Source organism: Streptomyces calvus (genome assembly GCF_006782915.1).
In the GTDB taxonomy this organism is placed as follows: domain Bacteria; phylum Actinomycetota; class Actinomycetes; order Streptomycetales; family Streptomycetaceae; genus Streptomyces; species Streptomyces calvus.
Genome location: NZ_VCNP01000042.1, coordinates 57,672 through 170,851 on the forward strand (window position 1 = coordinate 57,672; position 113,180 = coordinate 170,851).

The following is a 113,180-nucleotide window of genomic DNA, read 5'->3' on the forward strand; positions in this document are numbered from 1 at the left end:
CGCGGCCCGCGCCGAACAACTCACCGACGACGCGCGGCCCGTGCCCGCCGTGGACGAGCTCGCGGTGCGCGAGGTCCTGGACCGCGTCCCGTCCCTCGTCGCCCTGGTCCACGGCCCCGACCACCGCCTCGCCTACGTCAACGACGCCTACACGGCGGCCTTCGGAGCCCGCCCGCTCGGCGCCCCCGCCCGCGAAGCCCTCCCCGAACTCGACGAACTGGGCCTGCTGCCCCTCCTCGACCAGGTCCTGCGCAGCGGCCGCCCCCGCACGGTGAAGTCCCGCAAGGCCCCCGACGGCCGCTCCTACACGTTCACCTGCACGCCGGTCACCGCCGGCGACGGCCGCGGAGTGCTGGTCTTCGCCACCGACGTCACCGACCACGCCGAAGCGGCCGAACGCCTGCGCGCCAGCGAACGCCGCCAGCGCGAGACCGCCGTCACCCTCCAGCGCTCCCTGCTGCCGCAGGAACTGGAGCAGCCCGACGACCTGCGCATCGCCGCCACCTACCACCCCGGCGGCACCGAGGCCGCCGTCGGCGGCGACTGGTACGACGTGATCACCCTGGGCGGCGGCCGCACCGCCCTCGTCATCGGCGACGTCATGGGGCGCGGGGTGCGCGCCGCCGCCGTCATGGGCCAGCTCCGTACGGCCGTACGCGCGTACGCGCGGCTCGACCTGCCCCCGCACGAGGTGCTCCAGCTCCTCGACGGCCTGGCCATGGAGATCGACGCCAACCAGATCGCCACCTGCGCGTACGCCATCCACGACCCCAACGAGGGCCGCCTGGTGTACGCCTCCGCCGGCCACCTGCCCATCCTCGTCCGCGACGAGAACGGCACCGTCCGCCGCGCCGACGAACCCACCGGCCCGCCGCTCGGCACCGGCGGCTGGATGCACGCCTCCGGCACGGTCCCCCTCGGCCCCGGCTCCACCGCCGTCCTCTACACGGACGGACTGGTCGAGCGGCGCAACGAGGACCTCGACGAGGGCATCGCCGCCCTGGAGCGCGCCCTGTCCGGAGCCACCGGCAGCCCCCAGGTGGTCTGCGACCGCCTGATCCGTTCGGCGGGCGTGGCCCCGGACCACGACGACGACGTGGCCGTGCTGGTCCTCCAGCACCCCGCCCGCAAGGGAGCGGAGAGCGAACTCTTCCGCAACGCCGCGCTGGAGCTGCTCGGCGGTGTCGAAGCGGCGCCCCGCGCCCGTGCCTTCGCCTCCGGCGTGCTCACCAGCTGGCGCTTCCCCGCCGAGCTGCACGACCTGGGCGTCCTGGCCACCAGCGAACTGGTCGCCAACTCCCTCCAGCACGGCACCCCGCCCATGCGGCTGCGGCTGCGCCGCACCGACCGCCGCCTGATCGTCGAGGTCACCGACGGCGACGAGCACCTGCCGAGGCGCCGCCGCGCGGAACCCGGCGACGAGTCGGGGCGGGGCATCGCCATCGTCGCGACGATCGCCTCCAACTGGGGCAGCCGGCGCACTCCGGACGGCGGCAAGGCGGTCTGGTGCGAGTTCGTGCTGCCGCAGAGCGCCGACGCGTGACAGCGCCGCCGGCCGGCGCGTGGCTCAGGCGTGCGCCGGGGCCTGTCCGGCCGCCGCGGGGCCCTGTGCCACCACCCGGCTCCGCGCCGCCGACGGATGGTTCTGCGCCTCCGTGAGCTGCCTGCCCAGCCGCACCGCCAGCACCGTGATGCCCAGCGAGAACAGCAGGAAGACGACGATGTACGGCGCGTGCAGCGAGGCGCCCAGCGGCCCGCCCACCGCCGGCCCCACGGCCAGCGCAAGCTGCTTCACCAGGGCGAACGCCGAGTTGTACTGGCCGGCCATCCCGGTCGGCGCGAGATCGGCGACCAGCGGGGCGAGCGTCGGCGACAGCATCGCCTCCCCGAGCCCGAACAGCGCGTACGTCGAGATGAAGGCGGCGGTCGCCATCGTCTGGCTCCCGTTGCCCAGGCCCGCGTAGCCGGCCACGGCCCACGCCACGGCCCAGATCAGACCGACCGACGCGATCACCCGCGACCGCTTGCGCCGTTCCACGAACCGCAGCACCGCGAACTGCGCGACCACGATCACCAGGGTGTTCGCCGCGAGCGCCGTGCCCAGCGCCGACGTCGAGATCCCGGCGGCCTCGACGCCGTACGCGCTCAGCCCCGACTCGAACTGGCCGTAGCAGGCGAAGAACAGCACGAAGCCCAGGACACACAGCTGCACCATGGCCCGGTTGCCGAGCAGCTGCTTCCAGCTCGCCCCGGCCGACTGCGCCGGAGCGTCCGTGATGCGCGGCGCGTGCGGCAGCCGCACCGTCGCCATCACCACGACCAGCAGCAGGAACATCGCCGCTTCGAGGGAGAACAGAAGGGTGAAGGAGCCCGCTTGCGTCGGGTCCACGAGGTGGCCGCCGATGAGACCGCCGACGCCGAGCCCGAGGTTCTGCAGAAAGAACTGCGTGGCGAAAGCCCCCGACCGGGTCTGCGCGGTCGAGCACTCCACGATCATCGTGGCGAGCGCCGGCTGCATCACCGCCTGCCCGGCGCCGAGCACCGCCGCCGACAGCAGCACCGCCGCCGCGACACCCGACAGTCCCAGGCTCAGCGCGCCGACCGAGGCCGTGACCAGGGCGACGAGCAGCACCGGCAGCGGACCCCGTCGGACGATGGCCCGCCCGGCGAACGGCAGCACGACCAGCGCGGCCACGGCGAAGACGGCGAGGACGAGCCCCGCCGTCATGGCTCCCAGTCCTCGCACCTGCGCCACGTAGACGTACAGATACGGGACCGTGAAGCCCAGCCCGAAAGCGCTGAGTGCGTTGCCCACGTGGATCCGGCGCATCGCTGCGCCCATCGCCCTGGTCACGTTCACCTCTCTCACTAGTTAGGAGTGAAGACTTAGAAGCTAAAGTTCGACGCTAAAGAGTACACAGAGAAGGACTTCAAGGCAAAGAAGGGGCGTGCCATACTGCGCCCATGGGCGACACCTCCGGCCTCGGCGAGCCGACACTCGAAGAGCAGATCGCCGCGTACCAGCGCGAGTTCCAGGACCTCGACCCCCAGGTCGAGAAGATCGTCAACGCGCTGTCCCGCCTGAACCGCCGCATGAACGTCGCCTACGGTCGTCAGACCGCCGAGCTCGGCATCACCAACGCCGACTGGGAGGTCCTCAAGGCCCTGGTGCTGTCCGGGGCCCCGTATCGCATGGGTCCGAGCGACCTCGCGAAGCGTCTGGGCCTGACTCCCGCCGCGATGACCCACCGGATCGACCGCATGGTCGCCGAGCAGCTGGTCACCCGGGAGCGGGACGAGAGCAACCGGGTCCGCGTGATCGTGGAGCTGACACCGGCCGGCCGGGAGAAGTGGCTGGAGGCCATGCGCATGGCGTCGGTGTTCGAGGAGGACCTCCTCCAGGACCTCGACCCGCAGGAGAGGGTGACCCTCGGCGAGGTCCTCACCCGTCTCCTGCGCAGGGTCGAGCACGCCCAGCCGGACGCGGGCGGACGCCTCACCGATCTGGACTGAAAGTTCTCCACCAGGCCGCTTGACAGCCCCCCGGCCGATCCGTAAGGTTCTTCGGGTTGCCACGGAGCCGTAAGGTTCCGGGCAGCGACTTCCGCCGCATCTGCGGCACTCACACCTCAGCACGATCTCCCAGCGGGAACGATTTCGGCATGCCCGAATTCGAATTCGCACTCTCGATTTGGGAAACGCGGAGAGAGTCCGCTAAGGTTTGAGACGTCGGAACGGCCCAACGGCCGGGAAGACAAACCCCGCTGACTGGGGGTCAGGCCGAGAAAAGGATCTGATAGAGTCGGAAACACCGAAGGGAAGCGCCCGGAGGAAAGCCCGAGAGGGTGAGTACGAAGGAAGCGTCCGTTCCTTGAGAACTCAACAGCGTGCCAAAAGTCAACGCCAGATATGTTGATACCCCGTCCGTCGGAATCATTTCGACGGTCGAGGTTCCTTTGAAAAAACACAGCGAGGACGCTGTGAACCGTGAGGACTATTCCTCCTTGCGGTTCCGCTCTCGTGATGTGTTCGCCCCGATCACGGGGAAGCATTCACGGAGAGTTTGATCCTGGCTCAGGACGAACGCTGGCGGCGTGCTTAACACATGCAAGTCGAACGATGAACCACTTCGGTGGGGATTAGTGGCGAACGGGTGAGTAACACGTGGGCAATCTGCCCTGCACTCTGGGACAAGCCCTGGAAACGGGGTCTAATACCGGATACGACGCGCTCAGGCATCTGATGCGCGTGGAAAGCTCCGGCGGTGCAGGATGAGCCCGCGGCCTATCAGCTTGTTGGTGAGGTAACGGCTCACCAAGGCGACGACGGGTAGCCGGCCTGAGAGGGCGACCGGCCACACTGGGACTGAGACACGGCCCAGACTCCTACGGGAGGCAGCAGTGGGGAATATTGCACAATGGGCGAAAGCCTGATGCAGCGACGCCGCGTGAGGGATGACGGCCTTCGGGTTGTAAACCTCTTTCAGCAGGGAAGAAGCGAAAGTGACGGTACCTGCAGAAGAAGCGCCGGCTAACTACGTGCCAGCAGCCGCGGTAATACGTAGGGCGCGAGCGTTGTCCGGAATTATTGGGCGTAAAGAGCTCGTAGGCGGCTTGTCGCGTCGGTTGTGAAAGCCCGGGGCTTAACCCCGGGTCTGCAGTCGATACGGGCAGGCTAGAGTTCGGTAGGGGAGATCGGAATTCCTGGTGTAGCGGTGAAATGCGCAGATATCAGGAGGAACACCGGTGGCGAAGGCGGATCTCTGGGCCGATACTGACGCTGAGGAGCGAAAGCGTGGGGAGCGAACAGGATTAGATACCCTGGTAGTCCACGCCGTAAACGGTGGGCACTAGGTGTGGGCAACATTCCACGTTGTCCGTGCCGCAGCTAACGCATTAAGTGCCCCGCCTGGGGAGTACGGCCGCAAGGCTAAAACTCAAAGGAATTGACGGGGGCCCGCACAAGCGGCGGAGCATGTGGCTTAATTCGACGCAACGCGAAGAACCTTACCAAGGCTTGACATACACCGGAAAACTCTGGAGACAGGGTCCCCCTTGTGGTCGGTGTACAGGTGGTGCATGGCTGTCGTCAGCTCGTGTCGTGAGATGTTGGGTTAAGTCCCGCAACGAGCGCAACCCTTGTCCCGTGTTGCCAGCAGGCCCTTGTGGTGCTGGGGACTCACGGGAGACCGCCGGGGTCAACTCGGAGGAAGGTGGGGACGACGTCAAGTCATCATGCCCCTTATGTCTTGGGCTGCACACGTGCTACAATGGCCGGTACAATGAGCTGCGATACCGCGAGGTGGAGCGAATCTCAAAAAGCCGGTCTCAGTTCGGATTGGGGTCTGCAACTCGACCCCATGAAGTCGGAGTCGCTAGTAATCGCAGATCAGCATTGCTGCGGTGAATACGTTCCCGGGCCTTGTACACACCGCCCGTCACGTCACGAAAGTCGGTAACACCCGAAGCCGGTGGCCCAACCCCTTGTGGGAGGGAGCTGTCGAAGGTGGGACTGGCGATTGGGACGAAGTCGTAACAAGGTAGCCGTACCGGAAGGTGCGGCTGGATCACCTCCTTTCTAAGGAGCACTTCTTACCAACCTCTGGTTGGTCAGAGGCCAGTACATTAGCGAACGTCTGATGCTGGTTGCTCATGGGTGGAACGTTGACTACTCGGCCGGTGTCTGGGCCGGAGGCTGCTAGTACTGCTCGTCAGAGCGTGGAACGCATGATCTCCGGACGGAAGCTGGTCGGGCACGCTGTTGGGTGTCTGAGGGTTCGGCCGTGAGGTCGCCTTCAGTGCCGGCCCCAGTGCACTCGAGCTGTTTGCTCGGGGTGATGGGTGGTTGGTCGTTGTTTGAGAACTGCACAGTGGACGCGAGCATCTGTGGCCAAGTTTTTAAGGGCGCACGGTGGATGCCTTGGCACCAGGAACCGATGAAGGACGTGGGAGGCCACGATAGGCCCCGGGGAGTCGTCAACCAGGCTTTGATCCGGGGGTGTCCGAATGGGGAAACCCGGCAGTCGTCATGGGCTGTCACCCTTGCCTGAACACATAGGGCAAGTGGAGGGAACGCGGGGAAGTGAAACATCTCAGTACCCGCAGGAAGAGAAAACAACCGTGATTCCGGGAGTAGTGGCGAGCGAAACCGGATGAGGCTAAACCGTATACGTGTGAGACCCGGCAGGGGTTGCGTGTACGGGGTTGTGGGATCTCTCTTTCATGGTCTGCCGGCCATGAGACGAGTCAGAAACCGTTGATGTAGGCGAAGGACATGCGAAAGGTCCGGCGTAGAGGGTAAGACCCCCGTAGTCGAAACGTCAGCGGCTCGTTTGAGAGACACCCAAGTAGCACGGGGCCCGAGAAATCCCGTGTGAATCTGGCGGGACCACCCGCTAAGCCTAAATATTCCCTGGTGACCGATAGCGGATAGTACCGTGAGGGAATGGTGAAAAGTACCCCGGGAGGGGAGTGAAATAGTACCTGAAACCGTGTGCCTACAAGCCGTGGGAGCGTCGGGACAAGGCTTGCCTTGTTCTCGTGACTGCGTGCCTTTTGAAGAATGAGCCTGCGAGTTTGCGGTGTGTTGCGAGGTTAACCCGGGTGGGGTAGCCGTAGCGAAAGCGAGTCCGAATAGGGCGTTTTAGTAGCACGCTCAAGACCCGAAGCGGAGTGATCTAGCCATGGGCAGGTTGAAGCGGAGGTAAGACTTCGTGGAGGACCGAACCCACCAGGGTTGAAAACCTGGGGGATGACCTGTGGTTAGGGGTGAAAGGCCAATCAAACTCCGTGATAGCTGGTTCTCCCCGAAATGCATTTAGGTGCAGCGTCGTGTGTTTCTTGCCGGAGGTAGAGCACTGGATAGGCGATGGGCCCTACCGGGTTACTGACCTTAGCCAAACTCCGAATGCCGGTAAGTGAGAGCGCGGCAGTGAGACTGTGGGGGATAAGCTCCATGGTCGAGAGGGAAACAGCCCAGAGCATCGACTAAGGCCCCTAAGCGTACGCTAAGTGGGAAAGGATGTGGAGTCGCAGAGACAACCAGGAGGTTGGCTTAGAAGCAGCCACCCTTGAAAGAGTGCGTAATAGCTCACTGGTCTAGTGATTCCGCGCCGACAATGTAGCGGGGCTCAAGCGTACCGCCGAAGTCGTGTCATTCATACAACAGCCCCAACGGGTGTATGGATGGGTAGGGGAGCGTCGTGTGCCGGGTGAAGCAGCACCGGAAGGTAGTTGTGGACGGTTCACGAGTGAGAATGCAGGCATGAGTAGCGATACAAACGTGAGAAACGTTTGCGCCGATTGACTAAGGGTTCCTGGGTCAAGCTGATCTGCCCAGGGTAAGTCGGGACCTAAGGCGAGGCCGACAGGCGTAGTCGATGGATAACCGGTTGATATTCCGGTACCCGCTGTGAAGCGTCAAACATCGAATCCAGTGATGCTAAGCCCGTGAAGCCGTCGGCTGAGTCTTCGGACGAGGTCGGAGTGGTGGAGCCGGTGACCCGAGCTGGTAGTAGGTGAGTGATGGGGTGACGCAGGAAGGTAGTCCATCCCGGGCGGTGGTTGTCCCGGGGTAAGGGTGTAGGACGTCAGGTAGGTAAATCCGCCTGGCAATAGTCTGAGACCTGATGCCGAGCCGATTGTGGTGAAGTGGATGATCCTATGCTGTCGAGAAAAGCCTCTAGCGAGTTTCATGGCGGCCCGTACCCTAAACCGACTCAGGTGGTCAGGTAGAGAATACCGAGGCGTTCGGGTGAACTATGGTTAAGGAACTCGGCAAAATGCCCCCGTAACTTCGGGAGAAGGGGGGCCATTCCTGGTGATGATCTTTTCGGTCTGAGCTGGGGGTGGCCGCAGAGACCAGCGAGAAGCGACTGTTTACTAAAAACACAGGTCCGTGCGAAGCCGTAAGGCGATGTATACGGACTGACGCCTGCCCGGTGCTGGAACGTTAAGGGGACCGGTTAGCTGGCTTTCGGGCCGGCGAAGCTGAGAACTTAAGCGCCAGTAAACGGCGGTGGTAACTATAACCATCCTAAGGTAGCGAAATTCCTTGTCGGGTAAGTTCCGACCTGCACGAATGGCGTAACGACTTCTCGACTGTCTCAACCATAGGCCCGGTGAAATTGCACTACGAGTAAAGATGCTCGTTTCGCGCAGCAGGACGGAAAGACCCCGGGACCTTTACTACAGTTTGATATTGGTGTTCGGTTCGGCTTGTGTAGGATAGCTGGGAGACTTTGAAGCTCGGACGCCAGTTCGGGTGGAGTCGTCGTTGAAATACCAGTCTGGTCGTGCTGGATGTCTAACCTGGGTCCGTGATCCGGATCAGGGACAGTGTCTGATGGGTAGTTTAACTGGGGCGGTTGCCTCCTAAAGGGTAACGGAGGCGCCCAAAGGTTCCCTCAGCCTGGTTGGCAATCAGGTGTTGAGTGTAAGTGCACAAGGGAGCTTGACTGTGAGACCGACGGGTCGAGCAGGGACGAAAGTCGGGACTAGTGATCCGGCGGTGGCTTGTGGAAGCGCCGTCGCTCAACGGATAAAAGGTACCCCGGGGATAACAGGCTGATCTTCCCCAAGAGTCCATATCGACGGGATGGTTTGGCACCTCGATGTCGGCTCGTCGCATCCTGGGGCTGGAGTCGGTCCCAAGGGTTGGGCTGTTCGCCCATTAAAGCGGTACGCGAGCTGGGTTTAGAACGTCGTGAGACAGTTCGGTCCCTATCCGCTGTGCGCGTAGGAGTCTTGAGAAGGGCTGTCCCTAGTACGAGAGGACCGGGACGGACGAACCTCTGGTGTGCCAGTTGTTCTGCCAAGGGCATGGCTGGTTGGCTACGTTCGGGAGGGATAACCGCTGAAAGCATCTAAGCGGGAAGCCTGCTTCGAGATGAGGACTCCCACCCACTTGATGGGGTAAGGCTCCCAGTAGACGACTGGGTTGATAGGCCGGATATGGAAGCACGGTAACGTGTGGAGTTGACCGGTACTAATAGGCCGAGGGCTTGTCCTCAGTTGCTCGCGTCCACTGTGTTGGTTCTGAAACCACGAACAACCCCATGTGTCACACATGGTGCGGTTGTCAGTTTCATAGTGTTTCGGTGGTCATAGCGTAGGGGAAACGCCCGGTTACATTCCGAACCCGGAAGCTAAGCCTTACAGCGCCGATGGTACTGCAGGGGGGACCCTGTGGGAGAGTAGGACGCCGCCGAACAATTTTTGTGGAAAACCCCGCACCGGGCCGGTGCGGGGTTTTCTTTTTGCCCTTTTGCCTTTGCTGTTTCTCAGGACGGCTCGACCAGTCGTGTGTCGTAGGCCAGGATGACCGCCTGGATACGGTCCCTGGAACCCGTCTTCGCCAGAATGCGGCCCACATGCGTCTTCACCGTCGACTCCGCCAGGTGGAGACGCGTGGCGATCTCCGTGTTCGTCCAGCCCTTGCCGATGACGGTGAGGATCTCCCGTTCCCGATCCGTGAGCGCCGCCAGGCGGGGATCCGGGGCCTCCGAGACCGTCCCGGCCGGCAGATGATGGGCGTACGCGTCGAGGAGGCGGCGCGTCAGGCTGGGCGCCACCACGGCGTCTCCGGTCGCCACCGAGCGGACGCCGGACAGAAGCTCCTCAGGCTGGGCGTCCTTGATGAGGAAACCGGAAGCGCCCGCGCGCAGACCGGCGTGGGCGTACTCGTCCAGGTCGAAGGTCGTGAGGATGAGGACGCGGGTGCGGCCGCCGGTGGCGACGATACGGCGAGTGGCCTCGATGCCGTCCAGGCCGGGCATGCGGATGTCCATCAGGACCACGTCCGGATGCAGTTCCGCCGTCATGCGGATCGCTTCGCTGCCGTTCGACGCCTCGCCCAGGACCGTCATGTCGTCCTGGCTCTCCAGCAGCATGCGGAAGCCGAAGCGCTGGAGCGGCTGGTCGTCGGCAATGAGGACGGTGGTCACTGCGGTGTTTCCTCCGGGAGATACAGGTGGACGCGCCAGCCCCGCTCGGGGTGCGGGCGAGGGCCGGCCTCAAGTGTGCCGCCGTACAGGGCGGTTCGCTCCCGCATGCCGGGCAGGCCGCGGCCCTCGGACGGGGCCGTGGCAGGGACGGTGGTGTCGCCGGTGTCGGTGTCGGTGACGGTGACGGACACGGAGCCCCTGTCCCCGTAGCGGAACGTGATCTCGGCGGTGGCGTTCGGGCCGGCGTGCTTCAGGGTGTTGGTGAGGGCCTCCTGGACGACCCGGTAGACGGTCAGCTGACGTCCCGGCGGAAGAGCGGCCCGGCCCTCGACGGTGGTGTGGACGGGCAGGCCCGCGGCACGCACCCCGTCCACGAGCTGCTCCAGATCGGTGAGACCGGGCTGAGGGGCACGTTCCGCGGGGTGGGCGGTGTCGTCGTCGCGGAGGACGTCCAGGAGACGGCGCAGTTCGGCGAGGGCCTGACGGCTGGTGGTGCCGATGGCGTCCAGGGCCTGGGCAGCGCGCTCCGGCGACTTGCCGGCCGCGTACCTGCCGCCGTCGGCCAGGCCCGTGATGACGGACAGGTTGTGACCGATGATGTCGTGCATCTCCCGGGCGATGCGGGCCCGCTCCGCGGCCGCCGCGATCCGGGCCTGCTGATCGCGTTCGATCTCCAGGCGGCGGGCGCGGTCCTCCAGGGCCTCCGTGTAGTTCTGGCGGGTGCGGACGGTGATGCCGATGAGGACGGCGACGACGACGGACATCAACTGCCCGCCGATCTGCTGGTTCCAGTCGCCCTCCCCGTAGCGGGCGGTGGACACGGCCACCGGGGCGAGGGCCAGGGCCGTCGCCCACCACAGATCGCGCAAGGGGCGGCGCAGGGCGATGTGGTAGATGACGGCGAGTTGGAGCAGCGCCACCTGGAGGGCCGCGCCGGACCAGGCGTTGACCAGGGCGAACGGGGCCATGACGAGCAGCACCGCGGCCGGATGGGTGCGGCGGCGCAGCAGGGGCGCGGACAGGCCGAGGCTCAGGGTCAGCAGGAGCCAGCCCGGGGTGTCGGGGTTGTGGGTGATGTTCCGCCAGCCGCCGCCCATGTAGTCGATGAGGGCGGCCGTCACCCAGAATCCGGTGACGTGCACGTCCCACAGCAGCGGGTGGCGCCGGTCGAAGGCGCGCATCCGCTGGGTGAGGCGTTGCGTGTACTGGGTGAGGGGTTCGGCCGGCCGTTCCGCCGCCGGTGCCCGCTGGTCGTTCGCCACGGGGTTCATGGTGGTGGGTGCGTCGTCCGGGCGGAACAGGGTGGGTGGCACGGGTCAGACGTCCCGGCGGCGCAGCGTGGTGGCGGCCGCGGCGAGGGAGACCGCGGCCCACAGGGCCAGCGCGAGCAGGGCCGCGGTCGGTGAGGCGGCTTCCGGGCCCGTGCGGGCGGCGGTGGCGGACTCCAGGGCCTGGGCGGGGAAGTAGCGGACGGCGTCGTCGACGACGGCGTACGGGAGCATGCGGAGCAGCTCGGGGACGATCATCACCAGGCCGATGTAGACGCCGAGGGAGACGGGCACGGAGCGGGTCACGGCGCCGAGGCCGAGGGCCATGACGGCGAGGAGGGTGAGCGCGGCCGCGTTGCCGACGAGTCCGCGCAGCACGCCCGGGTCGCCGAGGGCGGCGGACTGGTCGGTGTCGGACAGAAAGGCCTGCGCCAGAGGGAACGTGAGCAGGTTGGTCCACAGGCACAGCGGGAAGGCGACCGCGGCCAGGACGGCCGCCTTGGACCACAGGACGGGCAGGCGGCGCGGGACGGCGGTCAGGGTGGCGCGGATCTGGCCCGTGGAGTACTCGCCGGCGGTGGCGAGAACGCCCAGGACGGCGAGGTTGACGGTGGCGAACTGGGTGCCGAGGAGGACGAACATCACCGGGTCGAGGCCGCCCTCCCCGGTGCCGTCGTAGGCCGCGCTGATACCGACGCCCATGCCGACGGTGAGGGCGCCGGTGGCGACGAGGGTGATCCAGGTGGAGCGGAGCGTCCACAGCTTGTGCCACTCGGAGCGCAGGACACGGGCCGGAGTGACCCGGTACGGCTGGACGGCGGTGGTCATGCGGCTGCTCCTTCCGGGGCGGCGGAATAGTCGACGGAATCGCGGGTGAGGTCCATGAACGCCTCCTCCAGGGAGGCCGTGCCCGGGGTGAGTTCGAACAGGGGGATGGCGTGGGCGGCGGCGGTGCGGCCGATGTGCTCGGCGTCCGTGCCGCGCACGGTGAGCCGGCCCGGCGCGTCGGCGGTGACGGTGACGCCCGGTGCGGAGAGGTGGCGTACGAGGGCGGTGGCGTCGGGGGTGACGACCGTGACGGTGCCGGCGCCGCAGTCGCGTACGAAGTCGGTGACCGTGGTGTCGGCGAGGAGCCGGCCGCGGCCGATGATGACCAGGTGGTCGGCGGTGAGGGCCATCTCGCTCATCAGGTGGGAGGACACCAGGACGGTGCGGCCCTCCGCGGCCAGGGACTTCAGCAGGGTGCGGATCCACAGGACGCCCTCGGGATCCAGGCCGTTGACGGGTTCGTCGAGGACCACGGTGGCCGGGTCGCCGAGCAGGGCGGCGGCGATGCCCAGGCGCTGGCCCATGCCGAGGGAGAAGCCCTTGACCCGGCGGTGCGCCACATCGGTCAGGCCGGTGATGCCGAGGACGTGGTCGACGCGGGTGCGCGGGATGCCGTGGGTGTGGGCGAGGGCCCGCAGGTGCTGGTGGGCGGTGCGGCCCGGGTGGACGGAGCGGGCCTCCAGCAGGGCGCCGACCTCCGTGAGCGGCGCGGGATGGTCGGCGTAGGCGCGGCCGCCGACGGTGGCGTGGCCGCGGGTGGGGGTGTCCAGGCCGAGGATCATCCGCATGGTGGTGGACTTGCCGGCGCCGTTGGGGCCGAGGAAGCCGGTGACGGTGCCGGGGCGGACGGTGAAGGTCAGGTCGGTGACGACGGTCCGGTCGCCGTAGCGTTTGGTGAGGTGCTGTGCCGTAATCATGCTTCGATGCTCGTCCGCGCGGGGGCGACGGGCGTCGGACCGGCGACCGTATTCGGATGAGCGGAGTGGTACCCCGGTACTACGGTGGCGGCCATGAGTGCCATGCCCTTCGAGGACTGTGTGATCCGGCCGGTGCGTGCGGACGAGTGGCGTGCGGCGAAGGAGCTGCGGCTCGCCGCGTTGCGGGACCCGGTCGCGCACCTCGCCTTCCTGGAGACGTACGAGGACGCCGTGGCCCGGCCCGACTCGTTCTGGCGGGAGCGGACGGCGAACGGTGCGGAAGGGTCGGACGGGGCGCGGCAGTTCGTCGCCGAGACGGCGGACGGGGACTGGGTCGGCACGGTGGCCGTGCTGATCGAGGAGGCCGGGTCGACGGACTGGGCCGGGTTCCCCGTGGAGCGGCGTCAGGGGCATCTCGTCGCGGTGTACGTGGCGCCGGGGCACCGGGGGAGCGGGCTGGCCAAGGCGTTGTTCGAGGCCGCGCTGGAGTGGGCGTGGACGTGTGACGCGGAGCGGGTGCGGCTCATCGTGCACCCGGGGAACGCGCGGGCGTTGGGCTTCTACCGCAAGGCGGGGTTCGTGGAGAGCGGGGTGACCGTGCCGCTGGCGGGGAAGCCGGACGAGCGGGAAGTGGAGATGGTCGTGGAGCGCTGAGGCGCGCGGAGGGGCCGTGCGGGATGTGGGTGATCAGACCGGTAGGTCGTGGTGCGGCCAGCGGGCGCGGCCCTGTTCGCGGGAGCGGAGCAGGGCGAGGGTGGGCATGCCCCGGTCGGCGCCGTCGGCGAGCAGCTCCGGGAGCTGGGGGAGCGGGGCGACGGCGGCCACGTCGTCCAGGACGAGGGTGAGTGGTGGGTCGAGCCGACCGGAGGATGACCGTTCGGCCATGCGCCGGCCGTGCTCGACCACGTGTGCGGCGAGGGCCGTCAGCAGGGGCATCGCGCCCGGGCTGGTGCGGGGGTCCTCGATGGATTCACCCACGACATAAAGCGTGCCCCCTTCGTGGATGAAGGAATCCAAGGCGAGGGCATCGGTTCGGTTGTGTGTGCATGCCTCGCGCACATTGACGGTCGACAGGGCGGACAGGGCACGGGTGGTCAACTGCTGGGCCATGTCGCGGCGTTCGGGGTGCGCGGTGAGGGCCGCCTCGAGTTCGCCGGCGGCGCCGGGTGCCGCCTTGGGGCTGGTGCGCAGGATGCGTACGGCGTCGTGGACCTGGATGCCCTGGGCCCAGCGGTGGACGTGGCGGACGGTGCGGCCGTCGACGGCGGCGGCGTGCACATAGCTGCGCAGCAGGGTCTCGGCGGTGTCCGCGACGGCCTGGTCGAGGCGGGAGGCGGGGCGGACGGGGCTGAGGAGCGCGGCCGCGCGGGCGGCGGCGGTGTGCTTGTCCTCGCAGCCTGCGGTGGGCGACCAGTGGAGGCGGGCGGGCGTGTCGCAGCGGTGGGTGGGGTCGTAGAGGTGGGTGGGGCCGAGTTTGGCGCGGGCGTCCTTGGTGTCGTGCCACAGGGTGGGGTTCGAGGTGAGGACGAGGGCGGGGCCGTCCGCGTCCCGTACGGCCTGGGCGGCGGTGGTGTGGCGGACGGCCGGGGGGCCGTAGTGGACCACCGTGGTGCCGGCGCGGTGGGGTTCCTCGGCCGGGTGCCCGCCCTTGGACAAGGACGGTGACGAGGCCGGTGACGGTGCCGGTTGTGGGGCCGTCTCCCGTACCGGCTCCGGTGCCGCCCTCGGCAGGGGCACCTCGCGCTGGAGCGGCGCCGGTGGTGCCGCGGACGGTGCCGGTCCGGGTGTCGGTTCCGGGGTGGTGGCCGGTGCCGCCGCCCGTTCGAGGGCCGCGATCCGTGCGGCGCGGCGCCGCGCCCGGCCCGCCCGCCAGCGGGCCACGGTGCCCAGGACGAACACCGTGAGGACGACGAGGATCATCAGCTGACCGATGAACAGGCCCCAGAAGAGGCCGTAGCCGGACAGGTGCGCCGCGGGCGTGTCCGGCCAGGCGCCGGGCAGGTCGTGCGGCTCGGCGACGAGGTGGCGCATGGCCAGCGGAGTGCGGGCGAACGTCACACCGGCCGGCCAGTGGCCGTGCGCGAAGAGGCCCGCGAGTCCCGTCGCCGTCCACACCATGGTGGTCATGCCGAGGAGGAACCCGAGGATGCCGATCAGCAGCCCGTCGGGGATGCCGCCGGACTGCCGACCGGCCGGGTCGTGCTCACGGTGATCGTCCGGTCTCACGCGTCGTCCCCCTACGCCACCGTCGACTCGGAGTCGCCGATGTGCTGCTCCATGAAGGCCGCCGCCCGTTCCTCCGCCTCGCGTTCGGCGGCGTGCAGCGCGTCGTCGGCCAGGTCGGTGGAGGACTCGGTCATCGCGCGGTCGGTGAAGACCAGCGGGCGTTCGGTCTCGGTGACCAGGTGTTTGACGACCTGGACGTTGCCGTTGACGTCCCAGACCGCGATGCCGGGCGTGAGGGTGGGGATGATTTCCACGGCCCAGCGGGGCAGGCCGAGGACGCGTCCGGTCGCCCGCGCCTCGTCGGCCTTCTGGGCGTAGATGGTCCGGGTCGAGGCCATTTTCAGGATGGCCGCCGCCTCCTTCGCGGCCGCTCCGTCCACCACGTCGGACAGGTGGTGGACGACGGCGACGAAGGACAGGCCGAGGCGCCGGCCGAACTTCAGCAGGCGCTGGAACAGCTGGGCCACGAACGGGCTGTTGATGATGTGCCAGGCCTCCTCGACCAGGAAGATGCGCTTCTTCCGGTCGGGGCGGATCCAGGTGTGCTCCAGCCACACGCCGACGATCGCCATGAGGATCGGCATGGCGATGGAGTTGCGGTCGATGTGGGACAGGTCGAAGACGATGAGCGGCGCGTCGAGGTCGATGCCGACGGTCGTCGGGCCGTCGAACATGCCGCGCAGGTCGCCGTCGACCAGGCGGTCCAGGACCAGGGCGACGTCCAGGCCCCAGGCGCGTACGTCGTCTATGGCGACGTTCATCGCCTCCGCCGACTCCGGTTCGGGATGGCGGAGTTGTTCCACGATGTCGGAGAGGACCGGCTGGCGTTCGACGATGGTCTCGTTGACGTAGGCGTGCGCGACCTTGAGGGCGAAGCCGGAGCGTTCGTCCAGGCCGTGGCCCATCGCGACCTCGATGATGGTCCGCAGCAGCGCCAGCTGGCCCGTGGTGGTGATGGACGGGTCGAGCGGGTTGAGGCGGATGCCGTGGTCCAGGGCGGCCATCGGGTCCAGCCGGATGGGGGTGATGCCCAGTTCCTGCGCGATGAGGTTCCACTCGCCGACGCCGTCCTCGCCCTGCGCGTCCAGGACGACGACCTGGCGGTCGCGGAAGCGCAGCTGGCGCAGGACGTACGTCTTCTCCAGGGCCGACTTGCCGTTGCCGGACTCGCCGAGGACCAGCCAGTGCGGGGCGGGCAGTTGCTGGCCGTAGAGCTGGAAGGGGTCGTAGATGTAGCCCTTCCCGGAGTACACCTCGCGGCCGATGATGACGCCGGAGTCGCCGAGGCCCGGCGCGGCGGTGGGCAGGTAGACCGCCTGTGCCTGGCCGGTGGACGTGCGCACCGGCAGCCGGGTCGTCTCCACCTTCCCGAACAGGAAGGACGTGAAGGCGTCGGTGACGACGGTCAGCGGATCCCGCATATCGGCTCAGCCCCTACCTTCGGATGCCGGTGGCGAACGGAAGTGTGTTCACGAAGGCGCGGTGGTGCTCGCGGTCGCACCACTCCAGCTTCAGGTACGACTTTCCGGCCGAGGCCCGTATGGTCCGCTTGTCGCGGGCCAGGGCCTCGGGTGTGCGGGAGGAGACGGTGATGTAGCCGACGAGGTTGACGCCGGCCGCGCCGCTGGCGAGGTCCTCGCCGCGCTGGTCGAGGCGGCTGTGGGCGGCGATGTCGCGCGGGTCGACGGTGCGGTTCATCTTGGCGGCGCGGGAGGCCTCCGCCTCGTCGTTGGTCTTCTCGGTCAGCATGCGTTCGATGGCGATCTCGGTGGGTTCGAGGTCCATCGTGACGGCGACCGTGCGGATCACGTCCGGGGTGTGGACGAGCAGGGGCGCCAGGAAGTTGACGCCGACCGGGGTCATCGGCCACTCCTTCACCCAGGCGGTGGCGTGGCACCAGGGGGCTCGGGTGGCGGACTCGCGGGTCTTGGCCTGGAGGTAGGTGGGCTCCATGGCGTCCAGCTCGGCCGGCCAGGCGTTGCGCTGCGTCATTGCCTGGATGTGGTCGATCGGGTGGTCCGGGTCGTACATGGAGTGGACCAGCGAGGCCAGCCTGCTCTGGCCGAGCGGCTGCCGTACGCGGATGTCGGCCTCCTGGAGCCGGGAGCAGATGTCGGTGAGCTCACGGGCCATGACGACGGCGAGTCCGGCGTCGCGGTCCACCTTGCCGCCGCCCTGGCTGCGCATCGCGCGCGCCATGGTGTTGGCCTCGGCGGCCAGCTCGCGCGTGTAGTGCATGCAGGCGACGAGGTAGGCGCGGTGCTGTTCGCTGCTGGTCGACACCATCGACTGCAGCTGGTCGTACGACTGCTGCAGCCAGGCCGGCGCTCTCTCGTCGCCGCGGACGGCGACGTCCTTGGCGTGGGCGTCGGGGTCGGCGGGCAGGGTGCGGGCGAGCATCTGGATGCGGGTGACGAAGCCGTCGCCGTTGGCCACGTGCTTGAGCAGGGTGCCGAAGCGGTCGACGAGGGCTTCCTGGTCCTCGGAGTCGCGCAGGCCGACGCCGGGGCCCTCGATCTCGATGGCGGCGGTGACGGTCTTGCGGTCGGCGTGCAGCAGCACGGCGATCTCGTCGGGGCCGAAGGGCGCGGACAGCCAGGTGATCCTGCCGATGCCGGGCGGCGGTCCGACCGCGACCTCGCGGCCGTCCAGCCGGGTGCCGGCCTCGATGACTCCGGAGCGGTAGGTGGCGCCGCGGCGCAGGGTGCGCTTGTAGCTGCGGTTGATCTCGAACCACTTGTAGAACGTGCGGTGCTTGTACGGCACGTACACCGCGGCCAGCGCCAGCATGGGCAGTCCGGCGAGGAGGACGATCCGCAGGGACAGGACGGGGACGAGCAGTCCGCACATCATGCCGAGGAACGCGCCCACGACGATCAGCGCGATCTCTCCGGTCTCGCGATTGCGGCCGACGATCGCGTTCGGCCGGGCTCGGCCGATCAGATACGTACGGCGGGGCGTGACCGGATGGGACACGTGGGACTCGGTCGTCAACGCCCTTCACCTCCCGTGCGGTTGGTACTGCTGTTGCGGGTGCTGCTGGCGTGGGGCGTGTTCACCGGGCTGCTCGAGCGGGGCGCGGGGGCGGCGGAGGGGACAGTTCCGCCGCCGTTCGACGTGCGCGAGCTGTGCGCGGCGACTCCGCCGGAGGCGGGGTTGGAGGGGCGGGGGGCGGAGGACTGGCCGCCGCCGTTGTTGTCGGCGCGGGTGCTGTGGGTCTTGATGCCCTGCGCGACCAGGGTCGCCGGGGAGCTCATGACGGCGGCGGCCTTGCCCTCGGCGCCCTGCATGAGGCGGTTGTTGCGGGAGTTGGCGAGTTCGTCGCCGAAGCCGGGGACGAAGCGGTAGATCATGGCGGACGCGAAGATGGCGAGCAGGATGATCGCCAGTCCGGAGACGACGGCGGAGAAGGCGTCCGGGCCCTCTTCGGCGGAGAGCGCGCCGGCGAGGCCGAGCACGATCACGATGACGGGCTTGACCAGGATCACGGCGATCATGATGCCCGCCCAGCGGCGGACGTGGCCCCACAGGTTCTTGTCGACCAGGCCGGCGTAGACGACGGTGCCGAGGAGGGCGCCGACGTAGAGCAGGGCGGCGCGGATGACGAGTTCCAGCCACAGCACGCCGGCGGCGAGGATCGAGACGAGGGAGACGACGATCAGCATGATCGGGCCGCCGCCGATGTTGTCGCCCTTCTCTAGCGCGGCGGCGAAGGTGCCGAAGAAGGTGTCCGTCTGGTCGCCGGTCGCCTTGGCGAGCACCTCGGTGACGCCGTCGGTCGCGGAGACGACGGTGTACAGGATCAGGGGCGTGAACGCCGAGGCGAGCACGGTGAGCCAGAGGAAGCCGATGGCCTCCGACAGAGCGGTGGTGAGGGGCACGCCGCGCACCGCGCGCTTGGCGACCGCGAGCAGCCACAGCAGGAGCGTGAGGATCGTCGACGCGGCGAAGACGACGGCGTACTGCTTGAGGAACGTGTCGTTGGTGAAGTCGACGTCCGCGGTCTCCTCGACGGCGTCGCTCAGCTTCTCGACGGTCCAGGACGCGGCCTCGGCGCAGCCCTTGGCCAGGGAGGCCAGGGGGTCGAGGGTGGTGGTGGGGTCGTCGAGGGTGCTGGAGCGGGCGGAATCGCCGCTTTTGCCTTTTTCGCAGTAGTCCTTGGCGGGGCCGCGGATGAGGTCGCAGGGGTCGTTGCTGTCCGTCGGGGTCGGCGACGGGGTGGGAGCGGCGACGGCTCGGCCGGTGAACAGCACCAGGGCCGCCTGCGCTGTGACGACGGCGGCCGAGACTTTGACGAAGCGGTGGCTAGCGCGCATACGTGAACCCTCCGTACTCCTCGACAGCCTTCGTCATGTCGTCGGCGGTGGAGGCCTTTTGGTCGCGCCCGACCGGGACTGGTCCGTCCTTCTGCTGGAAGTCGATGATCTTCCAGTCGTTGTTGATCCACTTCAGTTGGTACGTGGTGGTGTACCAACTCTCGGTCACCGGGTTGGTCGAGCCCTCGCCCGACAGGCCGAACAGCGACGTGTACCAGACCTCGACGGAGGCATCGCTCGCAGTGAACGCCGTGACCTTCGTGCCCACGGGGATCACTCGGGAGACGAAGGTCTGGCCGGCGGGTGCCGTGCCGTTCTTGTCGAGGCCGATATTGGCCAGGAACTCCGCGTTCGAGTAGGCCCTGTCCAGGTCGGACTGCCGTGCGGCGGCGACGTCGGGGGCGTAGACGGTGTTCACGATCTCGCCGCGCCGGGCCTTGGTGAACATCTCGGCGGAGCCGAGTACCACCGCATAGTTCGCCGCCGCGCTCTGTGCTCCCTCGCGGTCGTGGGTGAAGCCCGCGGGGATGCCGGCGGCCTTGGTGGTGACCGGCTTCTTCCCCGAGGGGGCCGTCGCCGCGGCCTTGGGGGAGTCCGCGGAGGCTGCCCCCTCCTCCGCGGCGGAATCGTCTCCTCCACGGTTCGCGAAGGCGATCGCGGCGATCAGGAGGACCACGACGCCGACCACCGTGACCAGGCTGCGCGAGGAGGACCGGCCGCCTCTGCGCGCGCCGCCGTACGGGTCGCCGTCGCTTCCTTCCGGCAGTCGGATGCGGGTCTGACCCGTGTCGTCTCCGAGGCTCATGCCGCGTACGCCCCCTCAGCGTCGTGCGGGAACAGCTCGTACTCCGTGTACTCCACGTACGACGGTAGCCGTGCTGGCTCCCGCGCGGGCGCGGTGTGGTGACTGGACATCAGGGAAACGCAACCTCAGCCGGTGGGCACGACGGGTGGGTGGGGGTGGAGGGGGCCGGGCGCGCCCGGTCGGGGTCGGTGGAGCGGGGGCCTATACGGCCATGCCGTACACGATGGTGAACAGCGTGCCGAGGGAGCCGATGATGAAGACGCCCGTCAGCCCGGCGATGATGAGGCCCTTGCCCTGTTCGGCGCTGAAGGTGTCCCTCAGTGCGGTGGCGCCGATGCGCTGTTTGGCCGCCCCCCAGATGGCGATGCCGAGGCAGATGAGGATGGCGACCGCCATGACCACCTCGATCATCACCTTGGCTTCGTTGCCCAGGCTGCCGAAGGGGCCCCAATCTGGAGCGATCCCGCCGATAATGGTGTTGATGTCTCCCTCGTCGGCCGCAAAGAGCATGTAAGTCACCGCCCCTGTATGGGTAGTTCCGCTTCCTCTGCGGTAGTGCAGAGGTCAGGCCTCATTGTCGCCGACGATGACGCTGTCGTATGTCGACTTGGCGTCATCTGTTGGCGGGTTTCGTACGAATAGCTTGCCACCGGCGCGCGCCGGTCTCCGGTAGGGGCGCGGCAGGACGGATGAAGAGTCGTATCGTCACTCTGTGTATCACGCTGCGTTACGGCGGGCAATGACGGATGTGGGGCCGAAAGCCGTGCCTGTGATCACTGCCGGGTGACGGGTGTCGCCTCTACACTGACGTTCGGCGGCGGACTGCCGGAAGGTGAGGGGTGGTTGACGGTGCGTAAGGTGTGGGTCGCTTCGTCCCTTGCCGTCGGTTCCGCTCTCGCGTTCGTGATGCTGCTCGTCGTCGGGGTGTACGTGGTCTCCGGGAACCTCATCAACGGGGTCGGCGGCGGGGCGGCGAAGGCGCTCGCCAAGGGCAGCGTGCCGGCCGCCTACCAGCAGCTCGTGCAGAAGTGGGGCAACCTCTGCCCGGCCATCAACCCGGCGCTGCTCGCCGCCCAGCTCTACCAGGAGAGCGGGTTCAACCCGAAGGCCCAGAGTCACGCGGCGGCGCAGGGCATCGCGCAGTTCATCCCGGGCACCTGGGCCACGCACGGCATCGACGGGGACGGCGACGGGGACCGCGACGTGTGGGACCCGAACGACGCGATCCCGTCGGCGGCGCAGTACGACTGCACGCTGGCGTCCTATGTGAAGGACGTCCCCGGGAATCTGACCGAAAACATGCTCGCCTCGTACAACGCGGGGGCGTACGCGGTGATCAAGTACGGGGGTGTCCCGCCGTACGAGGAGACGCGGAACTACGTCAAGAGGATCACCTCGCTGGAGAAGAGCTTCGCCGCCCCGGTCGGCCGGGTCGACCCCTCCAAGCAGGCCGCCGGTGCCATCGCCTTCGCGCAGAAGAAGCTCGGCACGCTGTATCTCTGGGGTGGCAACGGCACGCCTGAGCAGGGCGGACGCTTCGACTGCTCGGGGCTGTCCAAGGCGGCGTACGAGAGCGTGGGGATCACGCTGCCGCGGGTGGCGAACGACCAGTACAACGCGGGGCCGCATCCGAAGCGGGACGAGCTCCTCCCCGGCGATCTGGTGTTCTTCTCGGACGACCTCACCAATTCGCGCGCCATCCGGCATGTGGGGATTTATGTCGGTGGTGGTTATATGATCAATGCGCCCCGTACGGGTGCTGTCATCCGGTTCGACCCGATCGACACGCCTGACTACTTCGGCGCCACGCGGGTCACCGAAGATGGCGCGAAAGCGCTGCCCACAACGGCGTGAGCGGAGCGTTAACCCACCCCCTGAGCTGCGAAGATGCGTCTCGCTTCGATAACGTCTGCGTGATCATTCGGTGGAGTGTGGAACGTATTAACGGGAGCCGTGCGTTCCTGTTGTCGTAGCCGAGCAGACAGCGCTTCTACAACCACGGGGGTGGCAGGAGCGGCGTGCGCACCGTGCGCCGGAACAGATGACGAAGGGGCCGCAGCATCATGGCTGGACTCGCCGATTCCGGGTCGAACCCCGACGTCGACCTGCTCTACGACATCAACGGTCTCGCCAAGGCCGCGCCGCCGTGGTTCGACCGGATCATGGAGTTCGTCGGCGAGTACGGGTTGCTGTTCGCCATGGTCCTGCTGGTGCTGTGGTGCTGGTGGACCGTGCGGCGACGGGGCGGTGAGGACGCGGCGCCCTCGGTCGCGGCGCTGGCGTGGGCACCGCTCGCGGCCGGTGTCGCGGTGCTGGTGAACGTGCCGATCCGGGGCTTCGTGGAGCGGCCACGGCCGTTCAACGACCACGAGGGCCTGGAAGTCCTGGTCGACGGCAAGACCGACTACTCCTTCGTCAGCGACCACGCGACGATCACCATGGCGCTCGCCGTCGGACTGTTCGTCGCCAACCGGAAGTTCGGCCTCGTCGGCCTCGGGATCGCCCTGCTCGAAGGCTTCTGCCGCGTCTACATGGGCGTGCACTACCCGACGGACGTCGTGGGCGGGCTCGCGCTCGGCACGGCCGTCGCGCTGCTGCTGTCGCCGCTCGCCATGGCGCTGCTGACGCCGGTCGCGCGGGCGGTCGAGCGGTCGCCGCGGGCCGGATGGCTGATCAGGGCGCGGGGCCGGCACCACACCGAGGAGAGCCGCGTGGCCACGGGCACCCGCAACGGGGCGCCGGGCGCGGAGGAGCGGGACCTGGCGGCCTGACTCACGGGCCCGGTCCCGCCGTACGGGGCTCGGGCGCGGAACGGGACCTTGGGGCCTGACCCGGGCCCGACCCCGCCGTACCGGGCGGCGGCCTGCTCGACCGCCCGAACCGTGGCGCCGAGCCCGAACCGTGGTGAGAGCCCGGACCGCGGTGCAGAGCCCGAACGTGGCGCAGAGCCCGGACCGCGGTGCAGAGCCCGAGCCGCGTCGCAGTCCGAGCCGCGTCGCTGCCCGCGCCGCGTCGCAGTCCGCGCCGCCTCGTCGTCCGAGTGCGGACCTGTTCTACAGGGCCTGGGGGCCGGTGAAGACGCGGTCCGGGTCGTACCGCCGCTTCAGCCGGGTCAGCCGGTCGGCCGCGTCGCCGTAGTAGGCGCGGCGCCAGCCGGCCAGCGTCGGGTCCGGGTAGTTCTGGTAGGCGGCGCCGGAGGCGTGCGGGCGCAGGGCCCGGTGCGCCGCCGCCAGCCAGGACCCGGCCGCCGCACCGGAGCCGCCCGCCGGCCAGGAGGCGATGTACTGGGCCAGCATGCGGGAGCGGCGGTGGACGAACGCCGTGGCCGTCGGCGCGACCCGGTTGACGGCGCCGCCGAGCGCGGTGAGCGCGATGCTGCCGGAACCGCCGCGCACGGCCTCGACCTGCGCGAGCAGGGTGCGTATCCCGTCGGCGTCGAGCGGGCGGTCGAAGAAGTCGGAGCGGGCGGAGTAGGTCTCGCGGCCCAGGGCGCCCCGCGGGGAGCGGCCCGGGGTGGTGCCGGGCAGGTGGCACTGCGCGTCGTCGGCGAACGCCGAGCAGCCGGCGTACAGCTCCATGGACTCCCGGTAAGAGCGGCGGCGCAGCGAGACGCCGCTCGCCGAGGCGCCGACGCGGTCGGCGAGGCGGTCGACGGCGTTCTGGAGTTCGCCGTGGGTGCCGAGGGAGAAGACGGTGACGGAGACGGTCGGGCTGCCGCCCGGGGTGTTCTCCAGGTGGAGCGCCGACCAGATCTCGTCGGGCTGGTCCGGGCCCCAGTCCTGCCAGGCGGCGACCACGGCGGCGGCTTTCGGCCACGGCCAGGTCAGGTGTCCGGTGACGCTCCGCGGTGCCGGGTGGGTGGTGAAGCGCAGTTCCGTGACGATGCCGAAGTGGGCCTGGCCGGCGCCGCGCAGCGCCCAGAACAGGTCCTTGTTCTCGGTGGCGTTCGCGGTGAGCTGCCTGCCGTCCGCGGTGACCAGGGTGGCCTCGGTGAGGCTGTCGCAGGTCAGGCCGTAGGCGCGGGACGTCATGCCGTGGCCGCCGCCGAGGGCGAGGCCGGATATGCCGACCGTGGGGCAGGAGCCGCCGGGGACGGTCACGCCGTGGGCGGCGAGGGAACGGTAGACGTCGATGAGCTTGGCGCCGGCGCCGATCACCGCCGTGCCGGCACTGGTGCGGACGCGGTCCATCCGGGAGACGTCGATGATCAGGCGGTCGTCGCCCGAGGACGCGCCGGTGTAGGAGTGGCCGCCGTTGCGGACGGCGACGGGGACGGCGTGGGCGCGGGCGTGGGCGCGGGCGTGGGCGAGGGCCGTGCGGATGTCGTCGGCGTGGGCGGGATAGGCGACGGCGGCGGGCCTCAGGCCGTCGAAGCGGGTGTTGTAGAGGCGGTGGGCGGTGGGCCAGTCGGCGTCGCCGGGGCGGACCAGGGAGCCGTCGAGGTCACGGGCGAGGGCGGTCCAGTCGGCGGGGGAGGGCGACCGCGCCGGGGCGGAGGTGCGGGAGGCCGGCGCGCCGGACGCGGGGGTGCGGGAGGTGGGGGTGCGGCGGGGTGGGCCGGTGTCGTCGCGGGCGCAGGCGGTGGTGGCCGTGCCGGCGGTGAGGGCCGCCGCGCCGGTGATGAAGCTACGTCGTTCCATGGCGCCTCCCGGGCTCGTGGAACGAGACGGGCGCGGGGCCGCGCGGGTTCCACGGCGCCGGGTACCCGGCCCCGGGCCCGCTGTCGGTGCCCCCTGCCAGACTGGCCCGCATGACCAGCAGCACGGCAACTCCCGTTCCGTTCCCGGCCGATCACCGCGTCTCCGAGACGTACGTCGACTGGGCGCGCACGCAGGGCCCGGGCGTCGAGGCCGAGGCGCGCGCCGTGCTCGAACGGGTCGGACGGAGGAAGGCGACGGCCTGGGGCAAACCAGGACGGTTCGTGGACGAGGCCGAGCGCATGGCCCGGGACCTGCCCGGCGCCCATCTGCCGTGGTTCTGGGACACCGCCGGCCACTGGCTGCTGGGGCTGCACCGCCGCTCCGCCGCCCGCGCCTACGCCAAGGCCCGCACCGCCGAGCGCACCCACGACCTGCCCGTCGACGCCGGCTGGCGGCGGGCCAACCTCGCGCTGTTCGCCCGGTTCGGCGCGCTGCCCGCCACCGAACTCGGCGGCGCCCCGGCCTGGCTGGCCGAGGTGCTCGGACCGGTCGACGCGCACCGCGAGTTCGTATCGCTGCTGACCGCCTGGGCGGCCTCGCCCGGTGAGCTTCCGGCCGATCTGGCCCGCCGTGTCCGGGACTCCGCGCGGGCCGCCGGGCTCGGCACCGACGAGGAGGCCCGGCTGCTGGGCGAGGTGCTGGCGGCGGCGCACGGGAAGGCCGTACCGGACCGGCTGTTCGACGCCGCGCGCAAACCGCTCTCCGCCCACCCGCCGTCCGACGCCCAGGCCACCGCGCTGCTCGACCTGTTCCCCGAGTCGAAGAACGACGCGGCCGCCTGGCTGCGGCTGCTCCTCGCCTGCGGAGTCGCCGACGCCGCCGCGGCCGGCCGGATCGCCCCGGAGGGCGGACTCGGCGAGTGGCTGCGCCGCTACGCGTCCCGGTACGCGCACCGCACCGTCGCCGGCGGCGGGGTGACACGGCAGGCGGTGCCCGCCGAACTCCTCGACCTGGTCGCCCGGTTCGCGCCGCTGCTGAAGGCGGACGGCACCCCGGTCCGGCTGCACGAGGACCGTTACCGGTGGCCGTACCTCGACGCCGACCTGCTCGACGTCTGCCTCGCCGAGGGCATACCCGTCCACGACCCCGGACCACTGGTCCGGCTGGAGGTCTGGGGCGAGAACTCGCGGCGCGACCTCAGGGCGCTCGCCGCGGACCCCGTGTTCGGGCCACGGCTGGAGAGCGCCGTCCACGACGGGCGGCGGCCCGGTGGCGGCAGCGCCATCAGCCGGCTCCCGCACACTCCGGAGATCGCCGCCGAGGTGCGCGCCAGGATCGGCAAACTGCTGGACGCGCTGCGGGGCGGCGGGCTCGCCGCCGCCGACGAGGCCGTGGACGAACTGCGCGACCTCCTCGACCGGCCCACCGCCCTCGCCCTGCACGGCATCGAGGAGGCCCTCGACGCGCTGGACCTCAGCGGCCCGCTGGCCCGTGCCCTGCGCGCCGGCCTGCCCGAGGAACTGGGCTGGCCCGCGCTGGAAAAGGCCCTCACCGGATTCCGGCCGGACGAGGAGGTGTACGTCACCTGCACCTGGCCGGTGCTCACCGTGTACGGCGACACCCGAGCGGTCGCCGTCGACCACGCGGGCCGGGTCGGCGAGTGCACGCTGCGACTGCCGGACGGCGCCGGACCGCACTCCGTGCACTGGGTGGGCGGACAGTTCCTCGTCGCCTGGGAAGGGACCGGCGACGGCGAGGGCGGGGCGTACTGGTCCGGCAGCCCCGCCGACGTCTTCCGGCCGGACGACTTCTACGCGCTGCGGCCCTACGGCGGCAGCATCCAGCGCGGCCTCGGCTACCAGTTCCGGACACCCGACGGCGGCGGCCGCTTCGACGGGGAGCGCGTCCTGCGTCCCGGCGGACAACCCGGCATCGGCCGCCGCGACTACCAGATGTACGACGGCCGAAACTTCTGGAGCGCGGAGGTGTTCAGTGAGCGCCGCGGCGGATGGGAGCGCCTGGATCCGGCCACCGGCGCACCCACCGGCGACCGCACCCTGCCCGCCTTCCACTCCCCGGACACCGGCCCGGACGGCACACAGCCCTTCCCCGACCACCGCATCCTCGCCGAACTGCCGCCCGGCGCACCCTTGTCGCCGCTCGGCCAGGACGGCCGGCTCACCGGCTGCCGGGTCCTGCACACCGCCTACTCCGGTTACTCGCCGCGCGAGTTCGTGCTGGAGTCCGTCGACGGACGCACCGCGTCCTTCCGCACCCGCACCTGGGGCCGCCGCCCGTGGGGCATCCTCGCCCTGCCGGCCGGCGGGGAGGACGCCGTCGTCACCGGCGGCCCCACCGTCCGCTGCTACTCCGCCGCCGACAACTCCCTGCTCTGGCAGGTCCAGGGCTTTGCCGGGAGCCGCGACCGCACACCGGTCCGCGCCACCCTCGGCGACCAGGCAGGCCCCGTGCCCCCGCCCGCCTTCTGGCACTTCCTCACCCCACGCGACGAGGCCTCCTCCCGTGCGCTGCGCGCCGTCAGCGACACGGACGCACGCGCACTGCTGTCCTCCGGCGACGACGCGGAGCTGCCCGGTGTGACGGAGCCGAGGATCCGGCAGGGGGTGGCCCGTGCCGTGCGGCTCGCCGCCGATGTGCTGCGCCGCCGCCGGGAGCTGTCGCACCGGGTGGCCGTGATGCGCTCCGGACCGGTCGTCGAACTGCCCGACCCGGTGCCCGACACCCTGATCGTCCCGGCCCTGCACGGGCTGTCGAGCCGGAAGAGCCTGTACAACAGGGTTCCTTCGCAGCCCCGGCCCGCCCTGCTCACCTCCGTCGCCGCCGACGGCCGTCATCTGCGCGGCGAGATCGACGACGAGGCGCGGCTGCTCGCCCTGCCCGGACCGGTACCCGAATGGACCGCGCTCGTCGGGAACATCGACGCCGTGGCCTGGCGGGCCGTCGTCGCCGCCACCCCGGACGACCGGCGCGGTGCGATCGGCGCGCTGCTCGAGGTGTGGAGCCGCCAGCCGTTCGCGGAAGCGGGCAGCCGCTGGCGGACCGGCTACGCCCCGGAGGCCCGGCTGGCCGGACTCCGTGCGGCGGGAGCCACGGTGGCCTCCCACCCGGGCCCCCGTGGCCTGGCCTTCTTCGTCCAGCGCGCCGCCGACGCGGCGCCCGCCGACGCCGAGGACTGCGAGGAGCACACCGTCGGCGGTGACGACACCACCCGGCTGCCCCGCCTGCTGGCCCTGCTCGACGAGCACGGCCCGCTGGCGGTGCCCGACGCGGCGGTGGACCTGTTCCGCTGGCGCACGGGTGTCCCGCGAGCGGTCGCCGCGCTCGTCCTCGACGGCTTCGCGGGCAGCGACGGACACTCCGCGGACCTCAAGGTGTGCCGCGCGAAGCCGTACCGGGCGGACCGGCCCACCGTGAGCCGGTACGCCGACCTGCTGTGGCACCTCGGCCCCGCCGGCCGCCGGTCGGTGCTCGCCGCCGCCGTCCCCGCGGACCCCGCCGAACTGTGGGCCCCCGGCGGCATGACGGCCGCCGCGGAGCGGATGGCCACCGCCTGGTCCGGGCTGCTCGACGTCACCCCGTACACCGACGACGGCAGCCACGCCGCCGCGCTGGCCAAGGACCACGGGCTGCCGGCGACCTGGGCCACCGCCCTGCTCACCGGCCGCCCGCAGGAACCCCTCGACGCCGCCGCGACCGGGGCCGCCGTCACCGCCGTCACCTGGGCGCTCGCCGAACGCCCGGTCGGCGACCCGGCCGCCGCGGGCGCCCGCGCACTGATCGACCACCTCACCGGCGCCCCCGCCGAACTGCGCACCGCCCTGCGCGCCTTGGCCGACCGCTCCCTCACCACCCCGGTCCCGCCGGGCCAGTACGAGGCCAACCCGCTCTTCGGCGTCCCGGAACTGGTCGACGAGGTGGCGGCGGCGCTCGGCGTCGGCCGGGACGCGGCGGCCCTCCACCTCCAACTGCACGCCCTGGACCGCCCGGCCGACCGCACGGTGCGCCGCTGGAACGGCTGGACCCTCGACCACCACCGTGCCGTGCGCAGGGAACTCACCGCCGCCAAGGCCCCCCGCCCCGCCCCCGCCACCGCACCGGCGGCCCTCCCGTCACCCGCGCACGAACGGTTCGCCCGCGCCTGGAAGGAGGGCACGGCGGCAGCGCGCGGGAAGCGCCGCGACTGAGCGCCCCGGAACGAGGCGTCGCGTCACTCGCCGGTGTGGTTCCTGGCGTCCGTGCGGGCCTGGCTCCGGGCCCTTCTGGCCGGGCCGCGCCAGCCGCAGGAACAGCGGGCCACGCAGAAAGGGCCCTGTTCGACGGTGGTCGTGCTGTGCCCGCCCGGGTCTGCCTCGTCGTCCTGATGCGCCACCCGTCAACGGTAGCGCTCCGGCGTGTCGGCGTGACGGGGTCACCTACCCGTCGTTAACCGGAACGACAGGCGGCCCGTGTCGGACGGAGCGGGGGTAGCAGGCGATGGTTCGACGGCAGCAGCACAGGCGGGTGCGCGGCGTGGTGGTCGCGGTCGGGGTCGTCGGCTGTCTGGGGGCCGGGGCCGTGGGCTGCGGGCGCGGTGACGCGGTGACCGGCGGCGCTCCCGCCGGGGATCCGGTGCGGGTGCTGCACCGGGCCGCCGACGCACTCGTGCAGGCCGGGACGTCCAAGGCGCGTACGTCCCTGGAGATGGCCACCGGCGGGACCCGGGTCACCGTCCGCGGCCAGGGCGTGTACGACTACCGCAAGCGGATCGGGCGGCTGAAGGTGCTGCTGCCGCAGGACCCGGCGGGGGCCGCCGCGCGGCGTCCCATCACCGAACTGCTCGCGCCCGGTGCGCTGTTCATGAAGAACCGGGGCGCCGGCGTGCCCGACGACAAGTGGGTGCGCGTGGACACCGGGACGCTGTCCGACGGCAACCTCGTCACCGGCGGCGCCACCGACCCGTTCGCCGCCGCCGAGGTGCTGCGCGGGACGCGCGCGGCGACGTTCGTGGGCCGGACCGAGGTGGCGGGGGCGAAGGTGCGCCACTACCGGGGCACGGCCGACCTGGAGCGGGCCGCGCGGGCGGCCTCGGAGGCCAACCGCCAACCGCTGCGCGCGGCGGCGAAAGGGTTCGCCACGGCGCGGGTGCCGTTCGACGTCTACCTCGACGACCAGGGCCGGATCCGCAAGGTCCGGCACCGGTTCAGTTTCGTCAACGGGCGCAAGGACGAGCCCGTCGCGGTCGCCTCGACGACGCTGCTGTACGACTTCGGGGCCCCCGTCGACGTACGGCTGCCCGAGGGCGGGGACATCTACGCGGGCCGGATCGCCGAGGAGTGACCGGCCTGAACTAGCCCTTCCGTGCCATGCGCGGCGTGTCGGCCGCTCCTTACTCTAGGAGTCGGTGACGACGGAGATGAGGTGAGGCGCGTGGCTCTGCTCAGGGGTGGGACGGTTCAGGACCACGTGGCGCTCGCCGAGATCGAACTGTGCGGGGAGCTGATCATCGCCGCCTCCGCCGCCGAGGACCGGCTGAGCCTGGAGAGCATCGACCGGGTGCTCAGGGTGGCCGAGTCCCGGGCGGAGTCCGCCCGGGAGTGAGGCGGGTCAGGTCCGCAGCATGCGGGCGATGGCCTGGGTCGCCTCCTTGACCTTCGCGTCGATCTCGTCGCCGCCCTTGACGGCCGCGTCCGCCACGCAATGGCGCAGGTGCTCCTCCAGGAGTTGCAGGGCGAACGACTGCAGGGCCTTGGTGGAGGCGGACACCTGGGTGAGTATGTCGATGCAGTACACGTCCTCGTCGACCATGCGCTGCAGGCCGCGGATCTGGCCCTCGATGCGGCGCAGGCGTTTGAGGTGTTCCTGCTTCTGCTGGTGGTAGCCGTGGATGCCGCGGTCGTGGTCGGTCACGATTCCGGCCGAGGGGGCCTCCGCCGCGTCCGTGGAGGACGGCGTGTTCGAGCCGGTCCCGGTGGTCGTCATCGCGTCCTCCTGCTGCACGTGCAACCGACATATACCCCTGGTGGGTATATGGTAGCGAACTTTGCTGGGTATAGGCCCTGTGGCCCATGACATGCGCTGCGGCCGGAAACGGACCACGGACCGCCCCCGTGCCCATCACTCTGCCTGATGGGCGACACTGGGGGGCGGCCCGTTACACGTGGCCGGATGATGCGCCTAGCATCAGCCTGACCGAAACCGATGCATACCGAGGACCCCACGTGCGCTTTCGTCTGACCCCCAGGGAGACGAGCTTCTACGACATGTTCGCCGCGTCCGCGGACAACATCGTCACGGGCTCGAAACTCCTGATGGAACTGCTCGGGGCGGACCCCTCCGCCCGGGCCGAGATCGCAGAGCGTATGCGGGCCGCGGAACACGCAGGTGACGACGCCACGCATGCGATCTTCCACCAGCTGAACTCCTCGTTCATCACGCCCTTCGACCGCGAGGACATCTACTCCCTCGCGTCGTCCCTCGACGACATCATGGACTTCATGGAGGAGGCCGTCGACCTGGTCGTCCTCTACAACATCGAGGAACTGCCCAAGGGCGTCGAGCAGCAGATCGAGGTGCTGGCACGGGCCGCGGAGCTGACCGCGGAGGCCATGCCGCACCTGCGCACCATGGAGAACCTCACCGAGTACTGGATCGAGGTCAACCGGCTGGAGAACCAGGCCGACCAGATCCACCGCAAGCTGCTCGCCCACCTCTTCAACGGCAAGTACGACGCGATCGAGGTGCTGAAGCTCAAGCAGATCGTGGACGTCCTGGAAGAAGCGGCCGACGCCTTCGAGCACGTGGCGAACACGGTGGAGACCATCGCCGTCAAGGAGTCCTGAGCCCTTCATGGACACCTTCGCTCTGGTCGTGACCATCGGGGTCGCGCTCTTCTTCACGTACACCAACGGCTTCCACGACTCGGCGAACGCGATCGCCACCTCCGTGTCGACCCGCGCGCTCACCCCCCGGGCGGCGCTCGCGATGGCGGCCGTGATGAACCTGGCCGGCGCGTTCATGGGGTCGGGCGTCGCCAAGACGGTCAGCGAGGGGCTGATCCAGACGCCCGAGGGATCGAAGGGGATGGGCATCCTCTTCGCCGCGCTCGTCGGCGCGATCGTCTGGAACCTGATCACCTGGTACTACGGCCTGCCGTCGTCGTCCTCGCACGCCCTGTTCGGCGGCATGGTGGGCGCGGCGCTGGCCGGCGGGACGACGGTGTACTGGGAGGGCGTCCTCGACAAGATCGTCATCCCGATGTTCGTGTCGCCGGTGGTCGGCCTGCTCGCCGGTTACCTCGTGATGACGGCGATCATGTGGATGTTCCGGCGGTCCAACCCGCACAAGGCCAAGCGGGGCTTCCGCATCGCGCAGACGGTGTCGGCGGCCGGTATGGCCCTCGGGCACGGTCTGCAGGATGCGCAGAAGACGATGGGCATCGTGGTGATGGCGCTGGTCATCGCCGATGTCGAGGACTACGGCGACCCGATCCCGGTGTGGGTGAAGATCGCCTGTGCGGTGATGCTGTCCGCGGGGACGTACGCGGGCGGCTGGCGGATCATGCGGACGCTGGGCCGGAAGATCATCGAGCTGGATCCGCCGCAGGGGTTCGCCGCCGAGACCACGGGCGCCTCGATCATGTTCGGGTCGGCGTTCCTGTTCCACGCGCCGATCTCCACGACCCATGTGATCACCTCGGCGATCATGGGTGTGGGCGCCACCAAGCGGGTCAACGCCGTGCGCTGGGGCGTCGCCAAGAACATCGTGCTGGGCTGGTTCATCACCATGCCGGCGGCGGCCGTGGTGGCCGCCTGCTCGTTCGGGCTGGTGCATCTGGCGTTCCTGTAGCGGCCGCCCGGCCGCCGCCGGCGGCACGACCGCCCGCGGCCGCGTCCCGCCGTGAACGCCGTGAACGGCGTGGACGGTGTGAAGGCCGCGAACGACGCGGACGACGTGAAGGCCGTGAACGAGGCGAACAGCGTGAGGCCGCGAACGACGCGAACGACGTGAAAAAGGGCCCGCCCCCGGGAGCCAGGGGCGGGCCCTTTCGTGCCTCGCGGTGGCACCGCCATGCAGCACCGCGAGGGGATCGGATCAGCCGAAGCGGCCGGAGATGTAGTCCTCCGTGGCCTGGACCGACGGGTTGGAGAAGATGCGCTCCGTGTCGTCGATCTCGATCAGCTTGCCCGGCTGGCCGACGGCCGCCAGGTTGAAGAACGCCGTGCGGTCGGAGACACGCGCCGCCTGCTGCATGTTGTGCGTCACGATGACGATCGTGAAGCGCTCCTTCAGCTCGCCGATCAGGTCCTCGATGGCGAGGGTGGAGATCGGGTCCAGGGCGGAGCAGGGCTCGTCCATCAGCAGGACGTTCGGCTCGACCGCGATGGCGCGGGCGATGCACAGACGCTGCTGCTGACCGCCGGAGAGGCCCGAACCGGGCTTGTTCAGGCGGTCCTTGACCTCGTTCCAGAGGTTGGCGCCCTTGAGGGACTTCTCGACGATGTCGTCCAGCTGGGACTTCTTGTACTTGCCGTTCAGGCGCAGGCCCGCCGCGACGTTGTCGTACACCGACATCGTCGGGAACGGGTTCGGGCGCTGGAAGACCATGCCGACCTCGCGCCGCACGGCGACCGGGTCGATGCCCGCGCCGTACAGGTTCTCGTCGTCGAGCATGACCTTGCCGTCGACCCGGCCGCCCGGCGTCACCTCGTGCATGCGGTTGAGCGTGCGCAGGAAGGTGGACTTGCCGCAGCCGGAGGGGCCGATGAAGGCCGTCACGGAACGGGGTTCGACGGTCATCGAGATGTCCTCGATGGCCAGGAAGGAGCCGTAGTAGGCGTTGAGGCCGCTCACATCGATGCGCTTGGCCATGGGTATCACTGCTTCTTTCGAGTCCGGGTCGCTGACTGTTGTCGCCCTGGCCGCGTCAGCGACCGGTCTTCGGGGCCTTCCAGCGGGCGATGCCGCGGGCCACGAGGTTGAGGATCATGATGAACGCGATGAGCGTCAGGGCCGCCGCCCAGGCACGGTCGTAGGCCGCGCCGGAGCCGCCGCTGTTGGCGTACTGCAGGTAGATGTACATCGGCAGTGACGCCTGCGGGTCGGAGAACGGGTTGGCGTTGATGAAGTTCGTGACCCAGACCAGCAGCAGCACGGGGGCGGTCTCACCGGTGATGCGGGCGATGGCGAGCATGACACCGGTGGTGATGCCGCCGATCGACGTGGGCAGGACCACCTTGAGGATGGTGCGCCACTTCGGCACGCCCAGCGCCAGCGAGGCCTCGCGCAGCTCGTTCGGGACGAGCTTGAGCATCTCCTCCGTGGAGCGGACGACCACCGGGATCATCAGGATGGACAGCGCCATCGAGCCGGCGAAGCCGGAGTAGCCCATGCCCAGGATCAGGATCCACAGGCTGAGGATGAACAGACCGGCGACGATCGACGGGATGCCCGTCATGACGTCGACGAAGAAGGTGACGGCCTTGGCGAGCTTGCCGCGCCCGTACTCGACCAGGTAGATCGCGGTGAGCACGCCGATCGGCACGGAGATCAGGGTGGCGAGGCCGACCTGCTCCAGCGTGCCGAGGATGGCGTGGTAGATGCCGCCGCCGGGTTCGGTGTCGGCGACCACGCCCATCGAGTGGCTGAGGAAGTAGCCGTCGAGGACCTTCACACCGCGCTTGACCGTCTCCCAGATCAGGGAGGCCAGCGGGATGACGGCCATCAGGAAGGCGACCCAGACCAGGCTGGTCGCGGTGCGGTCCTTGGCCTGGCGGCTGCCCTCGATCTTGGCGGAGATGCCGTAGCTGCCGATGACGAAGAGCAGGGCGGCGATCAGGGCCCACTGGATGTCGCTCTGCAGGCCGGCCGCGGCGCTGATGCCGTAGCCCAGGGCGGCGGAGCCCGCGGCGACCGCCCAGGCGAACCACTTGGGCAGGGTCGCGCCGCGCAGCGAGGCGCGCTGGGGGGTGAGGGTTGCGTTGCTCATGCGTTGGCCCCCGAGTACTCCTTGCGGCGGGCGATGATCAGCCGGGCCGCGCCGTTGACCAGCAGCGTGATGACGAACAGGACGAGACCGGAGGCGATCAGCGCGTCGCGGCCCATCTCGGTGGCCTCGTTGAACTTGCTGGCGATGTTCTGCGCGAACGTGCCGCCGCCCGGGTCGAGCAGGCTGGCGCTGATGTCGAAGGACGGCGAGAGCACCATGGCCACGGCCATCGTCTCGCCGAGCGCGCGGCCGAGGCCCAGCATCGAGGCGGAGATGACACCGGAGCGGCCGAAGGGCAGCACCGACATCCGGATGACCTCCCAGCGGGTGGCGCCGAGGGCCAGCGCGGCCTCCTCGTGCATCCGCGGGACCTGCCGGAAGACCTCGCGGCTGACGTTGGTGATGATCGGCAGGATCATCAGCGCGAGCAGGATGCCGACGGTGAACAGCGAGCGCGGGGCGCCGCCGTTCCAGTCGAAGATGCCGGTCCAGCCGAGGTAGTCGTCGAGCCAGCCGTACAGGCCGTCCATGTTCGGCACCAGGACCAGGGCGCCCCACAGGCCGTAGACGATGGACGGGACGGCGGCGAGCAGGTCGATCACGTACGCGATGACACCGCCGAGGCGGCGGGGCGCGTAGTGCGTGATGAACAGGGCGATGCCGACCGAGATCGGGACCGCGATGACCATGGCGATGATCGACGACACGATGGTGCCGAACGCCAGGACCGCGATGCCGAACTCCGGCGGGATGCCGCTGGGGTTCCACTCGAAGGCGGTGAAGAAGTTCGCCTCGTTGTCGCTGATGGCTATGGAGGCGCGGTACGTCAGGAAGGCCGCGATGGCGGCCATGAGGACCAGGACGAAGATGCCGGATCCGCGGGAGAGACCGAGGAAGATGCGGTCACCGGGGCGGGTGGCACCGCGCGCGGCAGCCTTGTCGGCGGGCGCGGACGGTCCGGGTGTGGGGGGAGCGGCTGGTTTCTGTGTGGTGATGTCCATCGGGTTCTCCGGTCTGCGGAGCCGCCGGTCCCGGCGGCTCGGTCGGAGCCGTCCCTGGTGTCGGGGGCTCCTGATGGCGGTGCACCGGACGGTGCGGACCGGCTCCGTGGTCGGGGCCGGTCCGCACTCTCGGGTCAGGCGAGGCTCGAGATGGTCTCGCGGACCTTGGTGATGATCTCCTCGGGCATCGGGGCGTAGCCCGCTTCGGCCAGCAGGGCCTGGCCGTCCTCGGAAGCCATGTAGTTCAGGAAGGACTTGGTGGCGGGCAGGGTCTCCGCCTTGTTGCCCTTGTCGCACACGATCTCGTAGGTGACCAGGACGATCGGGTAGGCGCCCTCGGCGGCCGGCGTGTAGTCGAGCTCCAGCGCGAGGTCCTTGCCGGTGCCGACGACCTTGGCGGCGCCGATGGCGGCCGTGGCGTTCTCGATGGTGGCCTTGACCGGCTCGGCGGCCTCGGTCTTGATGTCGACGGTCTTGATGCCGTCCTTGGCGTAGGAGAGCTCGAAGTACGAGATCGCACCGGAGGTCTGCTTCACCTGCTGGGCCACGCCGGAGGAGCCCTGCGCGGACTGGCCGCCCTTGGCCTCCCACGCCTTGCTGGGCTCGTACGACCAGTCCTTGGGCGCGGCTTCCTTCAGGTACGTGGTGAAGTTGTCCGTGGTGCCGGACTCGTCCGAGCGGTGGAACGCCTGGATCTTCAGGTCGGGAAGCTTGGCGTCGGGGTTGAGCTTGGCGATCGCCTCGTCGTTCCAGTTGGTGATCTTGCTGTCGAAGATCTGGGCGAGGGTCGACGCGTCCAGGACGAGGTTGTCGACGCCCGGGACGTTGAAGCCGACGGCGATCGGGCCGCCGACCATGGGCAGGTCGACGCCCTGGCCGCCCTTGCAGATCTTCTTGGACTGCGCGATCTCCTCGGCCTCCAGCGCGGAGTCCGAGCCGGCGAACGCGGTCTGGCCCTGGAGGAACGCGGTGATGCCGGCGCCCGAACCGGTCGGGTTGTAGTTGACCTGCACGCCCTTGCACGCCGCGGAGTACTGCTTCACCCAGGCGTCGATGGCGTTCTTCTGGGCGGAGGAGCCGGAGGCCTGGAGCTGACCCTGGGCGTCGCCGCAGTCGATGTTGCCGGCCTGCGCGGCGGCGGAGGAGCCGCCACCGTTGCTGTTGCCGCCGGTGTCGTCGGAGCCGCACGCCGTGAGGGCCAGGGCGCCGGAGACGGCGAGAGCACCGAGAGCAAGGGCCCGCCGGTTCTTGCGCTGAAGCTTCACTTGAGTTCCTTCCAGTGGCCGCCGTCCTGAATTCGGCGGCGTGCGAAGTGTCGGAGATGCGCTTGCCTGTGTCTTCGGGCGTTCCGCATCGCGTAAGGCCGAAATTAGGCAGAACAGGTGAAGCCGCTGATGGGCGTAAATGAACGAGGGGTGAACCCCTGTGGTCGGTGCGGTGAGGTCACGGAACGCTCACGTTGAGGACACGGGGGGATACCGGGTGGGAACGGGACACTCCGCTACGTCGTGTGCACCGTGGCGAGCAGGGCGTCCACCAGGTCGGCGTCCCGGGGCTCGGTGAGACGCAGCCGGGCCGCCTCCGGAGGCAGCCACAGGATGCGGTCGACCTCGTCGGTCGGCGTGAAGGCACCGGCGACGGCCTCGGCCGCCCAGTAGCGGACCCGCTTCGGCCGGCCGGCCGCCAGATAGTGCGCGGAGGGCAGCTCGGCGGCCGGGACGGCGGTGTGCCCCGTCTCCTCGGCGACCTCGCGCAGCGCACCGGCCAGCGCGTCCTCACCCCGTTTCAGCTTGCCCTTCGGCCAGGACCAGTCGTCGTACTTCGGCCGGTGGACCAGGCAGAGCTCGAGCTCCCCGGTGACCGGGGAGCGGCGCCACAGCACACAGCCTGCGGCCTGGACGGTGAGGGTGCGGTGTCCGGCGGAGCCAGGTGAACCCACCGTGTGCCTCCCTACGGCATGCCGATCGCTTCCTTCTGCCAGCAGCGCTGGAACGCGTACCGCGCCGCCTCCACCTCATGCCGCTGGTCGGCGTGGAGCACGCCCAGCGCGTACGCCGTGGCCGGCGCGATCCGCGGGGTGCGCGCCGCCTGCGCCGCGGCGCCCGCCGCCTCGGAGGCGTCGCGGTGCCGGTCCAGTGCCTCGCCGGCACCGAGCAGACGGGTGTCGGCGGGCGGCGCCTGGCCGGTTGTCGCGTGCAGCACCTCGCGGGCGTAGCGGTGCAGCCGCAGCAGCAGCCGGACCTGGTGCCAGGGGGCGTCCTGCGGGTGCGGGGACGGGTCCGGGGACAGGCCGTGGATCAGCGCCGCGGCGTTGTACGGGCTGCCCGCGGTGAGCAGCGGCAGCGCGGCCACGGCGTCCACGAGGCGTTCGCGCGCGGCCTCCGCGAGCGGACGCAGATCGGTGTCGGCGGCCGCCGGCGTCAGCGGCACCTCGCTGGCCAGGACGGCGACCTTGTCGGCGATCCCGTGGAAGCGGGAGGAGCCGAGGGCCTGCAGCGCGGTGGAGTGCGCCCGGGTCCGGGCCAGCGTCAGCTGCCGGTCCAGCAGGGCGCCGGCCTTCGCGGCGCCGACGGTGAGGTTGCCCCGGTCCGGAGCGCCGACGGCGCCCGGCGCGGAGACTCCGGCGGCGCGGGTGGCCCGGTCCGTCGCGCCGCCGGTGGCGCGGGCGGCGGTGCGGGTTCCGGCCCGGGCGGGAGCGGCGACCGAGGCGGTCGCCGCGGCGCGCCGGGACGCCCCTCGCAGGCCGTCGTCGGCGGCGACGGCCCGGCCCGGGGCGGTGCCGGCGGCGGGCGCCGGGTCGGCCGGTGCGGTGCCGGCTGCCGTGACGGCGGGTGGGCCGTCGGCGGCGGAGGCGTGGACCGTGGCCGGCCCGGTCGCGCCGGAGGCCGGGGCTTTCGGGGCCGTACCGGGTGCGGTGGTGTGCCGTGCGGCGGACGGTGTGCCGTCCGCAGGGGCGGCCGGGTCCGGGGTGGCGGGCGGGTGCGTACCGACCGCGCGGGCCGGTACGGGCAGCGGGGCGGCACCCGACAGGCGGTGCAGGGCCAGCAGCAGCTGCTCCAGGCGGGCCGCGTACGCGTGCTCCAGGGCCAGCGTGCCGGACACCCAGGCCAGTTCGGGCCGCATGGTCTCGGACCACTCGGGGTCCAGCACCGGCTGGAAGGTGTGGAGGCTGGCGCTGATGCGGCGGGCCGCGCGCCGCAGCGCACGGGCCGCCTCCGCGGACCCCTCCGACGCGGCCGTGCCCGCACCCGTCTCCCGGTGCTGGCGCAGCGCGCGCAGGAACTCGGTCGCCTGGGCCCGCAGATAGCCGGCGAGGGCCTCCGCGGGCACCGGAGCGGCGGTCGGATCAAGGTGTTGCTGTGCCACGCCGGCGCCTCCGGGCGTCTATGAGCATCTCCTGGACGTTGCGCAGGGGCTGGCCGTCCGCGTCCGTCGCGTGCCGGGTCCACTCGCCGTCCTGGCCGAGGTGCCAGGACGCCGTGGCGTCGGACATGCCGGTCTCCAACAGCCGGTTCAGAGCCGCCCGGTGGGCCGGGTCGGTGACCCGTACCAGTGCCTCTATACGGCGGTCGAGGTTGCGGTGCATCATGTCGGCGCTGCCGATCCACACCTCGGGCTCGCCGCCGTTGCCGAAGGCGAAGACGCGGGAGTGTTCGAGGAAGCGGCCGAGGACGGAGCGGACCCGGACGTTCTCCGACAGGCCCGCCACGCCCGGCCGGATCGCGCAGATGCCGCGCACCCAGATGTCGACCGGCACGCCCGCCTGCGACGCCCGGTAGCAGGCGTCGATGACGGCCTCGTCGACCATCGAGTTGACCTTGATGCGGACGAAGGCGGGACGCCCGGCGCGGTGGTGCCGGGCCTCCTTGTCGATCCGGGAGATCAGGCCGTCCCGCAGCGACTTGGGCGCGACCAGCAGCCGCCGGTAGGTCTCCCGGCGGGAGTAGCCGGAGAGGCGGTTGAACAGGTCGGACAGGTCCGCGCCGACCTGCTGGTCGGCGGTGAGCAGGCCGAGGTCCTCGTAGAGGCGGGCCGTCTTCGGGTGGTAGTTGCCGGTGCCGACGTGGCTGTACCGCCGCAGCGTGTCGCCCTCCTGACGGACCACCAGGGACAGCTTGCAGTGCGTCTTGAGGCCGACCAGGCCGTAGACGACGTGGCAGCCGGCCTCCTCCAGCTTGCGCGCCCACTTGATGTTGGCGTGCTCGTCGAAGCGGGCCTTGATCTCGACCAGGACGAGGACCTGCTTGCCGGACTCGGCGGCGTCGATGAGCGCGTCGACGATCGGTGAGTCGCCGGAGGTCCGGTACAGGGTCTGCTTGATGGCGAGGACGTCCGGGTCGGCGGCGGCCTGCTCCAGGAACGCCTGCACGGACGTGGAGAACGAGTCGTACGGGTGGTGCAGCAGCACGTCGCGGCTGCGCAGCGCGGCGAAGATGTCGGGGGCCGACGCGGACTCGACCTCGGCCAGGTCGCGGTGGGTGCCGGCGATGAACTTCGGGTACTTCAGCTCGGGCCGGTCCAGGCTGTGGATGCGGAAGAGGCCGGTGAGGTCGAGCGGGCCCGGCAGCGGGTACACCTCGGCCTCGCTGATCTTCAGCTCGCGCACCAGCAGGTCCAGCACCTCGCGGTCGATGGACTCCTCGACCTCCAGGCGCACCGGCGGCCCGAAGCGGCGCCGCATGAGTTCCTTCTCCAGGGCCTGGAGCAGGTTCTCGGCGTCGTCCTCCTCGACCTCGAGGTCCTCGTTGCGGGTGAGCCGGAAGGCGTGGTGCTCCAGCACCTCCATGCCCGGGAACAGCTCCTCCAGGTGGGCGGCGATGACGTCCTCGATGGGGACGTAGCGGCCGGGGGAGCTCTCCAGGAAGCGGGACAGCAGCGGCGGCACCTTCACGCGGGCGAAGTGCCGGTGGCCGGTGACCGGGTTGCGCACCACGACGGCCAGGTTCAGGGACAGGCCGGATATGTACGGGAAGGGGTGCGCCGGGTCGACCGCCAAGGGCGTGAGGACCGGGAAGATCTGGTGCCGGAAGAGGGTGAACAGGCGGGCCTGCTCCTTCTCCGTCAGCTCGTTCCAGCGGACCAGGTGGATGCCCTCCTCCGCGAGTGCGGGGGCGACGTCCTCGTGGTAGCAGGCGGCGTGCCGGGCCATCAGCTCCCGCGAGCGGGACCAGATCATCTCCAGCACCTCGCGCGGCCGGAGGCCGGAGGCGGAGCGGGTGGCGACGCCGGTGGCGATGCGGCGCTTCAGGCCGGCCACCCGGACCATGAAGAACTCGTCCAGGTTGCTGGCGAAGATCGCGAGGAAGTTCGCCCGCTCCAGCAGCGGGGTCGCGGGGTCCTCGGCGAGCTCCAGGACGCGCTCGTTGAACGCGAGCCAGCTGCGCTCCCGGTCCAGGAACCGGCCCTGCGGCAGCGGGGTGGCGCCGTCCGCCATCGACTCCTCGTAACCGTCGAGGTCGGCGTCGATGTCCGGTTCCAGGTCGGAGACCACCCCGGCCAGGGTGTGGGGGCGGTGCGCGGCGATGGAGCCCACGGAGGGCTGCGGGTGCTGTACCTGTGCCTGGGTGTTGGGCTGGCTCATGGCCCCATTGTTCCGCGCCGACAGCATCACGGGCGCGTCGGAAAGCGCGGGTGGGAGCGGTGGTGGCCCTGAGGCGTTCCCGTTCCCCCCGTTCACCCTTCGGGGCGGTGAAGGCTCTGGCGCGGCGGGATTCATTGGCCGAGCGTCGCAAGCCTGTCTGAATCAATGGTTACGGAGACATGACGTCCGGGATAGCGGGGGGCGGCTCACGGGGTTCGCGTCCGCTCTCCGCCCGCCGGCCGGGCCGCCGGGCCGGTGCGGTGGCGCAGCAGCCGGAAGGAGACGAGCACCAGCACCGCGGCGAGCAGCAGCAGGGCGCCGGAGGCGACCAGATGGAGCGGCCAGTGGTGGGCGGCGGGGTGGAAGTCGCGCCAGTAGCCGACGGCGTCCAGGTCGGCCAGCTCCGCGCGGCACCCGTACGTGGTGTCGCTGCCGCACGGCGCGGCCACCCGGTCCCCGCCGGCGGTCACGACGCCCTCGGCGGTGGGGATGCCGGTGCCCGCCGGGCCGGTGCCCAGGTCGCTGGTCCGGGTGACGCTGGGCCACAGGTGCGGCAGGGCGGTGTGGACGGCCGCCCACAGGCCGCCGAGGGCGACGACGGAGACGGCGAGCGCGGCCAGCGAGCGGCGCAGCAGCAGTCCGGCGAGCGCGCCGACGGCCAGTCCGGCCAGGGCGAGGGCCACGGGGAGGGTGCCGTTGGCGTAGAAGGTGGCGTAGTCGTACCACGGCTTGGCGGTGTCGACGCGGCCGTCGGCGGCCGTCCAGGCGGTCCGGTGCAGCAGGGCCAGCAGGCCGGTCGAAGCGGCGACCAGCAGCGCCGGCACGGTCAGCCGGGAGGCGAGCCAGCGGGCCGGGGAGACGCCCTGGGTCCAGGCGAGGCGGGCGGTGCCGGACTCCATCTCGCGGCCGGTCAGCGCGCCGCCGGCCCAGGCGGCGACCAGGAACGGCGCGACGAGCACGGCGACGTTCGTGTACGTGTACACGTCCTTGTAGCGCAGGATCGCGTCCTGGTCGTAGGCGCAGCGCGGGCTGTAGTCGCAGGCGTTGTACGCCTTCCAGGCGGCCGCCGAGGCGTCGGTGAGCGGGCCGCCGAGCCACAGCAGGGCCGCGCCGGTCAGCAGGACGAACGCGGTCCACACGAGGACCGTCGGGCGGTGCAGCCGCAGCAGCCAGCGCACCTGGCGCGGGGCGCGGCGGGCGGGGACGGGCACGGCGAGGGTGGTCGGGGCGGCGGTCATGCGGCGGTCTCCGTGGTGTCGGGCGGCGGAGCCTGGTCGGGGGCTCCGGGGTTGCGCAGGTAGGACAGGACGAGCTCTTCCAGGGACGGCGCACCGGTGCGCCAGTCGCCGGGCAGTGGTCCGGCGGGGCGGACCAGGGCGGTGAGCTGACGGCCGGTGGTGCGGGACTCGACGACCGTGTGCGGGTCCAGCGGGGTCCGTGCGGGGGCCGTCACCCGGGTGTGGGCGGCCAGCAGGTCGTCGGTGTCGCCGGCCAGGCGGACCCGGCCGCCGCCGATCAGCAGCAGGTGGTCGCAGGTGTCCTCCAGTTCGGCGACGACGTGCGAGGACATCACGATCGTGGTGCCGTGCGCGGCGGCCTGGCCCATCAGCACGCCCATCAGTTCGTGCCGGGCCAGCGGGTCGAGGTCGGCCATCGGCTCGTCCAGGAGCAGCAGCGCGGGCCGCTTGCCGAGGGCGAGGGCGAGGGCCACGCGGGTGCGCTGGCCGCCGGAGAGCGAACGGATCCGCCGGTTCGGGTCGAGGTCGCCGCCGGCCACGACCCGGGCCGCGGTCCGCTCGTCCCAGTGACCCGGATTGAGGTCCGCGCCCATGCGCAGCGTCTCGGCGACGGTGAGCTGCGGGTACAGCGGTTTGTCCTGGTCGACGAAGCCCACCTCGGGGCGGGCGGTCGCCGGGTCCGTGCCGAGGACGGTGACCGTGCCCTCGGTGGGGCCGAGCAGCCCGGCGGCGAGGGCGAGCAGGGTGGACTTGCCGGCGCCGTTGGGTCCGACGACGGCGCAGACGCGGCCGGCGGGCAGCCGGAAGGAACAGTCGCGCAGCGCCCAGGCGGCGCGCCGGCCGAAGCGCTTGCCGAGCGCGTCCGCCTCGATGGCCGGGACGGTCATGACGGGTCTCCCTGAGAGGTCGTGTGAGGTGCCGGGTGGTGCGTTCGTGTCCGGTGCCGCTGTGCCTGTGTCTGCATCTGTGGGTGCGCGGGTGCCGGATAGTGCGTCTCCAGTACGGCGGTGAAGAGCGCGGCCACGTCCTCCCGCTCCAGTCCGGCCTCGCGGGCCCGGGCCGCCCACTGCTCCAGCTCCGCGCGCAGCGGGGAGTCGGCGGGGGCGGCGCCCAGGGAGCGCCGGACGAAGGTGCCGAGGCCGCGCCGGGCCTCGACCAGGCCCTCGCGTTCCAGCTCGCGGTAGGCCTTCAGCACGGTGTTCGGGTTCACGGCGGTGGCCTCGACGACCTCGCGCGCGGTCGGCAGCTTGTCACCGGGGGCCAGCAGGCCGAGGCGCAGCGCCTGCTTGGTCTGCTGCACGATCTGCACATAGGTGGCCACGCCGCTGTGCCGGTCGATGCGGTAGTCGACCACTCGACAACCACCCTTTCACTAATTGAGTAGTGAAAGGGTGGTGCAAGAGGGGTGCGAAAGTCAACCGGAACCGGGCGGCCGGTGCGCACGCCGGTCCGCGAACGCGGGCCGGTGCGCCGGTCCGTACGTCGCTGGGCCAGACGTCCGAGGAGATTCCGGGAAAGTCCGCCCCGAGCGCACAGGGAAGCCCCGCCCCATCCCTACGGAACCGACCCACAGGACGCGTACGCCCGCGCGTCGGCAGTACAGCCAACAGGCCCCGTCATCCACTGGTTCCCGTCGTCCGTCTGCGCGGCGAGCGGCCAGGCGTCACGCCACGGGCGCGCGACGGCCGGGGCACAGCTCACGCCGTGCGCCCGTCCGCCTGTACGAGGTCGGCGAGTTCTGCCGGGGTCGCATCACGGCGTAGTCGCCGAGGTTCCGGCGTCAGCGGCGGTGTCCGGTCTCCTGCGTGTGCCCGCGCTGCCGCTCCTCGACCGGCCCGGGGTCGCTGTGCGTGCCGGACTCCACCCCGCACTCGGTTCCGTCGCCGGACTCGCACCGGGCCTGATGCGCCCGTTCTGCCGTCTGGTCCTGCTCGATGGTGAACGGGACGTGGCGGAACCTGCGACGAGTCATCGCGTGACCCTTCGCCCGCTGTGCGACGAGTCCCTGACGTGCGGGAAGTCCTCTGCCTTCTCGAACTCGCGCGCCACCTCGTCGTACTCCTGCGGGCCGGAGGAGATCATCGAGCGTCACGCCGTGAGCACTGCCCCGGCCTCACCGCTCCTGATGTGCTCGACGGCCCGTCCCGGTCCGTCGCGTCCATGCGGCGACAGCAGCCCCGCGCGTTCCTCGATCACGTCCGTGATCTCCCACCCGGACGCCTCGGCGTCCTCCGCGCACTCCGCTGCTGTGGCCCGACGGCCGGGCGCTGTTCGTCACCCCGGACGACGCGCGGTGGGCGGCGGTCCACCACCGCTGGACGGTGCTGCGAGGCGGCGGGCGTGCCGGGCGGGGCGGAGTCGGTGCGGTCCCGGATGTGCTGCCGGCTCAGGTCTCCGTCCGGTACATCAGGTCCACCTCGTGGGTGACGAAGCCCAGCCGCTCGTAGACGGACACGGCCGCCTTGTTGTCGGCGTCGACGTAGAGCATGGCCGTCGGCAGTCCCTTGGCCGCCAGGTGGCGCAGCCCGATCGTGGTGAGGGACTTGCCGAGGCCGCCGCCCTGCGCGTCGGGGCTCACCCCGAGGACGTACACCTCGCCGAGGCCCTCATCGGCGTGCACCTTGGTCCAGTGGAAGCCGACGATCCGGCCCTCCTCGCCCGCGCGTTCGGCGAGGAAGAAGCCCTCCGGGTCGAACCACGGCTCGGCCTTGCGGTCGTCGAGGTCGCGCTGGGTGAGGGAGCCCTGCTCGGGGTGGTGGGCGAAGGCGGCGGCGTTCACCGCGAGCCAGGCCGCGTCGTCCCGGCCGGGCACGAAGTTCCGCACGGTCACGCCCTCGGGCAGCACCGGATCCGGCAGGTCGAGCCCGGACAAGGGCCGCCGCATCTGCCGCAGTTCCCGGAACAGCGTCAGTCCGAGGACCTGTGCGAGGTGCCGGGCGGCGGAGTGGCCACCGTGCGCCCACACCCGCAGCCGCTTGCCCGACGCGGCGAGCAGCGCCGAACCGAGCGCCCGCCCGTGCCCGTTGCCCCGGTGCGAGGGGTGCACGACGAGTTCCGCGGCCGGCGGCTCCACCGGATCGGTGTCCTCCAGCTGGGCGTAGCCGACGAGTTCGCCGTCGACGGACAGCAGCAGATGGGACACCCCCTCCCGCTCCCCGCCCCGCAGCTGCAACCGCCCCTGCTCGGACACCGCCTGCTGCCCGTCGGTGCGGGCGGCGTCCGCGAGCAGGGCGAGGACCGCCTCGGTCTGCTCCGGGGAGAGCGCCGTGTACGTCTGGAGCGAGCGGGGGCGGCCGGGCTGTGCGATGTCGTCGCTGGTCATGCGTACGAGGGTAAGGGGAGGTGCGGGCGGGGGGCGGGGAAAACGGGCGGGTACGGCGGTGGTGCGGGACGCGCCGGGGCGGCCGGCGAAAGATAAACCAGGATGTAACCAAGCACCCCCTGTCGCGCTACGCGCGTTGACCCTAGGCTGCGCCGGGCGGCCCGCTGTCGTGCACGGCAGCCCGTACCGAACCACGCAGACCCACAGGGGGGCGCATGCCAGCCACATCCCCGGCGCACCACCAGCGCCGCAGACGCCGTACGAACCGTCTTCTCGTCACCGCCGCGGGCCTGGTCGCCGCCGGCGCGCTGGCCGCGGCGGCACTCCCGGGGTCGGCCAGCGCCGGCGAGACCAAGGGCGCGCCGGCCCACTCCGGCCGCTACCAGGACGTCCAGCTGCTGTCCTTCAACGACCTGCACGGCAACCTGGAACCGCCGGCCGGTTCCGCGGGCCGGGTCACCGAACTCCAGCACGACGGCACGACGAAGACGATCGACGCGGGCGGCGTGGAGTACCTCGCCACCCATCTGCGGCAGGCCCGTGAGGGCAACCGGTACTCCGTCACCGCCGCCGGCGGCGACATGGTCGGCGCCTCCCCGCTGCTGTCCGGCCTCTTCCACGACGAGCCGACCATCGAGGCGCTGAACCAGCTCGACCTGGACGTCACCGCGGTCGGCAACCACGAGTTCGACGAGGGCGCGGCGGAGCTGGCCCGCCTCCAGCACGGCGGCTGCCACCCCACCGAGGGCTGCTACACGGACGAGGAGTTCGGCGGCGCCGACTTCCCCTACCTGGCGGCGAACGTCCTGGACGACAGGACCGGCAAGCCGGTCCTCGACCCGTACTGGGTGTGGAAGAAGAACGGCGTCAAGGTCGGCTTCATCGGCGTGACCCTCGAGGCCACCCCGGACATCGTCTCCGCCGAGGGCGTGAAGGGCCTGTCCTTCAAGGACGAGGTCGAGACGATCGACAAGTACGCCAAGGTGCTCCAGCGCAAGGGCGTGAAGTCCATCGTGGCCCTCATCCACGAGGGCGGCTTCCCGGCGTCGTCCGCCTACAACTACGACTGCGACGCCCCGGGCGCCGGCGACGGCATCTCCGGACCGATCGCACAGATCGCCGAGAACGTCAGCCCGCAGGTGGACGCGCTGGTCACCGGCCACACCCACAACGCGTACGTGTGCACCGTCCCGGACCCGGCGGGCAAGCCGCGCATGGTCACCTCGGCCGCGTCCTTCGGCCGCCTCTACACGGACACCACGCTGACGTACGACCGCGCGACCGGCGACATCGCCCGGACGGCCGTGAAGTCCGCCAACCACGTCGTCACCCGGGACGTCCCCAAGGCGCCCGACATGACCGCGCTGATCGACAAGTGGAACACCCTCGCCGCACCCATCGGCAACCGCCCGATCGGCTACATCACCGGCGACATCAACCGCGACGGCACGGAGTCCCCGCTGGGCGACCTCATCGCCGACGCGCAGCTGGAGTACGCCAGGAAGCTGGACGCGGAGACCGACCTGGCGCTGATGAACCCCGGCGGCATCCGGGCGCCGCTGACCTACGCGGCCAAGGCCGGTGAGGGCGACGGCGTGGTGACCTACGCCGAGGGCTTCACCGTCCAGCCGTTCGCCAACACGGTCAACCTCCAGGACTTCACCGGCGCGCAGCTGATCCAGATCCTCAAGGAGCAGGTGAGCGGCGCGAACGAGGCCGCGCCGAAGATCCTCCAGATCTCCTCGGGCCTGACCTACACGCTGGACCTGACGAAGACCGGCGCCGACCGCGTCGTCACGGACTCCATCCGGCTGAACGGTTCCGCGATCGACCCGGCCGCCACCTACCGCGTCGCGGCGAACAGCTTCCTCGCCGGCGGCGGCGACGGCTTCCCGACCCTCGGCCAGGGCGGCAACGACCTGGTCGGCGAGGACGACCTGACGGCCCTGGAGCAGTACCTGACCGCCAACTCCTCCGCGGACAACCCCCTCGCGCCGCCGAAGGCGGACCGCATCACGGTCGTGGACTGACCCACGCGCAGCGACCGGCCGACGGGGCCGGACCACGGCGTCACACCGCCGCGGTCCGGCCCCGCCGCCGTTTTCCCACTGCTCCCGGAAAGCCGCCGCCACCGGATCGCGACGGTCCGCCGAGTGACGGCGTGGTGGCGGGACAACGTTGGAAATCTTCACCGCTTGGTAACGGAATCATGCCTATCTGTAATGACGCCTCGTGATCAACTGTGGTCATGATCACTTCGCCCCAGGAGGCAACCATGGACGTCGTACGGCAGTCGGCTCAGGCAGGCAGGGTGGTGATCTGGGAGGAGTCGGCCCGGGACGGCGCCCAGGCCAAGACACTCATGACCCCGGAGTTCCGGGTGCAGTTGGCCCGCGAGACGGGGCGCGTGTTCGGCGAGGACGGGCCGCGGCACGTGGTGTTCGCCGCCGGCTTCCCCGCGGTGTGCGGCGAGGAGTTCGAGGCGGTGCGCCGGGTCGCGGCCGAGGCCGAGGGAGCGGTCAGCGTGGCCGCGGTGTGCCGGGGCGCGCTCAAGGACGTCGAGCAGGCCGTTGCCTCGGTGCGCGGCAGCCGCCACGCGCGGGTGATGGTGGTGGTGCCCGCCTCCGAGGCGATGTCGCAGGTGATGGTCCACAAGACGGCCGAACAGGCCCTCCAGGGCGGCGTCGACCTGGTCAAGGCGGCCCGTGACCTGGACGAGACGGTGGCGGTGGACATATGCCTGGCCGACGCCTCCCGCGCCGACGCCTCCCTCATGAGCGACTACGCGCAGGCCATGACCGACGCCGGGGCCGGTCTGGTGGTGCTGGCCGACACGGTCGGCGCGCAACTGCCCGCCGCCTGCCGCGACATGTTCGCCGCGGTGCGCGCCGGTGCCGGCGACGACGTGGTGCTCGCCTCCCACCTGCACAACGACCTCGGGCTCGGGCTGGCCAACACGCTGCAGGCGCTGGCCTCCGGTGTGCGGGTGGTGTCCAGCTCGTGGCTGGGCATCGCGGAGCGGGCCGGCATGGTCGCCACCGAGCAGCTGCTGTTCCTCCTCGCGCGGCACGGTCAGGAGTTCCTGAACACCGACGCGACACCCTGGTGGACCGCTCCCGACCTGACCCGACTCCCCACGATCGCGCAGATGGTGGCGGAGGAGACCGAGGTTCCGCTGAGCGTCACCACTCCGATCGTCGGTACGGGCGTGGGCACCATCTCCACCGGTACGCCGTTCGTCCACCCGCAGCTCTTCCAGCCCTACGATCCGACTCAGGTGCTGGGCATCGAGCCGCGGGTCCTGCTGACGCAACTGGCCAGCGCCCGCGTCATCACCGCTGCCGCCACCCGCCTCGGTCACGATCTCGACAGGGAGCAGACCCGCGCGGCGATGACCTGGGTCAAGACCCGTGCCTTCCGCACCGGCAGGGCCGTGGTCGACGACGCCGCCTTCGCCGACTACCTCGACGGGCTCGTCCACACCCACCGGGTCAGCGCATGACCGGCGTCCCGGCCGAGCACGTGGACCGCGCGCCGGTGTCGCTCGCACAGGCCGGACGGGCCCTGCGTGACGGTGAGGCCGTGGTGCTGCCCAATCCGGCGCCGCTCACCCACGTCGTCACGGCGTGTCGGGCCCGGACCGTGAACGAGGCCAAGGGCCGCCCCGGCGACCAGTCGGTCGCCCTGTGGGCCCACCATCCCGACACGCTGCGCGCCCTCGACCAGGTCTGGGCACTGGGCCCGGACCAGAGGACGACGGTCCGGTGGCTCCTGCTGCAGGAACGTTCCACCGTCCTGGTGCCGGTCCGGGACGGCATCGATCTGCCGGACTGGGCGGCCCCGGCGGTCAAGGACGGCTGGATGCTGCTGTTCGGGGCCCGCTGGCAGCCTCTGCGGCCCCTCCTGGACGATCTGCCGCTGCTGTACGTCAGCAGCGCCAACCGCACCGGGCATCGGCCCGCCGCCACCACCGCCGACGCCCTGGCGATGTTCCCCGCCACCGTCGCCGTCCTGGCCGTCCCGGAAGCCGGGGACCCGTCTCCGGCGACGGACGCCACGAAGCGGCAGGCCACGACCACGATCCGCCTCCACCCCGACGGCCGCCTGGAGCTCCACCGGCACGGCGCACAGGACCGGCACCACTCCGATCCCGACGAGTACCTGCGGCACCTGCGGGACCGGTGCGCGCAGGCGGCCCGGCAGCACGGCGCGGGCGGCGCACCGCCGGTCGCGTCACCCGTTCCGGCCGCGCACACGGCCGGCCTCCTCGGCGGTGCGTCCGACTAGGAGGGACCGAACGGGACGGGACGCGGGCAGGCGGCAGCGGCCCGCCCTCGTGAACGAACCGAGGGGTCCGGCGGACACTCCGCCGGACCCCTCGGGCGTGCCGGTGAACGGGCCGACGGGGCACGGACGTTTGGGCACGGGCGACGTGTGGGCCGTGGCAGGGCCCGACGGGAAGCCGGGGCGGGAAGCGGGTCAGGACGCCGAAGGGGTCCAGCCGGCCAGCCAGTCCGTGACCTCCTGGTCGGCGGCCTGGGCGTCCGTCAGGTGCGGGCGGTCGCCGCTCGCCGGGCCGGCGCCGGGCCCGGTGTTCCGGTACTCGGCGAAGCGGTCGTCCTTCCAGGAGAAGCCGCTCATGTCGGTCCACGGCGCGGTGCGGATCGCCGCGCTGAGCGTGGTGTTGCGGACCGTGGTCTGCGGGTCGAGGGAGGCGTCGCCGCCGGCGTGCCAGGGCCGGCCGAGGTGGAAGGTGCGGTCGGAGACGTCGCCGTTCACCGTGGAGTCGGTGATGAGGATGCCCTTGCGGTTCGCGGCCGTGCTCGGGGCCGTGACGTAGCCGGCCGACGTGCCGTCCCAGCGCTTCTTCAGGGTGATGACGGAGCGGTCGATCACCGCGGTCGCCCGGCCGAAGATGAAGTCGACGTTCCCGACGACGTAGGAGCCGGTGACGTACACGCGGCCCAGCCTGTCCTTGGCGGCCGTGTCCAGCAGCAGGGTGTCCTGGTCGCCCTCCACGATCACGCCGTCGAGGAGGACCTTGTCGGCGGCGGTGCGCAGGGCGACGGCCTGGTGGCCGGTCAGGGACTGGTGGGCGCGCTCGTCGAAGTCGTTGGAGATCGTCAGGTTGCGGGCCTGGAAGTCGTCGGCCTCGACGGCGACGGTGGCGCTGCCGGAGGTGCCGTAGGTGCCGGAGCCGTCCGGTTTCGGCGTGCCGGCCGCGTTGTCGAAGACGATCACCGTGTCCTTGCGGCTGCCGCCGGTGCCCTGGAAGGTGACGTGCGGCTTGTTCGACGGGACCTTGACCGTCTCGCGGAACGTGCCCGGCTTGATGGAGATCACCACCCGGGACGGGTTGTTCGCGGGCACGGCGTTCACGGCCGCCTGCACCGTCCGGTACTGGCCGGTGCCGTCCCGGGCGACGGTGAGCGTGCCGGCCGCCGCGGCCTTCGCGGCGGCCGTCGTCGTGCCGATGGAGGAGCGCGGGCCCGCCTGCGCGGTGAGCAGCGCCGGCACGTCCGCCGCCGCGTCGAGCGTGTACGCGTAGTACGACGTCGGGTCGAACGCCGTGCCGCCGCTCTCGTTGCGGCCCGACGTGCCGGAGAACACGTTGCCCCGCTGCACGACCGTCGCCGTCGGGTCCTTGATCACCGGGTTGTTCACGCCGCGGAAGTAGCTGTTCTCCAGCACCATCCGCGTGCCGCCGCGCGCGTAGTTGCCGTACGAGGAGGTGATGTCGGTGCCGGCGACGTCCTCCAGGTAGTTGTTGTACAGGTGCGCGTGGGCGGCGTTGTCCGTGGAGGGGTTGCGCTGCTCGGTCTCGCGGAACCAGTTGTGGTGGATCGTGATGTCCGTCGTGACGTTCTCGGTCCAGCCGATGCCGAAGGTCTTGTTGTTCCGGCTGAGCCTGTTCCAGGAGACCGTCACGTACGTGCTGTCCTTGCGGACGTCGATCAGGCCGTCGGCCATGTTCCGCAGGTCGTTGTGGTCGATCCACACATGGTGGGCGCCGTCCATCTGCACGGCGTCGAAATCGTGCTCCTTGTCGTTCCAGACGCCCTGGTACGCGTCCCGGATCGTCAGATTCCGGATGATCACGTTGTGGACGCCCCGGCCGAGGAAGAAGCCGCCGCCGACGATGTGCCCGGACGTGCCGGCGCCGACGATCGTCTTGTCGGAGGCGACCTCGATCTCCTTGCCGACCGGGTCCATGGTGATCGTCCCGGCCACGACGACGACGTACGGCTCGGCGGCGGTGGCGTACTTCTCCAGGTCGGCCTGCGTCCGCACGGTGACGGTCCGCCCGTCCCGGCCGCCGTACGTGCCGTTCTGGCCGAGCGCGTTCACCGAGGCGAAGCCGTCGGCGGTGGCCGTGGCCCAGGCGGGGGCCGCGGGGGCCGTGACGGCGGCGGCCTGCGCGGTGCCGCCGCCGTCGGAACCGGCGCCGTACACCACCATTCCCGCGGCGGCCAGGGCCAGGGGGAGTCCGGCGGCCAGGAGCTTGCTGCCTCGGCGGTGACGCGCCCTGCTGCGGTGCTCACTCATGCGGCGATCCGTTCCGTGTGGGGGATGCGGGGGAAGGACACGTCGGTCGGTCGCCGCCCGGCACGGAAAGGTTGCCGCCCCGCTACGGAACGTCCGGCGGTGGAGTCGGCGCGCCCGGCAGGCGGATCGTCGCCGTGGTGCCGCCGCCCTCGGCCGGCGTCAGCCGCACCTCGCCGCCCGCCTGCTGCACCGTGCGCGCCACGATGGACAGGCCCAGCCCCGAACCGGGCAGGGCGCGGGCGCTGGGGGAGCGCCAGAAGCGGTCGAAGACGTGCGGGAGTTCGTCGGCGGGGATGCCCGGCCCGTGGTCGCGGACGGTGAGCACACCGTCGGCGAGCCGTACGTCGACCGTGCCGCCCGCCGGGCTGAACTTCACCGCGTTGTCGAGGATGTTGACCACCGCGCGTTCCAGCGCGGACGGCTCCGCCCGCACGTACCAGGGCCGCACGTCCGCCGTGATGGTCAGCTCCGGACCGCGCAGCCGGGCGCGGCGCAGCGCCGACTCCACGACGTCCTGCCACGCCACGATCTCGGTGCGGCCGGCGTGCTGGCCCGGGTCCGGGCGGGACAGCTCCTGCAGGTCGCCGATGAGCGCGGCGAGTTCCGTCATCTGCGCCTTCACGGAGGCGAGCAGCGCCCGGCGGTCCGCGGGCGGCAGCGGGCGGCCGGTCTCCTCGCTGCGGTCGAGCAGTTCGATGTTGGTGCGCAGCGAGGTGAGCGGCGTGCGCAGTTCGTGGCCGGCGTCCGCGATGAGCTGCTGCTGGAGGTCCCGGGAGCTGGCGAGGGCGGACGTCATGGAGTTGAAGGAGCGGGACAGGCGGGCCACCTCGTCCTCCGCGTCGTCCTCCACGGGGATGCGCACGTGCAGGTCCTCGGTGCGGGCCACGTGCTCCACGGCCTCGGTGAGCTTGTCCACGGGGCGCAGACCGGCCCGCGCGACCGCGAGCCCGGCCGCCGACGCACCGAGCACGCCGATGCCGGACACCAGGAGCAGCAGCAGCGCCAGTTCGTTGAGCGTGGACCGGGTGTTGTCGAGGGGCAGCGCCACCACGAAGGCGTAGTCCTGCACCACGGCCCGGCCCAGCGGCCCGGTCTTGACGGTGACGGCCGTCGTCAGCACGCGGACCCGCTCGCCGTCGCTGCCGGTGCCGTCGCGGATGACCCCGGCGTTCGGGTCGGGCCGGGCGGCCACCTCCTTGTCGCCGCCGGTGACGTTCACCGCGGCCGCCGAGTACGGCAGCACGCACACCGTGCCGTCCGAGCGGACCAGTTGCGCGTACTGCGTGCTGCGCGGCGCGATGCCTCCCGTGTCGGCCGGTTCCCGCACGCAGTTGCCGGTGATCTGCTCGAAGTCGCTCTGCTGGAGCGCGATGACCGACGACCGCAGATCGTCGTCGACCTCGTCGTACAGCTTGCCGCGCACGATGAACCAGCACGTCACCGACACCGCCGCCACCGCGAACGCCACCGCCGCCGCGACCAGCAGGGACAGCCGCGCCCGGATCGGCAGCGAGCGGAACCGGCGCACGACTCGCGTCACTCCGCGCCACCCTGCCGCAGCACGTAGCCCACCCCCCGCACCGTGTGCACCAGGCGCGGCTCGCCGCCCGCCTCGGTCTTGCGGCGCAGGTACATGACGTACACGTCGAGGGAGTTGGACGACGGTTCGAAGTCGAAGCCCCAGACCGCCTTCAGGATCTGCTCCCGGGTGAGGACCTGGCGCGGGTGCGCCATGAACATCTCCAGCAGCGTGAACTCGGTACGGGTCAGCTCCACCTGCCGCCCGCCCCGCACGACCTCCCGCGTCGCCAGGTCCATGCGCAGGTCGGCGAAGGAGAGGACGTCGTCCGACTCGGCGGAGGCGGCCACCGCCGCCGCGTACGAGCTGCGGCGCAGCAGCGCGCGGATACGGGCGAACAGCTCGTCCAGCTCGAACGGCTTGACCAGGTAGTCGTCCGCGCCCGCGTCCAGCCCGGTCACCCGGTCGCCGACGGTGTCCCGGGCGGTCAGCATCAGGATGGGCGTGGTGTCGCCGGTGGCGCGGATGCGGCGGGCGGCGGTCAGTCCGTCCATGCGGGGCATCTGGATGTCGAGGACGACCAGATCGGGTCGGTACGCCGCCGCCTTCTCCAGGGCGTCCGCGCCGTCGACGGCGACCTCGGTGTCGTAGCCCTCGAAGGCCAGGCTGCGCTGGAGCGCTTCGCGCACCGCCGGTTCGTCGTCGACGATCAGGATGCGCTGGGGGGCACGGTCGCCTTCTGCGGGGCTCATGGGCTCGGGTTCCTCTGTCGTCTGCAAGGGAAGCGGGGGCGGGCGGGCCCGGCCGCCGGCGGGTCCGCCGCGCCGGGTCCGGGCCCTCAGCGTCGCACGTTTCCCGTGGGGCGGGTCAGGTGGTGGAGCCGGAGCGCAGGGCGTCCAGGTCGGCCTTGAGCGTGTTGACGGGGATGGCGAAGCCGAGTCCCACACTGCCCGCGTCGGACGACGACGAACCGGTGCCGCTCGCCGAGTACATCGCGGAGTTGATGCCGATGATCGCGCCGTTCATGTCGATCAGCGCGCCGCCGGAGTTGCCCGGGTTCAGGGAGGCGTCGGTCTGGATCGCCTTGTAGGTGGTCGTGGAGCCGCCCGTGTCGCCGTTGAACTCCCGGCCGTCGAACTCGAACGGCCAGCCGCCGCCCTGGCCCTGCCGCCGGCCCTGGCTCTCGTCCGTCGAGACGGTCACGTCGCGGTCGAGGGCGGAGACGATGCCGCTGGTCACCGTGCCGGTCAGGCCCTCGGGTGAGCCGATCGCCACGACCTGGTCGCCGACCTGCACATCGTCGGAGTCGCCGAGGGTGGCCGCCTTCAGGCCGGAGGCGTCGTCCAGCTTGATCAGGGCGAGGTCCTTGCTGCTGTCGGTGCCGACGACCTCGGCCGTGTACGACGTGCCGTCGCTGGTGCGCACCTTGATCGAGGAGGCGTCGGCGACCACGTGGTTGTTGGTGACGATCTCGCCGTCGGAGGTGATGATCACGCCGGAGCCGGTGGACGACCCGGCGTCGGAGGTGGCGTTGATCTCGACGATGCTCGGGCTGACCGCCGCGGCGACCCCGGACACCGTGCCCTTCTGGCCGGCCGGCACCACCGTGGTCGAGGACGAGCCCGCCGAGGCGACCGTGTCGCCGCCGGCCAGCTCCTGCAGGCCGTACGCCGTGCCGCCGCCGACGGCCGCCGCGACGATCGCCACCGCGGCGAGCAGGGCGCCCGGACCGCGGGCCCGCCGGCGCCGCGCGGGATGGGCGGGCTCGGCGGGCTGTGCGGGGGCCGGGGCGTGGGCCGGCGGAGGCGGCCACTCGGGGTTCACCCGGTGCCGGCTGCTGTCGTGCTCGCCACCGTCGCCGCCGTCGTGGTGGCCGCTGTCGTACTCGCCGTGGGGGCGCAGGCTCTCGGTCATGACGACGAGCCTCGCGCCCGACGATGAGAGCACCCTGAGTGTGTGCTGAGAAGCCCGACAGAACCTCGTATGCCCGAAATAAAGGCGACGGCGGCCGGGGCGGTGACGAGGGCCGGGGAAGGGCCTCGGGGCGGGTCGGCCGGTTACGCGCAGCCGCAGGACTGGCGGACCACCAGGCGGGACGGGAACACCTTCAGGCGCTCGCGGCGCGAGCCCGCCACCCGCAGGCCGTCGTCGAGGACCAGGTCCACCGCCGCGCGCGCCATCGCCGAGCGGTCGGAGGCGACCGTGGTCAGCGGCGGGTCGGCGAGCGCCGCCTCCTTGATGTCGTCGAACCCGGCGACCGCCAGCTCACCGGGCACGTCGATGCGCAGCTCGCGCGCGGCGCGCAGCACGCCGATCGCCTGGTCGTCGGTGGAGCAGAAGATCGCCGGCGGGCGGTTCGGGCCGGAGAGGATCTCCAGGCCGACGCGGTAGGCGTCGTAGCGGTTGTACGGGGCCTCGAAGAGCCGGCCCTCGGTGGGGATGCCGGCCTCGTCCATCGCGCGCCGCCAGCCCTCGACGTGGTCGGAGACCGGGTCGCCGACGGCGGGCGTCTCCGCGGTGCCGCCGACACAGGCGACGTACTCGTTGCCGTGCTCCAGGAGGTGGCGGACGGCGAGCTGGGCGCCGCCGAGGTCGTCGGTGACGACGGCGACGTCGTCGATCGCCTCCGGGCGCTCGTGCATCAGGACCACCCGGGCGTCCCACGCCTCGATCTCCGCGGCGGCCAGGTCGTTCAGCGCGTGGCTGACCAGGATCAGACCGGACACGCGCATCCCGAGGAAGGCCCGCAGATAGTGGACCTCGCGCTCGCCGATGTAGTCCGTGTTGCCGACCAGGACCATCTTGCCGCGCTCGGACGCGGCCTGTTCGACCGCGTGCGCCATCTCCCCGAAGAAGGGCTGGCGGGCGTCCGGGATGATCAGGCCTATGAGGTCCGTGCGCCGGGACGCCATCGCCTGGGCGACCCGGTCCGGCCGGTACCCCAGCTCCTTGATCGCGGCGAGGACACGCTCGCGCGTGGCCGGGGCGACCGGCCGGGGTCCGTTGTTGATGACGTAGCTGACGACGGCGGTGGAGGTTCCCGCCAGCCGCGCCACATCATCCCTGGTTACCTTGGCCACGCGCGGAGTCTACGCGGATATAACCGGGCCGGGCAGGGCGGGAAAGAGGTTCCGTCCGCCGGGCAAAGGGCTCGGGTGTGCGAACGCAACGCTCATGCGTGCGGCGTTCACGCCTGCGCGCGCACGCCCGCGGCGTCCCGCGCGGCCGTCTCGTCCGTATCCGCCGCCTTTTGCCGGTCGGTCCGCCGGTCGTTCCTGGCCTTGGCCTCTTCGGCGGCACGTTCGACCTTCTCCGGCGTAACGAATCGATAACCGACGTTCCGGACGGTGCCGATCAGCGACTCGTGCTCGGGGCCGAGTTTCGCGCGCAGGCGCCGGACGTGGACGTCGACCGTACGGGTGCCGCCGAAGTAGTCGTAGCCCCACACCTCCTGGAGGAGCTGTGCACGGGTGAACACCCGGCCCGGGTGCTGCGCGAGGTACTTCAGCAGCTCGAACTCCTTGAAGGTGAGGTCGAGGACCCGGCCCTTGAGCTTGGCGGAGTAGGTCGCCTCGTCGACGGAGAGGTCGCCGTTGCGGATCTCCATCGGGGAGTCGTCGTTGACGATCTGCTGGCGGCCCATGGCCAGCCGCAGGCGCGCCTCGACCTCCGCCGGGCCCGCGGTGTCCAGGAGGACGTCGTCGATGCCCCAGTCGGCGGTGACGGCGGCGAGGCCGCCCTCGGTGACCACCAGCACGAGGGGGCAGCCGGGGCCGGTGGAGCGCAGCAGCTGGCACAGGCTGCGGACCTGCGGGAGGTCGCGCCGGCCGTCGACCAGGATGACGTCGGCGCCGGGGGTGTCGACCAGGGCCGGGCCCTCCGCGGGGGCCACCCGCACGTTGTGCAGGAGCAGTCCGAGGGCGGGGAGCACCTCCGTCGACGGCTGGAGCGCGTTGGTCAGGAGCAGCAGTGAGCTCATCGCGCCTCACCTGCCCGCGTCGGGGTCGTCCTGTGTGCGTGCACGGTTCGCTCGCCCATAACGTCTGGTTCCTCCTCGGTCCCTGCGAGGACGTTTACGGCACTGCTGCGTGCGATCGACGGCCCGTACAACCGGCGGGAATCCCGCTTCGTATACAACGCTCCCGAAAGCACAAAAGGACCCGGGGGCTTCGCTGCCCGAGTCCTCTTCGCAGCAGAATAGCCGACATGAGCACCGGTCCGGCAGGTCATGTGGCGCGATCCACCATTCGTCCATATTCCGAGACGCTCGATGTAACGCGGGGCGGGGCGCCTTTGCGGACGTTTTTGCGCACGGCGGACGGGGTGGCGATCGATTCCGTATACGAACCCCGGGAGGTTGTATACGACAGTTCCCGGGCGGATTTCCGGGAACCCGGGAGCGGGGTCGATCTTGTGGCGGGGGAGGGATCGGATTCGGGAGCCGGCGGCGGACAGCGGGCGCCGGCGTTCGTGGTCGCCCACGGGTTCACGGGCCACGTGGACCGGCCGCACGTGCGGCGGGTGGCGCGGGTCCTGGCGCGGTACGGGGCCGTGGTGACGTTCTCCTTCCGGGGGCACGGCGCGTCGGGCGGGCGCTCCACGGTCGGGGACCGGGAGGTGCTGGATCTCGCGGCGGCGGTGGGCTGGGCGCGGGAGCTCGGGCACACGCGGGTGGCGACGGTCGGGTTCTCCATGGGGGGCTCGGTGGTGCTGCGGCACGCCGCGCTGGAGGAACCGGACGGCGGGCGGGTCGACGCCGTCGTCTCCGTCAGCGCGCCCGCACGGTGGTTCTACCGGGGGACGGCCCCCATGCGGCGGCTGCACTGGCTGGTGACCCGGCCCTCCGGGCGGCTGGTGGGGCGGTACGGACTGCGGACGCGCATCCACCACCGGCAGTGGGACCCGGTGCCGCTGTCACCCGTCGAGGCGGTGCCGCGGATCGCGCCGACGCCGCTGCTCATCGTGCACGGGGACCAGGACGGCTACTTCCCGGTCGACCACCCGCGGATGCTGGCGGCGGCCGCCGGAGAGGGCGGGGAGCTGTGGCTGGAGGCGGGCATGGGGCACGCGGAGAACGCGGCACCGGACGGGCTGTTGCGGCGGATCGGGGACTGGGCGGTCACCCGGGCGGGCTAGCCTGACGGTGTTCACCGTCAACCGATTGAGGAACCAGCAGATGGCAAAGGTCACGGTGCGGTACTGGGCCGCCGCCAAGGCCGCGGCCGGGGTGGCCGAGGAGCCGTACGAGGCGGCCACGCTCGCCGAAGCGCTCGACGCGGTGCGCGGGCGGCACCCGGGCGATCTCACGCGCGTGCTGCTGCGGTGCTCGTTCCTCGTCGACGGTGATCCCGTGGGGACCCGCGCGCATGAGACGGTACGGCTGGCCGACGGCGGGACGGTCGAGGTGCTTCCGCCGTTCGCAGGAGGATGAGCGATGACGAACCAGCCGTACGAGCCGTACGAGCCGCACAGACCTTACGGGGCGCAGGAGCCGTACCCGCAGCAGCCGCAGGGCTGGCCGGGGCAGCAGCAGGCGTACGGCGATCCGTACGCGGACCAGCAGCACACGCAGCAGTGGCAGGGGCAGACCTGGGAGACGCAGCTGCAGGCGCCGGTGGTCGCGCCTGCGGAGGAGACGTCGTATCTGCCGCCGGTTCCCGGACCGGAACAGGCGCAGGCGTACGGTGCGCCGGCCGCGGCTCCGGCTCCGGCTCCGATGGCTCCTGACCGGGACGGGCCCGAGTACGGGCCCGCCACGCTGGGCGGGAACGCTCGGGTGACCGATGCGCAGCGGGCGCGGGCGGAGGGGCGTTCGCCGATCATCGAGCCCGGGATCCAGCCGGCGGCGCTCACCGCGCTGCTGGGGCTGCTGATCGCCGGCGGCGCGGTGCTCGGGACGTACGGGCTGCTCGTGCCGCTGGTGGTGCTCCAGGCAGTCACGGCGGCGGGCTGGTTCCGGCTGAACGGCATGTGGCCGGCGCGGCAGGGGATCGCGCTGGGGTTCCTGGGGGCGCTGGCGGCGGACGCGGCACTGCTGGTGTCCGACGGGTCGCCGGCGGCGATCCTCGGGACGCTGGGGGTGTGGGTGCTGCTGTCGCTGGTGCTGCAGCTGCGGTCGCACGCCGATCCCGACGAGCGGATGTACGGCCTGATGGCGACGGTCGCGGCGGCGGCGCTGGCGATCGCGGCGGGCGGATATCTGGCGGCGGACGCCGATGCGGTGACCGTGGGTGCGGTCGCCGTGGCGGCGGCGATGCTGGTGCGGGCGCTGCCCGGGCCGACGGCGGTGTCCGTGGTGGTCGCGCTGGCCGTGGCGGCGGGCGCGGGGTTCGCGACGGGCGTGCTGACGGGGACGGACGGCGTGACGGGGGCGCTGGTGGGCGTGGGGGCGGCGGTGTGCGCGCTGATCGGGCACCGGGTCGCCAGTTACGACTACCCGTCGCGGTTCGTGCACTTCACAGCGGGCGTCGCCCTGCCGCTGGCCCTGGCGGCTCCGGCGGTGTACGTGCTCGGACGGGTCGTCGCGTAGCGGCTGGGTCCGCGACGCGCCGGCCGCGTACGGCGGCAAGGGGGCGGGTCGGGGGTGCCCGCCCGCAGCGACTGGCGCGTCAACACCCCACCCGCTCTCCGACACCCCATTCCGCCCGGTCCGAAGACGGACACCCTCGACCCGCCCTTGACCCACCCACCGCCCCCGACCCCGGGTGACGGCCCGCACCGGACTCACCGCCGGCCGCCGTAGCCCCTGTCACAGGTGATCGACAATTCCGGGGTTGCCGCCCGTGCCGCGGTTACCCTCGCGCTGGGCGGCCGTCCGGTCGTCGGGCGACGCCGTCGTCACAAGCCAGGTGGGGGAACACCGCATGCGCGCACTGCGAATACTGCTCGTCATCGTCGTGGTCCTCGGCGGCATCTTCGTGATCGTCGACCGTGTCGCCGTCAACCTCGCCGAGAGCGAGGCGGCGGACCGCCTGAAGGCCAACGAGGGCCTCCAGGACACCCCCGACGTGTCCATCGAGGGCTTCCCGTTCCTGACGCAGCTCGCCGGCGGCACCCTCGACGAGGTGCGGGTCGGCATCCGGGACTACGAGGCCGGCACCGGTGACGGCACCGGGAAGATCCGCATCGACGACCTCCGGGCCGACATGAAGGGCGTCGACTTCTCCAGCGACTTCAGCTCCGCCGTCGCCGACAGCGCGACCGGTACCGCCACCGTGGCCTACGACGAACTGCTGAAGACCGCCGAGTCCGAGCCGACGCAGGTCGCGCCCGGTGTCAAGGCGAAGATCGTCGGGCTGTCCGACGGGGGCAACGGCAAGATCAAGGTGGCGGTCGAGATCGAGACCGCGCTGGGCAAGCTGCCCGAGCCGGTCTCCGTGCTCAGCTCGGTGCAGGTCGTGGACGGCGACACGGTGCGCGTGCAGGCCGACGCGCTGCCCGAGTTCGGCGGCATCGAGCTCGCCGAGTCGCGGGTGCGGCGGATCACCGACTTCCAGCAGCGGATCGACGGACTGCCCGGCGGTATCCGGCTCGACAAGGTCGAGGCCGCGGAGAACGGCGTGGACATCACGGTGACGGGTTCCGATGTCCGTCTCGTCGGGTAGGGAACGGTTCGGCGGACGAAGGCGTCCGACAGGCGAGACGGGTGAGTCCGCAGGGCAGATGTGAGGGCGGACCGCACGGCGTCGCGGCGTGCTCCCCGGCCGGTCCGGGGGTACAGGCTTCTCACAGTGCGGACGATCGTGTCTCAGTATGCGACACGCCGGTGACACGTGCGGCTGCGCGTCCCTACGATCGGTGCCATGAAGCGACAGGCGGATCTCACGAAGCGGCGGGCAGTAGACCTGTGCCGTGTCGCCGCCATGCTCTGTCGCACCTTCTGAGCGGACCGTCGACGTCCGCATTCCCCCCGCCCCGCTGAGGGCACCCGTGTGCCGGCCCGCCTAGGTCCCGCGCACCCTCTCACCTGCACGCCCCGCCGCATCTGCCCCGGAGGAGAAAGAGCATGAGTCGCAGCGACGTCCTGGTCGACGCCGATTGGCTCCAGGAGCACCTGGACGACCCGACCATCGCCATCGTCGAGGTGGACGAGGACACGTCCGCCTACGAGAAGAACCACATCAAGAACGCCATCCGGATCGACTGGACGCAGGACCTGCAGGACCCGGTCCGCCGTGACTTCGTCGACCAGGCGGGCTTCGAGAAGCTCCTGTCGGAGAAGGGCATCGCCAACGACCACACGGTCGTCCTCTACGGCGGCAACAACAACTGGTTCGCGTCCTACGCCTACTGGTACTTCAAGCTGTACGGCCACGAGAACGTCAAGCTCCTCGACGGCGGCCGCAAGAAGTGGGAGCTGGACGCCCGCGAGCTGGTCCCCGGCGACGAGGTGCCGGAGCGCCCGAAGACCGAGTACAAGGCCAAGGCCCAGGACACCTCCATCCGCGCCTTCCGCGACGACGTCGTGGCCGCCATCGGCACCCAGAACCTGGTCGACGTGCGCTCGCCCGACGAGTTCTCCGGCAAGCTGCTCGCCCCGGCCCACCTGCCGCAGGAGCAGTCGCAGCGTCCGGGCCACGTCCCGACGGCCGCGAACATCCCGTGGTCGAAGAACGCCAACGACGACGGCACCTTCAAGTCGGACGAGGAGCTCAAGGAGCTCTACGCCGCCGAGAACGTCGACCTGGCCAAGGACACCATCGCCTACTGCCGCATCGGTGAGCGCTCCGCGCTGACCTGGTTCGTGCTGCACGAGCTGCTCGGCGTCGAGAACGTCAAGAACTACGACGGCTCCTGGACCGAGTACGGCTCCCTCGTCGGCGTGCCGATCGAGCTCGGCTCCGGCAAGTAACCCCTCCCGACCGACCTTTCCAGACCTTCAGGAGTAAGACATGTGCGGTGCGAAGGCCGGCGGCCCGGACGCCTCGACGATCAAGCCCGGTGAGACCACCATCCAGGGTCAGGTGACCCGCGACGGCGAGCCGGTGACGGGCTACGTCCGTCTGCTGGACTCGACCGGCGAGTTCACCGCGGAGGTCCCGACCTCCGCCACCGGACAGTTCCGCTTCTACGCGGCCGAGGGCACCTGGACCGTCCGTGCCCTGGTGCCCGGCGGCACCGCCGACCGCACGGTCGTCGCCCAGCAGGGCGGTCTGGCCGAGGTCGCGATCGCGGTCTGAGAGCGCGCAACGGCCGGAGGGCCGCACCCCGTGGGTTGGACGCCCGGGTGCGGCCCTTCGGCCTGCCCGCGGACCTACGCTGGAGGTATGTACGCGCGCAGGCGGCACATCTACTTCGCCATGATGGGCACCTGCCTCGGGCTGTTCGTCCTGGCCTGGGCCGTGGTGCGCCTGTGGTCGATGCCGGTGGCCGTGGGCATGTGCCTGGTCGCCATGGTCATCCCGCCGGTCGCCGCGATGATCGCCAACCGGCGCGGCCCCGAGGACCGCTGGTGGGACGACCCCTCCGGCGACCCCCAGTCCGACGAGTGGTGGGACGAGCTGGACGGCAGGAAACGGCCCCGGTAGGCGGGCCGTCAGTAGACGAGCGCCTGCGTCCCGTCCGCCAGGGCCTCCTGCACGAACACCTGCGCGCCGGCGATGCGTACGCCCTCGATGACGTCCTGCTCGGTGATCTCGCGCCGGGCCGCGCACTGGGTGCACAGGGTGATCCGTCCCGCGGCCAGGACCGAGTCGAGCAGGTCGGGGAGCGGGGCGGCGTGCGGGAGCTCGAACTCGGCGGCGCGGCCCGGCAGGGCGAACCACGAGGACTCCCCGGTGAGCCACAGCGACACCTCGACACCGCTGGCCGCGGCCACGGCCGCCACCGTGAACGCCTGCGAGCAGCGTTCGGGGGCGTCGGCCCCCGCGGTCACCTTGATCACAAGCTTCTTCGCCATGACCGCATCGTAAGCGTGACCGGCGGTCGCGACCGGTGACCGGGCGGCGGGCCGCAGGGCCGACCTCGCACGGCGGGGCCGGGACCCGGCCGCGTAAGCTGGGGCCCGGCCCTGTGCACACCACCGCACCCCGCTCAAGGAGCACCCCGTGGAACTCTTCTTCGAAATCCTGTTGGTCCTGGTTGCCGTCGGCGTTCTCGCCTTCGCCGGGCTGACCGTGAAGAAGCTGTACCAGGGCCAGCGCTGACCCGAGGCTGAGGAAGTTCCGCTCATGATCGAGATCCCGTCCGACCTGCACAAGGACCTCGTCCCGCTCGCGTTCCTGCTCGGCAACTGGGCCGGTGCGGGCGTGCACGACTTCCCGGGCGCCGAGAAGTGCAACTTCGGCCAGGAGGTCACCTTCACCCACGACGGCCGGGACTTCCTGGAGTACGGCTCCCGCACCTGGGTGCTGGACGGCGACGGCAACAAGGTCCGCCCGCTGGAGTCCGAGCACGGCTTCTGGCGGATCGACGCCGACCGCAAGGTCGAGGTGACGATGACCCGCGACGACGGCGTCATCGAGATCTGGTACGGCGAGCTGGCCGAGGGCAAGCCGCAGATCGACCTGGTCACGGACGCCGTGGCGCGCACCGCCGCCGCGCGGCCCTACAGCGGCGGCAAGCGGCTGTACGGCTACGTCAAGAGCGACCTGATGTGGGTCGGCGAGAAGCAGACCCCCGAGGTCGAGCTGCGCCCCTACATGTCGGCGCACCTGAAGAAGGTCGTCACGCCGGAGGAGGTCGAGCGCTGGGCCAAGGCCCTGCCCGACGACATGCCGGACGACGGGATCGCCTTCTTCAAGTAGGTAACCACGCTTTCAGACGTCCCCCGGGCTGCCTCTGCCCGGGGGACGTCGTGCGTTCGCCCGCCGCAGCGGTGGTAACCACGTGAGGGGTTAACAAAAAGCATTGCATCGCAATGCGCTTGCGAGTCGGATGTTGGTGTGGCTACAGTTGCAGGGACTTCGGGGAGTGCCTTCAGGGCTTCGCGAAATGCGCGGAGCCCCGGTCGCAATATGCCTGCGACCGGGGCTCCGGAGGCTGTGTTCTGAGTGGCTTGCAATGCAGAGGCGAGCCCAGAACGTTCATCGACGATGCTAGCACAGCGCACTCGGAAGGGTGCTGGGGGAACCATGACCAACCGCCTGCCCGTGTGGATGCTGCGCGATCTGTCCCTGCCGCGACTGAGACGGTACATCCGGGCTGCGCACGGCGATGCTCAGGCTGCGGAGCGTCTCTACTGGTGGAACGTCGAGGTGTCTGCTGCCCTGTTCGGCTCCCTGCATTGCCTCGAGCTCGCCCTGCGCAACGCACTGCACAATGCACTCGCGCGGTATCACGGCAGGCCGGACTGGTGGGCGGTGGCGCCGTTGAACGAACGTGGACACAAGCTCGTGGATGACGCTCGTCGCTCCTGCGGCCGACGCCTGAGGAGAATTACGCCGGACGACGTGGTGGCGGAGCTGTCCTTCGGTTTCTGGGTCTCTCTGCTCAGTCACGGCTCAGGTTACGACCGGCACTTCTGGGTCCCCGTCCTGCATTCGGCGTTCCCGTATTACCGGGGGCGGCGTGACCGCCTGTATCGCGAGCTGAGCTCGCTGGTTCTGTTGCGTAACCGGGTCATGCACCACGAGCCGGTACATCATCGGCACCTTTCCGCCGACCATGACACCATCTGCCGGGTGCTCGGGTACCTGAGTCCTGAGCTGGCCAAGGAGTCCCAGATGATGGACCGGTTCCCGGAGGTGCTCGCCAGCCGGGCGGATGTCCTGGGCGGCGCCCGGCCGCCGCGTTTCTGATGGAGGGAAGCGCCGTGACGGAGTTCGACGCAGGGCGGTCCGGCATGGGTGCTGAAGCAGAGTTCGCCGATGTGCTCGTGACCCGGTCCGACATCGCCCGACTCGCGGGAGTCAAGCGTCCGGCCGTCAGCAACTGGGAGCGCCGGCACGTGGACTTTCCACGGCCCGTGACCGTCGGCGCCGGAAGCGGCGAGGTGGCGGGGGCTGAGGTCGAACGGTTTCGTGCCGACGAGGTCTTCTCCTGGCTCGCCGGTCGCGCCGTTGCCTTGAACTCCCTACGTCCGGGGGAACCCTCGGGTACCACGTACGGAGACCGGTTCCGTGCCGGCCTGACCGGAGGCACGGCTGGAGGGCTGTTCCGGGCGGTGCAGCGACTTGCAGGGCCGGAGGCGGATCGGTTGCGGAACTCGATGCCTATGGACCGCTATCTCCTGTGGCTGCTGTACCTCGTCCACATCAGGGTCGTGGAACCGGATGGCGGACTGGGCGAGGCCGTGGACGACTGGAGCGGCCTCGTACGCCGCTACGACCCTCCGGAGAAGACTGTTCCGCGTGCTCTGCTCGCCGAGCTCTCAGGCCCGCTCGGGCGTATCTCCGCAGGGTCCGAACAGGAGGGCCGGGCAGCCTTCGAGGACGTACTGGTGCGGTGGCGGGCCGCGTACGCACGCGAGGGCGGCGCGTTCTTCACCCCGCCCTCCGTGAGTCGCGTCATGGCCCGAGCGCTGGCCGCCGTACTGCCCGGAGCCACGCGTGTACACGATCCGTACAGCCGCACCGGAGAACTGCTCGTGGCGTACTTGGACGCGGTCGCCGAGCGGAAGGGTGACGCGCCAACCCGGGTCGGAGGTCGGGTGCCCGACGCTCTGGAACGGCATGTGGCCGAAATGAACATGCGGGTGCATCACGGGCGGACCCTGCGGCTCGATGAAGGATCGTTCACCCCGGCACTCTCCCCCTTCGCCGACCCTCCCGGTGCCTTCGACGTAATTCTGACCAACCCGCCCTTCGGCCGGCGCGTGGAGGACGTGGCGCCTCCTCCGTACTGGGTTCACGGCCCCGCACGTCGGACTGAGTTCGACTGGCTGCAGTACGCCGTCTCGCGGCTTGCTCCCGGAGGTCGGGCTGCCGTGCTGATGCCGGCTGGGGCCTCTTTCAACGCAGGTGCTGCCGAGAAGGTGCGGGCGGGGCTGATCGATGCCGGGGCTGTGGAGTGTGTGGTCGGGCTTCCCGCCGGGCTCTTCGCGCTGTCCAGCGTGAAGACGCAGATCTGGTTCCTCCGGGCACCGGGCGTCGAGAAGGAGACGGATGATCCCGAGGTGTTGTTCGTGGCAGGCGAAGGGCTGGGACGACGGCTCTCCCGTACCCAGTGGGCCCTGTCCGACGGCGACATTGTGCGGCTGGTGGGGGAGTACGTGTCCTGGAACGCGGCCAGGGCAACCGGACACCGTTTCTCCGGCACGCCCGGACTGAGTCGGTCGGTGCCGGTGTCGGACATTGGCCGGGGCCACGGTCTGGATCCCCATGTGTACGTCCGGCCGCCCGGCTCGCCTTCGGTTGCTCGTACGGCCGGTCCCACAGAAACCAGGAACCGGCTGGCAGGACTGGCCGACGAGATCGCAACCTTGCACGCGCGGGCGGAAGCGGCCGACGCCGAAGCGGGCAGGTGGCTGAGGAGGTACGGCCTGTGACGACGACCGACGAATTCGTGCCGCCGACAGGCTGGTCGTGCAACCCCCTGCGGGAACTGTGTGCGTCCATCCAGGCAGGGCCGGTCCGACGAGCCGAGGACCAGGGACGTACCTGGGCCGACGGAGGGGCCCCACTCGTGCTGCCCCGCGACCTCCAGGGGCAGCGGATTCTCACCGAGGAAGCCACAGCCGTCCCCGCAATCTCCCCGGATCGGGCGCGGACGCTGGTGAAGTACGAATTGGCTGAAGGAGACATCCTCCTCACTCGTACCGGCACCGTGGGGCGCTGTGCGCTGGTCACCGGAGAGCACGCGGGCTGGCTGTTCCACCCCAACCTGGTCCGGCTCAGGCTGCCCGAGGCGCGGCGGGTGTCGGCCACGTATCTCATCGCCTATCTGAGCGCGACAACCGCACAGGACTGGGTCACGGCTCGCACGGCGGGCTCGGTCATCCCGTCGCTCAGTCTCCGCACACTGGGCGAGCTGCCCGTGCTCGTGCCGCCGACTGAGGAGCAAAAGAGCATCGGCGCCACCCTGGCCGCCCTCGACGCCAAGATCCAGGCACATACCGAGATCGCCCGCGTGACCCGCGACTACCGCAGCTTGCTCGCCGACGCCTTGATGACAGGCGTTCTACCGACCGAGCCGTGAACCGGTCCGCACCGCCTTAGACTCGTGGTGTGGTGAGCACCGACTGGAAGAGCGACCTCAGGCAGCGCGGCTACCGGCTGACCCCGCAGCGGCAGCTGGTGCTCGAAGCCGTCGACACCCTGGAACACGCGACCCCCGACGACATCCTCGGCGAAGTGAGGAAGACGGCGTCGGGGGTCAACATTTCCACCGTGTACCGCACGCTGGAGCTCCTGGAGGAGCTCGGGCTCGTCTCGCACGCCCATCTCGGGCACGGCGCACCGACGTACCACCTCGCGGACCGGCACCACCACATCCACCTGGTCTGCCGGGACTGCACGAACGTGATCGAGGCCGACCTGTCGGTGGCCGCCGAGTTCACCGCCAAGCTGCGCAAGCAGTTCGGCTTCGACACCGACATGAAGCACTTCGCGATCTTCGGCCGGTGCGAGGACTGTTCCCTGAAGGCTTCAACTACCGAGTCGTAGGCTGGTGGTATGAAGAGCCCTCTGCTGACCCTGCCCGGCGCCGTCCCCGCCGAGGGCGTGGACGAAGGCGTGGCCGCCCACTACGGCGACCTGTTCCGCGAGCAGCGCGCCCTCGCCGACGGCACCGGTTTCGTCGACCTGTCCCACCGCGGGGTGGTCACCGTCTCCGGTCCCGAGCGGCTCGGCTGGCTGCACCTGCTGCTCACCCAGCACGTCAGCGAGCTGCCGCCGCACCAGGCCACCGAAGCGCTGATCCTCTCCGCCAACGGCCACATCGAGCACGCGCTCTACCTGGTGGACGACGGGGAGACGGTCTGGGCGCACGTCGAGCCCGGCACGCAGCAGGCGCTGATCGCCTACCTGGAGTCGATGAAGTTCTTCTACCGGGTCGAGGTCGCCGACCGCACCGCCGACACCGCGGTGGTGCACCTGCCGGCCGGTTCGATCGCGGAGGTCCCGGAGGGCGTCGTCGTGCGCGAGACGCCGTACGGACGTGATCTGTTCCTGCCGCGCGCGGAGCTGGAGTCGTACGCCGGGACGGTGGGACCGCCGGCCGGGATCCTCGCGCTGGAGGCGCTGCGCGTCGAGCAGCACCGGCCCCGGCTCGGCTTCGAGACCGACCACCGCACCATCCCGCACGAGCTGGGCTGGATCGGCGGCGCGGTGCACCTGCAGAAGGGCTGCTACCGCGGCCAGGAGACGGTCGCCCGGGTGCAGAACCTGGGCAAGCCGCCGCGCCGGCTGGTCTTCCTGCACCTGGACGGCAGCGAGGTCCACCTGCCCGTGCGGGGCACCGAGGTCCGGCTCGTGGGCGGGGACGCCTCCGGTTCGGGCGAGGCGGGCCCGGAAGGGCGGAAGGTCGGCTTCGTGACGACGTCCGCGCGCCACTTCGAGCTGGGTCCGGTGGCACTGGCGCTGGTGAAGCGGAACGTGCCGGTGGACGCGCGGCTGGTCGCCGGGGAGACCGCGGCGGCGCAGGAGACCGTCGTCGAGCCCTGAGCCGGCTCAGATCTCCAGCAGCACGGTGAACGGGCCGTCGTTGGTCAGCGACACCCGCATCGCCGCTCCGAAGCGGCCCGTCGCCACCGTCGCGCCCAGGGCGCGCAGCTGCGCCACGACCTCGTCGACCAGCGGTTCGGCGAGGTCGCCGGGGGCGGCGGCGTTCCAGGTGGGGCGGCGGCCCTTGCGGGCGTCGCCGTAAAGGGTGAACTGGCTGATCACCAGCAGCGGCGCGCCGATGTCGCTGCACGACTTCTCGTCGTGCAGCATCCGGATCGACCAGAGCTTGCGGGCGAGCTGGGCCGCCTTCTCCGTGGTGTCCTCGTGCGTGACCCCGACGAGGACGCACAGTCCCTCGCCCTCGATCGCGCCCACCGTCTCGCCGTCCACGACGACGCTCGCGCCGTCGACCCTCTGCACCACCGCACGCATACGGCCATCATGCCGGTCGGCGAACAATCGCCCGACGGCGGCCCACGCCGTCCCCCGGTCGGGCTATTTTTACTCCTTAGCGCCCATCTGGGGCGGATCGGGGACACTCGCTCACAATGTGGCCGCTTGGGGTGGCACGATGCTGGCACACGCCGGTCGAGGGGACGGTTGAGGCACATGAGCACAGCGGGAATGGGGCAGCCGCCTGCGGCTGTCCGGTTGACCCAGGCGGGGATCGGGGAGCGCGAGTTCCACCGCCCGCCCACGCAGCGCACGGACAGCCCGGTGCTGCCCGAGGACGGTCCGGCGTCCGATCTGACCGTGCTCAGCCTGCCCGAACTGCGTGCGGTGCGGCGTGACGCGCAGCGCGACGAGGCCGACCTCAGCTACGTGCGGCGGCTGCTCCAGGGGCGGATCGACATCCTGCGGGCGGAGCTGGCCCGCCGGGTCCCGTCGGCCACGCCCTCGGCGGTCGCGGCCCAGGACGCCTCCGTGGTGCAGCGGCTGCCGGAGATCCTGCGGGACGGCCCGGCCCGGCACCGTTCCTCGGCCCGCCATGTGACGCTGGGGACGCCGCGGAGCGAGGAGTACCGGCGGCTGGCGGCCGAGATGCTCGGCGAGGGGGAGCTGTCCGACCTGGCGGCGCGCACGGACGGTGAGCTGAACACCGCGATGGGGCGGCTCGTGCGCTACGAGCAGCAGGTGTCCCGGCGGCGGCAGCGGCTGCAGCGCACGGCCGACGAGTGCAGCGCGGAGATCGCGCGCCGCTACCGGGACGGGGAGGCGCAGGTCGACGACCTGCTCGGCTGAGTGCCGCGGGAGCGCGGGCGCGGAAAAACCGCTTCGACACCCGCCGCACGGCCGACCTACCGTGAGCCCATGACCTCCCGCGCCGACATCGACGTACGCCCGATCGACGAGACCGAGTTCGCCGACTGGCAACGGGCCCTGAACACCGGGTTCCTGAGGGAACCCACGCTCTCCCAGGAGATCCTCGACGCGCGCCGGGCGCAGTTCACGCCCGGCCGGTCGCTGGGGGCGTTCGACGGCGGGCGGTGCGTGGCGACGTTCCGCTCCTTCGCGCAGGAACTCACCGTCGTCGGCGGCGCGACCGTTGCCGCCGACGCCGTCTCCAACGTCACCGTCACCGCCACCCACCGCCGCCGCGGCCTGCTGACCCGCATGATGACGCGGGACCTGGCCGCGGCGCGGGAGCGCGGCGACGTCGTCGCGACGCTGATCGCCGCCGAGTACCCGATCTACGGGCGGTACGGCTTCGGCCCGGCCACCTCGACCACCGAGTGGACGATCGACGTGCCGCGGGCCGGTCTCGACCCGCGCTGGGCGGGGCCGGAGGACGGCGGCCGGGTCGACCTGGTGGACGCGGAGGACGTCCGCAAGCTCGGCCCCGACCTGCACGAGCGGCTGCGGCGGGCGCAGCCGGGCGCGGTCGGCCGGGACGAGCTGTGGTGGAGGATCACCACCGGTGCGGTGCGGTTCCACCCGACGTTCCAGGAGCCGTACTACGTGGTGTACCGCTCGGCGGGCGGCGAGGTCGAGGGGATGGCCGCGTACACGGCGGACGACAACTGGGGTGACGGCAAGCAGCCGTTGAACACGGCGCGGGTCAAGTGGCTGATCGGGGTGACGCCGGCGGCCGAGCGGGCGTTGTGGCGCTACCTGTGCTCGATCGACTGGGTGGTGTGGGTGAAGACGGGCTGGCGGGCCCCGGACGACCTGCTGCCGCACTTCCTGCCGGACCCGCGCGCCGCCGCCGTCACCACGCACGCGGACTGGCTGTGGGTGCGGATCCTGGACGTCGTGCGGGCGCTGGAGGCGCGGACGTACCAGGTGGCGGGGTCGCTGGTGCTGGAGGTGGCCGACGCGGGCGGGCCGGCCGGCGGGCGGTACCGGCTGGAGGCCGCGGCGGACGGTACGGGGTCCTGCGCGCGGACCGCCGAGGACGCCGATCTCGTGCTGGACGTGGCGGACCTGGCGACGCTGTGGCTGGGCGACGAGTCCGCGGTGCGGCTGGCGGCGCTGGGCCGGGTGCGGGAAGAACGAGCGGGCGCCGCCCGTCAGGCCGACGCCCTGCTGCGTACGTCCAGGCGACCGTGGTGCCCGGACCTGTTCTGAGCGCTGTCGCTCTCGCGCCCCTGCTGCCTGCCTCCTTCCGCCGACGACGGGTGAGCACTCATCCGTAGCGAGCTGTTCAGTTGTGGTGGTGCGGGTGGTGCGGCCGGCGGACTCCCGGCTCCCCTCCGGAAGGGAGCCCGGCCGGTGGTCCCAGGGGTGTGCTCCGGCCGGACCGGCGAGAACTTGCTCCTCTCCCGCCGACCCGGTGGCCAACCCCTCAGAAGATCAAGCAGGTTGGCCAAGTTGGTGACCAACTTGTTCTTAGTTCTCTCCACTTGGAAGAGGCTTATAACCACCTACCGCGGAACTGCCTGGAGATGGCGGGAAGTTGTAGTGTGCGGTTGTGGACCCGGAACACGCCTCCGTCAATGGGCGGAAGAAGTCACAGCGGCCACAGAGAACACATCGCGAGGTGGCCGACGAACTGCGCGCGCGGATCAGGTCCGGAGCGCTGCGGCCGGGCCAGCGCATGCCCACCCAGGCCCAGCTCGCCGCCGAGTTCGGCGTGGAGCGCCCCGTGGTGCGCCGGGCACTGCGCATCCTGCGGTCCGAGGAGTTGATCACCAACGTCGCCAGGGGCGCACCGGCGACCGTCGCCGCCGGCCCCGGCATCGCGGCGGGCCCCGCGGCGCCCCCGCAGCCCACCACGGTCGCCCTCGCGCCCCGGATCGCCACCGCCTTCGCGGCCGAGCACGTCGAGATCGACGCCGTCTGCCTGACCCTCATCTCGCTCAACCTCGCCCTGGGCGAGCCGCTGCGGCAGATCCACGCGGGACGGTTGAAACCGGCCAAGGTCGACGTGCGGGTGCTGCTGCCCGGCCGGAACATCGACCTGGCCTTCCCGGCGCCGGTCGGCGGGCGCGATGGCGCCGAGGACCCGGTGCACGAGCGGTGGCTGGCGATGCGCAACGCCCAGGGCCAGGTGCTGCGCCACAACCTGCTCGCCCTGCGCGCCACCCACGGCATCGACGTGCGGGTCTCCTTCCGTGCGCTGCCGTTCACGCCGCCGGTGAAGCTGTACCTGCTCAACGGCGTCGAGGCGCTGTTCGCCTACTACACGGTCTCCCGCCGCGAGGCGCGCATCGACGAGGAGAACCTGCAGATGTACGACACCCAGGGCGTGCGGTCGATGCTGTTCGACTTCGCGCAGGGGACGGGGCTGCGGGACACGACGTTCGTGGAGCAGTCGCACCTGTGGTTCAACGCGCTCTGGGAGACGATCAGTTCGGAGCTGGAGCTCACCAGCTGACGGCCGGCCGCGCCACCAGCAGCGCCAGCAGTACGGCCCCGGCGGAGCTGCACCGCGGGCTGTTGGCCCGGATGCCTATGGTGAGCAGCAGCAGGCCGACGAGGCCGGCCATGCCGTACCGCCACTGGACCAGCTGCTCGATGGTGATCACGACGACGGCGGAGATCAGGGCGAGGACGGGCATGGTGTTCCCCCTTCGGGCCTGCGGTCGCGGCTGCGACGGAATCACAACGTCCGCCAACTTGAGTGAGTTGGCGGCCAACTCTGTTTAAGTTGTCCCCACTTGGCTAGTACTCATAAACAACTTCCAAATAACTCGCCGTAGATGGGTGGGAGTTGTAGCGTTTGGTCGTGACCCAGGAGAACGTGGCAGTGAACGGCAGCAGCAGGCTCTCGCCCCAGGAGATCGCCGACATCCTGCGGGAACGCATCCGGGCCGGTCGGCTGAAGGCGGGCGACCGCCTGCCGACCCAGGCCGAGCTGGCCGAGGAGTTCGGCGTGGAGCGCGGCACCGTGCGCCAGGCCGTGCGCGCGCTCCAGGAGGACGGACTGCTCAGCAACGTCAGCAAGGGCAGCCCGCCGCGGATCGCCGAGCCGGCGCCCGTCCGGGAGGAGCCGCAGCCGACGATGGTGGGCCTCGCGCCGCGCCTGACGGAGGCGTTCGCCCCGGCCCAGGTGCGCATCGACGCGGTCTGCCTGACCGCCGAGAGCTTCATGCTGGCGCTCGGCGAGCCCGTCCGGCACATCCACGAGGGCCGCATCCGCCCGACGTCGGTCGACGTCCGCATCATGCTGCCGTCCCGGGAGATCAACCTCGCCTTCCCCGTCCCCGTCACGGAGGACGACGGCGGGAACAGCGCGGTGCACGACCGCTGGCTGGCGATGCGCAACGCCCAGGCCCGGGGGCTCCAGCACAACCTCCTGGCCCTGCGCGCCACCCACGGCATCGACGTACGGGTGTCGTTCCGTGCGCTGCCGTTCACGCCGCCGGTGAAGCTGTACCTGCTCAACGGCGAGGAGGCGCTGATCGGCTACTACATGCTGACCCGCCGCGAGGAGGAGTGGGAGAGCCGCACCCTGGAGATGTACGACGTGCTGGGCTCCCAGTCGCTGCTGTTCTCCTTCCTCAAGCGGGCCGGCCGGCGGGACCAGGCGTTCGTGGAGGAATCCCAGAAGTGGTTCGACGCCCTCTGGGAAACCATCACCACGGACCTGACACTCTCCTAGTGACTTCTGATGCGACACAGACCGGTCCGGTGACGGAAGTGACCGAGACGGAACCGAACGAACTACGGAACCTGATCAAAGGTGCCCGTGTGGTGCTGTGGGACTTCGACGGGCCCGTCTGCCGCCTGTTCGCCGGGCACTCGGCGGAGCGGGTGGCGAACGACCTGGCGTCCTGGCTGGAGGGGCGCGGCCTGCACGGGCTGCTGACGGAGACCGAACGCGACTCGCTGGACCCGCACGTGGTGCTGCGCGCCGTCGACCGCCGCCACCCGGGCAGCGACCTGGTCGCGGAGCTGGAGGAACGCCTCACCAAGGAGGAGTTGCGGGCCACCGCCACGGCGATGCCCACCCCGTACGCCGACCCGCTGATCCGCACCTGGACCGCGGTGGGCTCCCGGCTGGCCGTCGCCACCAACAACTCCCCGCGCGTGGTCCGCGAGTACCTGGACTCCCGCGGTCTCGTCTCCTGCTTCGCCCCGCACATCTACGGCCGCACCCAGGAGCTGAACCACCTCAAACCCCACCCGCACTGCATCCACCGCGCCCTGAACGCCATGGGCGCCGCCCCGGCGACCGCGCTGATGATCGGCGACACCCCGTCGGACCTGCTCGCCGCCCGCGCGGCCGGCGTGCCGTTCCTCGGCTACGCCCGCAACGAACGCAAGGGCAAGCTGCTGCGGGACGCGGGGGCGGAGATGGTCGTGGACTCGCTGGAGCCGGTGCTGCGGGCGGTCCGTTCCTGACGCCCGGCCCGCCGGTCGTGCCGGTGCGGCAGCCCCTCCGCGCCGTACACGCGCGCGTACGACGTCCTCCGGTGGGGCGACTTCGGCGAACGGGACGAGTCCGATGGGAAGCGCGGCGACGGCGGGAGTAACGTACTGCCACTTCTGTCACCCGCGGAAGGGTCCAGTGCGAGAGAAACGGGCCCATGTCACCCGAAACACCTTCTGCCGCCCGGCGGCACGCGGTCCAGGCGTGCGGGAACGCCAGTGCGGTCGAGGGGCCCCTCCAGGGCTACCACCACGAGACCTACGTCTTCCCCCTGGCCGACGACACTGCCGGCGACCGGACCGACGGCCGGACCGGCGACCGGACCGGCGACCGGACCGGCGACGTGACCGGTGACGTGACCGGTGACGGGTCGGGGACGGCCGCGCCCGCACGGTGGAAGTGCCGGGAGCCGCGCACCGGTCTGCTCTGGTTCGACCGGCGCTGCTTCGACTCCGAGGAGCAGCTGCTCGGCGCGCTGAGCGGACGGATCACGGGCATCCCGCGCATCAGGGAGTTCGGCGGGCTGCGGCTGCAACGTTTCGTCGAGGGGCGGACGCTCGGCGCGCTGCGGACGTCCGGCCGCTCGATCCCGGGCCCGCTGCTCGCGCAGATCGTGCGGCTCTTCCGCGAACTGGCCGCGGTCACACCGGAGACGCTCGTCGTGAAACGGCGCTGCGAGGCACGGGACCGTCCCGAGGACGGTGACACGAACGGGTTCCTGGAACGGCTGGTCTGCTTCACGGAGGACAGCGTCTACCGGGCGAACCTGGACGACTTCGGTGCGCTGTTCGAGGCGGCCGGAGTGGACGGCGACGCCTTCCACCACCTCAGGAAACACGTGTCGGGCCTGACCGGGCGCCCCTTCTGCCTGCTCCACGCCGACCTGCACCGCGAGAACTTCGTCGTGGACCCCGGGCAGCGGCTGTGGACGATCGACTGGGAACTCGCCATGGTCGGCGACCCGCTGTACGACCTGGCCACCCACCTGTACCTGATGCGCTATCCGGAGTGGCAGGCCCGCGTGCTCACCCGGCGGTGGGTGGCCGCCGTCGAGGCGGTGCGGCCGGGCGGTTCGCGGGGCTGGCGGCACGACCTGCCGCTGCTCATCGACTACAAGCGGGCCCAGTCGGTGTTCACCGACCTCATCCGCGCGGCCCTCTCCCTGGGCCCCGAGCACGACACCGGCCGGCGGCAGCTGCTGCGCACGGGCGCCAAGCTGCACCGGATCCTGGCCGGCGCCGCCGTGCCGCTCGGCCTGGACTCGGTGCCGGCCCCGGAGCGGATCGCGGACGCCCTGGCGGACTGGCGGCGCCGCCACGGGCCGACCGGCTGAGGCGTCCCGCGCGGGCCGGGGGGTGAGGTGTCCCGGGCCGGTCGGCTGAGACGTCTCGCGCGGGTCGGGGGGTGAGGTGTCCCGGGCCGGTCGGCTGAGACGTCCCGCGCGGGCCGGGGCTGAGGCGCCACGGGCCGGGCGGCCGAGACGGCCCCGGTGGGTTCCGGAGCGCGGCGGGACATCGGTCCGGGGCCGGGGCTGAGGCGTCGCGGGCCGGTCGGCTGAGGCGTGCCGCGCGGGCCGGGGGGTGAGGCGTCGCGGGCCGGCCGGCTGAGACGGCCCCGGTGGGTTGCGGAGCGCGGTGGGACATCGGTCCGGGGCCGGGGCCGGGACCGTAGGCTCGGCGCATGAGCGAGATCGGGCTGCGCGAGCGCAAGAAGCAGCGGACCTACCGGACCGTGTCGGACACCGCGATCCGGCTGTTCCTCCAGCGGGGCTTCGACGCGGTGTCCGTGGCCGAGGTGGCCGCCGCCGCCGAGATCTCCAAGCCGACGCTCTTCCGGTACTTCCCGGCGAAGGAGGACCTCGTCCTGTACCGGATCGCCGACCACGAGGGCGAGGCCGCGCGGGTGGCGGGCGAGGGGCCGACGCCGGTGGAGGCGCTGCGCCGGCACTTCCTGGAGGGGCTGCGGCGCCGCGACCCGGTCACCGGGCTCAGCGACGATCCCGAGGTGCTGGCCTTCCACTCGCTGCTGTACGGCACTCCGGCGCTGGTCGCGCGACTGTACGGGCATCTGGAGCGGTCCGAGGAGGCACTGGCGGAGGCGCTCGGCGGAGGGCTCGGCGGGCGCCTCGCCGCCGGACAGATCGTCGCCGTACGGCGGATCCTCGCGCAGGAGAACTGGCGCCGGATCGCGGCGGGGGAGCGGGTCGAGGAGGTGCGGGGCGACGCGGTGGCGGCGGCGGAGCGGGCGTTCGGGGTGCTGGCGGAGGCGGTGCCGCGGCTGCTGGGGGAGCGTGCGGCGGCTCGCGGGTGAGGCGCGGTGCGGGTCGGCCGAGCCATCGGGTGTCACGGCAGCGCGGCGCGCCTCCCGCTTGAGGCAGAGTAAAAAATGTAACTCGGTTGCTTTTTCGGTACGCTCGGTGGAATGACGTCACCCGAGCCCGCCCTCCGGCACGCCCTCACCCACGAACGCGCCCACCACGACCGCTGCCGCAGCGCCCTCGCCGCCATGCTGGACGGCGCCCGGGAGGAGGTCGTCACCGGCGAGGACGTCTCCGCCTCCGGCGCCGACGCCGAGGTCCTCGGCCGCCGGCTGCGCAGCCGCGCCGAGGAACTGCGCGAACTGCCTCCGGGCCCGCTCTTCTTCGGCCGCCTAGACTTCACGGACACCGACGACAGCGGCGGCCGCACCGGCACCGGCCACGCCGGGCAGAGCTATCACGTCGGGCGGCTGCGGATCACCGAGCACCCGGCCGCCCCGCCCCTCGTCGTCGACTGGCGGGCGCCCGTCTCCCGCGCCTTCTACCAGGCCTCCGCCCGCGATCCGCAGGGCGTCGCCGTGCGCCGCCGGTTCGGCTGGGCGCCCGGCAGCCGGGGCGACTCCGCCGACCTGACCGGTCTGGAGGACGAGCACCTCGCGCGCGGCGAGGAACGGGTCAGCGGCATCGTCGCCCGGGAGATCGAGCGGCCCCGCGTCGGCCCCATGCGGGACATCGCGGCCACCATCCAGCCCGAACAGGACGACCTGGTCCGCGGGGACCTGGGCGCCTCCGTGTGCGTGCAGGGCGCGCCCGGCACCGGCAAGACCGCCGTCGGCCTGCACCGGGCGGCGTATCTGCTCTACAGCCACCCGGGCCGCATCCGGCGCGGCGGACTGCTCGTCCTCGGACCCAACCGCACCTTCCTGTCGTACATCTCCGAGGTGCTGCCCGCCCTCGGCGAGACCGGCGTGCGGCAGTCGACCCTGGCCGAGGAGATCGCCCGGCAGCCGGTCACCGGGACGGACTCCGGGCCGGCCGCCGTCCTCAAGCACGACGAGCGGATGGCCGAGGTGCTGCGCCGTGCGCTGTACGCGCGGGTGCGCACCGGCCGGGCCGACGCCCTCGCCGTGCCCGACGGCTCCTACCGCTGGCGCGTCGAGCCGGAGGAGACCGCCGCGATCGTCGCCGACGTACGGGCCGAGGAACCGCCGTACGCCGTCGGGCGGGAGCGGGTGCGGGCCCGGATCGTGCGGGTCCTGCGGGAGCGGGCCGAGCGGCGCGGCGGGCCGCGGTCCACCGCCTGGGTCCGCCGGATCGAACGCGCGCGCCCGGTGTCCGCGTACGTCGACGCCGTGTGGCCCCGGGTGCGCGCGGAGGAGGTGCTGGCCGGGCTGCTCGGCGACCCGGAGGCGCTGGCCGCCGCGGCCGACGGCGTGCTGGACGACGTGGAGCAGAAGGCGCTGCTGTGGGCGAGGCCGCCGCGCTCGTGGAAGTCGGCGCGCTGGTCGGCCGCCGACGCGGTGCTGCTGGACGAGATCGCCGGGCTGATCGAGCACCCGGACGGGTACGGCCACGTCGTGGTCGACGAGGCCCAGGACCTCTCCCCGATGGAGTGCCGGGCGGTCGCCCGCCGCGCCGCCTTCGGTTCGCTCACCGTGCTCGGCGACCTGGCGCAGGGCACCACGCCGTGGGCGGCCCGCTCCTGGCCCGCGGTGCTGCGGCACCTGGGGAAGCCGGACGCGGCGGTGGTCCCGCTGACCACCGGATTCCGGGTGCCGCAGGCGGTGGTGGCGCTCGCCAACCGGCTGCTGGAACGGCTGGACGTCGATGTTCCGGCGGCCCGTTCGCTGCGCCGCGACGGCGCGTTGCGCCTGCGGGAGGTCGCCGCGCCGGACGCGCTGCCGGACGCGGTGGTGGCCGCCGTGCGGGACGCGCTGGGGCGCGAGGGCAGCGTCGGGGTCGTCGCGGCGGACGCGCAGGTGCCCCGGCTGCGGGAGGCGCTGGCCGGGGCGGGGGTGGACGCGGCGGGGCCCGAGGAGGTGGGTGCGCGGGTCTCCGTGGTGCCGGCGAGCCTGGTCAAGGGCCTGGAGTACGACCACGTGGTGGCCGTCGAACCGGCCGACGTGGCGGAGGCGGAGGAGCGCGGCCTGCACCGGCTGTACGTGGTGCTGACCCGGGCGGTCTCCCGGTTGGAGGTGGTGCACGCCCGCCCCCTGCCGTTCTGAGACCGCCCGGGCCGGGTCAGCGGCGGGCGAGCAGTTCGGCGACCCGGGTGAACCCGTCCGTGCCGTGTCCGAGCGCGACGACCCGCCGCGCCTGCCCCTCGATCACGCGCATCACGCTCGCGTCGATGCCGTGGGCCTCGGCGGCGTGCACCACGTGGGACATGGTCGACACGGCCGAGGTGATGGGGTTCAGCTCGCCCGAGTACGTGCCGGCGTCGGCGTCGGCAGCGAACTCCGTGAACAGCGGCGGCAGGATCGCGGCGATGCCGCCGGCGAAGGGGGCGAGTTCGGTGGCGGTGACACCCTCGGCGCGGGCCACCGCGAGGGCGTGCGCGTAGCCCGCCATCGCCGTCCAGAAGATGTCGAGCAGCGCGATGTCGTACGCCGCCGCCCGGCCGATGTCCTCCCCGAGGTGGGTCTGGCTGCCGCCCAGCGCCGCCAGCACCGGCCGGTGCTCCCGGTACAGCTCCTCGGGGCCGCTGAGCAGGAACACCGCGTCGTCCGTGCCGATGGTCGGGGTGGGCGTCATGATCGCGCCGTCCAGGTAGCGGATGCCGTGCCGCTCGGCCCACTCGGCGGTGTCCCGGGCGCGGTCGGGCGTGTCGGCGGTCAGGTTCGCGACCGTGCGGCCCTTGAGGACGGCGGCGACGGCGTCCTGGCGCAGCACGGCGTCGGAGGCGTCGTAGTTCACCACGCAGACGACGGTGAGCGGGGACGCGGCGACCGCCGCCTCCGGTGAGGGCGCCGCCGTCGCGCCACGGGCCACCAGGTCGCCGTCCCGGCCCGGGGTGCGGTTCCACACGGTGGTGCGCAGACCGGCGTCCAGGAAGGCGCCGGCCAGCGCGCGGCCCATCGGGCCGAGCCCGAGGACGGTGACGGCGGACTGCTCGGATGACGGGTCGGTGTGCACGGACATGCTCGAACTCCCGTAATATGCAGGGCAATTGATGAGGAAAGGGGCAGGGCATGGCGCAGCGACGGCACGATCCGAACGTCTGCGGAGTGACCGCCGCCATTGCCGTGATCGAGGGCAAGTGGAAGACCACGCTGCTGTGGCAGCTGGAATCCGGTCCGCACCGGCCGGCCGAACTGCGCCGACGGGTGCCGGGCCTCACCGAGAAGGTGCTGACCCAGGCGCTGCGCGAGATGGAGGCGGACGGACTGGTGGACCGGCGGGTGTACGACGTGCTTCCGCTGAAGACCGAGTACTCCCTGACCCCGTTCGGCCGGGATCTCGCCGAGGCCCTCTCCCCCCTTTCCGACTGGGGCCACCGCCGCCTGGACCGACTGGCCCACGACGCGGCAGACACCCGCGAGGCCACCGCCTCCTGACGCCTGCCCGTCCCCTTCAGTCTCGGCCGGGACCGGCGCGCTGCCCAGTACGCACAAAAAAGTGGGTACGTCGGCACGCGCGAGCGAGCGGGTGCGCCCGCGGGCGGGCGGTGCTGCCGGTCAGGTAGGACAGGTGGTGCTGCCGGTCAGACGGTCGTGACGGTCAGGCGGTGGTGTCGTCCTCCTCCACCGGTGGCATCAGCGCGCGCAGCCAGCGTTCCGTCTGGGCGACGTGGGCCTCGGCGGCGCCCGCCGCGGCGCCCGGGTCGCGGTCCGCGATGGCGGTGGCCAGCACCCGGTGGTCGGCGTCGCTCTTGCGCCGCAGCTCCGGCCCCTCGGGCAGGGTGAACACCTGGTACTTGCGGGAGCGGGCGCGGAAGACCGCCAGCAGGGAGGCGAGGGTAGGGTTGCCGGCCGCGCGGGCGATCTCCGCGTGGAAACGGTGGTCGAGGTCCGACGCCTCGGCGGGGTCCTCGGTCGCCTCCATGGCCTCGATCAGCGAGAACAGCGTGTCGACGGTCTCCGGGGTCGCGCGCGCGGCGGCCTGGGCCGCGACATGCGCCTCCAGGACGCGCCGGATCTCGTACACCTCCAGCAGGCCGGGCAGCGGCAGCAGTTGGAGGGTCAGCGAGAGGCTGCCGATGAGGTCCTCCGGCCTCAGCTGGGAGACGTAGGTGCCGGAGCCGTGCCGCGGCTCGATCACGCCGAGGGCCGCCAGCATGCGCACCGCCTCCCGCAACGAGCCGCGCGAGACGCCCAGTTCCTCGCAGAGGTCCGCCTCGGGAGGGATGCGCTGCCCGGCGCCGAGCCGCCCGGTGGCGATCATGTGCCGTAGGCCGTGGAACGCCTTGTCGACTGCGGACATCCGATTCCTCCCCTGCCGGACGGGCGGCGGCGTGCGCCCGCCCCCGGGGGACGCGTCCGCCCCGGCGTGCGCGCCCGTTCCCCGGGTGCACTGTAGCGAGCCCGAGAGATCAGATGTCTTGGATGTATCGACCGTGAGTCATCTGACTTGTCTCGCTGCACAGGTCTTGTCATGGCCGAAATAGGCATGCCACCATCCCGAGTCATCATACGTCTCGGCCCGGAAGTCTGATGTCACGCGCTTTCGGAGCCGTACGAGGTCTTCGAGACGGGAGCCCTGTGAGCGAGACCGAGGTCACCACCGCACCGCGCCCCCTGCTGCTGGCCGACGGCCGTCCGGCGGCGCGGGCGTGGTCGCTGGACCCCGCCCTGCGCCACCTCAACCACGGTTCGTTCGGGGCCGTGCCGCTGGTGGCGCAGGAGCGGCAGCAGGAACTGCGGACGCGGATGGACGGCGCGCCGGTGGTGTGGTTCCCCGAACTGCCGCAGCGGATCGCGGCGGCCCGGGTCGACCTCGCGGCCTTCCTCCGCGTGGACCCCGGTGACCTGGCCCTGGTGCCGAACGCGAGCGCCGGGGTGAGCGTCGTGTTCGCCGGTCTCGGGCACCGGGCCGGTGGCGAGATCGTCGTCACCGACCACGGCTACGGCGCCGTCACGATGGGCGCCGAACGGCTGGCCCGCCGCTGGGGCGGCCGGGTGCGCACCGCCCGGGTGCCGCTGGACGCCGGTGCGGAGCAGGCGTACGAGGCCGTGATGGCCGAGGTCGGTGAAGCCACCGCTCTCCTGGTCGTCGACCAGATCACCTCCGCGACCGCCCGCCGGCTGCCGGTGGACCTGATCGGTGCGCAGGCGCGCCGGCGCGGCATCCCGCTGCTGGTGGACGCCGCGCACGCGCCCGGCCTGATCGAGGCCCCGCTCGACGGCCTGGACTGCGACTTCTGGGCGGGCAACCTGCACAAGTGGGGCTGCGCGCCGCGCGGTACGGCGGCGCTGGTGGCGCGCGGCCCGCTCCGCGACCACCTGTACCCGCTGATCGACTCCTGGGGCGCCGCCGATCCCTTCCCCGACCGCTTCGACCAGCAGGGCACGATCGACGCCACCGGCTACCTCGCCGCCGCGACGGCGCTCGACTTCGTCGACACCACCTGGGGCTGGCCGGCCGCCCGCCGCTACATGGCCGACCTGGCCGGTTACGCCGAGCGGATCGTGGGTGCCGCGTTCGCCGAACTGACCGGTGAGGACGCCTCCGTCGACGTCGGCATGCCCGTGCCGGGCATGCGGCTGGTGCGGCTGCCCGAGGGCCTGGCGGACAGCCGTGTCACGGCCGACGCCCTGCGCGACCGGGCCGCCGCGGAACTCGGCGTCGAGGCGGCGTTCACCAGCTTCGGCGGCGTCGGCTACGTGCGGCTGTCCGCGCATGTCTACAACACCGCCGAGGACTACGAGTACTTCGCCGAGCGCTGCGTTCCCGTCCTCGGCGCCTGGGCCCGCGCGGCGCGCGAGCAGCGGCACCCGCGCTAGCCGGCCGCACACCGTCTCGCGCCGCCGTCACCCCCGTACACCCAAGGAAGAGGTCAGCACGATGAGAAGAAGGACGGCAGCCCTCGCGGCCGGCACCGCCGCCGTGATGGTCCTGACCGGCTGTTCCACCATGAGCCCCGGTGCGGACGGCACGGTCACCCTCAGCATGGTGGAGAGCCTGACCAACCCCGCCCGCACCGACCTGCTCGAAAAGCTGATCGCCGACTTCGAGCAGCAGAACCCCAAGATCAAGGTCAACCTCGTCTCCCCGCCCACCGAGCAGGCCGACCAGAAGATCCAGCAGATGCTGCAGTCCGGCAGCGGTGTGGACGTCCTGGAGGTGCGGGACATCACCGTCGGCCCGTGGTCGAACAACGGCTGGCTGTACGACATGAAGAAGGACCTCGCCGGCTGGAAGGGCTGGGACGCGCTGACCGACAACGCCGTCGCGGCCTCCGAGGACGACAAGGGCCGGACGTACTTCGTCCCCTACGGCTTCTACGGGCTGAGCCTCTTCCACCGCACCGACCTGATCGAGCAGGCCGGCTTCGACGAGCCGCCCGCCACCTGGGACGAGCTGCTGGAGCAGGCCGCGCGGATCCACGACCCGGCGGAACGCCGCTACGGCTACGCCTTCCGCGGCGGCGCCAACGCGCACAGCAACGCCACCGCCGCGATCGAGGCGTACGTCGCCGAGAAGATCGACCCGGCCAACGGCTACCGGCTGAAGGACGGCAGCACCATCTTCTCCGCGCCCGAGGCGCTCGACGCCATGGAGACCTACCTCAAGCTGTTCCGGCAGGCCTCGCCCAAGTCGTCGGTGGCGTGGGGCTATCCGGAGATGGTCGAGGGCTTCTCCAACGGCTCGACCGCCTTCCTGCTCCAGGACCCCGAGGTCATCGCGACCGTCTCGGAGTCCAAGTCGATCGACAAGGACCAGTGGAGCACCGCTCCGCTGATGGCCGGGCCCAGCGGCAAGACCGTGCAGCCGCTGGCCACCGCCGGATGGGGGGTGGCCGACGGCAGCAAGCACAAGGCCGAGGCGGTGAAGCTGGTCGAGTTCCTGTCCGAGGGCGAGGCGTCGACGGCGTTCACCAAGAAGAACAGCCTGGTGCCGATCCTGAAGTCGGCCGCCCAGGACGAGTTCTACCGGACCGGCCCGTGGGCCAGCTACGTCACCATGACGGAGAACCCGGACACATACCTCGTCGTCACCCAGCCGCGCGGCGTCGCCTGGTGGGCCGAGTGGCAGCAGCGGGCCGACACCGACGTGCAGAAGATGGTCCTCGGCAAGCTGTCGCCGAAGGAACTGCTGGCCGGCTGGGACGCCTACTGGACCGAGAAGTGGAAGAAGTAGCCATGTCCACCACGTCCAGGCCGGACGCGCGGACGGCGCCCTCCGTACGGAAGGAGGGCGCCCCGCCCGGCCGCGGCACGGCGGGGGGCCGCCGCAGGCGGGAGTTCACCACCCGGCGCGGTCTGGTGATCGCCGCCTTCATGGCGCCGGCCGCGGTCTTCGTCGCCGTCTTCACCTACTACCCGATGATCGCCGGCAGTCAGATGGCGTTCCGCAACTGGAACCTGACCGACCTGACCGACACCTCGTGGGTGGGCTGGAAGAACTTCACCGAGGTCTTCACCGACCCCGCCTGGAGCACGGTGGTGGACAACACCCTGCTGTGGGTGGTCGGTTCGATCGTGCCGCAGCTGGTGATCGGGTTCGCGATCGCGCTGTGGCTGCGCCGCCGGTTCCGCTTCCGCGGGCTCTACCAGGCGCTGATCTTCTTCCCGTGGGCGATCTCCGGGTTCCTCATCGGCATCCTGTTCCGCTGGCTGTTCAACAGCGAGTTCGGCGTCGTCAACGACCTGCTGCAGAAGGCGGGACTGATCGACGAGCCGGTCGCCTGGCTGGCCGATCCGCAGACGGCGATGACCGCCGTGCTGATCGCCAACGTCTGGTACGGCGTCACCTTCTTCGCGATCATGATCCTGGCGGCGCTCCAGTCGATCCCCGACGAGCTGTACGAGGCGGCGGCGCTGGACGGCGCCGGCAAGGCCCGCACGCTGTTCCGCATCACCATTCCGTACATCCGCGTGACGCTGGCGCTGACCGTGCTGCTGCGCGTCATCTGGATCTTCAACTTCCCGGACCTGATCTTCGGCATGACCGGGGGCGGGCCCAACGACGAGACGCACATCGTGACCACCTGGATGATCAAGATCACGCAGCAGGGCGACTACGGCAAGGCCTCCGCCCTCGGACTGCTGGTGGTCGCCGTCCTCCTGGTCTTCGCGGTGTTCTTCCTGCTGGCCACGCGGGAGCGCCGGGGCGGGCGGGGCACGACGGAGCGAGGGGCGCGCGCATGATCGGCAAGGAAACCGGGGCCGGCCGGGCCACCAAGTTCACCTTCCTCGGCCTGTGGCTGGTCTTCTCCCTCTTCCCGCTGTACTGGATCACGGTCACCAGCCTGAAGGCGCCCGGCGACATCTTCTCCTTCCCGATCTCCTACTGGCCCGAGCGGTTCTCGCTGGAGAACTACCAGGGCCTGTTCGGCAAGGCGGACTTCGGGACGTACCTCGTCAACAGCCTGGTCGTGGCGACCGTCGCCGGCGCGGTGGCCACGGCGATCTCGACGCTGTCGGCGTACGTGCTGGCCCGCTTCGAGTTCCGCAGCAAGTCCGCACTGCTGATGGCGGCCCTGGTCACGCAGATGATCCCGTCGTTCATCGCGCTCGGCCCGCTGTACCTGCTGATGACCGACCTGCGCCTGGTCGACAACCGTCTCGGGCTGGTCCTCGTCTACATCGCCGTGTGCATCCCGTTCTGCACGGTGATGCTGCGCGGCTTCTTCGAGAACGTGCCGGACGCGCTGGAGGAGGCCGCCATGATCGACGGCCTGTCCCGGCTCGGGGCGCTGCTGCGGGTGCTGCTGCCGGTGATGCGGCCGGGCATCGTGGCCGCGTTCATCTTCAACTTCGTCAACTGCTGGAACGAGCTGTTCCTTTCGGTGACCCTGATGAACAGCGACGCCAACAAGACGGTGCCGACGGCCCTGAACGGCTTCATCTCCAGCTTCAACATCGACTGGGGCTCGATGTCCGCGGCGGCCGTCCTCACCATCCTGCCCACCATGGTCCTCTTCGCCTTCGCCAGCCGGCACATCGTCCAGGGCCTCACCTCGGGCGCGGTCAAGGGCTGACGGCAGGCCGCCCGCCCTCCCGCTCCGCCGCCTGCCGGGCCGCGCCCTCCAGGCGCTCCCGGTAGGCCTCCCACCACGCCGGATCGGACGACGGCAGCGCCGTGTTGTCCTCCCGCATTCCCACAGCGCCGTCCATGAGTTCCCGCAGGACGTCGGCGTGGCCGGCGTGCCGCTGGGTGTCGGCGATCACGCGGACCACGGCGTGGTGCAGCGTCACCTCGTCCTTGCCGTCCTGCCACCACGGCACCCGGCCGACGGTCTCCAGCGGCAGCGCCTCGATCGTCGCGTCCGCGTGCGCCCAGGCCCGCCGGTACAGCGCCACGACGGACTCCCGCGACTCGTCGGCGGTCGCCCACATGTCGCCGTTCGGCTCCGCGCCGTCCGCCAGCCAGGGCAGCGGATCGCCGTGCGGCCGGCCGAACACGTCGCCGAGGTAGCCCAGTTCGACACCGGCGGCGTGCTTCACCAGCCCGAGCAGATTGGTCCCGGTGGGCGTCAGCGGACGCCGGACGTCGTACTCCGCCACCCCGTCCAGCTTCCACAGCAGGGCGTCGCGGGCGGACTGGAGGTAGAAACGCAGATCGCTCTTGGTACCGGATGCGGTCATACGCCCCAGTCTCCCGCACACAGGCCCGGCCGGGTCGGACGATCTCCACTCCTCTCCGCTCCCTCCCACCTCCCCGCGCCGACGCCGCTCACCTTCCGTGCGCCGTGCCGGGAGGCGCCGTCCCGGTGGCCGGGGCCGGGACGCCGCGCCGGGTGAACGCCCACAGCAGCAGCCCGAGGCAGCTGAACGCGGCACCCAGTGCGCACACGGCGCCCCAGCCGGCCACCGTGTAGAGGGAGGTGGCGGCAAGGGCGCCGGTGGCGCTGCCGACCGAGTAGAAGACCATGTATCCGCCGATCAGCCGGCTGCCCGCGTCCGGGTGCAGTGCGTGGATCAGCGTCTGATTGGTGACGTGGACCGCCTGCACGGCGAGGTCGAGCAGGACGACCCCGACGCACAGGGCCCAGAGCGAGCTGCGGGTGAAGGCCAGGGGCACCCATGAGGCGGTGAGCAGCGCCAGGGCGACGCCCGTGGTCCGCCCGGAGAGCCCGCGGTCGTTCAGGCGGCCCGCCACGGATGCGGCCAGGGCGCCCGCCACACCGATCAGGCCCAGCGCCCCGATCGCGCTGTGGGACAGGAAGTACGGTGCCTCGCTGAGCGGCAGCGCGACGCTGCTCCACAGGGTGCTGAACGCGGCGAAGACCAGGAGGGCGAACAGGGCCCGGAGCCGCAGCAGCCGTTCCCGCGCGAACAGGGTGATCGTGGAGCGCAGGAGCTGCCCGTAGCGCAGGGGCGTCGGCGGAGTGCCGCCGTGGCGTGGCAGCACGCGGTGCAGGACCAGGGCGAGCAGGGCGGTGAGCGACGCGGACAGCAGGTAGACGGAGCGCCAGCCGGCGAGGTCGGCCACCAGGCCGGACACGGTGCGGGCGAGCAGGATCCCGGTGACCACTCCGCTGGTGACGGCACCGACGACCCGTCCACGCGCGGCGGCAGGGGCCAGTGACGCCGCGAAGGCCACCAGTGTCTGCGTGACGACCGCGAGCAGGCCCGTCGCCGCCATGCCCACGAGCAGCGTCGCCGCCGTGGGAGCGGCGGCCACCACGGTGAGCGCCGCCACCAGCAGCAGCAACTGGGCCACGACGAGCCGTTTGCGGTCGGTCACGTCGCCCAACGGCACGAGGAGGAAGAGGCCCAGCCCGTAGCCGACGTGCGTGAGGGTGACCACGCTGCCGACGAGTGCCGGGCTCATGGCGAGGTCGTGGCCCATGGTCACCAGGAGCGGCTGGGCGAAGTAGACATTGGCCACCGCCGTCCCGCAGGCGACCGCGAACAGGACGACGACGCCGCGGGACAGCACACCGCCCGGCGCCTCTCCGTCGCGGGCCCCGGCCGCCCGCCGTGTCACCGTTCCACCGTCACCGGCCATCGGCATCCCCTCCCGCATTCTGGTTTCAAGTTGCAACCGAAGGAGACGGTAAGGTGAGTCGGTGGCATGTTGCAACCGCTGAGAGTGGGGACGCCATGGTGAGCAGGACGCGCTTCGACGACAGCGAGTGCCCCGTCGCCCGGTCCGTGGACGCGATCGGCGACTGGTGGTCCCTGCTGATCGTGCGGGACGCCTTCGACGGGAGCCGGCGCTTCGGTGAGTTCCAGCGCAGCCTCGGCGTGGCGAAGAACATCCTCACCGCACGCCTGCGGGCCCTGGTCGCCGGCGGCGTCCTCGAAACCGTCCCCGCCTCGGACGGCAGCGCCTACCGCGAGTACGTCCTGACGCCGAAGGGTCAGGCGCTCTTCCCCGTCATCGTGGCGCTGCGGCAGTGGGGCGAACAGAACTTCTTCGACCCCGGCGAACCCCACTCGGAACTGGTCGACCGCAGACAGGGCCGCCGCCTCCGCCCGCTGGAAGTGCTCGCCGAGGACGGCCGACGCCTGAGCCACGACGACACCACCGTCCGCAAGGTGTCACCTTCGGCCGCGACTTCGCGCGAGTCGGGGTGATCACGGCGTCATCACTCCCGACCCCACGAGGGCGTCGGACGCCGGGCGCCTTCGAGGCCGTGGTCCGCCGGTCCGGCGAGTCCGACCGCATGTCTTACGCCGACAGGTGACCCTTGGGCTCAGCCGGCCGTCGTGCGAATGACGCACTCTTGCAAGCAGGTGCTTGCAATTGTTAGCGGAGTGGGGCACGGTGGGGGTATGGCATCGCTCAACGTCGGCAATCTCGGTGAGTACCTGCGCGAGCAGCGGCGCAGCGCGCAGTTGTCGCTGCGGCAGCTCGCCGACGCCGCCGGGGTGTCCAATCCGTACCTGAGCCAGATCGAGCGCGGGCTGCGCAAGCCGAGCGCGGAGGTGCTGCAGCAGGTCGCCAAGGCGCTGCGGATCTCCGCCGAGACGCTGTACGTCCGGGCCGGGATCCTCGATGCCGAGCGGGAGCTCGACGAGGTCGAGACGCGGGCCGTCATCCTCGCCGATCCCACGCTGACCGAGCGTCAGAAGCAGGTACTGCTCCAGATCTACGAGTCCTTCCGCAAGGAGAACGGGTTTGGCGCCGCCGGGGACGGTCAGGTGACGGACGGGGACCGCGAGGTCACCTCGGCCGACGACGTCGCCGGACCCGACGGGGTCTCCGGGACCGCCGACGGGAGCGGCGGCGAGCCCGACGCCCCGGTCGACGGCGCCGCCGTGCGCCGCACCCGTACGGCCGACGGCGGGAGAACCGCCCGGCGCCGCACCCGCGCGGCCGACGGCAGCGACACCGATCCGCCGCGGACGGCCGGCTGAGCCGGACCAGGGCACCGGCCGTCCACAGCGGATCACACACCACCCTCAGCCGAAAACGACATCCGGGAGAACCATCACCATGGCCATCACCGACGACCTGCGCAAGACCTTCAGCGACCCGACCCTGCTCTACTTCGCCGCCGGCACCGCCGACCTCGCGCTGCAGCAGGCCAAGAAGGTCCCGGCCCTGGTGGAGCAGCTGCGCGCCGAGGCCCCGGCCCGTATCGAGGCCGTGCGCAACACCGACCCCAAGGCCGTGCAGGAGCGGGCGACCACCCGGGTGCGGGAGACGCAGGAGACCCTCCAGACGAAGGTCGGCGAGCTCCTCGGCACGCTCGACACCGACCTGAAGAAGCTCGGTGAGACCGCCCAGGACCTCGCGCTGCGCGGGGTGGGTGTCGCCGCCGAGTACGCGGTCAAGGCCCGGGAGACCTACGAGAAGGTCGCCGAGCACGGCGAGCAGGCCGTGCGGACCTGGCGCGGCGACGCCGCCGAGGGCATCGAGGACATCGCCGTCGCCGTCGAGCCGCCCGCCGTGCCGAAGCCCGCCTCCGAGCCGGTCGAGACCGCCGACGGCAAGCAGGCCGACGGCAAGCCCGCCGCGGAGGGCAGGCCGGCCCCCGCCAAGAAGGCCCCGGCTCGCAAGGCCACCACCCAGAAGAAGACGACCCCGCCCGCCAAGTAGGCGCCGGCGGCACGGCGGGCCGGGCACTTACGCGGTGCCCGGCCCGTTGACCGGATAGCCGGACGGTGTATGCGGGTACGGTGACGGCGTTGGACGGACGAGCCGATACAGGTGGTGGACGTTGTGCTGATGCAGGGCTTCAACAGTTTTATGTCGCTGCTGAACCTAGCTCTCGTCGTGTTCAGCGGGTTCGCGCTGATCGACGCCGCCACGCGCCGTGAGGACGCCTACCGGGCGGCAGACAAGCAGACCAAGCCCTTCTGGCTGATCATCCTCGGCATCGCCTTCGTGGTGGCCCTGATCTTCGAAATCTTGTCGTTCCTGCCGATCATCGGCCTGATCGCCACCATCGTGTACATGGTCGACGTGCGTCCTGCGCTGCGCGGTCTGCCCGGCGGCGGCCGCGCCCGCCGGGGCTCCAGCAGCGACGGCCCCTACGGGCCCTGGAACGGCGGCCGGTAGGACGGCGGCGGCTGGAGGACAGCTGCGGCTGGAGGACCGCTGTAGGACGGCTCGCGACGGCACCGGCTCGACGGCAGCCGTGAGACGGCGGCGTACCGCGCGGGTCACGGCTGGTCGGCAGGGGTGAGACGGCGGCGTACCGCGCGGGTCACGCCGTCCGGACGCGGTCCAGCAGCAGGACCGCCACGTCGTCCGTCAGTTCGCCGCCGTTGAGGTGGCGGACCTCGTTGACGGCGGTCCGCAGCAGTTCCTCCCCGCGCAGCCCCTCGTCGAGCTGGCGCCGGATCATGCCGACCATGCCGTCCTGACCGAGCCGCTCACCGGTGTCGCCGACGCGGCCCTCGATCAGGCCGTCGGTGTAGAGCATCAGGCTCCACTCGGCTCCCAGCTCCACCTGCATCCGCGGCCAGCGGGCGCCCGGCAGCAGTCCGAGCGCCGGGCCGTTGTTGTCGTACGGCAGCAGCCGGGCCGGCAGGCCCGGGCGGGCGAGCAGCGGCGACGGGTGGCCGGCCAGGCACAGGCCCGCACGGCGGCCGTCCGGTGCGATGTCCACCGTGCACAGGGTGGCGAAGATCTCGTCGTCCGCCCGCTCGTGCTCCAGCACCTGCTGCAACGTGCTGAGCAGCTGGTCCCCGCACAGCCCGGCCAGGGTCAGCGCGCGCCAGGCGATGCGCAGTTCCACGCCGAGCGCGGCCTCGTCGGGGCCGTGCCCGCAGACGTCGCCGATCATGGCGTGCACGGTGCCGTCCGGGGTGCGGACGACGTCGTAGAAGTCGCCGCCGAGCAGGGCACGCGAGCGGCCGGGCCGGTAGCGGGCGGCGAAGCGCAGCGAGGAGCCCTCCAGCAGCGGCGTCGGCAGCAGGCCGCGCTCCAGACGGCGGTTCTCCTGGGCGCGCAGGCGCCCCTCGGCGAGCCGGCGCTCGGCCGACTCCGACCGCTTGCGCTCCACCGCGTAGCGGATCGCCCGGCCCAGCAGCCGGCCGTCCAGCTCGTCGCGGACGAGGTAGTCCTGGGCGCCCACCCGGACCGCCTCCGCGCCGCGCTCGGTGTCGTCGGCGCCGGTCAGGGCGAGGACGGCGTGCCGGGGCGCGAGCTCCAGGACGTGCTTGAGCACGGCGAGCTCGTCGGCGTCGCCGTCACGGCCCGGAGCGGGCAGGGCGAGGTCCAGCAGGATGCAGTGGACGTCGTCGGTCAGCAGCCGCTCGGCCTCGGTGAGGTTGCGGGCGGTGCGGACGCGGATCGGCTTGCCGGACTGGTCCAGCAGGTCCGGCACGATGGGCGAGCCGCCCGGGTCGTTCTCGATCAGCAGCAGCGTGAGGTTGGTCGGTGTGGCCGTCCCGGCGCGCTCCGGCGTGGTGCCGGTCCGGTCCGGTGACGTGCCGGAGCGGTCCGTGGCGTTGCCGGACGGGTCCGTCGTGTGCGGGTCCGTCGCGTGCGGGACCGCCGTCCGGGCCTCCGAGGAGTCCTGGGCGGGGCCGCCGTCGAGTGAAGCGGCCGGCGCCTGACCACCTTCCGCGGCCGGGATCGCTCTCTGCCGCGGTACGGGTACGGGCATTGTTCCGGGTTCCTTCCCTCCCCCCGAGGGCACGGGCGGGGTCGGGGTCCGTTCCGACGGACCTCGGGCTCTCGGCCCTTTCCCGAGCCCACGCCGTCCGCGTGAGCAGGGGACGCCCCTTCGAACGGGGACCATAGCGGTTGACGGCGCCGCAACGGAATGGTGTGAACCACGTCGCTGCGCCATCCGCCGCTGTCATATGCCGCGATTGCTACCGCAGTTGGACAGGCGGGCGATGTCGCAGGGATGACGAACGTCACGCCATGGGCGGTTTGTCCGCATGATCCACGTGCGCTGCGTCACGTGGCCCAGGTCACCGGGCCGTTGGGTGAGGCGACGGCGCTCCCCGTCGGCCCGGTTCCCGTCGGGTCGGCTTGTATCCGGCTCGGTTCGCATCAGGCTCGGTTGCGGTCCGGCTCGGTTCCGGTCCGGGTCAGTACGTATCCGGCTCGGTTGGGGTCCGGCTCAGTTGGGGTCCGGCTCAGTTCAGGTCCGGCTTGGTTCCAGTCCGGCTCAGTTCGTGTCCGGGTCCGGTCGTACGACCCCGAGGATCGGCATCGACCCGGCGCCCGCGAGCGTCACGTTCCGCCCCGGGCGCGGCGCGTGCACCATGACACCGTCCCCCACGTACATCCCGACGTGGCTGGCGTCGTCGAAGTAGATGATGAGGTCGCCGGGCCGCATGTCCCTGATGTCGACGCGCTCCAGCTGCTTCCACTGCGCCTGCGACGTGCGCGGGATGCCCTGTCCGGCGGACAGCCAGGCCTGCGAGGTCAGTCCGGAGCAGTCGTACGTCCTTGGGCCCTCGGCGCCCCACTGGTACGGCTTGCCGATCTGCGCGGTGGCGTAGGCGACGGCCTCCTTGCCCTGCTTCGTCGCCTTTCCGCTGATCTCGTCCAGGATGCCGGAGCTCAGCCAGGCGCTCTGCGCCCGGTCGGCGGCCTGCTGCTGCAGCCGGGCCAGCCGCTCCTTCTCCTCATCCTCCAGCTGCGACTCGAGCTTCTCGGCGGCCTCGATCCGCTTCTCGATCCGCTGCTGCGCCTTGGCCTTGGCCTTGCGTCCGGCCTGCAGTTTCTTCAACTGGGCGTCGGCATCGCGGGCGTACTGCTCCAGGTCCTGCTGGGTGCGGGTCAGCTCCCCGAGCAGGCCGTTCGTGGCGTGCTGGCCCTGGCGCACCCGGTCGGCGCCGTCGAGGAAGTCCTGCGGGTCGTCGCTCAGCATCAGATGGGCCTCGGGCGGCAGCCCGCCACCGCGGTACTGCGCGGCCGCCGCCGCGCCCGCGCGGGCCCTCAACTCGTCCAGCCGCTCCTGGCCCTTGGCGATCTTCCGGGTCAGCTTGGCCACCTGGGCGGACTGCAGCCGCGCCTTCTCGTCGGCGGCGTTGTACGCGTCGGTCGCCACGGCTGCCGCGCGGTACAGCTCGTCGAGCTTCTCGCGTACGGCTTCGAGGTCCTTGTCGGCCGGAACGCTCACTCCCGGACTCGGGCTCGGGGCCGGCGGGGGAGCGGGTGCCGCGAACGCCGTGCCGGGCACCGCCAGTACGGTGACCGCACAGACCACGGTCACGGCTGCCGTGACCAGCCCGCGCTTGCCCTTCCCCATGACTGCACCCCCACCTGGTTAACCGCCAGTAACTTTGCGTCGCCCGGGGGATGCTGCCATGTCGGCGCGCGAAACGACAGAGGGAGTCCGTCCCGGCCCGTCCCTCCCGGTCACTTCCCGCCGTTCCCGTCCCTTACGCCCCTCCCGGCACGACATCGTCCCGCCCGTGTGACGAACGACATGCGGGGATCGTTCCCGCAACCGGGGCCACACCGGCACCACATCGGCACCACTCCGGCGCCCCGAAGTCGCGTCGGCCCCGGCCCCGGCCCTGTTGGTCGGCAGGCCGCGCCTGGTCCAGCGGCTACCCGGCCGGCAGGCCGTGCTCGGTCCCGAACTCCCGCCGTCCCGGCCACCTCGGCCGGCAGGCCGCACCGGTCCAGCGGTCAACCGGTCGTCAGGCGCGCGCAGCCCGAACTCACGCCGGTCCCGGCCACCTTGAACTCACGCCGGTCCCGGCCACCTTGAACTCACGCCGATACCGGCCACCTTGGCCGACGCACCGCGCCGTGCCCGAAGCCCCGGCCGCCCCGGCCGCCTCGGCCGAAGAACCGTTGAAGAACCGCCGAAGAGCCGCCGAGAAACCGGAGTCGCACCGGCCCTGGACTCACGCCGGTGTCACCCCCGCGGCGCCAACGCCTCCCAGCGCACCGTGACTTCGCCCTGCCGCCACCGGTTCGGCCCGTCCGTCACCGGCCAGTCGGCCGTGAGGTCGCGCACCGTCCGGATCCAGCGCTGCCGGGCGCCGTACGAGGCGTACGGTGCGGCGGCGGCCCAGGCGCGGTCGAAGTCGCGCAGGAAGGCATGCACCGGCTCACCGGGCACATTGCGGTGGATCAGCGCCTTCGGCAGGCGTTCGGCGAGGTCGGAGGGCCGCTCCAGCGAGCCCAGCCGGGTCGCGAAGCTGACCGTGCGCGGCCCTTCCGGCCCGAGCGCCACCCACACGTGCCGGCGTCCGATCTCGTCGCAGGTGCCCTCGACGAGCAGTCCGCCGCGCGAGCCGGTCTCCGGGTCGGCCGGGGCGAGGCGCGCGCACAGTCGCCGCCAGACGGCGGCGACCTCCGTCTCGTCGTACTGGCGCAGCACGTTCGCCGCGCGGATGAGCAGTGGCCGGCCGGGCAGCGGGATCTCGAAGCCGCCGTGCCGGAAGGCCAGCCCCTCGCGTTCGTACGGCCGGGCCGCGGCGACCCGGGCCGGTTCGATCTCGACGCCCGTGACGCGGGTGCGCGGCGCGGTGCTGCGCAGCCGGTGCAGCAGTTCGACCGCCGTCCAGGGCGCCGCGCCGTACCCCAGGTCGACGGCGAGGGGGTCCGCAGCACGGCGGAGTTCCGCGCCGTGCGTGGCCGCGATCCAGCGGTCCATGCGGCGCAGCCGGTTGGGGTTGGTGGTGCCGCGCGTCACCGTGCCCACGACGGCGGCCCCTCCGCCGGAGCGCGTCCGGGAGTGCCGAGGGTGCCCGGGGTGCCCGGGGTGTCCGGAGGGCCCGGGCTGCCCGGGGCGGGCGGTGGAGGCGGCGCGGACGGTCATACGGACGAGGGTAAGGGGGTACCCGCGCGGGGTGGCGTCGAGAGCACCGTGCGCACCACGCACCCCGCTCTCGAACGGTTGAGCGACCCTCGGTAATGATTCTGCAAAAACCCGAACCGGAGACGCGGTCCGGAAATGGGAACGCCTCCGTCCGGTGTTGAGGTCCCCGAGGGCGCCCCGCACACCCTCCGACCGTCATGTCCGCAGCGAGGAGGAACGCCACGTGAGCCAGTACATCGCGAGGCTCGGGCGGCGGTCTCCCGCCGTGCCGCCGCGCCTGCGGATGCACCGCAGGCCCCGCCGGGTGGCGATGCTCTCCGTGCACACCTCCCCGCTCCACCAGCCGGGCACCGGCGACGCGGGCGGCATGAACGTCTACATCGTGGAGCTGGCGCAGCGCCTCGCCGCGATCAACATCGAGGTCGAGATCTTCACGCGCGCGACCTCCGCCTCCCTCCCGCCCACGGTCGACCTCGCTCCGGGCGTCCTCGTCCGGCACGTCGACGCGGGCCCCTACGAGGGCCTCGCCAAGGAGGACCTGCCGGCCCAGCTGTGCGCCTTCACGCACGGGGTGATGCAGGCCTGGGCCGGCCACCGCCCGGGCCACTACGACCTGGTCCACTCCCACTACTGGCTCTCCGGCCACGTCGGCTGGCTCGCCGCCCAGCGCTGGGGCGTGCCGCTGGTGCACGCCATGCACACCATGGCCAAGGTCAAGAACGCCAACCTCGCCGACGGCGACACCCCCGAGCCCGCCGCGCGCGTCATCGGCGAGACGCAGATCGTCGCCGCCGCCGACCGGCTGATCGCCAACACCGCCGAGGAGGCGGACGAACTCGTCCGGCACTACGACGCCGACCCCGGCAAGGTCGCCGTCGTGCACCCCGGTGTGAACCTGTCCCGCTTCCGTCCGGCCGACGGCCGGGCCGCCGCGCGGGCCCGCCTCGGCCTGCCCCGGGACGCCCTGATCCCGCTCTTCGCGGGCCGCATCCAGCCCCTGAAGGCCCCCGACATCCTGCTGCGCGCGGTGGCCGTGCTGCTCGACGAGCGTCCGGAGCTGCGTTCCCGCATCTGCGTGCCGGTGGTCGGCGGTCCCAGCGGCAGCGGCCTCGCCAAGCCGGAAGGGCTGCAGAAGCTCGCCGCGCGGCTCGGCATCGCGGACGTCGTACGGTTCCGGCCGCCCGTCGGGCAGGAGCAGCTCGCGGACTGGTTCCGTGCTGCGTCGGTGCTCGTGATGCCGTCCTACAGCGAGTCGTTCGGCCTGGTCGCCATAGAGGCCCAGGCGGCCGGCACTCCGGTGCTCGCGGCGGCGGTCGGCGGCCTGCCGGTGGCCGTGCGGGACGGGCACACCGGTTTCCTCGTGCAGGGCCACGACCCGGCGGCGTACGCGCGGGTGCTGCGTGACTTCGCCGACCATCCGCACCTGGCCGACCGCATGGGCGAGGCGGCCGCCCGGCACGCCCAGTCCTTCGGCTGGGGCACCGCGGCCGCGGCCACCGCCGACGTGTACACGGCCGCGACCCACGCGCACCGCCGTCACGTACGCTCGCACCATGGCTGACAAGGCAGCGGACGCAGCGGACCCGGGGCAGCGGGCGGCACGCGTCATCGAGGACGTGCTGAAGGACGCCGAGCTGGAGTGGGAGAGCACCGCGCCCGGCAGTTACGTCGTGAAGCTCCCCGGCACCCGCAAGCTGTCCACGACGGTGTCGCTGATCGCCGGCCGGCACACGCTCAGCCTCAACGCCTTCGTCATCCGCCACCCCGACGAGAACGAGGCGGCCGTCCACCGCTGGCTGCTGGAGCGCAACCTGAAGCTGTTCGGGGTGAGTTACGCCGTCGACCCGCTCGGCGACATCTACGTCACCGGCCGGCTGCCGCTGTCGGCCGTCACCGCCGAGGAGGTCGACCGGCTCCTCGGGCAGGTCCTGGAGGCCGCCGACGGCAGCTTCAACACCCTCCTGGAACTCGGTTTCGCCTCCGCGATCCGCAAGGAGTACGCGTGGCGGGTCTCGCGCGGCGAACCGACCCGCAACCTGGACGCGTTCGCGCACCTGCTGGCCCGCCCGTCGGAGCAGGCGGAGGACCCGGCGCGCGACTGACGCGCCGGCCGGCTCACACCGCCCCGGCCCTCTCCGCCTGCAGCCGCGCCGCCTTCTGCGGCAGCTGCCGCAGGATGACGACCAGCAGCGCGAACGACGCGCCCACGCCGACGGTCACCAGGGCGGCGCCGAGCGCGCCGACGACGTCCATGCCGTCGTCGGGGGAGGGGATCTCCGTGACGGCCAGGTGGCCGCCGACGGCCAGGTGTCCGCCGACGACCAGCGCCAGCACCGTCTCCACCACCAGGGCCCCGATCACGGTGTCGACCCACCACAAGGCCCGCGGCGTGAAGATCGCGTCCCGCTCGGCCAGGGTGAGCAGCCGCCACACGGCGACCAGCGCCACCTGCACGCAGCCGACACCGGCGATCGCCGCCGTCCCGTACGGCACCTGGAGCGGGGCGTAGGGCGGGAAGGCGTCGACCTCGCCGGCCGCCGTCGCCGGGACGACCACGATCTGGGCGAAGAGGCCGAGGACGAACGCTGCGACGATGCCGGCGCGGAGCACGGTGACGAGAACCCGAGACATATATCGAGTATCGATCGCTTTCGATCGAATATCAATAGGTCCCGTGGGGGTGGTGGCCGCTGCTGCGGTACCGCCCGGGCGTGATGCCCACCAACTTCCGGAAATGCCGGGTGAGATGGGCCTGGTCGTAGAACCCGGTGGCGACCGCGACGCCGCTCGGCGACCGGCCCTCCAGGAGCAGCCGGCGGGCCCGGCCGACCCGGCGGGACATCAGGTACTGGTGCGGTGCGATGCCGTACGCGGTGCTGAACGCCCGTACCAGATGGGCGGGATGGGCGGACAGCAGCGTGCCGGCCTCCTCCAGGGTGAGGCCCTCGACCACCCGCGCGTCCAGCAGTTCCCGCAGCCGCCGCGCCAGCACGGGATCCCGCCGCGGTACGGCCGTGACGTCCCGCGACCGCAGATGCTCGCGCAGCCGCTCACCGACGAGCGTCAGCCTGCTCTCGGCCTCCAGTTCGTCACCGGGCCGCGCCAGCGCGGAGTGCACCTGCGCCACGCGCCGCCGCAGCAGCGGATCCCGCAGGTCGGGCCGGTCCACGGCGGCCCCGATGAGATCGTCGCCGAGCCGGCTGCCGTCGAGGTAGAGCACCCGCTTGCGGAAACCGTCCGGTGTCGCGGGCGAGCCGTTGTGCGGGACGTGCGGCGGCAGCAGCGACACGGTGTCGTGCGGGGTGCCGTGCTCGTGCCGGTCGAGGTCGTACCGTACGGCGCCGTCGTCCACGATGAGCAGCGTCCAGGCGTCGTGGACGTGCATCGGATAGGCGTACTCGGTGAAATGGGCGTGGAAGACCTCGACGACACCCGGAACGCGGGGCCGCCAGGCGGACACCTTCCCCTGCGACGCCATGCAAACAACGTACAAGACGCCGACCTGCCCGGATCGGCAGGCTCGGGGCCATGAGCACTCGCTTCGACACGAAGATCGCCGTACTGCTGCGCGAGGACCTGGAGACCTGGCAGCGCCTCAACGTCACCGCGTTCCTGGTCAGCGGCCTGGGCACGCAGCTCCCCGAGGTGATCGGCGAACCCTACGAGGACGCGGACCAGGTCCCGTACCTGCCGATGTTCCGCCAGCCGGTCCTGGTCTTCCAGGGCACGAAGGAAACCCTGCGGGCGGCCCACACCCGCGCCCTGTCCCGCGCCCTCCCGCGCGCCGTCTTCACCTCCGACCTCTTCGCCACGGGCCACGACGAGGCCAACCGCGCGGCGGTGCGCGCCGTCGGCACGGCCGACCTCGACCTGGTCGGCCTGTCCGTCTACGGCCCGAAGAACGCGGTGGACAAGGTCCTCAAGGGCGCCCACATGCACCCCTGAGCAGGCGGTCCCCGCCCTGTGCGCGCGGCCCGGTCCGGCTGCGGGGCGGAGGTCCGGCGGAGCGGGTGTTCGGCGGCGCGGGTGTCCGGCGGCGCGGGTGTCCGGCGGAGGTGAACCCTCCGCCGACCACGCGCCGCGATGCCGTCACGGCGCGACGTGTCAGCGCGCGCAGACCACGCTGACGAGTGTGAACGACGCGTAGAACGGCGTCTGTTGCAGTCCGGCGAACCAGTCACGGCCGCGGGCCTGGTCGATGTGGCCGCCGTCGATGGCCTTCCGCAGATTGCGGCCGAGGCCCAGGGTGTGGTCCGCCTCCCGGAAGTCGAGGAAGACCGGGGTCACGGCGTCCACGGCCTCGACACGGAAACCGGCTCGTTCGGCGAGGCGGGCAAGGCTCCGGCCGATGGTGGCGTGACGGACCACTTCGGCGGTGGTGTAGCGGGTGAAGGCGCGGCTCGTTTCGAGATCGTCGGAGTCGACGACGAGGGTGTCCCAGTCGGGCTCCGCGAGGCCGATCCGAGCACCGGGCCGGGTGGCGCGACGCAGTTCCGCGAGTACGTCGGCGGGCTCGGCCACGTGCATGAGGACGCGGTCGATCTTGGCGCGGTCCACGCTGTCCGACTCCACGGGCAGCGCATGCGCGTCGCCCTCGCGGAGTTCCACCCGCGGCAGCCCTTCCGTGCGCGCCCGCGCCTGCGCCAGCATGGCCGCATCCCGGTCCACACCGATCACACTGCCCCGGTCACCCACGCGTTCCGCCAGCGCCGCCAGATCCGTGCCCGGCCCGCACCCGACATCCAGGACCGTCTGACCTGCCCGAACGTCCAGCAACTCCAGAAGCCGCCGCTTGTACGCGCGGCCCGCGTCGGTGGCGGCGGCCCGCAGCATGTACGAGGCCTGATCGGGCTGCGGCACACCGAGCGTCGAGGACATGCCGGCCAGTCAACCACGGTGCGGTGCCGCACGGAGGGTGCTCACTTGCCGACTTCGGGGCCGTACCACTGAAGCGCCTGGCCCGTGACGGCGGCGATGCATTCGAAGTCACGGTCGCGGTGCAGCAGCGTCAGCCCTTGCAGTTCGGCCGTGGCGGCCACGACGAGGTCGACGGCCCCTGCACTGCGGTGCTGACCGCGTTGCGTGAGCATCTCCTGAACCTGCCAGGCACGCTCGTAGGCGCGGTCGTCGACCGGAACCCAGCCGAACAGCGAGCGCAGGTCCTCGATACCTTGCGCGCGGTCGGCGGCGGACCGCGCGCTGTAGAAGAACTCCAGCTCGGTGACGGGGCAGGTGGCGATGAGTCCGGCGGCCACCGCCCGGTCCCAGCCGAACTGCTCGGCGTCGCCGCGCAGCAGACGGGCGAGGGCACTCGTGTCGATCAGGAAGAGTGCCGCGTTCACCGGCGGTAGTTCCCCTTGTCCTCGAAGAGATCCAGGTCGAAGGCACCGTCCTCCGCCGCCGCCCGCAGGCGGGTGAGGGCCAGCGCGCGGCGCCGGTACTCCAGGACCTCACGCAGCGCGCTGTTCACGGTCTCCTTCTTGGTGCTGGTGCCGAGCGCCTTGGCCACGTCCGCCACCAGCTCGTCGTCCAGATCGATCACGGTCCGACTCACCGTTTGCACCTCCCCGTATATCATCGATGCTCCTGATGATATCAATCGCTGGATGCCGCTTCCCCGGCCGCACACCCGGCCGTCACCGGGCACCGGCTCATCCCGCCGCACGGAGCCCGTTGCCCGATCGGCAGTCCCGGCACTGTCCCGGCCCCGGTGCGCGGAACGCGCGGTCGCAGCCGTCGCAGGTCTGGAACGGCAGGACGGCCGCCGGGCGTTCCGCACGGGCCGTCGGCAGCGGCATCGGTGGGGCGGGCAGGGGTGTCTCGCGCAGGCGGAAGGCGAGGATGCCGGCCGGACGGGCACGCAACCGGTCGGGAAGGCTTGCGGTCAGCAGCTTGGTGATCTCCACCGCGTCCACACCGGCCGCCAGCCACTGCGAGACGGCCGGTGCCAGCCGCGCGGCCTCCTCGACGGAGAGGACCAGGCGGGGATCGACGCGGCGCAGCGCGGCGAGTACGGCGACTGCCTCGGGTTCGGCATCGGCGAGCGGGACCGGCGTATCCGCCACAGGACTTCTCATGTCCGGGGCCTCGCTCGGGGCCGGGGCCTCGCTCATGTCCGGGCCCTCGCTCGGCGCCGGGGCCTCGACCTGGGCCGCGTCGGTGGTGGTCTCCGGATCCGGGGCGGCCGTCGGGTGCGGGTCCTGGCCGGGGGCCGGGGCCGTGTGCGGGGCGCGGTCCGGTACGTCGTGGAAGTACGTCCGTGTGCGGATCTGCCCGGTCGGCAGTCGGACCCGGCGGCGCTCCAGGTAACCGGCCGCTTCCAGTTCCCTCAGCGCCCGTGAGATCAGGATCTCGCCCTCGGTGAAGTGCTCGCACAGGGCGGCGATGCTCACGGGAGTGCCGTCGGGCAGGGAGAGGACGTAGACGGCCACACCGACGGTGACGGCGCTGCCGCGGCGCTGCGCGAGGGCGTTGGAGATCACCGTGAAGCCGGCGGTGAGCCGGGTGCGTACGTGGATCACGCCGGAGGTCGGAGCTCCGGCGTCGGCGCGCAGGCGCGCGTTAGACTGCGGGTCAGCCATCGGGAAGGGGTTCGCTTCCTGATCGGTCAGGCCCTCGTTCGGGATTGCCGTCCCGGCCGGGGGCCGTATCTGTTTGCGGTTGTCGCGGCGAACGTAACCGTCCGTCTCCTCCACCTGCAAGCCCGTCACTCGCACGGGTGACGTGGGCCTTTGCGGCGGGGAGGGTGGGCGGGTGGGTAGCTCTTTCCCCTGGTTCTTTCGGAGTTCGGCGGCCCACCGGACCCTCGTGAGCAAGGAACCGGCGGACCGGGAGGACGGGACATGACCGGTACCCGGCTGCCTCAGATCCGGTGGTGGCCCGCCTTCAACTCGCCAATGAACGCGGTCCAGGAGGCGCCGTCGAAGTAGAGCGCGGGGCCGTGCGGGGCCTTGCTGTCGCGGACGGGGACGACGTCGGGGAATCCGGCGGCCACTTCCACGCAGTTACCGCCTTCCTGGTTGCTGTAGCTGCTCCTGCGCCACGCGACGTCGTTCACTTCCGTATCGGTCCTTCGCGTCACGGTGGTGCCTCCTTCACGGGTCGGATCGTGTCGTGAGCGTGCGCAGGATGGCTTCGGCGTGTGTCCAGAGCAGGGCACCCGCGGCGTCGGCAAGCAGGTGCCGAGTGGCCTTCGGGATGATCAGGGTGAGCGATTCGCCCAGGTCGGGAGAGTGGACCGGGCTGGTGTCCTGCTGCCCGTACCAGAGGTCGACCGGAACGGTGATGTCCGCGGGGTCGAACGGCCAGCGGCCCATCGCCAGGACGGTGTCGCGGGCATAGCCTGCCGGGCCCTGGCTGAACGCCTCGTCCAACGCACGCCGGAAGGCGGGCTGGAAGTCCGGGTCGGTGTAGACCGCCCGGTCCGCCTCGGGGCTGGTCATGATGATCAGCTCCCACAGCGCGTCGGCGCTGCCGAACTCGGCGAACGACTCCTCGGCGGTGCCCGGGTCGGCCGCGACGGCGTCCACCAGGTCCCTCACCTGCGGGCTCAGCGAGTGGGCGAAGCGCGGATGGGCGAGTTCGTCGCTGCCGGACACCACGGCCACCGCGTTCACCAGACCGTTGGCAGCCAGGGCGAGTGCGAACGGCGCGCCCTGCGAGAACCCCACCACCGACGGCGTTCCCAAGGCCCGCTCCTCGATGAGCTGCCGGATGTCGGTGGCCCAACTCGTCAGGGTCCGGCCGGGGCACGGGTCGGAGGCGCCGAGGCCGGGGCGGTCCACGCTGATGAGCCTGATTCCGGCCGAGTCGACGACGTCACCGCCGAAACCGAGCCACCTGCTGGTGCCCGCGCCGGGGCACACCAGCACCGGGCTGCCGCCGGCCGGTCCCCATTCCGCCCAGCCCAGCAGCCGGCCGTCCGGGAGCCGGGTCCGTCCGAGCCGCGCCGGCTCCCGCACGCCGTAGACCATGATCCGTGCCGTCCCCTTGTCTCCTTGTCCTCCGTCCGGACTCCGGTGTCTCAGATCCGGTGGCGGCCGGCCTTCAACTCGCCGATGAACGCGGTCCAGGAGGCGCTGTCGAAGCAGAGTGCGGGGCCGTGCGGGGCCTTGCTGTCACGGACGGGGACGACGCCGGGGAATCCGTCCGCCACTACCACGCAGTCCCCGCCTTCCTGATTGCTGTAGCTGCTCCTGCGCCACACGACGCCGTTCAGATCGGGACGGAACCTTCGCTCCACGGTGGTTCTCCTCCATCACGGATCCGATCATCTCGAGCGACATGAGCGGGGGCAGCGCTGCCGCCGTCAGTTGATGGTAGGCCAGCGCAAACGTCCTGACCTCGTCCGTTTCCTCGATGAGTTGGCCGTAATGGGCCCCTTCCGTGTAGGCCACGTCGGAGCCGTCCGGGAGCGTGAGAATCGTCAGGGAGCCACCCATCACGTCATGCTCGCCCTGGTCGAAAGGCAGCCCCTGAACCGTGATGTGCCGCTCCGACGCAGCATCGAGCAGCCGCTTCAACTGCGCGCGCATCACCGCAGGCCCACCGACCGGACGTCGCAATACCGCCTCGTCCAGTACGACCCGGAGGACGGGCCTGTCGTCGGACGCGAGCCGAGTCTGCCGTCCCATACGGGCGGAGAGCCGCTCCTCCAGCTGCAGTTCGCTGCTCAGCGTGACTCCGACGCTCAGGACGGCCCGCGCGTACTCCTCTGTCTGCAGCAGACCCTGCCGGGCCGGGTGCGGCAACGAGGAAACGGACCCGTTGCCGGCGTACAACCATTGAGGGTTCGTACGCGTCAAGGTCGCAGTTCAAGCGTCCGCCATCCTCAGGACGCTTCTCGGACCACGGAGAACCATGCGCTCTTCACGTACCGTCCTCGCCGCCGCGGCGGCACTCGCGGCAGCGGTCTGCACACCGCTCCTCACCGCTCCCGCGGCGTCCGCCGCCCCCGCGAAGCTCGCCGAGGACTTCAACGGCGACGGCTACCGCGACCTGGTCCTGCTCGGCGGTACGCACGGCAAGGACGGCCGGGTCACCGTCGTCTACGGCACGTCGACCGGACCCGGCACCCGCGTCCAGACGATCCACCAGGACTCGTCCGGCATACCCGGCGCGGTGGAGGAGGGCGACGACTGGGGGTTCGCCGCGACCAGCGCCGACCTCGACCGCGACGGCTACGCCGACCTGGTCGTCGCCTCGCCGGGTGAGGACGTCGGCGACATCCAGATGCGGGGCGGGCTGACCGTCGTCTGGGGCGGCGCCAAGGGGCTCGGCTCCGGCACCGTCTTCCACTCGCCCGTCGCACCGGAGTACGCCGGCTCCGGCGACAGCTTCGGACTGGACGTCGTGGCCGGTGACTTCGACGGCGACGGCGACCAGGACCTGACGGCGATCAGCCAGAGCCGGGCCGGCGCGATCCTGCTGGAGGGCCCGTTCACCCGCAGCGGCGGCAAGGGCGGCTGGCAGCCCCTCGGCGAGGACTACGGCTACCTCAGCGCCTCCCAGCTCGCCGCGGGCCGGGTCACCGCGGACGCCGCCACGGACCTGTACATTCTCGGCACGGACCTCGGCGGCGACCGCGACATGCACGCCTTCTTCCACCGTGGCGGCGGCGGCTTCGCCCGGTACCCGAGCCAGGTGCACGTGCCGGACGACTCCGGGCATCAGCTCGGCGGCGGTACCGTCACGGCCATCGGCGACTTCGACAAGGACGGCTACGGCGACCTCGCCGTCGGCCGCGGCTACGAGCAGCCGGACAGCGAGCGCGGATACGTCGCCGTCCACTATGGCGGTCCCTCCGGCCCGGACACGGCCCGCAAGCCGGTGACGTTCACGCAGGACACGGCGGGCGTGCCCGGCGGCCGGGAGACGGGCGACCACTTCGGTGCCTCCGTCGCGGCCGGCGACGTCAACGGCGACGGGTACGCCGACCTCGCCGTCGGCGTCTCCGGCGAGGACCTCGCGGGCAAGCGCGACGCCGGCATGGTCACGGTGCTGCTCGGACGAGCGGGCGGCCTGTCCGGCACCGGCGCCAAGGCGTACGACCAGGACACCTCCGGTGTCGCGGGGGCCATCGAGAACGACGACTACGTCGGCTGGGCCGTGATACTCACCGACTACACCCGCGACGGCCGCGCCGACCTGCTCGTCGACACCAACGAGCAACTGGACAACACCCGGCGGGGCCTGGTCCACCTGCTGAAGGGCTCGACGTCCGGCACCACCGGCACCGGCTCGAAGACCTACACGGTGAACACCCTCAAGCTGCCGTACACGACGCTCAGCGGCCCTTTCCCGCACTGACCGGCGGCCCTTTCCCGCACTGACCCGTCGGCCCCGGGCCACCGTCACCACCCACGCACGCCCCCGCGCACGCCCCCACGCCCACCCCGTTGCTCCCACCCGAGGAACCACCTTGCGCAGCAGGACCACGACGCTCACCCTCGCCGCGGCCGTCCTCGGTTGCGGCCTGGCCCCGCTGGCCGTCGCCACCCCGGCCGCGGCCGCCCCCGCCGCGTACGCGGACGACTTCAACGGCGACGGCTACCGCGACTACGCGTACGCCACCAGCGTCACCGACGTCGGCGAGGACGGCTCCGGAACGGTCGGCATCATCTACGGCACCGCCACCGGACCCGACGGGCGCAAGCAGAACATCACCCAGAACAGCACGGGCATCCCCGGCGCCAACGAGTGGGACGACGGCTTCGGCAACGCGATGGCCGGCGCCGACTTCAACCGCGACGGCTACGCCGACCTCGCCGTCGCCGTCTACGGCGAGGACGTCGGCACCGGCCGGGAACAGGGCGCCGTCATGATCGTCTGGGGGTCGGCCTCCGGTCTGTCCGGCGCCACCTCCGTACCCAACAAGGCGTCTCAGAACTGGGGCCAGATGGGCCTCGACCTCGCCGTCGGCGACTTCAACGGCGACGGCAGACCCGACCTGGCCACCCTCAACAACAACACCGCGCACGTGTACGTCGGCTCCTTCACCAAGTCCGGCTTCACCGGCAAGGTCACCAAGCTCACCAACGACGGCATGCACGCCCAGCACCTCACCGCCGGGCGCGTCACCAAGGACGCGGCGTCCGACCTCGTCGTCATCGGCGGGGTCGACGGCTCCGACCACACCCTCACCGGCGCCTGGTTCGTCCGCGGCGGCAGCACGCTCACCCGCGGCGCGACGTACCGGCTCGGCACCGGTGAGGACACCAGCTGGGAGGTCGACGCGCAGATCGCCGACTTCAACAAGGACGGGTACGGCGACATCGCCCTCGGACACCCCAACGCCAACGGCAAGGGCGGCGTCCTCGTCTGGCGCGGCGGCTCCAGCGGCCCCGGCAGCGTCACCCGCCTCAACCAGAACACGTCCGGCGTCGCCGGCGGCATGGAGGTCGGCGACCGCTTCGGCGCCCGGATCTCCGTCGGCGACGTCAACCGCGACGGCTACCCGGACCTCGCCGTCGCCGCCCCCGGCGAGGACCTCGGCGAGCACGCCGACGCCGGCGCCGTCCACATCCTGCGCGGCGGCTCCGCCGGGCTCACCGGCACCAAGTCCCAGTACCTCGACCGCAACAGCTCGGGCGTGCCGGGCGGCCTGGAGGAGAACGCCTCCTTCGGCGGCGACCTGCGCCTGCGCGACTCCGACCGCGACGGCCACGCCGACCTCTTCACCGACTACCTGCGCCTGCCCGGCACCCCCACCGGCATCACCACCTCCGGCCTCCAGTACCCGATCCAGCCCAACTTCGCCCAGTAGCCCACCACCCACCACCCACGCCCCGCCAACCACCAGCCCTCCCGGGTCGGCCGGGCCGGCCCGCAGGTACGCCGGGCCGGACCACTCGTCGTGCGCTGTGCGGCTGCCTGATGCGAACACCACGGCAGCCGCAGACTCCGACGGCCTATCCTGAGCCGCGAGCGGCGAAGGCCAAGCCGGCTAGGGAGGGACGGGGCGAACATGTCGTTTCGCGGGGCGAATCCCGAGGACCTGGAGCAGTTGGCGAAACTCCTGGACGGGCGCGGTGGCGTGGAGGACCGCCTCGACGAGGCCTTCACCCGTGCCGCCGGGCTGGGGGTGAGCGGTCACCTGGCGGCCCTGAAGCCGCTGCGTACCTGGACCCGCGACGAGGCCAAGGACCTGCGCAAACGCGCCGTCCTGCTGCGCCTGGAGAACGGTGACCCGATGGCCGGGCTGCTGTGGGCGGGGTTCACGGCGAAGGACCTGGAGAAGTACCAGGGCGAGGGCATCAAACCGGAGACCCTGCTGCTGGCCAATTCGGTGGCGGCGAGCAACGACCCGAATGCCGACGACCTGGCACGCCGGCCGGGGGAGAAGCTCGGCGACTGGGTCGCACGGCTCGAGGCGCACGCGCTGGCCAAGATTCCGGGTCTGGAGCCGCACGAAGAGACCCTCACCGAGATGATCAAGTTCGGTAGCGACGCGTTCAACGTGGCGGCCGCGGCCCAGGTCTCGCTGGCGAGCGGCTTCTCGGGAACCAAGGTGCTGCTGGGCAACGCCGTGAAGACGGGGAAGCTGGGGCCGATGAAGGCGGCCCTCGCCGAACGGTGGACCGCTGCCGGCAGCAACCCCATCCTGCGCTGGGCGGGCACCAAACTCGGAAATTACAATCCGCCCATCCGTTCCTTGTCCGCCCCCGGCAGCTGGCTTCCGGGGCAGCTCGGCAACATGGCGTCCAGGAGCCAGACGTACCAGAGAGTCGCCAACGTCCCCTTCAGCTCCGGGTTTCTGGGCGACCGTTGGGGCGGTGGATGGGACGTGCTGCGCCGGCGCGGCTTCATGAACGCAAAATTGCTGGGCTTCACACCCAACCAGGCCATCAACTTCTTCGCAGGGTCGGACGACGTGGCCCGCATGTACGGCGGGCTGACCCACTCCGGGCAGGCGGTCACCCGCGCGGGGCAGGCCAGCCTGTGGACGGTCGGAAAGGCCGGTGGATTCAGTGCGGCGGCGAAGACCGCCGGGCTGTGGCGCGGTGCCGGCATCGTCGGCTCCGCGGGCGCTACGGCGTTCTCCGTGGCCAACATCGCCACCATGGACCACGCGAAGGAGTGGGAGAAGAGCAAGGCCGGCTATCTGGCCAACTATGCGGAGGTCGGCTTCAACGCCTCGCTGACCGCCGCCATGGTCGCACCCAACCCGGTCACGATCGGTCTCGCCGTGGGTACCGGCCTCGTCTACGGGGGACTGAAGGTCGTGGAGCACTGGGACGACATCACCGAAGGCGCCGACAAGGCGGCCGAATGGGTCGGCGACAAGGCGAGCGACATCGGGAACGAGATCGCCGACGGCGCCAAGAAGCTCGGCAGTGCCCTCAACCCGTTCGATTAGCAGCCGTAAGAGATGAAAGCGTTGTCGCCATGGATACGAGCAGCCAGTCCGTCACGTTCGAGCTGAGCCCGTACAAGAACACCCCCAAGAAGGAGCTTCCGACGGCCGGACTCACAGGAGAGGTGGGGCACTTCGGGGCCGTCGTCGTGGAGCGCTGCCCGCTCTACCGACCCCTCGACAAGGGAATGGACACCGCTCGGCTGAGCGGTCCCGCCTTCCCGGAGACGGTCTTCAAGGGGAAGCGCCGATCGGGACGGCCTTCCCTGTTCAAGGCCGAACTCACCCTGGACGGTGCCCACGCGGAACTCCGGTTCAACTCCCGGGCGATGCGCAAGGAGGACCGGGCACTGCGCATCGCGTACGAGGGGCGGGAGTACGTCTACTCGGTGGAGGGCTTGGGCAAGGCGAAGGTTCTGGAGCGCGAGGGTGTCCGGGTCACGCTGGAGCCCGGCCAGTTCGTGCCGTCGGCGGAGGGCACATCCGTGACGGGCACGGCCACCGGCCCGGTGGACGCCGTGGACCTCGCCCTCGCCATCGTGCTGGAGGAAGTGGACACCGACGTCCTCACCCTGGCCGGCGCCGCACTGTCCTCGCCCTTCGCCCTGATGCAGCACTTCTCGGACCGCGCGGAGTAGCGGACCAGGCCCTCAGCGCCCCGGGCCCAGCTCGTCCTTCTCCGGCAGGAGACCGGTCAGCCGCCGCCAGATCTCCCCGGCGTCCGAGCGGACCAGGTGCAGCGGGCTGTCCGGCGTGACCTGGCCGGGCAGGATCGGCTCCTCCGGCTGCTCGCGGATCCAGTAACCCCGCCGTCCGCAGTCCCAGACGGCAAGGCTGCGGACCATCGGGGCATGCGCCCTCTCGTGCTCTCCGTCCCAGGCGACGGTGACACGCCAGTACGAGTTGAGGGCGAGGACCAGCTCCGTCAGCGTGGCCGCCATCTCCTCCGAGGTACCGGCGCCCGTCAGCGCCTCGTGCACCGTGCTCCGGTCTTCCTCGATCTCTCCGGACGGTGCGGCCAGCACGGCGAATGCGCCGTCCAGCGCCTTCATCGTCGACTCGACGCGGGCCGCTGCCGGCTGCTCGTCGGCGGCGCGACGCCGCAGATGCACCATGCGGGCGAGCTCGAAGACGAGAGTGCTGGGTTCGACCGGGATGTACTCGGACTCCTCCTCGCCCGGCCAGCCTTCGTGTGCCATCACCGTGTTCGGCCCGACGACGACACCGTGGTGCACGGGACCGGCCTCGCCGGTGATCTCGACACTGATGGTGAGCACGGGGGACTGGAGCGACTCCACCAACTCCCGCAGGAGAGGCGACAGCTCACCCTCTTCGCCGACCAGCCCCAGCTCCTGCAGTTCCCCGAGCGAGGGGAAGAGCTCCGGGCTCGGCGTCTGTCCTGCGGCAAGACGGGCGATCACCCGGACGTGACGGTCGGCCAGTCGCAGCCGTGACCGGGAACTGTCGTAACTGGGCATGACACATCCTCCGCGCGTGGGCTGGCACGAGGCTAACCCAACGCCGGACCGCAGAGACCCGCCGTGAGCCGACCGGCCACTGCGCTGTCAGTGGGCCGGTCCACAATGCGAGGCATGAGCGTGGAGATGCAGCTGCGTGCCGTGCCCGAGTCCGAGATCCGGGAGGACTGGGACTGGCTGGAGCAGTTCATGGGTGCCGCCTGCGAGGACGACCGCCCACGGCCACCGGTCCCGTCGACGCCGTCGATCTCGCCCTCGCCATCGTGCTGGAGGAAGTGGACACCGACGTCCTCACCCTGGCCGGCGCCGCACTGTCCTCACCCTTTGCCCTGATGCAGCACTTCTCGGACCGCGCGGAATAGCGGACCAAGCCCACAGCGCCCCGGCTCAGCTCGCCCGGTAACCCTGCCGTCCCCGAACCCGAACCCGCGCCCGCAAAGGGACTCTGTGCCCGCGGAGGGTTGACGGCCGGTGTGGCGCGTTCATAATCCCTGGCTGGCAGGGCCATGCCACAAGGGGGTGAACTCCCCGTGTGGGGCGGTCCGGTCGCGGGCCCGCACCCCATCGGGCCTTACCCCACTCAGAGGAGCTGCAGTGAGGAACGTGCGTACCCTTGTGGCCGTCGCCGGAGTCCTGGCCGCCACGGCCCTGTCGGTGCCGGGTGCCGGCGCGGCGGAAACGACGACGTACAGCGCGAGCGAGTTGTCCCGGGTGAGCGACGCCGTCCTGAAGGCCGACGTCGGCGGAACCGCCTGGTACGTGGACGAGGCGACCGGCCGCGTGGTCGTGACCGCCGACTCCACCGTCTCCCGCGCCGAGTTGGCCAAGGTCGAGAGAGCGGCGGGTGCCGACGCCGGAGCACTGAGAATCGAGCGGGACGCCGGGGTGTTCACGCCGCTGCTCTCGGCCGGCGACGCCATCTACGGGAGTGGCTACCGCTGTTCGCTCGGTTTCAACGTGCAGAGCGGCGGCACGTACTACTTCCTCACCGCCGGGCACTGCGGCGACGTGGCCAAGCAGTGGTACGCCGACTCCGGCCAGAACACGCTCATCGGCCCGACCGTCGGCTCCAGCTTCCCGGGCAACGACTACGCCCTCGTACGGTACGACAACCAGTCGCTCAGCCACCCCGGCGGCTACTCGGTGAGTGAGGCGTACGTCGGCCAGTCGGTGACACGCACCGGCTCGACGACGGGCACGCACCACGGCACGGTCACCGCGCTGAACGTCACCGTCCACTACAGCGGCGGCGGCACCGTACGCGGCATGATCCAGACCGACGTCTGCGCCGAACCCGGTGACTCCGGCGGCCCGCTGTACGACGGCAGCAAGGCACTCGGCCTCACTTCAGGCGGCAGCGGCGACTGCCGCCGCGGCGGTACGACGTTCTACCAGCCCGTCAAGGAAGCCGCGGACCGCTACAACGCAACCGTCTACTGACCCACCCACCGCCCCGGGACGGACCGCCCGTCCCGGGACGACCAAAGGCCCTGCCTGCGGAGACCCCGCAGGCAGGGGGCCTCTCTTTGCTGGTCAGGGGTAGTGGGCTCGTGCGCCTGGTGGTCGTTGTTGGTGTCCTTGGCCGCTGTTGCGCGACTTCGGACGGCCCAGAGACGGCCCAGTTTTGCCGCGCTCGGCTGATGCCCCGGCACTCTCGCTGCGCCCCGTCCGGACCTCAGCCGACGACAGTCAGCCACGGCGGCGGGGCAGCCGACTGACCACGCGCGCGTGTGTCTCGCTGTACCCCCGCCGGCCTCAGCAACGCTGCCGATGCCGGCGACCAGAGCAAGTCGTGACGGCCGGACCGGGCTTACAGTGCCGAAGCCCTCAGGGCTGTCCAAGTCTGTTGGAGGACAGCGCGTCCGATGTGCAGGGGCGTGCCCTCTGCTTCCTTGGCAGATGCATGTGATGTGGGTACTGCCCGTCAGGTCTTGGAAGTTCCCGTATGCGCCTGACCGAGACATCCCACCTGTTACAGAATGTCAGGGGAGGGAGGGGGTGGCACGCGCAGGGGAAGGGCCGTGAGTGAGTAGCGGGCGGCAAAAGTCGACTAAGGGGATTCACGTCGTGACAACTCAAGCAACCGAGGGATCAGCGCCGCGTCAACACGAACTCCTCGCATTCGTACGCTACCAATTGGGGAAAATGGGGGCGCGAAATGAGCATCACAAATTCGAGGATCTTTGCCGCGCGCTGTCTCGGCAAAGGATCACTAGAAATATCGCCACCGCGACAGGGCCGGTATCTGCAGGTGGAGATCAGGGGCGCGACTTCGAAACATTTATTAGTTACGCCGGA

105 protein-coding genes and 3 rRNA genes (2 of these 108 cut by a window edge) are annotated in these 113,180 nt (G+C 71.3%); 56 read left to right on the forward strand and 52 right to left on the reverse strand.

The window, feature by feature from the left end:
• On the forward strand, positions 1-1,543 hold the 3' portion of the coding sequence (locus tag FGW31_RS18235) for an ATP-binding SpoIIE family protein phosphatase (protein WP_142194504.1). 107 nt of this gene lie to the left of the window's left edge; only the last 1,543 of its 1,650 coding nucleotides appear in the window; its start codon lies beyond the left edge, outside the window; the stop codon is at positions 1,541-1,543.
• A gap of 24 nt (positions 1,544-1,567) precedes the next feature.
• On the opposite strand, the gene FGW31_RS18240 is transcribed toward FGW31_RS18235, so the two are convergent.
• Positions 1,568-2,842, reverse strand: coding sequence for an MFS transporter (locus FGW31_RS18240; RefSeq protein ID WP_142194606.1), 1,275 nt, complete (start codon positions 2,840-2,842; stop codon positions 1,568-1,570).
• 122 nt (positions 2,843-2,964) lie between these two features.
• Between FGW31_RS18240 and FGW31_RS18245 the strand changes: the two genes are divergently transcribed.
• From FGW31_RS18245 to rrf, 4 genes are all read left to right on the forward strand, one after another.
• Positions 2,965-3,513, forward strand: coding sequence for a MarR family winged helix-turn-helix transcriptional regulator (locus FGW31_RS18245; protein WP_142194505.1), 549 nt, complete (start codon positions 2,965-2,967; stop codon positions 3,511-3,513).
• A gap of 538 nt (positions 3,514-4,051) precedes the next feature.
• Positions 4,052-5,577, forward strand: a 16S ribosomal RNA gene (locus FGW31_RS18250).
• 310 nt (positions 5,578-5,887) lie between these two features.
• Positions 5,888-9,009 (forward strand): 23S ribosomal RNA (locus tag FGW31_RS18255).
• 84 nt (positions 9,010-9,093) lie between these two features.
• Positions 9,094-9,210: ribosomal RNA gene (gene rrf / locus FGW31_RS18260) — 5S ribosomal RNA — on the forward strand.
• Together the 16S, 23S and 5S rRNA genes form the textbook arrangement of a ribosomal RNA operon.
• Before the next feature lie 70 nt (positions 9,211-9,280).
• On the opposite strand, the gene FGW31_RS18265 is transcribed toward rrf, so the two are convergent.
• Genes FGW31_RS18265 through FGW31_RS18280 form a run of 4 tightly spaced genes read right to left on the reverse strand, consistent with a single transcriptional unit; the run spans position 9,281 to position 12,956 of the window.
• Entirely contained in the window at positions 9,281-9,943 is a 663-nt protein-coding gene (locus FGW31_RS18265; RefSeq protein ID WP_142194506.1) for a response regulator, read from the reverse strand.
• Positions 9,940-11,214, reverse strand: a complete 1,275-nt coding sequence (locus FGW31_RS18270) for a sensor histidine kinase (protein WP_182675127.1) — start codon at positions 11,212-11,214, stop codon at positions 9,940-9,942. The genes FGW31_RS18265 and FGW31_RS18270 overlap by 4 nt, the downstream gene beginning before the upstream one ends.
• Before the next feature lie 45 nt (positions 11,215-11,259).
• A complete protein-coding gene (locus FGW31_RS18275) occupies positions 11,260-12,039 on the reverse strand; it encodes an ABC-2 transporter permease (RefSeq protein ID WP_142194508.1) in 780 nt (259 codons plus the stop codon).
• Entirely contained in the window at positions 12,036-12,956 is a 921-nt protein-coding gene (locus tag FGW31_RS18280) for an ABC transporter ATP-binding protein (protein WP_142194509.1), read from the reverse strand. Before FGW31_RS18280 ends, FGW31_RS18275 begins: the two co-directional genes overlap by 4 nt.
• A gap of 102 nt (positions 12,957-13,058) precedes the next feature.
• Between FGW31_RS18280 and FGW31_RS18285 the strand changes: the two genes are divergently transcribed.
• Positions 13,059-13,610 (forward strand): GNAT family N-acetyltransferase, encoded by a 552-nt coding sequence (locus FGW31_RS18285; protein WP_142194607.1) that lies wholly within the window; start codon positions 13,059-13,061, stop codon positions 13,608-13,610.
• Between the two features lie 33 nt (positions 13,611-13,643).
• Here the strand turns inward: FGW31_RS18285 and FGW31_RS18290 are convergent, their stop codons facing one another.
• From FGW31_RS18290 to FGW31_RS18315, 6 genes are all read right to left on the reverse strand, one after another.
• Positions 13,644-15,182, reverse strand: a complete 1,539-nt coding sequence (locus FGW31_RS18290; RefSeq protein ID WP_142194510.1) for a type IV secretory system conjugative DNA transfer family protein — start codon at positions 15,180-15,182, stop codon at positions 13,644-13,646.
• An 11-nt stretch (positions 15,183-15,193) separates the two neighbouring features.
• Entirely contained in the window at positions 15,194-16,603 is a 1,410-nt protein-coding gene (locus tag FGW31_RS18295; protein ID WP_142194511.1) for an ATP-binding protein, read from the reverse strand.
• Positions 16,604-16,616: 13 nt separating this feature from the next.
• Positions 16,617-18,176, reverse strand: coding sequence for an SCO6880 family protein (locus FGW31_RS18300; protein ID WP_142194512.1), 1,560 nt, complete (start codon positions 18,174-18,176; stop codon positions 16,617-16,619).
• Positions 18,173-19,498, reverse strand: coding sequence for a hypothetical protein (locus FGW31_RS18305; protein WP_142194513.1), 1,326 nt, complete (start codon positions 19,496-19,498; stop codon positions 18,173-18,175). The genes FGW31_RS18300 and FGW31_RS18305 overlap by 4 nt, the downstream gene beginning before the upstream one ends.
• Positions 19,488-20,303, reverse strand: a complete 816-nt coding sequence (locus tag FGW31_RS18310) for a hypothetical protein (protein ID WP_142194514.1) — start codon at positions 20,301-20,303, stop codon at positions 19,488-19,490. The genes FGW31_RS18305 and FGW31_RS18310 overlap by 11 nt, the downstream gene beginning before the upstream one ends.
• Before the next feature lie 201 nt (positions 20,304-20,504).
• Complete coding sequence (locus FGW31_RS18315; RefSeq protein ID WP_006136301.1) at positions 20,505-20,813, reverse strand: hypothetical protein; 309 nt, start codon at positions 20,811-20,813, stop codon at positions 20,505-20,507.
• Positions 20,814-21,209: 396 nt separating this feature from the next.
• On the opposite strand from FGW31_RS18315, the gene FGW31_RS18320 reads away from it, so the two are divergent.
• Together FGW31_RS18320 and FGW31_RS18325 are read left to right on the forward strand one after the other, a co-directional pair.
• The gene (locus FGW31_RS18320) at positions 21,210-22,157 is read left to right on the forward strand and encodes a bifunctional lytic transglycosylase/C40 family peptidase (protein WP_233477837.1); all 948 of its coding nucleotides are present in this window, start codon (positions 21,210-21,212) and stop codon (positions 22,155-22,157) included.
• Positions 22,158-22,366: 209 nt separating this feature from the next.
• Positions 22,367-23,074, forward strand: a complete 708-nt coding sequence (locus FGW31_RS18325; RefSeq protein ID WP_142194515.1) for a phosphatase PAP2 family protein — start codon at positions 22,367-22,369, stop codon at positions 23,072-23,074.
• Positions 23,075-23,356: 282 nt separating this feature from the next.
• On the opposite strand, the gene FGW31_RS18330 is transcribed toward FGW31_RS18325, so the two are convergent.
• Positions 23,357-24,943, reverse strand: a complete 1,587-nt coding sequence (locus tag FGW31_RS18330; protein WP_142194516.1) for an FAD-binding oxidoreductase — start codon at positions 24,941-24,943, stop codon at positions 23,357-23,359.
• A 110-nt stretch (positions 24,944-25,053) separates the two neighbouring features.
• On the opposite strand from FGW31_RS18330, the gene FGW31_RS18335 reads away from it, so the two are divergent.
• The 3 genes from FGW31_RS18335 (at position 25,054) to FGW31_RS35055 (ending at position 30,541) form a co-directional block, all read left to right on the forward strand.
• On the forward strand, positions 25,054-29,148 hold the full coding sequence (locus tag FGW31_RS18335) for a hypothetical protein (RefSeq protein WP_142194517.1): 4,095 nt from the start codon (positions 25,054-25,056) through the stop codon (positions 29,146-29,148).
• 289 nt (positions 29,149-29,437) lie between these two features.
• Positions 29,438-30,280: a hypothetical protein gene (locus FGW31_RS18340; RefSeq protein ID WP_142194518.1), complete on the forward strand. Its 843-nt coding sequence runs from the start codon at positions 29,438-29,440 to the stop codon at positions 30,278-30,280.
• 81 nt (positions 30,281-30,361) lie between these two features.
• Positions 30,362-30,541 (forward strand): hypothetical protein, encoded by a 180-nt coding sequence (locus FGW31_RS35055; protein WP_182675092.1) that lies wholly within the window; start codon positions 30,362-30,364, stop codon positions 30,539-30,541.
• Positions 30,542-30,547: 6 nt separating this feature from the next.
• Here FGW31_RS35055 and FGW31_RS18345 read toward each other — a convergent pair whose 3' ends face one another.
• Entirely contained in the window at positions 30,548-30,922 is a 375-nt protein-coding gene (locus FGW31_RS18345; RefSeq protein WP_142194519.1) for a metal-sensitive transcriptional regulator, read from the reverse strand.
• 239 nt (positions 30,923-31,161) lie between these two features.
• Here FGW31_RS18345 and FGW31_RS18350 point away from each other — a divergent pair, with 239 nt between their 5' ends.
• Together FGW31_RS18350 and FGW31_RS18355 are read left to right on the forward strand one after the other, a co-directional pair.
• Complete coding sequence (locus tag FGW31_RS18350; RefSeq protein ID WP_142194520.1) at positions 31,162-31,782, forward strand: DUF47 domain-containing protein; 621 nt, start codon at positions 31,162-31,164, stop codon at positions 31,780-31,782.
• Positions 31,783-31,789: 7 nt separating this feature from the next.
• A complete protein-coding gene (locus FGW31_RS18355; RefSeq protein WP_142194521.1) occupies positions 31,790-32,788 on the forward strand; it encodes an inorganic phosphate transporter in 999 nt (332 codons plus the stop codon).
• A 246-nt stretch (positions 32,789-33,034) separates the two neighbouring features.
• Here FGW31_RS18355 and pstB read toward each other — a convergent pair whose 3' ends face one another.
• From pstB to mshD, 12 genes are all read right to left on the reverse strand, one after another.
• The gene (gene pstB / locus FGW31_RS18360) at positions 33,035-33,811 is read right to left on the reverse strand and encodes a phosphate ABC transporter ATP-binding protein PstB (RefSeq protein ID WP_030829515.1); all 777 of its coding nucleotides are present in this window, start codon (positions 33,809-33,811) and stop codon (positions 33,035-33,037) included.
• A 55-nt stretch (positions 33,812-33,866) separates the two neighbouring features.
• Positions 33,867-34,928 carry a phosphate ABC transporter permease PstA gene (gene pstA / locus FGW31_RS18365; protein WP_142194522.1) on the reverse strand — a complete coding sequence of 354 codons (1,062 nt, stop codon included), beginning with the start codon at positions 34,926-34,928 and terminating at the stop codon, positions 33,867-33,869.
• Positions 34,925-35,929, reverse strand: a complete 1,005-nt coding sequence (gene pstC, locus FGW31_RS18370; RefSeq protein ID WP_142194523.1) for a phosphate ABC transporter permease subunit PstC — start codon at positions 35,927-35,929, stop codon at positions 34,925-34,927. The genes pstA and pstC overlap by 4 nt, the downstream gene beginning before the upstream one ends.
• A 134-nt stretch (positions 35,930-36,063) precedes the next feature.
• Complete coding sequence (gene pstS / locus FGW31_RS18375) at positions 36,064-37,194, reverse strand: phosphate ABC transporter substrate-binding protein PstS (protein WP_142194524.1); 1,131 nt, start codon at positions 37,192-37,194, stop codon at positions 36,064-36,066.
• Positions 37,195-37,430: 236 nt separating this feature from the next.
• Positions 37,431-37,868, reverse strand: coding sequence for an NUDIX hydrolase (locus FGW31_RS18380; protein ID WP_142194525.1), 438 nt, complete (start codon positions 37,866-37,868; stop codon positions 37,431-37,433).
• Positions 37,869-37,879: 11 nt separating this feature from the next.
• Positions 37,880-39,295, reverse strand: a complete 1,416-nt coding sequence (locus tag FGW31_RS18385; protein ID WP_142194526.1) for a CHAD domain-containing protein — start codon at positions 39,293-39,295, stop codon at positions 37,880-37,882.
• Positions 39,276-41,645 carry an RNA degradosome polyphosphate kinase gene (locus FGW31_RS18390; protein ID WP_142194527.1) on the reverse strand — a complete coding sequence of 790 codons (2,370 nt, stop codon included), beginning with the start codon at positions 41,643-41,645 and terminating at the stop codon, positions 39,276-39,278. The genes FGW31_RS18385 and FGW31_RS18390 overlap by 20 nt, the downstream gene beginning before the upstream one ends.
• A gap of 71 nt (positions 41,646-41,716) precedes the next feature.
• Entirely contained in the window at positions 41,717-42,748 is a 1,032-nt protein-coding gene (locus FGW31_RS18395; protein ID WP_142194528.1) for an ABC transporter permease, read from the reverse strand.
• Entirely contained in the window at positions 42,745-43,635 is an 891-nt protein-coding gene (locus FGW31_RS18400) for an ABC transporter ATP-binding protein (RefSeq protein WP_142194529.1), read from the reverse strand. Before FGW31_RS18400 ends, FGW31_RS18395 begins: the two co-directional genes overlap by 4 nt.
• Positions 43,632-44,102 (reverse strand): GntR family transcriptional regulator, encoded by a 471-nt coding sequence (locus FGW31_RS18405; protein WP_233288610.1) that lies wholly within the window; start codon positions 44,100-44,102, stop codon positions 43,632-43,634. Before FGW31_RS18405 ends, FGW31_RS18400 begins: the two co-directional genes overlap by 4 nt.
• A 426-nt stretch (positions 44,103-44,528) precedes the next feature.
• Positions 44,529-44,720: a DUF7848 domain-containing protein gene (locus FGW31_RS18410; RefSeq protein ID WP_182675094.1), complete on the reverse strand. Its 192-nt coding sequence runs from the start codon at positions 44,718-44,720 to the stop codon at positions 44,529-44,531.
• A gap of 414 nt (positions 44,721-45,134) precedes the next feature.
• Positions 45,135-46,070: a mycothiol synthase gene (gene mshD, locus FGW31_RS18420; RefSeq protein ID WP_142194530.1), complete on the reverse strand. Its 936-nt coding sequence runs from the start codon at positions 46,068-46,070 to the stop codon at positions 45,135-45,137.
• A gap of 215 nt (positions 46,071-46,285) precedes the next feature.
• Between mshD and FGW31_RS18425 the strand changes: the two genes are divergently transcribed.
• The 3 genes from FGW31_RS18425 (at position 46,286) to FGW31_RS18435 (ending at position 50,357) form a co-directional block, all read left to right on the forward strand.
• Positions 46,286-48,100 carry a bifunctional metallophosphatase/5'-nucleotidase gene (locus FGW31_RS18425; RefSeq protein WP_142194531.1) on the forward strand — a complete coding sequence of 605 codons (1,815 nt, stop codon included), beginning with the start codon at positions 46,286-46,288 and terminating at the stop codon, positions 48,098-48,100.
• A 218-nt stretch (positions 48,101-48,318) separates the two neighbouring features.
• A complete protein-coding gene (locus tag FGW31_RS18430) occupies positions 48,319-49,572 on the forward strand; it encodes a 2-isopropylmalate synthase (protein WP_233452514.1) in 1,254 nt (417 codons plus the stop codon).
• Positions 49,569-50,357 carry a hypothetical protein gene (locus tag FGW31_RS18435; RefSeq protein ID WP_142194532.1) on the forward strand — a complete coding sequence of 263 codons (789 nt, stop codon included), beginning with the start codon at positions 49,569-49,571 and terminating at the stop codon, positions 50,355-50,357. Before FGW31_RS18430 ends, FGW31_RS18435 begins: the two co-directional genes overlap by 4 nt.
• A gap of 192 nt (positions 50,358-50,549) precedes the next feature.
• Here the strand turns inward: FGW31_RS18435 and FGW31_RS18440 are convergent, their stop codons facing one another.
• The 6 genes from FGW31_RS18440 to FGW31_RS18465 form a co-directional block, all read right to left on the reverse strand.
• Positions 50,550-52,616, reverse strand: a complete 2,067-nt coding sequence (locus FGW31_RS18440) for a pectinesterase family protein (RefSeq protein ID WP_142194533.1) — start codon at positions 52,614-52,616, stop codon at positions 50,550-50,552.
• 82 nt (positions 52,617-52,698) lie between these two features.
• Positions 52,699-54,156 carry a sensor histidine kinase gene (locus FGW31_RS18445; RefSeq protein ID WP_142194534.1) on the reverse strand — a complete coding sequence of 486 codons (1,458 nt, stop codon included), beginning with the start codon at positions 54,154-54,156 and terminating at the stop codon, positions 52,699-52,701.
• Positions 54,153-54,887, reverse strand: a complete 735-nt coding sequence (locus FGW31_RS18450; protein WP_142194535.1) for a response regulator transcription factor — start codon at positions 54,885-54,887, stop codon at positions 54,153-54,155. Before FGW31_RS18450 ends, FGW31_RS18445 begins: the two co-directional genes overlap by 4 nt.
• Positions 54,888-55,002: 115 nt before the next feature.
• Positions 55,003-56,049, reverse strand: coding sequence for a S1C family serine protease (locus FGW31_RS18455; RefSeq protein WP_142194536.1), 1,047 nt, complete (start codon positions 56,047-56,049; stop codon positions 55,003-55,005).
• A 143-nt stretch (positions 56,050-56,192) separates the two neighbouring features.
• Positions 56,193-57,215 carry a LacI family DNA-binding transcriptional regulator gene (locus tag FGW31_RS18460; protein WP_142194537.1) on the reverse strand — a complete coding sequence of 341 codons (1,023 nt, stop codon included), beginning with the start codon at positions 57,213-57,215 and terminating at the stop codon, positions 56,193-56,195.
• Between the two features lie 107 nt (positions 57,216-57,322).
• Positions 57,323-58,114 carry a winged helix-turn-helix transcriptional regulator gene (locus FGW31_RS18465; protein ID WP_142194538.1) on the reverse strand — a complete coding sequence of 264 codons (792 nt, stop codon included), beginning with the start codon at positions 58,112-58,114 and terminating at the stop codon, positions 57,323-57,325.
• A 227-nt stretch (positions 58,115-58,341) separates the two neighbouring features.
• Between FGW31_RS18465 and FGW31_RS18470 the strand changes: the two genes are divergently transcribed.
• From FGW31_RS18470 to FGW31_RS18500, 8 genes are all read left to right on the forward strand, one after another.
• Positions 58,342-59,271 (forward strand): alpha/beta hydrolase, encoded by a 930-nt coding sequence (locus FGW31_RS18470; protein ID WP_142194539.1) that lies wholly within the window; start codon positions 58,342-58,344, stop codon positions 59,269-59,271.
• Between the two features lie 40 nt (positions 59,272-59,311).
• Positions 59,312-59,566, forward strand: coding sequence for a MoaD/ThiS family protein (locus FGW31_RS18475; protein ID WP_142194540.1), 255 nt, complete (start codon positions 59,312-59,314; stop codon positions 59,564-59,566).
• Positions 59,567-59,569: 3 nt separating this feature from the next.
• On the forward strand, positions 59,570-60,664 hold the full coding sequence (locus tag FGW31_RS18480; protein ID WP_142194541.1) for a hypothetical protein: 1,095 nt from the start codon (positions 59,570-59,572) through the stop codon (positions 60,662-60,664).
• 334 nt (positions 60,665-60,998) lie between these two features.
• Entirely contained in the window at positions 60,999-61,739 is a 741-nt protein-coding gene (locus FGW31_RS18485) for an LmeA family phospholipid-binding protein (protein ID WP_142194542.1), read from the forward strand.
• A gap of 198 nt (positions 61,740-61,937) precedes the next feature.
• A complete protein-coding gene (locus FGW31_RS36235) occupies positions 61,938-62,018 on the forward strand; it encodes a putative leader peptide (protein ID WP_350310325.1) in 81 nt (26 codons plus the stop codon).
• Between the two features lie 122 nt (positions 62,019-62,140).
• The gene (locus tag FGW31_RS18490; RefSeq protein ID WP_142194543.1) at positions 62,141-62,986 is read left to right on the forward strand and encodes a sulfurtransferase; all 846 of its coding nucleotides are present in this window, start codon (positions 62,141-62,143) and stop codon (positions 62,984-62,986) included.
• 40 nt (positions 62,987-63,026) lie between these two features.
• Positions 63,027-63,314 carry a DUF1416 domain-containing protein gene (locus FGW31_RS18495; RefSeq protein ID WP_004986406.1) on the forward strand — a complete coding sequence of 96 codons (288 nt, stop codon included), beginning with the start codon at positions 63,027-63,029 and terminating at the stop codon, positions 63,312-63,314.
• Between the two features lie 87 nt (positions 63,315-63,401).
• Positions 63,402-63,662 carry a DUF3099 domain-containing protein gene (locus tag FGW31_RS18500; RefSeq protein ID WP_142194544.1) on the forward strand — a complete coding sequence of 87 codons (261 nt, stop codon included), beginning with the start codon at positions 63,402-63,404 and terminating at the stop codon, positions 63,660-63,662.
• An 8-nt stretch (positions 63,663-63,670) separates the two neighbouring features.
• On the opposite strand, the gene FGW31_RS18505 is transcribed toward FGW31_RS18500, so the two are convergent.
• Positions 63,671-64,033, reverse strand: a complete 363-nt coding sequence (locus tag FGW31_RS18505) for a DsrE family protein (protein WP_142194545.1) — start codon at positions 64,031-64,033, stop codon at positions 63,671-63,673.
• 271 nt (positions 64,034-64,304) lie between these two features.
• On the opposite strand from FGW31_RS18505, the gene FGW31_RS18515 reads away from it, so the two are divergent.
• The 6 genes from FGW31_RS18515 to ygfZ all read left to right on the forward strand — a co-directional run bounded on the left by FGW31_RS18515 (position 64,305) and on the right by ygfZ (position 69,677).
• Positions 64,305-64,880 carry a heme-binding beta-barrel domain-containing protein gene (locus FGW31_RS18515; RefSeq protein ID WP_142194546.1) on the forward strand — a complete coding sequence of 192 codons (576 nt, stop codon included), beginning with the start codon at positions 64,305-64,307 and terminating at the stop codon, positions 64,878-64,880.
• A 327-nt stretch (positions 64,881-65,207) separates the two neighbouring features.
• Complete coding sequence (locus FGW31_RS18520; protein ID WP_142194547.1) at positions 65,208-65,873, forward strand: hypothetical protein; 666 nt, start codon at positions 65,208-65,210, stop codon at positions 65,871-65,873.
• 14 nt (positions 65,874-65,887) lie between these two features.
• Positions 65,888-67,561: an N-6 DNA methylase gene (locus tag FGW31_RS18525; protein ID WP_142194548.1), complete on the forward strand. Its 1,674-nt coding sequence runs from the start codon at positions 65,888-65,890 to the stop codon at positions 67,559-67,561.
• Positions 67,558-68,211, forward strand: a complete 654-nt coding sequence (locus FGW31_RS18530) for a restriction endonuclease subunit S (RefSeq protein ID WP_182675096.1) — start codon at positions 67,558-67,560, stop codon at positions 68,209-68,211. Before FGW31_RS18525 ends, FGW31_RS18530 begins: the two co-directional genes overlap by 4 nt.
• A gap of 29 nt (positions 68,212-68,240) precedes the next feature.
• Positions 68,241-68,678 carry a Fur family transcriptional regulator gene (locus FGW31_RS18535; RefSeq protein WP_142194550.1) on the forward strand — a complete coding sequence of 146 codons (438 nt, stop codon included), beginning with the start codon at positions 68,241-68,243 and terminating at the stop codon, positions 68,676-68,678.
• Positions 68,679-68,687: 9 nt separating this feature from the next.
• On the forward strand, positions 68,688-69,677 hold the full coding sequence (gene ygfZ, locus FGW31_RS18540) for a CAF17-like 4Fe-4S cluster assembly/insertion protein YgfZ (protein WP_142194551.1): 990 nt from the start codon (positions 68,688-68,690) through the stop codon (positions 69,675-69,677).
• Positions 69,678-69,683: 6 nt separating this feature from the next.
• Here the strand turns inward: ygfZ and dtd are convergent, their stop codons facing one another.
• Positions 69,684-70,109, reverse strand: a complete 426-nt coding sequence (gene dtd / locus FGW31_RS18545) for a D-aminoacyl-tRNA deacylase (protein ID WP_142194552.1) — start codon at positions 70,107-70,109, stop codon at positions 69,684-69,686.
• Positions 70,110-70,286: 177 nt separating this feature from the next.
• On the opposite strand from dtd, the gene FGW31_RS18550 reads away from it, so the two are divergent.
• The 3 genes from FGW31_RS18550 (at position 70,287) to FGW31_RS18560 (ending at position 73,494) form a co-directional block, all read left to right on the forward strand.
• Positions 70,287-70,919, forward strand: coding sequence for an RsiG family protein (locus tag FGW31_RS18550; protein ID WP_142194553.1), 633 nt, complete (start codon positions 70,287-70,289; stop codon positions 70,917-70,919).
• A gap of 69 nt (positions 70,920-70,988) precedes the next feature.
• A complete protein-coding gene (locus FGW31_RS18555; RefSeq protein WP_142194554.1) occupies positions 70,989-72,245 on the forward strand; it encodes a GNAT family N-acetyltransferase in 1,257 nt (418 codons plus the stop codon).
• A 343-nt stretch (positions 72,246-72,588) separates the two neighbouring features.
• Complete coding sequence (locus tag FGW31_RS18560; protein WP_142194555.1) at positions 72,589-73,494, forward strand: winged helix-turn-helix domain-containing protein; 906 nt, start codon at positions 72,589-72,591, stop codon at positions 73,492-73,494.
• On the opposite strand, the gene FGW31_RS18565 is transcribed toward FGW31_RS18560, so the two are convergent.
• Positions 73,484-73,678: a hypothetical protein gene (locus FGW31_RS18565; RefSeq protein ID WP_142194556.1), complete on the reverse strand. Its 195-nt coding sequence runs from the start codon at positions 73,676-73,678 to the stop codon at positions 73,484-73,486. The genes FGW31_RS18560 and FGW31_RS18565 overlap by 11 nt on opposite strands.
• Positions 73,679-73,839: 161 nt before the next feature.
• On the opposite strand from FGW31_RS18565, the gene FGW31_RS18570 reads away from it, so the two are divergent.
• The 5 genes from FGW31_RS18570 (at position 73,840) to FGW31_RS18590 (ending at position 79,974) form a co-directional block, all read left to right on the forward strand.
• Positions 73,840-74,721, forward strand: a complete 882-nt coding sequence (locus tag FGW31_RS18570) for a GntR family transcriptional regulator (protein WP_142194557.1) — start codon at positions 73,840-73,842, stop codon at positions 74,719-74,721.
• A 29-nt stretch (positions 74,722-74,750) separates the two neighbouring features.
• Complete coding sequence (locus tag FGW31_RS18575; protein ID WP_233452516.1) at positions 74,751-75,464, forward strand: HAD family hydrolase; 714 nt, start codon at positions 74,751-74,753, stop codon at positions 75,462-75,464.
• A gap of 185 nt (positions 75,465-75,649) precedes the next feature.
• A complete protein-coding gene (locus FGW31_RS18580; protein WP_142194559.1) occupies positions 75,650-76,825 on the forward strand; it encodes a phosphotransferase in 1,176 nt (391 codons plus the stop codon).
• Between the two features lie 347 nt (positions 76,826-77,172).
• The gene (locus tag FGW31_RS18585; protein WP_142194560.1) at positions 77,173-77,802 is read left to right on the forward strand and encodes a TetR family transcriptional regulator; all 630 of its coding nucleotides are present in this window, start codon (positions 77,173-77,175) and stop codon (positions 77,800-77,802) included.
• A 111-nt stretch (positions 77,803-77,913) separates the two neighbouring features.
• On the forward strand, positions 77,914-79,974 hold the full coding sequence (locus FGW31_RS18590) for a HelD family protein (protein ID WP_142194561.1): 2,061 nt from the start codon (positions 77,914-77,916) through the stop codon (positions 79,972-79,974).
• A 16-nt stretch (positions 79,975-79,990) separates the two neighbouring features.
• Here FGW31_RS18590 and FGW31_RS18595 read toward each other — a convergent pair whose 3' ends face one another.
• Entirely contained in the window at positions 79,991-80,890 is a 900-nt protein-coding gene (locus tag FGW31_RS18595) for an NAD(P)-dependent oxidoreductase (RefSeq protein ID WP_142194562.1), read from the reverse strand.
• A gap of 50 nt (positions 80,891-80,940) precedes the next feature.
• Between FGW31_RS18595 and FGW31_RS18600 the strand changes: the two genes are divergently transcribed.
• Positions 80,941-81,306 carry a winged helix-turn-helix transcriptional regulator gene (locus tag FGW31_RS18600; protein ID WP_142194563.1) on the forward strand — a complete coding sequence of 122 codons (366 nt, stop codon included), beginning with the start codon at positions 80,941-80,943 and terminating at the stop codon, positions 81,304-81,306.
• Positions 81,307-81,469: 163 nt separating this feature from the next.
• Here FGW31_RS18600 and FGW31_RS18605 read toward each other — a convergent pair whose 3' ends face one another.
• A complete protein-coding gene (locus FGW31_RS18605; protein ID WP_142194564.1) occupies positions 81,470-82,171 on the reverse strand; it encodes a FadR/GntR family transcriptional regulator in 702 nt (233 codons plus the stop codon).
• Between the two features lie 278 nt (positions 82,172-82,449).
• Between FGW31_RS18605 and FGW31_RS18610 the strand changes: the two genes are divergently transcribed.
• The 4 genes from FGW31_RS18610 to FGW31_RS18625 all read left to right on the forward strand — a co-directional run bounded on the left by FGW31_RS18610 (position 82,450) and on the right by FGW31_RS18625 (position 86,891).
• The gene (locus FGW31_RS18610; RefSeq protein ID WP_142194565.1) at positions 82,450-83,691 is read left to right on the forward strand and encodes an aminotransferase class V-fold PLP-dependent enzyme; all 1,242 of its coding nucleotides are present in this window, start codon (positions 82,450-82,452) and stop codon (positions 83,689-83,691) included.
• A 61-nt stretch (positions 83,692-83,752) separates the two neighbouring features.
• The gene (locus FGW31_RS18615; RefSeq protein ID WP_142194566.1) at positions 83,753-85,048 is read left to right on the forward strand and encodes an ABC transporter substrate-binding protein; all 1,296 of its coding nucleotides are present in this window, start codon (positions 83,753-83,755) and stop codon (positions 85,046-85,048) included.
• A gap of 2 nt (positions 85,049-85,050) precedes the next feature.
• Positions 85,051-86,058, forward strand: a complete 1,008-nt coding sequence (locus tag FGW31_RS18620) for a carbohydrate ABC transporter permease (RefSeq protein WP_142194567.1) — start codon at positions 85,051-85,053, stop codon at positions 86,056-86,058.
• The gene (locus tag FGW31_RS18625) at positions 86,055-86,891 is read left to right on the forward strand and encodes a carbohydrate ABC transporter permease (protein ID WP_142194568.1); all 837 of its coding nucleotides are present in this window, start codon (positions 86,055-86,057) and stop codon (positions 86,889-86,891) included. Before FGW31_RS18620 ends, FGW31_RS18625 begins: the two co-directional genes overlap by 4 nt.
• Here FGW31_RS18625 and FGW31_RS18630 read toward each other — a convergent pair.
• Both FGW31_RS18630 and FGW31_RS18635 read right to left on the reverse strand, forming a co-directional pair.
• Positions 86,881-87,498 carry a DinB family protein gene (locus tag FGW31_RS18630; RefSeq protein ID WP_142194569.1) on the reverse strand — a complete coding sequence of 206 codons (618 nt, stop codon included), beginning with the start codon at positions 87,496-87,498 and terminating at the stop codon, positions 86,881-86,883. The genes FGW31_RS18625 and FGW31_RS18630 overlap by 11 nt on opposite strands.
• 88 nt (positions 87,499-87,586) lie before the next feature.
• The gene (locus FGW31_RS18635) at positions 87,587-88,795 is read right to left on the reverse strand and encodes an MFS transporter (RefSeq protein ID WP_142194610.1); all 1,209 of its coding nucleotides are present in this window, start codon (positions 88,793-88,795) and stop codon (positions 87,587-87,589) included.
• 164 nt (positions 88,796-88,959) lie between these two features.
• Here FGW31_RS18635 and FGW31_RS18640 point away from each other — a divergent pair, with 164 nt between their 5' ends.
• From FGW31_RS18640 to FGW31_RS18655, 4 genes are all read left to right on the forward strand, one after another.
• Positions 88,960-89,436, forward strand: coding sequence for a winged helix-turn-helix transcriptional regulator (locus tag FGW31_RS18640; RefSeq protein WP_142194570.1), 477 nt, complete (start codon positions 88,960-88,962; stop codon positions 89,434-89,436).
• Between the two features lie 198 nt (positions 89,437-89,634).
• Positions 89,635-90,219 (forward strand): helix-turn-helix domain-containing protein, encoded by a 585-nt coding sequence (locus FGW31_RS18645; protein WP_142194571.1) that lies wholly within the window; start codon positions 89,635-89,637, stop codon positions 90,217-90,219.
• A 79-nt stretch (positions 90,220-90,298) separates the two neighbouring features.
• Positions 90,299-90,904 (forward strand): hypothetical protein, encoded by a 606-nt coding sequence (locus FGW31_RS18650; RefSeq protein ID WP_142194572.1) that lies wholly within the window; start codon positions 90,299-90,301, stop codon positions 90,902-90,904.
• Between the two features lie 129 nt (positions 90,905-91,033).
• Entirely contained in the window at positions 91,034-91,366 is a 333-nt protein-coding gene (locus FGW31_RS18655; RefSeq protein WP_161175080.1) for a DUF2516 family protein, read from the forward strand.
• A 148-nt stretch (positions 91,367-91,514) separates the two neighbouring features.
• On the opposite strand, the gene FGW31_RS18660 is transcribed toward FGW31_RS18655, so the two are convergent.
• The 3 genes from FGW31_RS18660 to FGW31_RS18670 form a co-directional block, all read right to left on the reverse strand.
• Positions 91,515-92,921: a SpoIIE family protein phosphatase gene (locus FGW31_RS18660; RefSeq protein WP_161175074.1), complete on the reverse strand. Its 1,407-nt coding sequence runs from the start codon at positions 92,919-92,921 to the stop codon at positions 91,515-91,517.
• 513 nt (positions 92,922-93,434) lie between these two features.
• Positions 93,435-94,523: a C40 family peptidase gene (locus FGW31_RS18665; RefSeq protein ID WP_142194574.1), complete on the reverse strand. Its 1,089-nt coding sequence runs from the start codon at positions 94,521-94,523 to the stop codon at positions 93,435-93,437.
• A gap of 618 nt (positions 94,524-95,141) precedes the next feature.
• Entirely contained in the window at positions 95,142-95,933 is a 792-nt protein-coding gene (locus tag FGW31_RS18670; RefSeq protein WP_142194575.1) for a class I SAM-dependent methyltransferase, read from the reverse strand.
• A 340-nt stretch (positions 95,934-96,273) separates the two neighbouring features.
• Here FGW31_RS18670 and mshA point away from each other — a divergent pair, with 340 nt between their 5' ends.
• Entirely contained in the window at positions 96,274-97,611 is a 1,338-nt protein-coding gene (gene mshA / locus FGW31_RS18675; protein WP_142194576.1) for a D-inositol-3-phosphate glycosyltransferase, read from the forward strand.
• Entirely contained in the window at positions 97,604-98,152 is a 549-nt protein-coding gene (locus FGW31_RS18680; RefSeq protein WP_142194577.1) for a type III secretion system chaperone family protein, read from the forward strand. The genes mshA and FGW31_RS18680 overlap by 8 nt, the downstream gene beginning before the upstream one ends.
• A gap of 13 nt (positions 98,153-98,165) precedes the next feature.
• Here FGW31_RS18680 and FGW31_RS18685 read toward each other — a convergent pair whose 3' ends face one another.
• Complete coding sequence (locus FGW31_RS18685) at positions 98,166-98,681, reverse strand: DUF2975 domain-containing protein (protein WP_142194578.1); 516 nt, start codon at positions 98,679-98,681, stop codon at positions 98,166-98,168.
• A 31-nt stretch (positions 98,682-98,712) separates the two neighbouring features.
• A complete protein-coding gene (locus FGW31_RS18690) occupies positions 98,713-99,528 on the reverse strand; it encodes an AraC family transcriptional regulator (RefSeq protein WP_142194579.1) in 816 nt (271 codons plus the stop codon).
• A gap of 50 nt (positions 99,529-99,578) precedes the next feature.
• Between FGW31_RS18690 and FGW31_RS18695 the strand changes: the two genes are divergently transcribed.
• The gene (locus FGW31_RS18695; protein WP_142194580.1) at positions 99,579-99,995 is read left to right on the forward strand and encodes a DUF2000 domain-containing protein; all 417 of its coding nucleotides are present in this window, start codon (positions 99,579-99,581) and stop codon (positions 99,993-99,995) included.
• 159 nt (positions 99,996-100,154) lie between these two features.
• On the opposite strand, the gene FGW31_RS18700 is transcribed toward FGW31_RS18695, so the two are convergent.
• The 8 genes from FGW31_RS18700 to FGW31_RS18735 all read right to left on the reverse strand — a co-directional run bounded on the left by FGW31_RS18700 (position 100,155) and on the right by FGW31_RS18735 (position 104,830).
• Positions 100,155-100,928: a methyltransferase domain-containing protein gene (locus FGW31_RS18700; protein WP_142194581.1), complete on the reverse strand. Its 774-nt coding sequence runs from the start codon at positions 100,926-100,928 to the stop codon at positions 100,155-100,157.
• 41 nt (positions 100,929-100,969) lie between these two features.
• Positions 100,970-101,392 carry a PIN domain nuclease gene (locus FGW31_RS18705; RefSeq protein ID WP_142194582.1) on the reverse strand — a complete coding sequence of 141 codons (423 nt, stop codon included), beginning with the start codon at positions 101,390-101,392 and terminating at the stop codon, positions 100,970-100,972.
• A complete protein-coding gene (locus FGW31_RS18710) occupies positions 101,389-101,604 on the reverse strand; it encodes a type II toxin-antitoxin system VapB family antitoxin (RefSeq protein ID WP_142194583.1) in 216 nt (71 codons plus the stop codon). Before FGW31_RS18710 ends, FGW31_RS18705 begins: the two co-directional genes overlap by 4 nt.
• A gap of 97 nt (positions 101,605-101,701) precedes the next feature.
• Positions 101,702-102,631 (reverse strand): hypothetical protein, encoded by a 930-nt coding sequence (locus tag FGW31_RS18715; protein WP_142194584.1) that lies wholly within the window; start codon positions 102,629-102,631, stop codon positions 101,702-101,704.
• 281 nt (positions 102,632-102,912) lie between these two features.
• Positions 102,913-103,107: a DUF397 domain-containing protein gene (locus FGW31_RS18720; RefSeq protein WP_233452517.1), complete on the reverse strand. Its 195-nt coding sequence runs from the start codon at positions 103,105-103,107 to the stop codon at positions 102,913-102,915.
• A 37-nt stretch (positions 103,108-103,144) separates the two neighbouring features.
• Positions 103,145-104,023 carry an alpha/beta hydrolase gene (locus tag FGW31_RS18725; protein WP_142194586.1) on the reverse strand — a complete coding sequence of 293 codons (879 nt, stop codon included), beginning with the start codon at positions 104,021-104,023 and terminating at the stop codon, positions 103,145-103,147.
• Between the two features lie 50 nt (positions 104,024-104,073).
• Positions 104,074-104,256: a DUF397 domain-containing protein gene (locus FGW31_RS35700; RefSeq protein WP_233288605.1), complete on the reverse strand. Its 183-nt coding sequence runs from the start codon at positions 104,254-104,256 to the stop codon at positions 104,074-104,076.
• Positions 104,168-104,830, reverse strand: coding sequence for a DUF5753 domain-containing protein (locus FGW31_RS18735; protein ID WP_233452518.1), 663 nt, complete (start codon positions 104,828-104,830; stop codon positions 104,168-104,170). Before FGW31_RS18735 ends, FGW31_RS35700 begins: the two co-directional genes overlap by 89 nt.
• Before the next feature lie 79 nt (positions 104,831-104,909).
• On the opposite strand from FGW31_RS18735, the gene FGW31_RS18740 reads away from it, so the two are divergent.
• The 4 genes from FGW31_RS18740 to FGW31_RS18755 all read left to right on the forward strand — a co-directional run bounded on the left by FGW31_RS18740 (position 104,910) and on the right by FGW31_RS18755 (position 110,042).
• Positions 104,910-106,358, forward strand: a complete 1,449-nt coding sequence (locus FGW31_RS18740) for an FG-GAP and VCBS repeat-containing protein (protein ID WP_142194588.1) — start codon at positions 104,910-104,912, stop codon at positions 106,356-106,358.
• A gap of 112 nt (positions 106,359-106,470) precedes the next feature.
• A complete protein-coding gene (locus tag FGW31_RS18745; RefSeq protein WP_142194589.1) occupies positions 106,471-107,814 on the forward strand; it encodes an FG-GAP-like repeat-containing protein in 1,344 nt (447 codons plus the stop codon).
• 201 nt (positions 107,815-108,015) lie between these two features.
• Positions 108,016-109,407, forward strand: coding sequence for a PE-PGRS family protein (locus FGW31_RS18750; protein WP_142194590.1), 1,392 nt, complete (start codon positions 108,016-108,018; stop codon positions 109,405-109,407).
• Between the two features lie 29 nt (positions 109,408-109,436).
• A complete protein-coding gene (locus FGW31_RS18755; protein ID WP_142194591.1) occupies positions 109,437-110,042 on the forward strand; it encodes a hypothetical protein in 606 nt (201 codons plus the stop codon).
• A 12-nt stretch (positions 110,043-110,054) separates the two neighbouring features.
• On the opposite strand, the gene FGW31_RS18760 is transcribed toward FGW31_RS18755, so the two are convergent.
• Positions 110,055-110,882 (reverse strand): hypothetical protein, encoded by an 828-nt coding sequence (locus tag FGW31_RS18760; protein WP_142194592.1) that lies wholly within the window; start codon positions 110,880-110,882, stop codon positions 110,055-110,057.
• Between the two features lie 594 nt (positions 110,883-111,476).
• Between FGW31_RS18760 and FGW31_RS18765 the strand changes: the two genes are divergently transcribed.
• Together FGW31_RS18765 and FGW31_RS18770 are read left to right on the forward strand one after the other, a co-directional pair.
• Entirely contained in the window at positions 111,477-112,322 is an 846-nt protein-coding gene (locus tag FGW31_RS18765) for a S1 family peptidase (protein WP_142194593.1), read from the forward strand.
• A 627-nt stretch (positions 112,323-112,949) separates the two neighbouring features.
• Positions 112,950-113,180 carry the 5' end (the start) of a hypothetical protein gene (locus FGW31_RS18770; RefSeq protein WP_142194594.1) on the forward strand. It continues 1,971 nt past the right edge of the window, so only the first 231 of its 2,202 coding nucleotides appear in the window; its start codon is at positions 112,950-112,952; the stop codon falls past the right edge of the window.

Coding starts and splice junctions, on each gene's coding strand:
- FGW31_RS18605 (WP_142194564.1), bottom strand. CDS start 82,171: ATGTCCGCAGTCGACAAGGCGTTCCACGGCCTACGGCACATGATCGCC.
- FGW31_RS18755 (WP_142194591.1), top strand. CDS start 109,437: ATGGATACGAGCAGCCAGTCCGTCACGTTCGAGCTGAGCCCGTACAAG.
- FGW31_RS18305 (WP_142194513.1), bottom strand. CDS start 19,498: ATGCGCGCTAGCCACCGCTTCGTCAAAGTCTCGGCCGCCGTCGTCACA.
- FGW31_RS18700 (WP_142194581.1), bottom strand. CDS start 100,928: ATGTCCTCGACGCTCGGTGTGCCGCAGCCCGATCAGGCCTCGTACATG.
- FGW31_RS18465 (WP_142194538.1), bottom strand. CDS start 58,114: ATGAGCTCACTGCTGCTCCTGACCAACGCGCTCCAGCCGTCGACGGAG.
- FGW31_RS18660 (WP_161175074.1), bottom strand. CDS start 92,921: ATGCCCGTACCCGTACCGCGGCAGAGAGCGATCCCGGCCGCGGAAGGT.
- FGW31_RS18500 (WP_142194544.1), top strand. CDS start 63,402: ATGTACGCGCGCAGGCGGCACATCTACTTCGCCATGATGGGCACCTGC.
- pstC (WP_142194523.1), bottom strand. CDS start 35,929: ATGGACATCACCACACAGAAACCAGCCGCTCCCCCCACACCCGGACCG.
- FGW31_RS18690 (WP_142194579.1), bottom strand. CDS start 99,528: ATGGCGTCGCAGGGGAAGGTGTCCGCCTGGCGGCCCCGCGTTCCGGGT.
- FGW31_RS18270 (WP_182675127.1), bottom strand. CDS start 11,214: ATGAACCCCGTGGCGAACGACCAGCGGGCACCGGCGGCGGAACGGCCG.
- FGW31_RS18470 (WP_142194539.1), top strand. CDS start 58,342: ATGAGCACCGGTCCGGCAGGTCATGTGGCGCGATCCACCATTCGTCCA.
- FGW31_RS18330 (WP_142194516.1), bottom strand. CDS start 24,943: ATGGAACGACGTAGCTTCATCACCGGCGCGGCGGCCCTCACCGCCGGC.
- FGW31_RS18410 (WP_182675094.1), bottom strand. CDS start 44,720: ATGACTCGTCGCAGGTTCCGCCACGTCCCGTTCACCATCGAGCAGGAC.
- FGW31_RS18685 (WP_142194578.1), bottom strand. CDS start 98,681: ATGTCTCGGGTTCTCGTCACCGTGCTCCGCGCCGGCATCGTCGCAGCG.
- FGW31_RS18580 (WP_142194559.1), top strand. CDS start 75,650: ATGTCACCCGAAACACCTTCTGCCGCCCGGCGGCACGCGGTCCAGGCG.
- FGW31_RS18620 (WP_142194567.1), top strand. CDS start 85,051: ATGTCCACCACGTCCAGGCCGGACGCGCGGACGGCGCCCTCCGTACGG.
- FGW31_RS18615 (WP_142194566.1), top strand. CDS start 83,753: ATGAGAAGAAGGACGGCAGCCCTCGCGGCCGGCACCGCCGCCGTGATG.
- FGW31_RS18640 (WP_142194570.1), top strand. CDS start 88,960: ATGGTGAGCAGGACGCGCTTCGACGACAGCGAGTGCCCCGTCGCCCGG.
- FGW31_RS18325 (WP_142194515.1), top strand. CDS start 22,367: ATGGCTGGACTCGCCGATTCCGGGTCGAACCCCGACGTCGACCTGCTC.
- FGW31_RS18295 (WP_142194511.1), bottom strand. CDS start 16,603: ATGCGGGATCCGCTGACCGTCGTCACCGACGCCTTCACGTCCTTCCTG.
- FGW31_RS18600 (WP_142194563.1), top strand. CDS start 80,941: ATGGCGCAGCGACGGCACGATCCGAACGTCTGCGGAGTGACCGCCGCC.
- FGW31_RS18595 (WP_142194562.1), bottom strand. CDS start 80,890: ATGTCCGTGCACACCGACCCGTCATCCGAGCAGTCCGCCGTCACCGTC.
- FGW31_RS18425 (WP_142194531.1), top strand. CDS start 46,286: ATGCCAGCCACATCCCCGGCGCACCACCAGCGCCGCAGACGCCGTACG.
- FGW31_RS18400 (WP_142194529.1), bottom strand. CDS start 43,635: ATGACCGTCCCGGCCATCGAGGCGGACGCGCTCGGCAAGCGCTTCGGC.
- FGW31_RS18435 (WP_142194532.1), top strand. CDS start 49,569: ATGACCGGCGTCCCGGCCGAGCACGTGGACCGCGCGCCGGTGTCGCTC.
- FGW31_RS18395 (WP_142194528.1), bottom strand. CDS start 42,748: ATGACCGCCGCCCCGACCACCCTCGCCGTGCCCGTCCCCGCCCGCCGC.
- FGW31_RS18240 (WP_142194606.1), bottom strand. CDS start 2,842: ATGGGCGCAGCGATGCGCCGGATCCACGTGGGCAACGCACTCAGCGCT.
- FGW31_RS18285 (WP_142194607.1), top strand. CDS start 13,059: ATGCCCTTCGAGGACTGTGTGATCCGGCCGGTGCGTGCGGACGAGTGG.
- FGW31_RS18450 (WP_142194535.1), bottom strand. CDS start 54,887: ATGAGCCCCGCAGAAGGCGACCGTGCCCCCCAGCGCATCCTGATCGTC.
- FGW31_RS18320 (WP_233477837.1), top strand. CDS start 21,210: ATGCTGCTCGTCGTCGGGGTGTACGTGGTCTCCGGGAACCTCATCAAC.
- FGW31_RS18695 (WP_142194580.1), top strand. CDS start 99,579: ATGAGCACTCGCTTCGACACGAAGATCGCCGTACTGCTGCGCGAGGAC.
- FGW31_RS18760 (WP_142194592.1), bottom strand. CDS start 110,882: ATGCCCAGTTACGACAGTTCCCGGTCACGGCTGCGACTGGCCGACCGT.
- FGW31_RS18550 (WP_142194553.1), top strand. CDS start 70,287: ATGAGCACAGCGGGAATGGGGCAGCCGCCTGCGGCTGTCCGGTTGACC.
- FGW31_RS18650 (WP_142194572.1), top strand. CDS start 90,299: ATGGCCATCACCGACGACCTGCGCAAGACCTTCAGCGACCCGACCCTG.
- FGW31_RS18645 (WP_142194571.1), top strand. CDS start 89,635: ATGGCATCGCTCAACGTCGGCAATCTCGGTGAGTACCTGCGCGAGCAG.
- FGW31_RS18310 (WP_142194514.1), bottom strand. CDS start 20,303: ATGAGCCTCGGAGACGACACGGGTCAGACCCGCATCCGACTGCCGGAA.
- FGW31_RS18655 (WP_161175080.1), top strand. CDS start 91,034: ATGCAGGGCTTCAACAGTTTTATGTCGCTGCTGAACCTAGCTCTCGTC.
- FGW31_RS18725 (WP_142194586.1), bottom strand. CDS start 104,023: ATGGTCTACGGCGTGCGGGAGCCGGCGCGGCTCGGACGGACCCGGCTC.
- FGW31_RS18345 (WP_142194519.1), bottom strand. CDS start 30,922: ATGACGACCACCGGGACCGGCTCGAACACGCCGTCCTCCACGGACGCG.
- FGW31_RS18505 (WP_142194545.1), bottom strand. CDS start 64,033: ATGGCGAAGAAGCTTGTGATCAAGGTGACCGCGGGGGCCGACGCCCCC.
- FGW31_RS18625 (WP_142194568.1), top strand. CDS start 86,055: ATGATCGGCAAGGAAACCGGGGCCGGCCGGGCCACCAAGTTCACCTTC.
- pstB (WP_030829515.1), bottom strand. CDS start 33,811: ATGGCCAAGCGCATCGATGTGAGCGGCCTCAACGCCTACTACGGCTCC.
- FGW31_RS18315 (WP_006136301.1), bottom strand. CDS start 20,813: ATGCTCTTTGCGGCCGACGAGGGAGACATCAACACCATTATCGGCGGG.
- FGW31_RS18515 (WP_142194546.1), top strand. CDS start 64,305: ATGATCGAGATCCCGTCCGACCTGCACAAGGACCTCGTCCCGCTCGCG.
- FGW31_RS18335 (WP_142194517.1), top strand. CDS start 25,054: ATGACCAGCAGCACGGCAACTCCCGTTCCGTTCCCGGCCGATCACCGC.
- pstA (WP_142194522.1), bottom strand. CDS start 34,928: ATGAGCAACGCAACCCTCACCCCCCAGCGCGCCTCGCTGCGCGGCGCG.
- FGW31_RS18495 (WP_004986406.1), top strand. CDS start 63,027: ATGTGCGGTGCGAAGGCCGGCGGCCCGGACGCCTCGACGATCAAGCCC.
- FGW31_RS18585 (WP_142194560.1), top strand. CDS start 77,173: ATGAGCGAGATCGGGCTGCGCGAGCGCAAGAAGCAGCGGACCTACCGG.
- FGW31_RS18275 (WP_142194508.1), bottom strand. CDS start 12,039: ATGACCACCGCCGTCCAGCCGTACCGGGTCACTCCGGCCCGTGTCCTG.
- dtd (WP_142194552.1), bottom strand. CDS start 70,109: ATGCGTGCGGTGGTGCAGAGGGTCGACGGCGCGAGCGTCGTCGTGGAC.
- FGW31_RS18485 (WP_142194542.1), top strand. CDS start 60,999: ATGCGCGCACTGCGAATACTGCTCGTCATCGTCGTGGTCCTCGGCGGC.
- FGW31_RS18245 (WP_142194505.1), top strand. CDS start 2,965: ATGGGCGACACCTCCGGCCTCGGCGAGCCGACACTCGAAGAGCAGATC.
- FGW31_RS18340 (WP_142194518.1), top strand. CDS start 29,438: ATGGTTCGACGGCAGCAGCACAGGCGGGTGCGCGGCGTGGTGGTCGCG.
- FGW31_RS18680 (WP_142194577.1), top strand. CDS start 97,604: ATGGCTGACAAGGCAGCGGACGCAGCGGACCCGGGGCAGCGGGCGGCA.
- FGW31_RS18390 (WP_142194527.1), bottom strand. CDS start 41,645: ATGAATCCCGCCGCGCCAGAGCCTTCACCGCCCCGAAGGGTGAACGGG.
- FGW31_RS18565 (WP_142194556.1), bottom strand. CDS start 73,678: ATGCCCGTCCTCGCCCTGATCTCCGCCGTCGTCGTGATCACCATCGAG.
- mshD (WP_142194530.1), bottom strand. CDS start 46,070: ATGACCAGCGACGACATCGCACAGCCCGGCCGCCCCCGCTCGCTCCAG.
- FGW31_RS18665 (WP_142194574.1), bottom strand. CDS start 94,523: ATGGGGAAGGGCAAGCGCGGGCTGGTCACGGCAGCCGTGACCGTGGTC.
- FGW31_RS18475 (WP_142194540.1), top strand. CDS start 59,312: ATGGCAAAGGTCACGGTGCGGTACTGGGCCGCCGCCAAGGCCGCGGCC.
- FGW31_RS18480 (WP_142194541.1), top strand. CDS start 59,570: ATGACGAACCAGCCGTACGAGCCGTACGAGCCGCACAGACCTTACGGG.
- FGW31_RS18280 (WP_142194509.1), bottom strand. CDS start 12,956: ATGATTACGGCACAGCACCTCACCAAACGCTACGGCGACCGGACCGTC.
- FGW31_RS18590 (WP_142194561.1), top strand. CDS start 77,914: ATGACGTCACCCGAGCCCGCCCTCCGGCACGCCCTCACCCACGAACGC.
- FGW31_RS18430 (WP_233452514.1), top strand. CDS start 48,319: ATGATCACTTCGCCCCAGGAGGCAACCATGGACGTCGTACGGCAGTCG.
- FGW31_RS18750 (WP_142194590.1), top strand. CDS start 108,016: ATGTCGTTTCGCGGGGCGAATCCCGAGGACCTGGAGCAGTTGGCGAAA.
- FGW31_RS18455 (WP_142194536.1), bottom strand. CDS start 56,049: ATGACCGAGAGCCTGCGCCCCCACGGCGAGTACGACAGCGGCCACCAC.
- FGW31_RS18520 (WP_142194547.1), top strand. CDS start 65,208: ATGACCAACCGCCTGCCCGTGTGGATGCTGCGCGATCTGTCCCTGCCG.
- FGW31_RS18555 (WP_142194554.1), top strand. CDS start 70,989: ATGACCTCCCGCGCCGACATCGACGTACGCCCGATCGACGAGACCGAG.
- ygfZ (WP_142194551.1), top strand. CDS start 68,688: ATGAAGAGCCCTCTGCTGACCCTGCCCGGCGCCGTCCCCGCCGAGGGC.
- FGW31_RS18740 (WP_142194588.1), top strand. CDS start 104,910: ATGCGCTCTTCACGTACCGTCCTCGCCGCCGCGGCGGCACTCGCGGCA.
- FGW31_RS18490 (WP_142194543.1), top strand. CDS start 62,141: ATGAGTCGCAGCGACGTCCTGGTCGACGCCGATTGGCTCCAGGAGCAC.
- FGW31_RS18440 (WP_142194533.1), bottom strand. CDS start 52,616: ATGAGTGAGCACCGCAGCAGGGCGCGTCACCGCCGAGGCAGCAAGCTC.
- FGW31_RS18715 (WP_142194584.1), bottom strand. CDS start 102,631: ATGGCTGACCCGCAGTCTAACGCGCGCCTGCGCGCCGACGCCGGAGCT.
- FGW31_RS36235 (WP_350310325.1), top strand. CDS start 61,938: ATGAAGCGACAGGCGGATCTCACGAAGCGGCGGGCAGTAGACCTGTGC.
- FGW31_RS18355 (WP_142194521.1), top strand. CDS start 31,790: ATGGACACCTTCGCTCTGGTCGTGACCATCGGGGTCGCGCTCTTCTTC.
- FGW31_RS18630 (WP_142194569.1), bottom strand. CDS start 87,498: ATGACCGCATCCGGTACCAAGAGCGATCTGCGTTTCTACCTCCAGTCC.